116 protein-coding genes and 1 pseudogene (2 of these 117 running past the window's edge) are annotated in these 113471 nt (G+C 62.4%); 67 read left to right on the top strand and 50 right to left on the bottom strand.

Features of this window, described 5'->3' with window-relative positions:
* Both CUJ86_RS03330 and CUJ86_RS03325 read right to left on the bottom strand, forming a co-directional pair.
* Positions 1-722 carry the 5' portion of a DUF58 domain-containing protein gene (locus CUJ86_RS03330; protein WP_235855561.1) on the bottom strand. It extends 166 nt beyond the left edge of the window, so only the first 722 of its 888 coding nucleotides appear in the window; its start codon is at positions 720-722; the stop codon falls past the left edge of the window.
* Between the two features lie 14 nt (positions 723-736).
* Positions 737-1723 carry an AAA family ATPase gene (locus CUJ86_RS03325; protein ID WP_130646121.1) on the bottom strand — a complete coding sequence of 329 codons (987 nt, stop codon included), beginning with the start codon at positions 1721-1723 and terminating at the stop codon, positions 737-739.
* 138 nt (positions 1724-1861) lie between these two features.
* Between CUJ86_RS03325 and CUJ86_RS03320 the strand changes: the two genes are divergently transcribed.
* The 4 genes from CUJ86_RS03320 to CUJ86_RS03305 all read left to right on the top strand — a co-directional run bounded on the left by CUJ86_RS03320 (position 1862) and on the right by CUJ86_RS03305 (position 5014).
* Positions 1862-2695 (top strand): class I SAM-dependent methyltransferase, encoded by an 834-nt coding sequence (locus CUJ86_RS03320; RefSeq protein WP_130646120.1) that lies wholly within the window; start codon positions 1862-1864, stop codon positions 2693-2695.
* Positions 2696-2794: 99 nt separating this feature from the next.
* On the top strand, positions 2795-4021 hold the full coding sequence (locus CUJ86_RS03315) for a M20 metallopeptidase family protein (protein WP_165394753.1): 1227 nt from the start codon (positions 2795-2797) through the stop codon (positions 4019-4021).
* Between the two features lie 15 nt (positions 4022-4036).
* On the top strand, positions 4037-4615 hold the full coding sequence (locus CUJ86_RS03310; RefSeq protein ID WP_130646118.1) for a DUF2179 domain-containing protein: 579 nt from the start codon (positions 4037-4039) through the stop codon (positions 4613-4615).
* A gap of 39 nt (positions 4616-4654) precedes the next feature.
* Positions 4655-5014 carry a VOC family protein gene (locus CUJ86_RS03305; RefSeq protein WP_130646117.1) on the top strand — a complete coding sequence of 120 codons (360 nt, stop codon included), beginning with the start codon at positions 4655-4657 and terminating at the stop codon, positions 5012-5014.
* On the opposite strand, the gene CUJ86_RS03300 is transcribed toward CUJ86_RS03305, so the two are convergent.
* Positions 5003-5914 carry a prenyltransferase gene (locus tag CUJ86_RS03300; RefSeq protein WP_207231376.1) on the bottom strand — a complete coding sequence of 304 codons (912 nt, stop codon included), beginning with the start codon at positions 5912-5914 and terminating at the stop codon, positions 5003-5005. The two genes, CUJ86_RS03305 and CUJ86_RS03300, sit on opposite strands and share 12 nt — an antisense overlap.
* 94 nt (positions 5915-6008) lie before the next feature.
* Here CUJ86_RS03300 and CUJ86_RS03295 point away from each other — a divergent pair, with 94 nt between their 5' ends.
* Together CUJ86_RS03295 and CUJ86_RS03290 are read left to right on the top strand one after the other, a co-directional pair.
* The gene (locus tag CUJ86_RS03295) at positions 6009-7007 is read left to right on the top strand and encodes a YbgA family protein (RefSeq protein ID WP_235855560.1); all 999 of its coding nucleotides are present in this window, start codon (positions 6009-6011) and stop codon (positions 7005-7007) included.
* 7 nt (positions 7008-7014) lie between these two features.
* Positions 7015-7461, top strand: a complete 447-nt coding sequence (locus CUJ86_RS03290; protein ID WP_130646115.1) for a hypothetical protein — start codon at positions 7015-7017, stop codon at positions 7459-7461.
* 3 nt (positions 7462-7464) lie between these two features.
* Here CUJ86_RS03290 and CUJ86_RS03285 read toward each other — a convergent pair whose 3' ends face one another.
* Positions 7465-7875: a rhodanese-like domain-containing protein gene (locus tag CUJ86_RS03285; RefSeq protein WP_165394751.1), complete on the bottom strand. Its 411-nt coding sequence runs from the start codon at positions 7873-7875 to the stop codon at positions 7465-7467.
* Between the two features lie 145 nt (positions 7876-8020).
* Between CUJ86_RS03285 and CUJ86_RS03280 the strand changes: the two genes are divergently transcribed.
* Both CUJ86_RS03280 and CUJ86_RS03275 read left to right on the top strand, forming a co-directional pair.
* A complete protein-coding gene (locus CUJ86_RS03280; protein WP_235855559.1) occupies positions 8021-8731 on the top strand; it encodes a DUF1614 domain-containing protein in 711 nt (236 codons plus the stop codon).
* A 73-nt stretch (positions 8732-8804) separates the two neighbouring features.
* Complete coding sequence (locus CUJ86_RS03275; protein WP_130646112.1) at positions 8805-9368, top strand: HdeD family acid-resistance protein; 564 nt, start codon at positions 8805-8807, stop codon at positions 9366-9368.
* Positions 9369-9413: 45 nt separating this feature from the next.
* On the opposite strand, the gene CUJ86_RS03270 is transcribed toward CUJ86_RS03275, so the two are convergent.
* The 17 genes from CUJ86_RS03270 to CUJ86_RS03195 all read right to left on the bottom strand — a co-directional run bounded on the left by CUJ86_RS03270 (position 9414) and on the right by CUJ86_RS03195 (position 25394).
* On the bottom strand, positions 9414-10109 hold the full coding sequence (locus CUJ86_RS03270) for an HAD family hydrolase (protein WP_235855558.1): 696 nt from the start codon (positions 10107-10109) through the stop codon (positions 9414-9416).
* Complete coding sequence (locus tag CUJ86_RS03265; protein ID WP_130646111.1) at positions 10067-11014, bottom strand: phosphotransferase family protein; 948 nt, start codon at positions 11012-11014, stop codon at positions 10067-10069. Before CUJ86_RS03265 ends, CUJ86_RS03270 begins: the two co-directional genes overlap by 43 nt.
* Entirely contained in the window at positions 10998-12713 is a 1716-nt protein-coding gene (locus CUJ86_RS03260) for an amylo-alpha-1,6-glucosidase (protein ID WP_235855557.1), read from the bottom strand. The genes CUJ86_RS03265 and CUJ86_RS03260 overlap by 17 nt, the downstream gene beginning before the upstream one ends.
* On the bottom strand, positions 12692-13924 hold the full coding sequence (locus CUJ86_RS03255; protein WP_130646110.1) for a glycosyltransferase family 4 protein: 1233 nt from the start codon (positions 13922-13924) through the stop codon (positions 12692-12694). The genes CUJ86_RS03260 and CUJ86_RS03255 overlap by 22 nt, the downstream gene beginning before the upstream one ends.
* On the bottom strand, positions 13924-15054 hold the full coding sequence (locus CUJ86_RS03250; RefSeq protein WP_130646109.1) for a glycosyltransferase family 4 protein: 1131 nt from the start codon (positions 15052-15054) through the stop codon (positions 13924-13926). The genes CUJ86_RS03255 and CUJ86_RS03250 overlap by 1 nt, the downstream gene beginning before the upstream one ends.
* Positions 15042-16475: a glycoside hydrolase family 57 protein gene (locus CUJ86_RS03245; protein ID WP_130646108.1), complete on the bottom strand. Its 1434-nt coding sequence runs from the start codon at positions 16473-16475 to the stop codon at positions 15042-15044. Before CUJ86_RS03245 ends, CUJ86_RS03250 begins: the two co-directional genes overlap by 13 nt.
* Positions 16476-16560: 85 nt before the next feature.
* Positions 16561-16800 (bottom strand): HAD family hydrolase, encoded by a 240-nt coding sequence (locus CUJ86_RS12125; RefSeq protein WP_235855572.1) that lies wholly within the window; start codon positions 16798-16800, stop codon positions 16561-16563.
* Positions 16766-17134 carry an HAD family hydrolase gene (locus tag CUJ86_RS03240; RefSeq protein ID WP_235855556.1) on the bottom strand — a complete coding sequence of 123 codons (369 nt, stop codon included), beginning with the start codon at positions 17132-17134 and terminating at the stop codon, positions 16766-16768. Before CUJ86_RS03240 ends, CUJ86_RS12125 begins: the two co-directional genes overlap by 35 nt.
* Positions 17135-17212: 78 nt before the next feature.
* Positions 17213-17683 carry a carboxymuconolactone decarboxylase family protein gene (locus CUJ86_RS03235; protein ID WP_130646107.1) on the bottom strand — a complete coding sequence of 157 codons (471 nt, stop codon included), beginning with the start codon at positions 17681-17683 and terminating at the stop codon, positions 17213-17215.
* A gap of 3 nt (positions 17684-17686) precedes the next feature.
* Positions 17687-18625, bottom strand: coding sequence for a methanogenesis marker 7 protein (locus CUJ86_RS03230; RefSeq protein WP_130646106.1), 939 nt, complete (start codon positions 18623-18625; stop codon positions 17687-17689).
* Entirely contained in the window at positions 18622-19212 is a 591-nt protein-coding gene (locus CUJ86_RS03225) for a methanogenesis marker 17 protein (RefSeq protein WP_130646105.1), read from the bottom strand. The genes CUJ86_RS03230 and CUJ86_RS03225 overlap by 4 nt, the downstream gene beginning before the upstream one ends.
* Positions 19213-20451, bottom strand: coding sequence for a methanogenesis marker 15 protein (locus CUJ86_RS03220; RefSeq protein ID WP_130646104.1), 1239 nt, complete (start codon positions 20449-20451; stop codon positions 19213-19215).
* On the bottom strand, positions 20448-20903 hold the full coding sequence (locus CUJ86_RS03215) for a methanogenesis marker 5 protein (RefSeq protein ID WP_130646103.1): 456 nt from the start codon (positions 20901-20903) through the stop codon (positions 20448-20450). Before CUJ86_RS03215 ends, CUJ86_RS03220 begins: the two co-directional genes overlap by 4 nt.
* A gap of 2 nt (positions 20904-20905) precedes the next feature.
* Positions 20906-21352: a methanogenesis marker 6 protein gene (locus tag CUJ86_RS03210; RefSeq protein WP_130646102.1), complete on the bottom strand. Its 447-nt coding sequence runs from the start codon at positions 21350-21352 to the stop codon at positions 20906-20908.
* Positions 21345-22883, bottom strand: a complete 1539-nt coding sequence (gene mmp3 / locus CUJ86_RS03205) for a methyl-coenzyme M reductase-associated protein Mmp3 (protein ID WP_130646225.1) — start codon at positions 22881-22883, stop codon at positions 21345-21347. Before mmp3 ends, CUJ86_RS03210 begins: the two co-directional genes overlap by 8 nt.
* A gap of 18 nt (positions 22884-22901) precedes the next feature.
* A complete protein-coding gene (atwA, locus tag CUJ86_RS03200) occupies positions 22902-24512 on the bottom strand; it encodes a methyl coenzyme M reductase system, component A2 (RefSeq protein WP_130646101.1) in 1611 nt (536 codons plus the stop codon).
* Between the two features lie 54 nt (positions 24513-24566).
* Entirely contained in the window at positions 24567-25394 is an 828-nt protein-coding gene (locus CUJ86_RS03195; protein ID WP_130646100.1) for an HAD family hydrolase, read from the bottom strand.
* A 54-nt stretch (positions 25395-25448) separates the two neighbouring features.
* Here CUJ86_RS03195 and CUJ86_RS03190 point away from each other — a divergent pair, with 54 nt between their 5' ends.
* From CUJ86_RS03190 to CUJ86_RS03180, 3 genes are all read left to right on the top strand, one after another.
* Positions 25449-26411, top strand: a complete 963-nt coding sequence (locus CUJ86_RS03190; RefSeq protein ID WP_130646099.1) for a ribose 1,5-bisphosphate isomerase — start codon at positions 25449-25451, stop codon at positions 26409-26411.
* Between the two features lie 5 nt (positions 26412-26416).
* The gene (locus CUJ86_RS03185) at positions 26417-27616 is read left to right on the top strand and encodes a RuBisCO large subunit C-terminal-like domain-containing protein (RefSeq protein ID WP_130646098.1); all 1200 of its coding nucleotides are present in this window, start codon (positions 26417-26419) and stop codon (positions 27614-27616) included.
* Positions 27617-27695: 79 nt separating this feature from the next.
* A complete protein-coding gene (locus tag CUJ86_RS03180; RefSeq protein ID WP_130646097.1) occupies positions 27696-28967 on the top strand; it encodes a condensation protein in 1272 nt (423 codons plus the stop codon).
* 331 nt (positions 28968-29298) lie between these two features.
* Here CUJ86_RS03180 and CUJ86_RS03175 read toward each other — a convergent pair whose 3' ends face one another.
* A complete protein-coding gene (locus tag CUJ86_RS03175) occupies positions 29299-30075 on the bottom strand; it encodes a hypothetical protein (protein ID WP_130646096.1) in 777 nt (258 codons plus the stop codon).
* Positions 30076-30175: 100 nt separating this feature from the next.
* Between CUJ86_RS03175 and dapF the strand changes: the two genes are divergently transcribed.
* The 4 genes from dapF (at position 30176) to CUJ86_RS03155 (ending at position 35250) form a co-directional block, all read left to right on the top strand.
* Positions 30176-30997 carry a diaminopimelate epimerase gene (gene dapF, locus CUJ86_RS03170; RefSeq protein ID WP_130646095.1) on the top strand — a complete coding sequence of 274 codons (822 nt, stop codon included), beginning with the start codon at positions 30176-30178 and terminating at the stop codon, positions 30995-30997.
* A 251-nt stretch (positions 30998-31248) separates the two neighbouring features.
* Entirely contained in the window at positions 31249-32280 is a 1032-nt protein-coding gene (locus tag CUJ86_RS03165; RefSeq protein WP_130646094.1) for an ATP-binding cassette domain-containing protein, read from the top strand.
* Positions 32277-33362 carry an ABC transporter permease gene (locus CUJ86_RS03160; RefSeq protein ID WP_130646093.1) on the top strand — a complete coding sequence of 362 codons (1086 nt, stop codon included), beginning with the start codon at positions 32277-32279 and terminating at the stop codon, positions 33360-33362. The genes CUJ86_RS03165 and CUJ86_RS03160 overlap by 4 nt, the downstream gene beginning before the upstream one ends.
* A gap of 1090 nt (positions 33363-34452) precedes the next feature.
* Positions 34453-35250, top strand: a complete 798-nt coding sequence (locus CUJ86_RS03155) for a helix-turn-helix transcriptional regulator (protein ID WP_130646092.1) — start codon at positions 34453-34455, stop codon at positions 35248-35250.
* A 403-nt stretch (positions 35251-35653) separates the two neighbouring features.
* Here CUJ86_RS03155 and CUJ86_RS11775 read toward each other — a convergent pair whose 3' ends face one another.
* Entirely contained in the window at positions 35654-36160 is a 507-nt protein-coding gene (locus CUJ86_RS11775) for a hypothetical protein (protein ID WP_449405504.1), read from the bottom strand.
* 136 nt (positions 36161-36296) lie between these two features.
* A pseudogene (locus CUJ86_RS12355) lies at positions 36297-36751 on the bottom strand (IS1634 family transposase).
* Positions 36752-37013: 262 nt separating this feature from the next.
* Here CUJ86_RS12355 and CUJ86_RS03145 point away from each other — a divergent pair.
* A complete protein-coding gene (locus CUJ86_RS03145; protein ID WP_130646090.1) occupies positions 37014-39119 on the top strand; it encodes a hypothetical protein in 2106 nt (701 codons plus the stop codon).
* Positions 39120-39143: 24 nt separating this feature from the next.
* Here the strand turns inward: CUJ86_RS03145 and radB are convergent, their stop codons facing one another.
* Positions 39144-39812 carry a DNA repair and recombination protein RadB gene (gene radB / locus CUJ86_RS03140; protein ID WP_130646089.1) on the bottom strand — a complete coding sequence of 223 codons (669 nt, stop codon included), beginning with the start codon at positions 39810-39812 and terminating at the stop codon, positions 39144-39146.
* Positions 39809-40993: a nickel pincer cofactor biosynthesis protein LarC gene (gene larC, locus CUJ86_RS03135; RefSeq protein ID WP_130646088.1), complete on the bottom strand. Its 1185-nt coding sequence runs from the start codon at positions 40991-40993 to the stop codon at positions 39809-39811. Before larC ends, radB begins: the two co-directional genes overlap by 4 nt.
* 45 nt (positions 40994-41038) lie before the next feature.
* On the opposite strand from larC, the gene CUJ86_RS03130 reads away from it, so the two are divergent.
* From CUJ86_RS03130 to CUJ86_RS03120, 3 genes are all read left to right on the top strand, one after another.
* Positions 41039-43456: a CDC48 family AAA ATPase gene (locus CUJ86_RS03130; RefSeq protein WP_130646087.1), complete on the top strand. Its 2418-nt coding sequence runs from the start codon at positions 41039-41041 to the stop codon at positions 43454-43456.
* Positions 43457-43542: 86 nt separating this feature from the next.
* On the top strand, positions 43543-45087 hold the full coding sequence (locus CUJ86_RS03125; protein ID WP_130646086.1) for a class I adenylate-forming enzyme family protein: 1545 nt from the start codon (positions 43543-43545) through the stop codon (positions 45085-45087).
* Between the two features lie 127 nt (positions 45088-45214).
* Positions 45215-45808 (top strand): RAD55 family ATPase, encoded by a 594-nt coding sequence (locus CUJ86_RS03120; protein ID WP_130646085.1) that lies wholly within the window; start codon positions 45215-45217, stop codon positions 45806-45808.
* 68 nt (positions 45809-45876) lie between these two features.
* Here the strand turns inward: CUJ86_RS03120 and CUJ86_RS03115 are convergent, their stop codons facing one another.
* From CUJ86_RS03115 to CUJ86_RS03095, 5 genes are all read right to left on the bottom strand, one after another.
* Entirely contained in the window at positions 45877-46773 is an 897-nt protein-coding gene (locus CUJ86_RS03115) for a methionine synthase (RefSeq protein ID WP_130646084.1), read from the bottom strand.
* Positions 46770-48059 (bottom strand): aspartate--tRNA(Asn) ligase, encoded by a 1290-nt coding sequence (aspS, locus tag CUJ86_RS03110; protein ID WP_130646083.1) that lies wholly within the window; start codon positions 48057-48059, stop codon positions 46770-46772. The genes CUJ86_RS03115 and aspS overlap by 4 nt, the downstream gene beginning before the upstream one ends.
* 55 nt (positions 48060-48114) lie before the next feature.
* Complete coding sequence (locus CUJ86_RS03105) at positions 48115-49200, bottom strand: PAS domain-containing protein (protein ID WP_130646082.1); 1086 nt, start codon at positions 49198-49200, stop codon at positions 48115-48117.
* Positions 49184-50356 (bottom strand): alcohol dehydrogenase-like regulatory protein ErcA, encoded by a 1173-nt coding sequence (gene ercA / locus CUJ86_RS03100; RefSeq protein WP_130646081.1) that lies wholly within the window; start codon positions 50354-50356, stop codon positions 49184-49186. Before ercA ends, CUJ86_RS03105 begins: the two co-directional genes overlap by 17 nt.
* A 130-nt stretch (positions 50357-50486) precedes the next feature.
* On the bottom strand, positions 50487-52232 hold the full coding sequence (locus CUJ86_RS03095; RefSeq protein ID WP_130646080.1) for a DUF2070 family protein: 1746 nt from the start codon (positions 52230-52232) through the stop codon (positions 50487-50489).
* Positions 52233-52374: 142 nt separating this feature from the next.
* Here CUJ86_RS03095 and CUJ86_RS03090 point away from each other — a divergent pair, with 142 nt between their 5' ends.
* Positions 52375-53061: a hypothetical protein gene (locus CUJ86_RS03090; protein ID WP_130646079.1), complete on the top strand. Its 687-nt coding sequence runs from the start codon at positions 52375-52377 to the stop codon at positions 53059-53061.
* Between the two features lie 706 nt (positions 53062-53767).
* On the opposite strand, the gene CUJ86_RS03085 is transcribed toward CUJ86_RS03090, so the two are convergent.
* The 3 genes from CUJ86_RS03085 to CUJ86_RS03075 all read right to left on the bottom strand — a co-directional run bounded on the left by CUJ86_RS03085 (position 53768) and on the right by CUJ86_RS03075 (position 56278).
* A complete protein-coding gene (locus CUJ86_RS03085; protein ID WP_130646078.1) occupies positions 53768-54304 on the bottom strand; it encodes a hypothetical protein in 537 nt (178 codons plus the stop codon).
* A gap of 2 nt (positions 54305-54306) precedes the next feature.
* Positions 54307-55302: a hypothetical protein gene (locus CUJ86_RS03080; RefSeq protein WP_207231375.1), complete on the bottom strand. Its 996-nt coding sequence runs from the start codon at positions 55300-55302 to the stop codon at positions 54307-54309.
* Positions 55303-55390: 88 nt separating this feature from the next.
* Positions 55391-56278, bottom strand: a complete 888-nt coding sequence (locus tag CUJ86_RS03075) for a cation diffusion facilitator family transporter (RefSeq protein WP_130646077.1) — start codon at positions 56276-56278, stop codon at positions 55391-55393.
* An 81-nt stretch (positions 56279-56359) separates the two neighbouring features.
* Between CUJ86_RS03075 and CUJ86_RS03070 the strand changes: the two genes are divergently transcribed.
* On the top strand, positions 56360-57196 hold the full coding sequence (locus CUJ86_RS03070) for an MBL fold metallo-hydrolase (RefSeq protein ID WP_130646076.1): 837 nt from the start codon (positions 56360-56362) through the stop codon (positions 57194-57196).
* Here CUJ86_RS03070 and cofD read toward each other — a convergent pair.
* Positions 57168-58085, bottom strand: a complete 918-nt coding sequence (gene cofD, locus CUJ86_RS03065; protein WP_130646075.1) for a 2-phospho-L-lactate transferase — start codon at positions 58083-58085, stop codon at positions 57168-57170. The genes CUJ86_RS03070 and cofD overlap by 29 nt on opposite strands.
* A 50-nt stretch (positions 58086-58135) precedes the next feature.
* On the opposite strand from cofD, the gene CUJ86_RS03060 reads away from it, so the two are divergent.
* The 7 genes from CUJ86_RS03060 (at position 58136) to CUJ86_RS03030 (ending at position 65538) form a co-directional block, all read left to right on the top strand.
* Positions 58136-59338, top strand: coding sequence for an HD domain-containing protein (locus CUJ86_RS03060; RefSeq protein ID WP_130646074.1), 1203 nt, complete (start codon positions 58136-58138; stop codon positions 59336-59338).
* 8 nt (positions 59339-59346) lie between these two features.
* Positions 59347-59907 carry a UbiX family flavin prenyltransferase gene (locus CUJ86_RS03055; protein WP_130646073.1) on the top strand — a complete coding sequence of 187 codons (561 nt, stop codon included), beginning with the start codon at positions 59347-59349 and terminating at the stop codon, positions 59905-59907.
* On the top strand, positions 59900-61141 hold the full coding sequence (locus CUJ86_RS03050) for a UbiD family decarboxylase (RefSeq protein WP_130646224.1): 1242 nt from the start codon (positions 59900-59902) through the stop codon (positions 61139-61141). Before CUJ86_RS03055 ends, CUJ86_RS03050 begins: the two co-directional genes overlap by 8 nt.
* Positions 61141-62304 carry an aconitase X gene (locus CUJ86_RS03045; RefSeq protein ID WP_130646072.1) on the top strand — a complete coding sequence of 388 codons (1164 nt, stop codon included), beginning with the start codon at positions 61141-61143 and terminating at the stop codon, positions 62302-62304. Before CUJ86_RS03050 ends, CUJ86_RS03045 begins: the two co-directional genes overlap by 1 nt.
* Before the next feature lie 8 nt (positions 62305-62312).
* Entirely contained in the window at positions 62313-62705 is a 393-nt protein-coding gene (locus CUJ86_RS03040) for a hypothetical protein (RefSeq protein ID WP_130646071.1), read from the top strand.
* Between the two features lie 196 nt (positions 62706-62901).
* Entirely contained in the window at positions 62902-63924 is a 1023-nt protein-coding gene (locus CUJ86_RS03035; RefSeq protein WP_130646070.1) for a helix-turn-helix transcriptional regulator, read from the top strand.
* A 720-nt stretch (positions 63925-64644) separates the two neighbouring features.
* The gene (locus CUJ86_RS03030; RefSeq protein ID WP_130646069.1) at positions 64645-65538 is read left to right on the top strand and encodes a proline iminopeptidase-family hydrolase; all 894 of its coding nucleotides are present in this window, start codon (positions 64645-64647) and stop codon (positions 65536-65538) included.
* Here CUJ86_RS03030 and CUJ86_RS03025 read toward each other — a convergent pair.
* Positions 65528-65878: a hypothetical protein gene (locus tag CUJ86_RS03025; RefSeq protein ID WP_235855555.1), complete on the bottom strand. Its 351-nt coding sequence runs from the start codon at positions 65876-65878 to the stop codon at positions 65528-65530. The genes CUJ86_RS03030 and CUJ86_RS03025 overlap by 11 nt on opposite strands.
* 79 nt (positions 65879-65957) lie before the next feature.
* On the opposite strand from CUJ86_RS03025, the gene CUJ86_RS03020 reads away from it, so the two are divergent.
* Together CUJ86_RS03020 and CUJ86_RS03015 are read left to right on the top strand one after the other, a co-directional pair.
* Positions 65958-66935 (top strand): hypothetical protein, encoded by a 978-nt coding sequence (locus CUJ86_RS03020; protein WP_130646068.1) that lies wholly within the window; start codon positions 65958-65960, stop codon positions 66933-66935.
* Between the two features lie 30 nt (positions 66936-66965).
* A complete protein-coding gene (locus tag CUJ86_RS03015; protein WP_130646067.1) occupies positions 66966-67628 on the top strand; it encodes a DUF2202 domain-containing protein in 663 nt (220 codons plus the stop codon).
* A 54-nt stretch (positions 67629-67682) separates the two neighbouring features.
* On the opposite strand, the gene CUJ86_RS03010 is transcribed toward CUJ86_RS03015, so the two are convergent.
* From CUJ86_RS03010 to CUJ86_RS03000, 3 genes are read right to left on the bottom strand one after another with little or no spacing between them, the layout of a single operon-like run.
* Positions 67683-69875 carry an elongation factor EF-2 gene (locus CUJ86_RS03010; protein WP_130646066.1) on the bottom strand — a complete coding sequence of 731 codons (2193 nt, stop codon included), beginning with the start codon at positions 69873-69875 and terminating at the stop codon, positions 67683-67685.
* Between the two features lie 30 nt (positions 69876-69905).
* Entirely contained in the window at positions 69906-70520 is a 615-nt protein-coding gene (locus CUJ86_RS03005; protein WP_130646222.1) for a 30S ribosomal protein S7, read from the bottom strand.
* A gap of 5 nt (positions 70521-70525) precedes the next feature.
* Positions 70526-70954 (bottom strand): 30S ribosomal protein S12, encoded by a 429-nt coding sequence (locus tag CUJ86_RS03000; protein ID WP_130646065.1) that lies wholly within the window; start codon positions 70952-70954, stop codon positions 70526-70528.
* A gap of 166 nt (positions 70955-71120) precedes the next feature.
* Between CUJ86_RS03000 and CUJ86_RS02995 the strand changes: the two genes are divergently transcribed.
* From CUJ86_RS02995 to CUJ86_RS02945, 11 genes are all read left to right on the top strand, one after another.
* The gene (locus CUJ86_RS02995) at positions 71121-71534 is read left to right on the top strand and encodes a 6-carboxytetrahydropterin synthase (protein WP_130646064.1); all 414 of its coding nucleotides are present in this window, start codon (positions 71121-71123) and stop codon (positions 71532-71534) included.
* The gene (locus CUJ86_RS02990; RefSeq protein ID WP_130646063.1) at positions 71521-72135 is read left to right on the top strand and encodes a 7-carboxy-7-deazaguanine synthase QueE; all 615 of its coding nucleotides are present in this window, start codon (positions 71521-71523) and stop codon (positions 72133-72135) included. The genes CUJ86_RS02995 and CUJ86_RS02990 overlap by 14 nt, the downstream gene beginning before the upstream one ends.
* A gap of 2 nt (positions 72136-72137) precedes the next feature.
* Positions 72138-72809: a 7-cyano-7-deazaguanine synthase QueC gene (gene queC / locus CUJ86_RS02985; RefSeq protein WP_130646221.1), complete on the top strand. Its 672-nt coding sequence runs from the start codon at positions 72138-72140 to the stop codon at positions 72807-72809.
* Entirely contained in the window at positions 72806-73303 is a 498-nt protein-coding gene (locus CUJ86_RS02980) for an NUDIX hydrolase (RefSeq protein WP_130646062.1), read from the top strand. Before queC ends, CUJ86_RS02980 begins: the two co-directional genes overlap by 4 nt.
* A 4-nt stretch (positions 73304-73307) precedes the next feature.
* A complete protein-coding gene (locus tag CUJ86_RS02975; RefSeq protein ID WP_130646061.1) occupies positions 73308-74150 on the top strand; it encodes an alpha/beta hydrolase in 843 nt (280 codons plus the stop codon).
* Positions 74151-74204: 54 nt separating this feature from the next.
* A complete protein-coding gene (gene prf1 / locus CUJ86_RS02970; protein WP_130646060.1) occupies positions 74205-75476 on the top strand; it encodes a peptide chain release factor aRF-1 in 1272 nt (423 codons plus the stop codon).
* 1 nt (position 75477) lies between these two features.
* A complete protein-coding gene (gene argS, locus CUJ86_RS02965; RefSeq protein WP_130646059.1) occupies positions 75478-77142 on the top strand; it encodes an arginine--tRNA ligase in 1665 nt (554 codons plus the stop codon).
* On the top strand, positions 77123-78034 hold the full coding sequence (gene twy1 / locus CUJ86_RS02960) for a 4-demethylwyosine synthase TYW1 (RefSeq protein WP_130646058.1): 912 nt from the start codon (positions 77123-77125) through the stop codon (positions 78032-78034). Before argS ends, twy1 begins: the two co-directional genes overlap by 20 nt.
* Positions 78035-78037: 3 nt before the next feature.
* A complete protein-coding gene (sepS, locus tag CUJ86_RS02955) occupies positions 78038-79639 on the top strand; it encodes an O-phosphoserine--tRNA ligase (protein WP_130646057.1) in 1602 nt (533 codons plus the stop codon).
* A 698-nt stretch (positions 79640-80337) separates the two neighbouring features.
* Complete coding sequence (locus tag CUJ86_RS02950) at positions 80338-80571, top strand: type II toxin-antitoxin system HicB family antitoxin (RefSeq protein ID WP_130646056.1); 234 nt, start codon at positions 80338-80340, stop codon at positions 80569-80571.
* On the top strand, positions 80564-80788 hold the full coding sequence (locus CUJ86_RS02945; RefSeq protein WP_130646055.1) for a type II toxin-antitoxin system HicA family toxin: 225 nt from the start codon (positions 80564-80566) through the stop codon (positions 80786-80788). Before CUJ86_RS02950 ends, CUJ86_RS02945 begins: the two co-directional genes overlap by 8 nt.
* On the opposite strand, the gene CUJ86_RS02940 is transcribed toward CUJ86_RS02945, so the two are convergent.
* Together CUJ86_RS02940 and CUJ86_RS11765 are read right to left on the bottom strand one after the other, a co-directional pair.
* Entirely contained in the window at positions 80772-81074 is a 303-nt protein-coding gene (locus CUJ86_RS02940) for a hypothetical protein (RefSeq protein ID WP_130646054.1), read from the bottom strand. The two genes, CUJ86_RS02945 and CUJ86_RS02940, sit on opposite strands and share 17 nt — an antisense overlap.
* Positions 81075-81088: 14 nt before the next feature.
* Positions 81089-81235, bottom strand: a complete 147-nt coding sequence (locus CUJ86_RS11765) for a hypothetical protein (protein WP_165394747.1) — start codon at positions 81233-81235, stop codon at positions 81089-81091.
* 194 nt (positions 81236-81429) lie between these two features.
* On the opposite strand from CUJ86_RS11765, the gene CUJ86_RS02935 reads away from it, so the two are divergent.
* Positions 81430-82188, top strand: a complete 759-nt coding sequence (locus CUJ86_RS02935; RefSeq protein ID WP_130646053.1) for a hypothetical protein — start codon at positions 81430-81432, stop codon at positions 82186-82188.
* A gap of 36 nt (positions 82189-82224) precedes the next feature.
* Here CUJ86_RS02935 and CUJ86_RS02930 read toward each other — a convergent pair whose 3' ends face one another.
* A complete protein-coding gene (locus CUJ86_RS02930) occupies positions 82225-82908 on the bottom strand; it encodes a hypothetical protein (protein WP_130646052.1) in 684 nt (227 codons plus the stop codon).
* A 53-nt stretch (positions 82909-82961) separates the two neighbouring features.
* Between CUJ86_RS02930 and CUJ86_RS02925 the strand changes: the two genes are divergently transcribed.
* From CUJ86_RS02925 to CUJ86_RS02915, 3 genes are all read left to right on the top strand, one after another.
* Positions 82962-84287 (top strand): cation diffusion facilitator family transporter, encoded by a 1326-nt coding sequence (locus tag CUJ86_RS02925; RefSeq protein ID WP_235855554.1) that lies wholly within the window; start codon positions 82962-82964, stop codon positions 84285-84287.
* A gap of 76 nt (positions 84288-84363) precedes the next feature.
* Positions 84364-85824 carry an RNB domain-containing ribonuclease gene (locus tag CUJ86_RS02920; RefSeq protein ID WP_130646051.1) on the top strand — a complete coding sequence of 487 codons (1461 nt, stop codon included), beginning with the start codon at positions 84364-84366 and terminating at the stop codon, positions 85822-85824.
* A 31-nt stretch (positions 85825-85855) separates the two neighbouring features.
* The gene (locus CUJ86_RS02915) at positions 85856-87049 is read left to right on the top strand and encodes a deoxyguanosinetriphosphate triphosphohydrolase family protein (protein ID WP_130646050.1); all 1194 of its coding nucleotides are present in this window, start codon (positions 85856-85858) and stop codon (positions 87047-87049) included.
* A 28-nt stretch (positions 87050-87077) separates the two neighbouring features.
* Here CUJ86_RS02915 and CUJ86_RS02910 read toward each other — a convergent pair whose 3' ends face one another.
* The gene (locus CUJ86_RS02910; RefSeq protein ID WP_130646049.1) at positions 87078-87344 is read right to left on the bottom strand and encodes a hypothetical protein; all 267 of its coding nucleotides are present in this window, start codon (positions 87342-87344) and stop codon (positions 87078-87080) included.
* A gap of 49 nt (positions 87345-87393) precedes the next feature.
* A complete protein-coding gene (locus CUJ86_RS02905; RefSeq protein WP_130646048.1) occupies positions 87394-87921 on the bottom strand; it encodes a cache domain-containing protein in 528 nt (175 codons plus the stop codon).
* Between the two features lie 119 nt (positions 87922-88040).
* On the opposite strand from CUJ86_RS02905, the gene CUJ86_RS02900 reads away from it, so the two are divergent.
* The 4 genes from CUJ86_RS02900 (at position 88041) to CUJ86_RS02885 (ending at position 95458) form a co-directional block, all read left to right on the top strand.
* On the top strand, positions 88041-88310 hold the full coding sequence (locus CUJ86_RS02900) for a hypothetical protein (RefSeq protein ID WP_130646047.1): 270 nt from the start codon (positions 88041-88043) through the stop codon (positions 88308-88310).
* A gap of 47 nt (positions 88311-88357) precedes the next feature.
* Complete coding sequence (locus tag CUJ86_RS02895) at positions 88358-88945, top strand: DUF2115 domain-containing protein (protein ID WP_130646046.1); 588 nt, start codon at positions 88358-88360, stop codon at positions 88943-88945.
* Between the two features lie 157 nt (positions 88946-89102).
* Positions 89103-92432: a PAS domain S-box protein gene (locus CUJ86_RS02890; protein WP_130646045.1), complete on the top strand. Its 3330-nt coding sequence runs from the start codon at positions 89103-89105 to the stop codon at positions 92430-92432.
* A 188-nt stretch (positions 92433-92620) separates the two neighbouring features.
* Positions 92621-95458, top strand: a complete 2838-nt coding sequence (locus CUJ86_RS02885; RefSeq protein ID WP_130646044.1) for a PAS domain S-box protein — start codon at positions 92621-92623, stop codon at positions 95456-95458.
* An 11-nt stretch (positions 95459-95469) separates the two neighbouring features.
* Here the strand turns inward: CUJ86_RS02885 and CUJ86_RS02880 are convergent, their stop codons facing one another.
* A complete protein-coding gene (locus CUJ86_RS02880; protein ID WP_130646043.1) occupies positions 95470-95775 on the bottom strand; it encodes a hypothetical protein in 306 nt (101 codons plus the stop codon).
* Positions 95776-95978: 203 nt separating this feature from the next.
* Here CUJ86_RS02880 and CUJ86_RS02875 point away from each other — a divergent pair, with 203 nt between their 5' ends.
* Genes CUJ86_RS02875 through CUJ86_RS02850 form a run of 6 tightly spaced genes read left to right on the top strand, consistent with a single transcriptional unit; the run spans position 95979 to position 98977 of the window.
* Positions 95979-96365 carry a hypothetical protein gene (locus CUJ86_RS02875; protein ID WP_130646042.1) on the top strand — a complete coding sequence of 129 codons (387 nt, stop codon included), beginning with the start codon at positions 95979-95981 and terminating at the stop codon, positions 96363-96365.
* Positions 96362-96748, top strand: a complete 387-nt coding sequence (locus CUJ86_RS02870) for a hypothetical protein (protein ID WP_130646041.1) — start codon at positions 96362-96364, stop codon at positions 96746-96748. Before CUJ86_RS02875 ends, CUJ86_RS02870 begins: the two co-directional genes overlap by 4 nt.
* Positions 96745-97143, top strand: coding sequence for a hypothetical protein (locus tag CUJ86_RS02865; protein WP_130646040.1), 399 nt, complete (start codon positions 96745-96747; stop codon positions 97141-97143). The genes CUJ86_RS02870 and CUJ86_RS02865 overlap by 4 nt, the downstream gene beginning before the upstream one ends.
* 5 nt (positions 97144-97148) lie before the next feature.
* The gene (locus CUJ86_RS02860; RefSeq protein ID WP_207231373.1) at positions 97149-98075 is read left to right on the top strand and encodes an ABC transporter ATP-binding protein; all 927 of its coding nucleotides are present in this window, start codon (positions 97149-97151) and stop codon (positions 98073-98075) included.
* The gene (locus CUJ86_RS02855; protein ID WP_130646039.1) at positions 98072-98764 is read left to right on the top strand and encodes an ABC transporter permease subunit; all 693 of its coding nucleotides are present in this window, start codon (positions 98072-98074) and stop codon (positions 98762-98764) included. The genes CUJ86_RS02860 and CUJ86_RS02855 overlap by 4 nt, the downstream gene beginning before the upstream one ends.
* A 6-nt stretch (positions 98765-98770) precedes the next feature.
* Entirely contained in the window at positions 98771-98977 is a 207-nt protein-coding gene (locus tag CUJ86_RS02850) for a helix-turn-helix transcriptional regulator (RefSeq protein ID WP_130646038.1), read from the top strand.
* Positions 98978-98995: 18 nt separating this feature from the next.
* Here CUJ86_RS02850 and CUJ86_RS02845 read toward each other — a convergent pair whose 3' ends face one another.
* The 4 genes from CUJ86_RS02845 to CUJ86_RS02830 are packed head-to-tail and all read right to left on the bottom strand — an operon-like array spanning position 98996 to position 101587.
* On the bottom strand, positions 98996-99940 hold the full coding sequence (locus CUJ86_RS02845; RefSeq protein WP_130646037.1) for an ROK family protein: 945 nt from the start codon (positions 99938-99940) through the stop codon (positions 98996-98998).
* 7 nt (positions 99941-99947) lie between these two features.
* Entirely contained in the window at positions 99948-100499 is a 552-nt protein-coding gene (locus tag CUJ86_RS02840; protein ID WP_130646036.1) for a nucleoside-triphosphatase, read from the bottom strand.
* Between the two features lie 30 nt (positions 100500-100529).
* Entirely contained in the window at positions 100530-101039 is a 510-nt protein-coding gene (locus CUJ86_RS02835) for a hypothetical protein (RefSeq protein WP_130646035.1), read from the bottom strand.
* A gap of 50 nt (positions 101040-101089) precedes the next feature.
* Entirely contained in the window at positions 101090-101587 is a 498-nt protein-coding gene (locus tag CUJ86_RS02830) for a hypothetical protein (RefSeq protein WP_130646034.1), read from the bottom strand.
* Between the two features lie 119 nt (positions 101588-101706).
* Between CUJ86_RS02830 and CUJ86_RS02825 the strand changes: the two genes are divergently transcribed.
* On the top strand, positions 101707-102489 hold the full coding sequence (locus CUJ86_RS02825; RefSeq protein ID WP_130646033.1) for a TIGR01458 family HAD-type hydrolase: 783 nt from the start codon (positions 101707-101709) through the stop codon (positions 102487-102489).
* A 62-nt stretch (positions 102490-102551) separates the two neighbouring features.
* Positions 102552-103712, top strand: a complete 1161-nt coding sequence (locus CUJ86_RS02820) for a hypothetical protein (protein WP_130646032.1) — start codon at positions 102552-102554, stop codon at positions 103710-103712.
* Here the strand turns inward: CUJ86_RS02820 and CUJ86_RS11760 are convergent, their stop codons facing one another.
* Positions 103713-103871, bottom strand: coding sequence for a hypothetical protein (locus CUJ86_RS11760; protein WP_165394746.1), 159 nt, complete (start codon positions 103869-103871; stop codon positions 103713-103715). It lies immediately after the preceding gene.
* Positions 103872-104215: 344 nt separating this feature from the next.
* Between CUJ86_RS11760 and CUJ86_RS02815 the strand changes: the two genes are divergently transcribed.
* The 10 genes in view from CUJ86_RS02815 to CUJ86_RS02770 are tightly spaced (at most 55 nt apart) and all read left to right on the top strand, a layout consistent with a single transcriptional unit that may run on beyond the window.
* On the top strand, positions 104216-104947 hold the full coding sequence (locus tag CUJ86_RS02815; protein ID WP_130646031.1) for an ABC transporter ATP-binding protein: 732 nt from the start codon (positions 104216-104218) through the stop codon (positions 104945-104947).
* A complete protein-coding gene (locus CUJ86_RS02810; protein WP_130646030.1) occupies positions 104932-106041 on the top strand; it encodes a SufB/SufD family protein in 1110 nt (369 codons plus the stop codon). Before CUJ86_RS02815 ends, CUJ86_RS02810 begins: the two co-directional genes overlap by 16 nt.
* A 4-nt stretch (positions 106042-106045) precedes the next feature.
* Complete coding sequence (locus CUJ86_RS02805; RefSeq protein ID WP_130646029.1) at positions 106046-106693, top strand: protein-L-isoaspartate(D-aspartate) O-methyltransferase; 648 nt, start codon at positions 106046-106048, stop codon at positions 106691-106693.
* Between the two features lie 3 nt (positions 106694-106696).
* Positions 106697-107311, top strand: coding sequence for a cyclase family protein (locus CUJ86_RS02800; RefSeq protein ID WP_130646028.1), 615 nt, complete (start codon positions 106697-106699; stop codon positions 107309-107311).
* A gap of 4 nt (positions 107312-107315) precedes the next feature.
* Positions 107316-107921, top strand: a complete 606-nt coding sequence (locus CUJ86_RS02795; RefSeq protein ID WP_130646027.1) for a hypothetical protein — start codon at positions 107316-107318, stop codon at positions 107919-107921.
* 55 nt (positions 107922-107976) lie between these two features.
* On the top strand, positions 107977-109233 hold the full coding sequence (locus CUJ86_RS02790) for a phosphopentomutase/phosphoglucosamine mutase (protein WP_130646026.1): 1257 nt from the start codon (positions 107977-107979) through the stop codon (positions 109231-109233).
* The gene (glmU, locus tag CUJ86_RS02785) at positions 109233-110432 is read left to right on the top strand and encodes a bifunctional sugar-1-phosphate nucleotidylyltransferase/acetyltransferase (RefSeq protein WP_165394764.1); all 1200 of its coding nucleotides are present in this window, start codon (positions 109233-109235) and stop codon (positions 110430-110432) included. Before CUJ86_RS02790 ends, glmU (CUJ86_RS02785) begins: the two co-directional genes overlap by 1 nt.
* A gap of 13 nt (positions 110433-110445) precedes the next feature.
* A complete protein-coding gene (glmU, locus tag CUJ86_RS02780; RefSeq protein WP_165394745.1) occupies positions 110446-111597 on the top strand; it encodes a bifunctional sugar-1-phosphate nucleotidylyltransferase/acetyltransferase in 1152 nt (383 codons plus the stop codon).
* Positions 111598-111642: 45 nt separating this feature from the next.
* Complete coding sequence (gene glmS / locus CUJ86_RS02775; RefSeq protein ID WP_130646023.1) at positions 111643-113382, top strand: glutamine--fructose-6-phosphate transaminase (isomerizing); 1740 nt, start codon at positions 111643-111645, stop codon at positions 113380-113382.
* Positions 113379-113471 carry the 5' portion of an N-acetyltransferase gene (locus tag CUJ86_RS02770; RefSeq protein ID WP_130646022.1) on the top strand. Its footprint extends 501 nt past the window's final position, so 93 of the gene's 594 nt are visible here — the first part of the coding sequence; it begins with the start codon at positions 113379-113381; the stop codon falls past the right edge of the window. The genes glmS and CUJ86_RS02770 overlap by 4 nt, the downstream gene beginning before the upstream one ends.

Here is a 113471-nt window from a genome sequence, read left to right as displayed (position 1 = left end):
TCCGATGTATCGACGAGCACCTGCTCGCCGCTCTCCGGGTCCTCGAGTTCGATCAGGCCCACATCAGGAAGGTGCCGCTCACGCGGGTCGATCACCCTGATGGCGGTGACCTCATGGCGCCCGCAGAGGAGACGGAGGGTGTCCGAGAAAGAGGGAGTGGCAAAGTCAGAGACCACAAACACCGAGGCGCGGCGCCGCACCCGTCTGGCCAGAAACCGGAGGGGCACGTTCAGGTCAGTCCCGCGCCCACGGGAATCGTTTCTGATCAGGGTGTCGATCAGGGCCACGGCATGGCCCCGCCCCTTTCGTGCCGGGATAAAACCCTCCACCCGGTCGGTGAAGGTGAGAAGACCGGCGGAGTCACCGGCGTTCCGGGCGGCAAAGATCAGGGCGGCCGCAACCTCCAGGATCCGGCGGTGTTTGCTCGTCGCCGAACCGAAGGTGTTCGAGGCCGAGAGGTCCGCCAGGATATAGAAGGTGGCGTCCCGGTCCTCCGAGAACTCCTTGATATAGGGTCTTCCGAATCGGGCGGTCACCTTCCAGTCGATCGCACGCACATCGTCCCCGGGCACATACTCCCGGATCTCCGAGAACTCAATCCCCCGCCCCCTGAACACCGATCCATGCGCACCTGCATAGAGGCCGGAGACCAGGAGACGGGTGGCGACATCGATCCGTGCGACCTGCCGGATCAGGTCCAATCGTTCGGTTGTTGCGTCCAATTGCCTCGCCACCCTCATGGGACCGGCACGTTCTGGAGGATGCGGTCGATGATCCGGTCGGTGCTGACCCCCTCCGCCTCCGCCTCATAGGTGCGGATGATCCGGTGGCGGAGGGAGGGATGGGCGACCTCCTTGACATCGTGCGGGACGATGTAGGTGCGGCCCTGCATCACGGCGCGCCCCTTGGCGCCCAGGATCAGGGAGAGGGAGGCGCGGGGCGAGGCCCCGAAGGCGATGTATCCCTCCATATCAGGGATGAGGGCGGCGGGGTGCCGGGTGGCGTCGACGATCGAGGCCGCATACTCTTTCACGCTCCTATCGGCCCTGATAGAGCGGACATGGGATCGGATCGCCAGCAGAGTGGCGATATCGGTGACGGCACGGGGTTCAGGTCCGGATTCTCCGGTGAACCGGTCCAGGATCGTCACCTCCTCCTCCAGCGAGGGGTATCCCATCAGCACCTTGAACATGAACCGGTCGGTCTGGGCCTCGGGAAGGGGGTAGGTGCCCTCCGACTCGATCGGGTTCTGGGTGGCGAGCACAAAGAAGGGGTCCTCCAGCGGGAAGGTGTCACCCTGGATGGTCACCTGCCGCTCCTGCATCGCCTCGAGCAGGGCGGACTGCACCTTCGGCGGCGCCCGGTTGATCTCGTCGGCCAGGACAAAATGATGGAAAATCGGCCCCCTGACCGTGGTAAAACAACCGTCTGTCTGCCTGAAGATGCGGGTGCCGGTGATGTCCGCAGGGAGGAGGTCGGGGGTGAACTGGATCCGCGCAAACGACCCCTCGATGCAGCGGGCAAGGGTCTGGATGAGGAGGGTCTTTGCGATCCCCGGCACCCCTTCCAGGAGCACGTGCCCTCCGGCGGAGAGCGCCGTGATCATCTGACCGATCACCTCGTCCTGACCGACGATGACCGATTTCAACTCGTGTGTGAGGGCGTCGAGGTGGTCAGCATACTCCTCCGCCCGTACATGTCCCTCTTCCTTCCCTGCTCTCATCTGATCCCTCATGCCGCAACAGGTCCGCACCGGCGGCCCTCTCTGGAAAAGAGATATCATGAACATCCTATAAAAGATTAAACCCTTTTCAACCGCATTTCGAACCACTTATCCCCTTGGCGGCACCACACAACGCTCATGCACCGGATCATCGACTGGGAGGAACTCTGGAAGGCGATATATGCGGGTGGATCCGGCCGTCGGAAAAAGGACCGCGATCCCGGGGCTGCCTGGGACGCAAAGGCGGCGGCCTACGAGTGCGCCGTCCGCGGCGAGGCGGATACGACGGCGCGGGAGATGGAGATGATGGGGCTCCTCCCCTCCGACACCGTCCTTGACATGGGCGCCGGCACCGGTCGCCTCGCCGTCCCGATGGCCCGTCGGGTCGCCCACGTCACCGCACTCGACCCCTCGGAGGGGATGCTCGGGCGGCTTTCGGCGCACATGCAGGAGGCAGGGCTGGACAACTACACCCTGCTCCGGATGCGCTGGGAGGATGCGATCATCGGGGAGAACGTCCCTGTCCATGACACAGTTGTCGCCGCTTATTCCCTGGGTTTTTATGATATCGGGACAGCGCTGAAAAAGATCGACGCCGCCGCACGCCGGTGCGTCTGCCTCTTCTGGCATGCAGGCGAGTGGCGGAGCGGGGATGAAACGGCACTCAGAGAGGCGGCATTCGGAACCGAAGAGCGGCATGCCGGCTATCCGGACCATCTCTTCCTGATCAACATCCTGCACGATATGGAGATCTATGCCGATGTCACGGTCTACGAGACCACGGTGGAGAGCAGGTATCCCTCGGTGGAGGTGGCGGCAGAGCAGTGGTCCACCCTGCATGAAACCCCTCCGGAGACCCTCGATCTGGTCACCGACCATTTCACAAGGATGCTCCACCCGGACGGAGAGGGCGGGTATATCCACCGGAAACAGCGGCGCCAGGCGATGATTCACTGGGAAAAAGAGGCGTGAATCACCGCCTTCGCACCCATCACACCGGCAACGGCGCTCTCCTTCCGGCATGTGCATCCACAGATATATCTAAACCCGCTTCGCGCCCACCTCCTGATCGTGCAAACACCCATCCGGCCCCCTTCTGCAGAGCGGCTTATCGAGACTATCCGTGAAGAGCTGCCCTCCCTTGTCAGTCTGTACCGGGATCTTCATGCCCGCCCCGAACTCTCCGGCGAAGAGGAGGAGACCGCCGACCGACTGGCGCAGGAACTCCGTGAGGCCGGGTGTACGGTGACAACCGGTATCGGGGGTCATGGTGTGGTCGGGGTTCTCCTGAACGGCCCCGGCCCGGTGATGATGATCCGGGCGGACATGGACGCCCTGCCGCTGAACGAGGAGACCGGGCTTGCCTATGCAAGCCGCCACCCCGGCGTGATGCACGCCTGCGGCCACGACATCAATATGGCGGCCCTCGTCGGCGCCGTCCGGGCCCTCGCCACACTCAGGGAGAGCTGGTCGGGCACGCTCCTCTGTGTGGGCCAGCCCGCAGAGGAGACCGGGTCCGGCGCACGGGAAATGATCCAGGACGGCCTGTTCACCAGATTTCCGCGCCCCGACGGCGCGGTGGCCGTGCATGTCGGCCCCGACATCCCGGACGGCATGGTCGCAAGCCGGAGCGGCATCCTCTCCGCCGGCAGCGAGACGATCGACCTGACCGTCCGCGGTGTCGGCGGTCATGCCGCACACCCGGACCAGACCCGCGACCCGATTGTGCTGGCCGCCGGGATCATCATGGCCATCCAGACGATCCGGAGCCGCGAGATCGATCCGAACGCCTTCTTCATCCTCTCCGCCGGTCAGATCCATGGGGGACGGAAACACAACGCCATCCCGGACGAGGTGACGCTCGGGATGAGTCTGCGCTACCACAAAGCGGCAGTCCGGGATCAGGGTCTGGCGGCGCTCAGGCGGATCGCCGAGGGGACGGCCATCGCCGCGGGGGTGCCCGCCGACCGCCTCCCCCTGGTCCGGGTGCTCGACCAGTCGGTCCCCCCCCTGATCACCGACCCCGACCTGACCGCCCGCTGTTCGGATGCGGCGGCCAGATACCTGGGCCCGGAACAGGTCGCCACCATCCCGGTGATCTCGGGGAGTGAGGACTTCTCCGTCTTTGCAGAGGAGGGAATACCCCTCGCCTATTTCCGTATCGGGACGGCCCCGGCGGATGGCAGCGGAGAGTTCCTTCACTCTCCCCGTTTCGCACCCCCGGCAGAATCCGCCATACTCACGGGCGCCATCGTACTGGCGGCGGCCGTGATCGCAGGGGACGTCGAGCAGGGGTAGAAGGAGGGGACAGGGATGGAACCATGGGTGTTTTCAGGCATTCTGCTCCCGGTTCTGATATTTCTCTCCAGGATCGCCGATGTGACCCTCGGCACGATGCGGATCATCGTGGTCAACCGGGGCATGAAGATCGCCGCCCCCATTCTCGGGTTCTTCGAGATCCTGATCTGGCTGATTGCTATCGGGCAGATCTTCTCAAATCTCACGAATTATGTGAATTATATCGCCTATGCAGGCGGATTTGCGGCGGGCAACTACATCGGCATCATGGTCGAGGAGAAGATCGCCATGGGGCATGCAGTGGTCAGGATCATCGTACAACAGGATGCGAACACCCTGATCGGCACCCTGCGTGGGGCGGGCTACGGCGTGACAGTGATGGACGGGCAGGGGATGGTGGCCCCGAGCAAGGTGCTCTTCACCGTCGTGCGGCGGCGGAATGTCCCGGACGTGATCCGGAAGGTCAGGGAGATCTCGCCAAAGGCCTTCTACTCAGTGGAGGATATCAGGCAATCGGCCGAAGGCACCTTCCCGAAGGGGCGAACCATGCCCGGCGACATCCGCCTCTTCCAGTATTTCAGGAAGGGGAAATGAGGGAAAACCCCTTTATCGGGTAACGGGTTACACCGCACCATGCCCCATGTGACATGGTTCGAGGTGCCCGCCGACGATACCGGGAGGGCAGGCAATTTTTACCGTGAACTCTTCGGCTGGAAGATCGAGCCCTTTCCGGTGCCATTCAAGAAGGATTTCTGGGCGATTTCTGCCGGCGGCGGCATCGGCGGCGACCTCTTCAGGCGGGAGGAGGCGGGTCAGTGCATGATGCTCTATATCGACGTGCTGTCGATCGATGACTATCTGGAGCGGATCAGGGATCTCGGCGGGAGGGTGCTGACCGGAAGGACTGCCGTGCCGGGCATGGGCTGGCTGGCAGTCTGTGAGGATACGGAGGGCAACCGGTTCGGGCTCTGGCAGGGGGAGTCAGAGGAGTGAGACGGCGAGGGCGATACAGGAGAGAAGCAGAAACGCCTTGAGAGCGGCCATATTCAGTTTGGCGGCGGCGATCGCATTCCCCCGGTGGTCAGGGGAACGGAGACCGGCGATGCCCACCGCAAGCGGCAGGAGGGATGCCGCCGCAATGGCCGGATAGATGAGGGATACCGCCGCCCCTGCCAGAAACAGCCCGGATCCTGCGGCTGCAGTGGATGCGATCAGTCGATACGCATTTTTTCTGCCGTTCCGTGCAACATATGTCCATTTTTCGACGGCGCGATCGCATTCCAGGTCCGGGAGTTCCACCGTCAGGATAAAAAATAGACCCAGACAGAGGAGTGGCAGCATTATCACGGCAAAACCGGCGTTCAACTCCCCGGCAGCGGCGATGTATCCGGCACCGGGCATGAACAGTCCGAAGGCCGTCATCGTCGCCGCCTCGCCCATACCCCGGTAGGCGAGGGAGAGGGGCGGGGCCGTGTAATACCATCCGGTAAGGGCACCGGCAACCGCAAACGGGAAGAATACCGGCGGGATGGCGGTGAACACCACGCACACAGCGGCCGAGAGAACCGAGACGGCGATGAGGAGCAGGGCGATCCGGCGGGCCGCTCCGGCAAGGTCGGGGCGCACGAGCAGCACCCCGCTCCCGCCTGAGAGGGGGGTCTGCATCCCCTTCCTATCGCTCTGCCGGTCGAAATAATCGTTGGAGAAGGAGACCGATGCCTGACCGGTAAGCAGGACGAGAAGGGGAAGGAGAAGGAGATCGATCTGGACTGCCGCCCCGTTCCAGGCCGCACACAGCACCCCGAAGAAAAACAGGAGTATACCGCCAGGGAGAAACGGAAGCCTGGCCATCCTGATAAGGGCCGGGATGGACGGGGCGTCGGGCGGCACCATGAGCACAGGAGAGGATCTCACAGAGATAAGCCTGACGGTGCGCGGAGGGGGTGATGGAAAATCTATAATATGGGGGGGCGCCAGTGCGCCGTATATGATCCGGATCTTCCAGCGCCCCAGGATTGTAGCGAGCAGGTGCGTCGAGTTCGACCACTGCCGCTGGAACGGCGACATGATCGGCAGCAATGTGGTCCGGGCGCTCAAGGGGTATGCCGAATTCGTCCCCGTCTGCCCGGAGGTGGAGATCGGGCTGGGCGTTCCGAGGAAACCGGTGAGACTCGTCGCATCCGGCGAGGGGGTGCGTCTTGTCCAGCCTGAGAGCGGGATGGATGTCACGGAGAGGATGAGGGCGTTCTCAGACAGATACCTCGACGCCATCGGTGATATCGACGGCTTTATCCTGAAGTCCCGCTCCCCCTCCTGCGGGACCAAGGACGTGCGGATATACCGCTCACCAGAAACTGCACAGGTGGCGGAAAAAGGCAGAGGACTCTTTGCAGAGGCAGTATTCTCCAGATTTCCCGACATGCCGATCGAAGACGAGGGGAGACTGCGGAACCGGCAGATCCGGGAATATTTCCTCACCCGCCTCTTCACTCTGGCGGAGTTCAGGCAGGTGCAAACGTCGGAGCGGATCCGCGACCTCCAGGCATTCCACGCCCGCAACAAGTTCCTGCTCATGGCATACAACCAGGGTGAACTGGAGCACCTCGGCCGGATTGTCGCAAACCCGGACAGAAAGGCGTTTGCAGAGGTGGTGCAGGACTACAGGGCCCATCTGATCGCCGCCCTCCACCACCCCCCCCGCTACACCGCGACCATCAATGCGCTCATGCACGCCTTCGGGCACTTCAGCGATGAACTCACCCCTGATGAAAAAACCCTCTTCCTTGACACACTCGAACGCTACCGGCAGGACAGGGTGACGATCTGCCCGAACCTCACCATCCTGCGGTCCTGGATCGCACGCTTCGGGGACGAATATCTGGGAGAGCAGACATTTTTCACGCCGTTCCCCCCGGACCTGGTCGAGGTGGCCCCTGATCTCTCCCATGAGGGGCGGGAATACCGGGAAGTGGCACCGGAAGGGTGATGGATCCATGCCCTCAACACCTGTACCAATGACGATCTGGCAGTGCATGCTCCTGCTCCTGCTGAGCATGGCGGTGACGGCGGGGTGCATCGGGGCACCGGACGGCACCCTCCCTCCCCCGGTCAGGTTCACGATGGAGGCGGTCCACACCGGCGGCACCCCGGACGAGATCCTGGTCCGCGTCGTCCCGGAGAGTGCCGAACCGGCCGAATACTCGGTGACCTATACGATGACCCTCGGTTCGACCACTCTCGATGCGGTCGCCGGGCGGACCTATACAGACATCTCCGCCACACACCCCATCGAACTCCCGCCGGCGCCGGCACAACCGGGCGTCCCCCTCACCGTCGAGGTGATGGTGCTGGACCGGTGGGGGCGCACCGTCCATGATGCCACCGCCACCTATACACCGGGCACAGGTGGAGGGGAGCGGGAGATCACCCCCTCCCCCTGATCCTCAGGTGGTCGGATAGCCCGAGGCCCTCCACTGCACAATCCCGCCCTGCATATCATAGAGATCATCAAACCCCATCTCCGCCATGATTGCGGTGGCGGCGGCACTCCGCACCGCCGTCCGGCAGTAGACGAGATAGGTCGCCGAGCGATCGAGACGGTCGATCCCGTCCCTGAATGCCGGATCATAATAATCAATATTGATCGCACCTTCGATGTGCCCGGAGAGATATTCTTCAGGCGTCCTGACATCCAGAATCACAAAGGAGGGGTCGCCCTGCCGTTCCTCGATCAATGAACGCGCCCCTGACACATCGATCTCCCGCACACCCCCGTCCTCCCCGCCGGTGCACCCAGGGGCAGCGAGCACCAGCACCGCCATCAGGAGCAGCGCCGCCCCGCCCCATCGAACCATGGTGGGGGTGATCACCAGGGATGGGAAATACCTTTCCACACCCGGAGTCCCTCGACGGAGACACGGCATCGGCTGGAGGTATGCGGCGTCATCCCGCAGGGATGGGTTTATATCGGGGACTACCATAACTGGCGTGATGGTCCAGATGGGATTTCCCGCAATCGCCTTTATACCGCTCTTCTCATCCGAGGTGATCCTGGTCCTCGGTCTGCTGATGATTCCGGTGCTCCTCCTCTATCTCTATATCATCATCAGCGAGGAGGCATTCGAACTAGCAGGGATGCCGGCACTGAGTGCGATACTGATGACCATCGGGGCACTGATCGGCAGTTTCATCGACATCCCATTTTATGCCATCGAGAACGTGACGCTGGCCGTGAACGCCGGCGGTTGTCTCATCCCCCTGATCATCTCGGTCGAACTCATCGCACGGCGGCGGGTGCGACCCGGACCCATGATCCTCGCCGTCCTCTTCGTTGCGGCGGTCTCCTACTACTTTTCGACACCGACACCGGGTCAGGGCATCCTGATGCCCTTCTATATCGCACCGCTAGCCGGGGCGTTTGCCGGCATCCTGATGACCGGGGCCGACATCACGGCGCCGGGCACCGCCTATGCCGCCGGGGCGATGGGCACCCTGCTCGGCGCCGACATCTTCCACCTGGTCACGCCGGGGACCATCGGTCATATCGCCGCCGGATCGGCATCTGTCCTCTCCATCGGGGGAGCGGGCGTCTTCGACGGCATCTTCCTCACCGGAATCTTCGCGGTCTTTCTGGCCGCCCTGATCGCACGGCGGATCCGGGGGGAGGGGAAGGGGGCAGAACCAGGCCGCCAGCCTGATGCATCTCAATGACGGATCTCCCCACCAGGGGCGCTTCCAGGACGATTTCGACAGGGATAAATAATTCTCTGCCGCTTTTTGAAGCATGGAAGAGACAGAAGTTATGATCATCGAGAGGGAGCCTGCAGAGTGGGGCTCCTTCATCGTCAGGGGGATATTCGCCCTCATCATCGGCATCGCCGTTCTCCTCTGGACCGGGATCACCCTCGAGATCCTGATGATCCTCTTCGGCGCCCTTGCAATCGTCTACGGCATCATGACCATCATCTTTGCGCTGAAGCAGCGGGTCGGTGAGACCGGCACGACCGTGGCACTGCTCTTCGGCATCCTCACACTCATCCTGGGCATCGCCGCCATCGCCTGGCCCTGGGTGATGGCCGCAGCCCTGGTCACCCTGATCGCCGCCATGATGATCGTCGTCGGCTTCTCGGATATCGCCCTCGCCATCTTCACCGTCGAGGGGACGGCAAACCGTCTGCTCCTCGGCCTCTCCGGCGCCCTCTCGGTCATCGTCGGCGGTGTCTTCATATTCTTCCCGGTGTTCGGCGGGATCGTCCTGGTCGCCCTCTACCTCGGCGTGCTCATGATCGCCTTCGGCATCATCTCCATCGCCGCCGGCATCGCCATGCGCGGTGCACAGTCCGCCTGAAGGGATATTTCAGGCACACACACTTTTTTTATTTCTGAAGGCTCTTCAGACCGAGAAGAGCGACCACGCCTCGTTGATGTGGAGGGCCTGCAGACCGAGGCGGCGTGAGGGCAGCACGTCGTTCTTCTGCGAGTCCCCGATAAAGAGGCCCTCATGGGGTTCGATATGGAGTCTCTGCAGGGCGGTGCGGAAGATCCGCTCATCGGGTTTTTTGTATCCCACGTCAGATGAGAAGACCACGGTCTGGAAAAACGGGAAGAGCCCGAACATCCGCAGTTCGATCTCAGAGAAGACACGCTGGCCATTGGAGACGATGCCGAGCGGATAGGCGTTGAGTGCGGAGAGGAGGTGACGACTGCGGGGGAAGGCGCAGATCTTGCGGACGGTTGCCGCCCTGAAGGAGCGGGCGAGCAGTATCCCGGTCATCGCCGTGTCGATCGGCCAGACGGCGTAGTCCCGGCAGATCCCGGCGAAGATATCCTCCACCCGGATCTCCGGGTAGTCCTCTTCGGTCCCCTCCATCGCCTCCCCGATCCGGCGCCTGTACTCCTCACGCAGTTCGTCCGGGCAGATCCTGACCCCCTGATAGGACACCCAGGAACTGAGCGCTTCATAGGGGCGGATGCTCCGTTCGTCGGTGCTGATATCGATCAGGGTGTCGTAGCAGTCGAACAGAACGCCCCTCACCCGCGAAAAGTCTACCGGCGCACCAGACATCGCATTGCCTCCTGTATCAGCCATTCTCGTTCCTCCCCCCCGAGACCGAGTCGTGCCATCCTCAGATACCCGAGCCCCATATAAAAAGGCACGCATCCGGTGACCGAAGAAAATCTTCTGGAGGAACGGGCATACTGCCGGAGAAATTGCCCGATATACGGCTCTGCAGCCTCCGGATTGTCATACCGCCGTTTGAAGGCATACTTGATCTCGGCACAGAACACACCAACATCATGGACCGGATGCCCCCCCGTCCAGGCGCTCTCGAAGTCGATCGCCGCAACACCCGCCGGACCGAAGATATAATTCGCCGGCGTGGCGTCCCGGTGGATCATGCACCCGCCTTTCCGCTCGAGATCCCCGGAATGCCACCATTCCCCGAGGAGACGGTTGAACCGATCCCGCACCCCGGCAGAAAGACGGTTCTGGTCGAGCACATCGTGCACGTTCGAGAACTCACGCTCCATCGAGTAGCGGGACGATCTGATGGAATGGAGGTGGCGCAGGAGATCGGCAACGGCAGCGAGGCGATCATGCAGACCGGGATCATCCCTGAGGGACCGGGAAAGCGGTTTTCCCGGCAGATAGGAGGTGACGAGCACACAATTGTAGTCCTTTCGGATGCCAAGCGGTTCAGAGACAGGGATCACATGCATCGCCCGTTTCAGGAGACGATACTCCCGGTTCATCCCTTTCTCAGGGTTATAACAGTGGTTTGCCCCGGTGGGTTCGGCGAAGAACTTGGCGACCACCGAGGGCCCGTTCTGGAACGTATAGCGGCAGACAGTATGGGACGACGGGCGGATCAGGGACACCCGGGCCGGAGCGTCCTGCCGCCGCAGACGGTGCCCGAGCAGTTCTGCAATCCAGTCCCTGAAGGGATCGCCCGGGTAGAGCGTGGCGACGTGCTGTTCATGCCCCGTCCCCATCACCCCCGGAGGGTGTGCAGAGCACCGCCCTGAGCACCTCGGCCACGCTCCATGCCTGCGATATGGCGCCAGCTGGGCGGTGGGGCGGGTCGCCGTCGAAACACTCGGAGATGGTGCCGAGACCGGCATCGGCCAGATGGCAGAGGAGGGGGCCGAGGAGGACATCGGTCCGCGGACTGAGGCCGTACTGCCTGAGGGCGTCGATATAGGGGCCGATAAGCCACGGCCATACCGTGCCGTTGTGATAGGTGCGGTCGCCGGCAAACCGGCCCGCATACCCCTCTTCGCGCGGGGAGAGGGTCCGCAGCCCGAAGGGCGTGAGCAACTCCCTCCCGACGGTCTCGAGGGCTCTGCGGGCGCGGGAGGGGTCCGGGATCCCCAGGGCGAGGGCGATCACCTGGTTCGGCCTGACGGCGGGGTCGTCAGGATCGAGGAGGTCATAGAAACACACGGCATCGTCGTTCCAGAATGATGAAAAGGCGGATTGCGCCTCGTCCGCCGAAACCGGCGTATCGATCCCGAGGCTCTCGGCACACCGGAGGGCGGCGATCCAGAGGGCGTTCACCTCCACCGGTTTTCCGGCCCTCGGGGTGTGGGGCGTGTCCATCCAGGTGCTCCGTGGCGCAACCGTCACCAGCGCACCATCCAGGTGTGCCACGGCACTCCCCGGATAGCCGCCGACGATCTCCTCGACGGCGCCCCGCATCTCACGGAAAAAAGCATCGTCACCGCTGAGTTCAACATAGCGCTCCAGTGCATGGACAAACCAGAGGGGTGCGTCGCTGGAAGTGTATCCGCCGGGGACGCGGTTCGGGATCAGCCCTCCCCGGATCTGCCGGGAGAACCACCTGAACACCGCGCGCGCCTCCTCAAACCGCCCCCGGCAGAGCAGCAGCCCCGGAAGGGCGACAAAGGTGTCCCTGCCCCAGGGTTCGGGAAACCAGTGGTATCCGGCCAGGATCGTGTCGCCGACCAGGAACGAGTCGGCGGCCCGGTCCAGCCAGGATACGGGCTTCGTATCCGGGAGGGGGGAGGGGGTCGGTCCAACGCCGTCCGCCGTCACTTCAAGCCGGAACGCCCTCCCCCGCCCGGAAAAATACCCGGGACAGTAGAGGTGTTCCTGGAAGGCATAGCCCCGTTCCCGGTCTTCCGGATATATCACATCGCGGTAGAGGCAGGGGGCGGGGGTGAAGGGCATATCAGAGCGGAGCGTGAGCGGACCGGCGCGGACACCTCCCGGCAGGGGTTCGGGGCGGATCGCATACTCCGTCCTGACCTCATGGATGCCGCGATCGGCGATCAGGGGGGCCACCCGCAGGCCCCCCTCACCCTCAATCTCATAGCGCACTCTGAGGATGCCGTCAAACCGGATGCTCTTTTTCATCGCCGCCCCGGCCGCCCGGTACCAGAAGACGGGATCAGGGTCCAGGGAGACACCATGGAGATGGGAAAGGCCGCGGTCGTCGTCTCCGCCCGCATATGCCGCCGGCGTCAGTGCCTTTCCGTCGAGATATTCGTCGAGCCCGGAGAGGAGAAGGCGCCCGCCTGCGACCAGGAGACCATGATACTTCCGCGTGTTCCCGGCAAGCGACGAAGAGGCCCAGTTCCCACCGGAGACCAGCAGAAACTCCTTTCTGGAGGCGACCCGCCGATCCCGCAGGTCGGCGCCGGCGACGATCACCGCTCGCACCGCCTGCATGCCTCCCGGTAGGCGGCGAGCGTCGCCTGGACGCTGTGGTCCCAGGTGAAATAGGAGATCACACGGTTCCGCCCGTTCCTGCCCATCGTCCGTTTGAGCGCCCCGTCAATCAGGATCAGGGAGGTGTAGATGGCGATGTCGTGCGGATCAAAGGGATTGATATGGAAACCGCATATCGCCGGCCCCTCGGGCACCACCTGCTCCCGCATCCCGGACGTCCCCTGCGCCCCAACCACCACCGGACACCCCATCGCCATCGCCTCGGTGGCAACGATGCCGAATGGCTCGTAGGTCGAGGGGAAGACACAGACATCGGCCGCCGCATAGTGGAGAATGCGCTCCTCCTCAGAGATGATCGACGGCGTCAGCACCACCCGCCCGTCGCCCTTCATCTGCGCAAGGTGCCTCACCTCCCCCTCCATCTCGCCGGCGCCCACGATCACCAGGCGGGCGTCGGGCACCTCCTGGAGGATATACGGGAAGGCCCGCAGGAGGGTGTCGACCCCCTTCACCCGTGTGAGACGCCCGATAAACAGGATCATCGGATCATCCCCGATGCCCAGGCGCCGGCGGAGGTCCCGCACCCTCTCCTCAGGGATCCGCTCCCGCGAGTAGCGCTCCGCATCCACCCCATTGTAGACGACCCGGATCTTCTCCGCCTGAACACCGAGGGTGATGAGTTCGTCCCGCATGGCGCGGCTGACCGTGACGACGACGGCGGCCTGCACGGCGGCACGGTTCTCGAGGGTCCTGATGATCGGCGAGGGATGTGGACTCCTTCCGGCCTCGGTGGAATGGAAGTGCATCACAAAGGGGATGCGGAGGCTTGCCGAGACGAGCATACCGGCCGGTGCGGACAACCAGTCATGGGAGACCGAGAGATCGGCGCCCTCCCCTCTCGTGAGCAGGTCGCCGGCGGCAACGATGTTGCGGAGATAATTGGAGGCAAAATAGTGCTGCGAGTCTGCTGGCCAGGCAGTGACCTCAACAGGGAGCATGAGGGGCAGGAGGGGGGAGGGATCGGGCACCGCAGGGCGGCACACGACAATGCCGTCCTCTGCCTCCTCGGTCTCCCCGCCCCCCTCACGGGAGGCATAGATGCTCAGGGCATGCCCCGCGGCAGCCAGTCGGGGGGTGATCTCCGCAGCATAGGTGCCGAGCCCACCGCGGAAAAAAGGCGGATATTCGTCAAGAAAACAGGCAATCCGCATCAGAGCACCTGATTATAGGCCCTCTCCATCCGATGGGCGATCTGCTCCCAGCGGAACTCCCGCTCCACCTTCTCCTGCCCCTTCTGGCCGAGGGAGCAGCAGAGACCCCGGTCGTCGATGACGGCATTGATCCCGCCGGCAACCCCCCGCGAGGAGACCGGAACCTTCACGCCGTTCACAAAATGGTCGATATTCTCCGATAGTCCCCCCACATCAGAGGCGACCACACAACGCCCGGCACTCCACGCCTCGGTCAGGATCAGGCCGAAGGGTTCGTTTCTGCTCGGTATCGCCACGATATCCGCCGCATTCAACAGACGGATGAACTCGGGCTCCTCGACATACCCGAGCAGACGGGCGGGAGTGCCCCGGGTCTTCCGGGAGAGGTAGTCCTGCATATCCCCGCACCCGGCAAACAGGAAACGGGCATCCCAGCGGTTCTTCAGCACCTCGGGCATCGCCTTGACCAGGATATCAGGGCCCTTCTGATAGACCAGTCGCCCACCAAAAAAGACCAGGGGGGCATAGGGGTGGACACCATAGCGGCGTTTCACCTCCCCCTGGTCCACCGGCAGGCGGTAATAGTCCGGATCGATGCCATTCTGGACGACGTCCACCTTCCAGTCCGGCACATTGTAGAGCGCCTTCACCTCGTCCCTCAGGGTGCGGGAGACCGCCACCACCCGCCGGGCGATATAGGCGCCGTACCATTCCTTCCCGGAGATTTCGCCATACTCCCACCACCCACCGGTTTTGTTGCCGTTTCTGCCGTACTCCGTCGAATGAAAGGACATTACCGTATTCCGCTCACGCAGACGGTGCATTGCCTCCACAAAGTGCCAGTCATGGAAGTGGAGGACGTCGAAGGCAGGGGCGTCCTGCTCTCTGAAGAGGTCGAGGGCACCATGTGAGAGGTCGTTGCAGAAATCGACGATATTCTTTCCCTTCGGGTAGCAGTAGTGATAGATGACGCCGTTTTTTTCGTCGGGGCCGGGGCCGCGGGTGAAATAGTGGACCTCGTGCTTCCGGGCGAGCGACTCGGCAAGGCAGGTGGCGGCCGGGGCGAGTCCGCCCACCCGCACCGCATGGAGGGACTCCCAGCAGAAAAAGGCGATCTTCAGAGGGTGCACAGGGAACACCTCCGTTCGTGGACCGCCCGTTCCAGATCGGCAGGACTCGCGGCGGTCTCCACCTCGGCCGCCAGTTTGCGGTCGCCGATCGCATCCCTGATCCAGGGTGCATAGTCGCCGCGCTCCAGGTGCCAGAGGACCGATTCCCCGGGCACGGAGAGGAGCGCCTCCTCAAACTCCCTGAGACCGTGCGCCGACACCCCGGCATATCTCCCATCCGGCATGCGGAAATGGAAGGCCTCGGGGTTCGGGACGGAGGCGAGCGGGCGCTTCCCCTTCCCCAGGCAGCGGCGTTCCAGGTGGGAGAGGATCGCCATGAAGGTGTCGTAGGCCTCCTCGATGCCGGCCGGACAGAAATAGCGGTGGACATCGCCGCAGGACCCGCCCTTCTGTGCGAGATAATAGAAGTGGTCGCTCGTACCGAGATAACGCCAGAGTTCGGGGCGCATCTGGCGGGCCGGCGAGTGCTCCAGGGCGGAAAAGGCGTATCTCTGAAGACGGTTCCCGAGCCACGCCGACTCGTCCTTTTCCAGGTCAGCCCACGAGACCGGGCGCCGGAGCGTGATCTCAGCTGCAGGCGGAAGTGCCGCTGCCTCCGAGGGCGTGAAGAGCGCCACCCCCTCATCAGCCAGGGCGGCCGGGAGATAGGCGAGAAACTCAAATATCCCACTCTCACGGGGCTGATGCTCGCCGAAGGTCTCGAAGTCGATGAACACATGGGCGCATCGCCCAGGGGACATGGCAATCCAGCTCGCATAGGTGTCCGCCATCAGGGGGCGCTTGTCCCAGCCCGGCCATGAGAAGCGGAAGGCGATATCGTCGGAGAGGGGGCAGTTTCTCAGGAGCAGGGGGATACCGCAGCAGGTGCAGGTCTCGTTCAGGGCATTTACCGGGACGATGCGGTCCGCACCCTCGGTATAGACCGCCTGAAAACCGAGGTCACGGAGGTCGGCGGCGATCCCGTCGTCAAGAGAGAACTCGGTATTCTCCGCCACCCGCGGCCGCACACCGAAGAGGTCGTGCATCAGATCGGTGTGCATCCGCACCTCCTCCACAAACTCATCCCGGTCGGCAAAAAAGCCGGCAAGGCTGTGGTAATAGGTCTGGGCAAGGAGTTCGGTGTTGGGGTGAACGGCGATATCGGTAAAGAGGGAGAGCGCTTCCGGGCACCACTCCTCCATCTGCTCGATAAGGGTGCCTGAAAAGGAGAAGGCATACCGCATCCCGCCGTCCAGTGCGTCAAGAACAATCTCTGCGGCCGGGATATAGCAGTTCCGCGCCACCTTGCGCAGAATATCCCGGTTTCGCCGATCAAAATAAAACGACTTCAGGTCCCGCCTGCCCTTCGCCTCCTCCGGTGAGAACACCGGATTGAGCCGGAAGGGCTGGTGGACCTCAAATCCCATGCAGATTCCCGCCATATTCTCCCCCGTCCTGTGTGCTGCACCACCTCCTATTCCGTGTAAAAATAAAGTATTTTCTATAATATGGGAGGATATTCCGGATCTATTTCTGTCGGTTCCCGGACCCCAGGCACCTCAGGGCAGGCGCCATGCATCCCTGAGATGCATGGACCGCATGCCGATAGAGCGCGGGCCCCCCGATATCGTTCCTGTAGGAGTCCCCGATGAACAGGGCAGACCCGGGATAGACCGAAAGGCGCGAGAGGGCATGCCTGAAGATCCGGGGTTCGGGTTTTTTGTAACCGAGATCAGAGGAGAAGACGACGACGACGTAGTCCCTGATGCCCAGGTGGCGGAGTTCGTGCTCGGAGAAGACCCGCTTGTCCGTTGGAGACGATCCCGGGGGGGAGGTGGGGGAGGTGATCGAGGAGGCGCCGACTCTCCGGAAACACCCGTTCGTGCCGGATCGAGGCAGCACGGAAGGTCAGGGCCGCCCGTTTTCTCACGCGCCGCACATCGATCTCCCGGAGTTTGTGGCGCCGGCAGATCTCGATCCCCTGGTAGGCGAGCCATACACTGAGCGTGCGGCAGGTCTCCGCACTCTCATCGTCGGTCCTGATATCGATCAGCGTATTGTCGCAGTCAAACAGAACGGCCTGAACACCGGTGAGAACCATGCGACCCCAAGTGAGGGATCTCGGCGGGAAAAAGAATAGAGTTTTTCGAATACTATATTGGCAGCCAATACACCATTGTCACTCCCCGTCCGCGGGCGGAGGGGCATGACCGTTGCGTCCGTTCGTCACACTGACACCGCAGGAGATGCAGGGTTCATCCCCCTTCTCCTCGCCCATCACGCGGTAGGCATCGGCGAGCACCGAGGCATTGGAGGCGAGTCCGGCGATCAGGATCACCTCAAGGATCTCGTCCCGCGTCGCCCCCTTCGCCATCGCCGCCTGCATGTGATATTCAACACAATGGCGGCATTTCAGGGCGGCACCGACCGCAAGGCTGATCAGCTCAATGTACTTCGGATCCAGGTGACTCGTCTCAAAGACCGAGCTCTTATAGAGGAGGTGGGAGAGGAGCACCGGCGGCCGTTCGCCCATCCGTTTCAGGATCAGGGGGGCCAGCCCGAACTCCTCCTCGATCTCGCGAAGCCAGTCGGCGGAGACCGGCCCGGCGCCCCCCTCGAGAATGGCGGCAAGTTTCTCTTCAAAGTTCATCAGTTACACCATGATGTTCGTGTCAGAGAAGGGTTTAATCCGGATCCATATGTAATTGCGCATTTTTGACGGAAGGACCTCGGCAACGTCGCCGATTGTGACGCCCCCCTCGATCTCGAGCCCGCGGATCTCGGTTTCGTAACCCTCATAGGGCAGTTTCACCCTCAGACCGGCGATCTGGACGGTGATCGGCGTCGGATGGTTCACCCCGTAGATCGCCGGCACGCCCTCACCGATCACGTCCATCAACCGCGCCGGAGAGACGGAAAGGGGGTCTTTGGCGATCTCCGCCCTTCGATTGTCGAGGACGCGTGCGACCTCATCGACCATCGCATCGAGGGTGGCGAGTTCCTCGGGTTTCTTGGTGCGGTGCATGCACCGCCCCATATTCCCGACATACCCCTCCACCGGCGGATCGATGACCCGCTCCAATGCCTCGGACGACGGTGCACCGGTGACCACGATAGGGACGGTGATCCCGCGCCTGATGGAGGGGAACTTCTCCTCGATGCAGGTCTCGAAGTTGCCGAGCACATAGAGGGCGACATCGTGCTCGTTGATGATGTCGCGCTCCTCGACATTGAGGTTGGCGATGCGTTTCCCGAACCCCCGCGCAAGACCGACCATATTCGTCTTCGCCCCGGCACGCCGGAGATATTCGGCCACATCGCAGGAGGAGTGGGGGAGGTGGTGGATCTCAAGACTCGGCGAGATGACGGCAATCTCGGTGCCGACAAGGGGGGAGACGATCACCTCCCCGCCGAGCGGGCGCCCGATGCTGCTGATCAGGTCGACATCCTCCTTCGGCACCAGGCACTGGAGGATGACGTCCTGCGCAATCATGTGCTTCTGCACGATATACCCGCCGAGGTCCTCGATGAGGTCGATGATCTCGTCGTGCCGGTAGACCCCGCCCTTGTAGGTGATCGGGACAAAAATCACAGCGTCACCCCCACCTTTTTCAGCTCCCCTGCCACCATCGCCTCGACCACATCCTCGGGCAGGGTGTTCTCGCTTGCCACATAGTAAAACACCCCGCCCTTCTGGTATTCACGGCGGACCTTGAAACCCTCGGGGGCGATGATCTGCAGGGCATAGATCAGGTCGCGGTACAGGCCCTCGCCGGGATCGGCAACCGGGATCTCTTCGATCGCACGGGGGTCATCCCCGGCGGCCAGATGAACGACCACCGAGAAACGGTCGGGCTGATCGACATTCTCCTTGCCGTAACGCTCCCAGAGGGCAGAGAGCATCGGGGCAAGATAGGTCTCGTCCCCGATCGAGAGCACCGCACGCCCCTCCTCGTCGGCGTTCACCTCGGCGAAGTCGCTTACCCTGACCGGCCCGCCGCTCTGCCGCATCGTCCCGGCGGCGATGAAGATCGGGACCTTCGGGTCGATGAAGATCTGCAGGCGCTCGACGACCCGGACCAGGTCAAAGTCCAGGAGGACATCGTTTGCGATCTGCTCATAGACATCCCGCCCCTTCTCCTCGGCACACTCCACCCGGAAATACTCCAGCGCGGCCATCTACTTCTCCCTGATGTAGCCGGATGCCAGAAGGGCGCTCCCGACCGCCCCGATGAACTGCGAGTGGTGCGGGACCACGATCTCGGTCTGGAGGAGCTGCCCCATGGCATGCACCAGTCCCTGGATGAGGGAGGTGCCGCCGACCATGATCACGGGCTCCTTGATGTCCACCTCCTGGAGCTGCTGTTCAAACACCTGTTCGGCGACCGAATGGCAGGCGGCGGCGGCGACGTCCTCGCGGGCGCTTCCCTCGGCAAGGGCGTTCACCAGGCTCTGGGTGCCGAAGACGATGCAGTAGGAGTTCATCGGCACCCGGTCGCCCATCCCCTTCATCGCCAGCGGACCGAGTTCGGTAATGTCGATCCCCAGGCGTTTTGCCGTCATCTCCAGGAACCGCCCGGACGCCCCCGCACAGATGCCGCCCATCGTGAAGGTGCCGGGAATACCGTCCTGCACCGAGATCGCCTTGTTGTCCATCCCACCGATATCGATGACCGTGGCCGGACCGTGCTGGCTGTCGGCAAGATAGACGGCACCCTTGGAGTTGACGGTCAGCTCTTCCTGCACGAGTTGGGCGTCGAACTGCTTCCCGATGAGATAGCGGCCATATCCGGTGGTGCCGATCGCCTGGATATCAGTCATCCGCAACCCCGCCTCCTCCAGGGCGAGGTCGACGACGCCAGCAGCGCTCTTCAGCACCTCGGTCGTCGGGAGCCAACCGGTGCCGACGATCTCGTTGTCCTTCATCACCACCGCCTTTGTGGTGGACGACCCCGAGTCGATGCCCAGGGTGATCCCCTCCTGCTCCTCCCTGGCAAGGAGGGCGCGGCGGCGGGCGATGGTGGTCAACGCCTCCATCCGCGTGAGCAGGGTGCCGGCGGTCGTCCGTTCGGTGAAGGAATAGGAGACGACCGGCAGGTCGGAGTTCTCGTGGATGTAGCGGCGGAGCTCGTTCCTGACGATCGCCGCCTCGGCACAGCGGAAGCAGGTGGCGATGAAGACGGCGTCCGCATCGATCCGACCCTCGACGAGCGCCTTTGCCCTGGCGATCGCCAGCTTGAGGTCAGGGCTGCGCACATCGAGCCCGAACTCCTCAAAGCCCCGCCTGACGTCGTCGAGCATGATGTCCGGGAAGAAGACCTCGGCGTCCACCATACCGGCGGCCTCGGCGATCTCCTTCTGCACGCCCGAATACTCGGGCCCACAGGAGAGCTGGGCGATCCTGACCCGTTCGGTCATGCGGCCCCCTCCTCACCGCCGAGACCCGCAAGAAACTCGCGGATCGCGGCCACAAAGGCGACACCGTCCTCGTCTGACGACGGGTACTCGAGGTCCAGGAGCGGGATCCCGCTCTGGCGGAGCTGGAACTGGATCAGCTCGTTGGTGCGGGCGCAGCCCATGCACCCGAAGGCATAGTCCGCCTCGCGAATGATGATCGCCGCCTCCGCCTCTTCGATGAGCGGACCATAGATCGCCATCCGTCCGCGCACGCCGGAGGGGACCTCGACCGCCGCCCATTTCAGCCCTTTCTTCGGCTCTTCGGGGGTGATCTGGAGGGGGGGACTCTCGAATCCAGGCGTCTGAATGCGTTCCCTGATGCCCAGGGCCGATCCGATGGGCTCATGCCCGAACCGGGCCACCATATCGGAGAGGATGAGGCTTGTCGCCGGATAGATAAACACTTTCACCATATTTACGGCTCCTCTGCTTCCATCATTTCTTTGAGTTTTCGGGCGTCCAGAGGTGTACGCTTTGCCGTACCGGCGGGCACGACCGCGCCGCCGGCTGCCGCCTCAAGCCCCTTTGTGATATACCTGACCCGCCGCATCTCGAACTCATGACCGAGATAACCGGGACGGGCGCCGCCCAGGTTGGCGCGGCACCGCCGCTCGTCACCGGGGGGGAACCCCCGGTCCTTGACGAAGATATGGGTGGGGTCGAGGGCCCGGACCTCCGCGATCAGGCGCTCCACCTCATCGGGCGTGCCGGTCACCTGGAGGCCAAAGCAGGTCTCCTTGATCATCACGCCCTCAGAGACCTCATAGGCGTGGATCGCCAGGTCTTTGGGCGTCATCAGCGGCGAATCGATGAAGACGTATTTTGTTACCGTCCCGACATACTGCGGTTCGTACTCAGCCATTGAAGGGCACCTCCCGCACAAACACGGTGGCCCCTTCCTCAAGATCCCGGAGCTTCTCCATATCCAGCACCCTCCCGATGATGTTCGTGCCCTCAAATGGTTCGGACGTCGGCCCGAACTCGGAATTGTCGGTTGTCCGTGTGCCGACCATACCAGCGCCGCGCCGGCTTTCATTGGTCATCGCCAGCGAACCCGCAGGCACAAGGTCTTTCGGGGCATTTTCCGGCAAAATATTGACCTTTTTCTTTATTGAAGGCTGGAAAAGAGCAACATCCTCAAAGGTGAAGAGCACCGGCATCGAACCGACCGAATGAGTCTTCAGCCCGGTCGCTCTGCGGAAGATGTCGCAGGTGACCGGTGCATGCTCGTCGTCCAGACTGATCGAAACGACCGCTGCGGCTGGCAGCACCGCGAGTGTGACCGTACCGGCGGCGAGGGCCTCGAGCGTCGTCCCCGGCGTCTGACCGACGACGATCAGGTCCTCTCCCGCACCATCGAGCTCGATCCCGATCCCCCGCTCCTCCGCCACCCTCCGGGCCTCCTCCAGGGGGAGCCCGACGAGATCGAAGCGGGGCGGGGTGACCGATACCGAAAAACGCTCCCCGCTCGAGGCAAGACGGGCAATCTCGATCCCGTGGACGATCTGCCCGACGAGCGAATGCCCCGGATGGCTCGGGATATCATCGCGATAGATGTAGATCGCACCGCGTGAACCTCCGAACGTCCTGACGGTGACCGAACCCTCCCGTCGGGGGCGTCTGCGTTCGGCGGGCACCTCCATCGGCACCATCGACTCGTCCCTCACAAAGGTGCTCCCGGACCTGCCGACAGCGAATCTGCCCCTTTCAAGGGCCAGGAGGAGATGTTCGACGCTTCGGGAGGTGGCGGTGTCCACTCCAGCGTCCGCATAGCCCTCGGCCCGGATCTCCACGCGGCTCACGACCTCGGTGCCCTCCTCAAGGGGGGTCGCCGGATCGGCGGTGGTGAACGAGGTGGAGCGGTCGGCCCAGGAGAGCACCCGTTCAGCCCCGGAAAGGTGATCTCCGGCGGAAAAACGGTCGATCACACCTCTGCCAGAGACCAGGCGCCCGATCACGCCGCCGTCCGCACCGGCGCCGAAGTCTGCCCGGTGATCGCTGCGCACAAAGATCAGAACGGACCGCGAGGGGTCATAACCAGCGCACCCGACGACCACATCGCCCCGTGCATAGCGATGCGGTTGCCGGTCGGGCCGGACCGCCGACGGGAATGGGCCGAAGGCGGCGGCATACCGATCGCTCCACCGGAGAGAGAGCGCCCCATCCCGGAGGGAGGGGATCTCCTCCCCGCAGTAGTCTGAAAAAAGAGGAGTGGTCTCGATCACCACCTCACCGGTCGTCGTGACCAGGCGGAGGTGACCGGTACGCGCCGCCTCCCGGGTGGCTGGCCTGATCACCGCCACCACGGCGGTTCTGTCCATATCGGGAAGGATATCACCGAGTGTCGCCCCTGCGGCGACCTCCACCGGCCTGCCGTCAAGGAGGACACGCATCTTCACATCCTCCGAGCCTTATGCACCGGGTTTTCCCATAATTTCCCGCTCTTCCTCGGTGAGCCGCGCAAGCACCTCTTCCGGCTCGCCGAGAGCAATGATTTTTCCGCCCCGCATCAGGGCAATCCGGTCGCATATGTCCCTCACAAATTCCATATCGTGCGAAACGACAATAAAGCTCTCGTCCATCTGCTCCCGGGCATGCATGATCGAGTGCTTGACATCGATCTTGGTGATCGGGTCCATCGTGCCGGTCGGTTCGTCCAGAATGACGATACGGGGCTCCCGGATCAGCACCTGTGCAAGCGCCACGCGGTGACGCTCGCCCTCGGATAGCTCGCCGGGTTTGCGGTCCAGGATCTCGCGGCTCTTCTCATCGGTGAAGCCCGCCATCTTCAGGGTGATCACCGCCTTCCGGATCGCCAGTTCCTTCGGGAACTCGAGTCCGATGGCGTCGGTGAGGTTGTCGAGCACCGTGCGGTGCGGGAAGAGGTCGTACTCCTGGTGCAGCAGCCCGATATAGCCCTTGGCCCGCCCCCTGAACTCAATGCCGGGCTTGGTCATATCCACCCACTCCTCACCGATGCGGACATTCATCTCGCCGGACGTCGGTTCGATGATCCCGGAGATCATCCGGGAGAGGGTGGTCTTGCCGGCTCCGCTCTTCCCGATGATCCCGAAGATCTCCTTCTCGGAGACCTCGAATGAGACGCCGTTCACTGCCTTGACCATGCCCCGGTCCACTGAGAGGTAGCGCTTGATCACGTCACGGGCGATAAGGATGTTAGCGCCGAGTTCGGCCCGGCAGTAGGTCTCCTGGTCGCTGTAGCCCTCCATGAAGCGGTCGATCACCTCGTCCGGTGACCCGATCACCTCGATCTCACCCTCCTTCAGCATGATCGCACGGTCGGCGACGTCCCGGATCACCTGCGAGAAGTGCGAGGTGACCATCATGCCCATGTCGTTCTTCTTCGCCGCTTCATTGAGCATGCCGTGGACGAGGTTCGCCGTGCCGGGATCGAGGGTGCCGGTGGGTTCATCGGCAAAGAGCAGAAAAGGCTCCTTTGCCAGCTGCCGGGCCAGGACGACGCGCTGCTTCTCGCCACCGGAGAGGTCGCGGGCGATATGCATCATCCGGTGTGAGAGCCTCACCTCATCGAGCAGGTCGGCGGCGCGGGTGACGGCCTTCGACGAGGGATAGTTGATGTCCTCGAGCGCATGCATGACGTTCTCGATGACGCGGTCGTTGCCATAGAGGGCAAAGGTCCGCTGGAACATGATGGCGGATCGCGTCATGATTCGCCGTTTCAACGATTCGTTTGCCGGATCCCAGAAATCGACATCGATCGGGCTCAGAGAATGGCCGCATTTCGGGCACGCCTTCCCTGCTGCACTCGGGACATCCATCCAGCCGCACCCATCGCAGGCCGCCACATGATAGATGACTCTTCCGGATGTCGGGGGCTGATCGACGCCACGGATCAGGTGAAGGAGAACCGTCTTCCCTGATCCGCTGCGGCCGATCACACCGACTATCTCGCCCTCTGCAACTTCAAAACTGATATTGTTGAGTGCCCGTTTCTCACCAAAATCCATGCAAAGGTTCTCAACTGTGATTAACGCGGTCATAATTCACTCCTTTGAATCCCTAACGGTAGTGTAGAAGTCAGATCATATTAACCCTTATATTGAGACAACTTCACGCCCGGAAATATCCCGGACAATCGGTACGACCTCACTGACATTCCCGACGATATAATCTGCCGCAGAACAGAGTTCCTGCGGCTTTTCATTCGATTGCTGCTCGGATAGAATGGATATGTCAGCTTTTCTGAATGCCTGAAGGTCATTGATGCCGTCGCCGACCATCACCACCGTGCCGTAGCAGCGTTTCAGGTCCTCCACGATCTGGGCCTTGATCGAGGGCGTTGCAATCCCGTGCACCTGATCGCGGGGAATACCGAGGTGATCGGCGATCCGCTCCAGCTTCGCCGCCCGGTCGCCCGATGCGATGAAGGTGGCCACCCCCATCGAATGGAGATCGGCGATCGCCTCCTTCGCCCCCTCAAACGGACGACCGCCGGCGGTGACGGTGAACTCGATCCCGCCGAGCGAGAGGTTGAGGATGGCGCCGGAGTCCATCACCACCAGCGACTCCTCCCGCAGCGTCCCCCAGACATCCCTGATGCAGACCTGCAGGTCCCCCACCAGGGCCCTCCGGTCAGAATACAGGATCTCTGCCAGTCGTTCATGCGGGATCACCTGTCTGAGGCAGGAGATCCCGAACCCCACCGATCGGTCGCAGAGATACGTCGAGAGGTATTCGTCCGGCGGGGCGGCGATCACGTCCCGTGATGAGGCATGCAGGGCGATGAGAACGCGTGAGCGGTCCATACAGGTGAGAAGCGTTGTCTCGACGCCCGACAGGGTCTTTCCGGCGACGACGTCGCGAGCGGTCCGGTAACTCTTCAGGAGTGTTCCCGCACTGTCAAATACCACGGCTACGGTCATGAATACACACAGGCAACGCTTATGTAATCGGATATTCTTCTACTGCATTAAAGTATGTTGCTGAATGACACTGCAGACCAGATCCGCTCGATGGAGATCCGGGGCGCCGGACGGATCGCCCGGGCAGCGGCCGGAGCACTGAGGGATTATGCGGCAGGACGTGAAGATCAGGAGATGTCTGCGTTCCGGCGCGCCATGCGCGAGGCAGCCGCCGTCCTCCTCGAGACCCGCCCGACGGCGGTTTCCCTGCCCAATGCCGTGCAGTATGTGATGCGCTCGTTTGCCGAAGCATCGACACCCGAGGAGGCGAAGGCGGCGATCCGATCCGCCGCAGACTCCTTTATCCTCTCGTCCCACCATGCGGTGGAGTGGATCGGCGAGATCGGCGCCCGCCACATCTCGGACGGCGACCGCATCCTCACCCACTGCAACTCCGAGGCGGCCCTCGCCTGCATCCTGACCGCCCACCGGCAGGGGAAGGAGATCGAGGTCGTTGCCACCGAGGTGAGGCCGAGAAACCAGGGGCTCCTGACGATCCGGACGCTGAACGATGCCGGAATCAGGACGGAGTATATTGTCGATTCGGCGGTGCGGACCTTTATCAACGATGCGGACCTGGTGATCACGGGCTCAGACGCCATCACCGTCAACGGGGCCGTGGTGAACAAGATCGGCACGTCGCAGATCGCCCTGGCCGCCCATGAGGCGCGGACGAACATGATTGTGGCCGCCGAGACCTACAAGTTCGCCCCCAGGACGATCCTGGGGGAGCGGATCGCCATCGAGGAGCGCGGGGCGGAGGAGGTGCTCGATCCGGCGATCGCCGCCGGACTGCCGAACGTGACAGTCAGGAACCCCGCCTTCGACGTCACACCGGCGTCGTATGTGGACCTGATCGTGACCGAAATGGGAGCGATTCCGCCGGTGATGGCCTGTATCATCATCAGGGATCACCTGGGATGGGGAATAGAGGAGTTTCACAAGGCATTTGAGATAGACAGCTCAACACAGGAGTGAGAAGAATGGAAGACGTCACTGCAACCTATTATTTCCGCCCGAGGGCCGATACAACACCCGAAGCGGCGGCACAGGCAATCGTCGAGGAGGAGACGACCGGCACCTGGACCGACATCACCACCACGACGGAGTATGTCCGCCGCCTGGACGGCGAGGTGCTCTCCCTGGAGGCCTCGGGGAAGGGTTTCGTCACGCGGGTGCGCTACCCGGCCGAGATCTTCGAGGCCGGGAACATCCCGCAGTACCTCTCGGTGGTGGCGGGCAACCTCTTCGGGCTCGCCCGCCTGGAGGCGGTTCGCCTGATCGACGTCGATTTCCCGGAGAGTCTGGTGCCGTTCAGGGGACCAAAGTTCGGGATGGAGGGCGTGCGAAGGCTGATCGGAACGACGGAGCGCCCGCATGTGGGCACGATCATAAAGCCGAAGGTGGGGCTGAACCCGAAGGATACCGCCGGGGTGGCCTATCACGCCGCCGTCGGCGGTGTCGACCTGATCAAGGACGACGAGACCCTGACCGACCAGACCTTCTGCCGGCTTGACGAGCGCCTTTCGGCGGTGATGGAGCGCCTCGATGAGGCGAAGGAGCAGACCGGGCGGCAGGTGCTGTATGCGGTGAACATCTCGGCGCGGGCCGACGAGATCGTGGAGCGGGCCGAGCACGCCATCGATCTTGGCGCCAATATGGTGATGATCGACGTGATCACCTGCGGTTTCACCGCCCTGCAGGCGCTGGCCGAGGCCCAGTCGGTGCGGGTGCCCATCCATGTCCACCGCACCATGCATGCCGCCATCACCCGGAACCCGGAGCACGGGATTGCAATGCGCCCGATCGCACGCATCGTCCGGATGCTCGGCGGCGACCAGCTCCACACCGGCACGGTCTCCGGGAAGATGAGCCACGACGTCGACGAACTCCGCGGCGACAACGCCGCCCTCACCGAACCGTATTTCGGGCTGAAACCGACCTTCCCGGTGGCGAGTGGCGGGCTGCACCCCGGCAAGGTGGCGGCCGAACTGACGAACCTGGGCACGAACATCGTTCTGCAGGCCGGCGGCGGGATCCACGGTCACCCGGACGGCACCGAGGCCGGCGCCCGGGCGATGCGGCAGGCGGTGGACGCCTTCATGGAGGGTGTCTCGGCCGACGAGTATGCAAAGGACCATTATGAGCTGAAGCGGGCCCTTGAGCGGTGGGGGAACCGCTGAAGCCCCGAACCCTTTTTGACCGCTCACACCCGGGGATCGCAAAAGAACCATATGCCGGGGGGAGAGAGTATCAGTGCGCATGAACCGCTATCCCGCCCCCCCTTTCGACCTCTTCAACGTGTATTTTGAGCGGATCTACGATCCGACGATGCACCTCCTCCTCGCCTTCGACGGCCAGATCGATGAGGAGGTGCTGCGGACGGCGACGCTCCGCGTGATCGCTGCAAACCCCTATCTCGGCTGCCGTTTCGCCGAAGGGGAGGGGATGCCAGTCTGGGAGGAGATCGCAGAGGAGGAGCGGGGACGGGGCTTTGTGGTCCTCCCTCCCGGCGCCGTCATGCCGCCGCCCCCCCTTGACGTCAGGAAGGGGCCGCAGGTGCGTATCGGGCTCTGCCGGGAGGAGGAGGGCGATCTGGTGGTCGTCACCTGCCACCACGGTTTCTGCGATGCCCGAGGGCTGATGGACCTGGCGCGGGAGATATTCGCCGCCTACCGCGAGATCGGGAATGATCCGGATTTCCAGCCCCGAACGACCGGCCTCTACGATCGGAGCACCGATCCGGTCCGGAGCAGGTTCTCGGAGGAGGAGTGCAGACGGGCCATAGAGGAGGAGGAGCCCTTCGTCGACCGCTGGCGTTTCCCGGTCGAGCGGACCGGACGGGGGACGCCCCGCATCGCCAGCCTGACCCTCCCTCCCGAACGGCTGGGGCGGACGCGGGCGTTCGGCAAAAGATACGGGGCCACCGTGAACGATGTCATGATCGCCGCCTTTTTCCTGGCCTTCCTGCGGATCAGGGACGATCCCACCGACCTGAATGCACCCCGCTCGGTGCTCACCGCCGCCGACCTCCGCCGTCACCTCGACGGCCCGGTCCCGCCCGCCAACCTCTCGGCCGCCTATGAGGTGACCCTGACGGCGGGCGCGGGTGCACGCCTCGAGGATGTGATCGAACAGGTGGCGGCGGCGACCCGGCACCGGAAGGCCGGTGCCCTCGGCCTGGGCTGCATCCTCTTCTACGAAGAGATCTATGGGGGCGGGATGGAGCGGGTGGAGGCGTTCTTCGAGGGGATGATGAGGGGCTATCTGGCGACAGGGCTGAAAAACCCGGTCTTTTCAAACCTCGGGATCATCGATGAGACAGAGATCCTCCCGTTGAAGGGGAAGGACGGGAAGATGCTCGACCTCTCCGATGCACGCTGCCTGCCCTGCATCTGCTGGCCCTACGGTTTCCTGATGACCCTCTCCACCTTCAGGGAGGCGATGACGCTCGTGATCGGCTACGAGGAGGGGCCGTACTCGACGGATACCGTGGAGCGTTTTCTGGAATATGTCGACGAATATCTCCCCTGAAGGGGCGGTGCATGGGCCCGGAGACACACACATACGGGATGGACCCACACGGTTTTGCCGCCGGTGACGGGGTTTTTCACCCCCCGCTCCCCCCAACAACGATAGAGGCGGGGATGATTAATTCGGGCGTCCATGGATGAAGGGGCCGTCCCGTGTAAAGCTCCCCGGAGTAGACAGGAGGATTTTCAGCATAAAACGCCCTCATCACCTCCACTTCATCACGATTATCATCAATCCCCTCCCTATCGCATTGACAGGGGTGGGTCCGGGAGGGGTCTCCCCTCCCGGTCTCGGGGGGAGAGATATCCCGGATCAGCGGTGACCGGGCCCATCACCCCTGACCATGATAGCATTTCGTGCCGTTTCCGAACCGGATCACCAGGGGTTCGGTGTCCAGGAGATCACCGTTTGCCAGCTCCACCGCTTTTTCGCCGACCGGCATGACGGCGGTGGTCTCGATACAGGCATACCCCCCGTACTCACCGACGCCTGACCCGTCCCTGACGCCGACGGCGGTATGGGACCGCTCCTCAAAGACCAGGAGGGCGGCATCGTAGCCCTCTCGGGCCATGAGGCCGATGAGCAGGACCGAGCGGTCGTCGCAGTCTCCCCCCTCGACGACGGTCTCCACCGGGAATTTCACGCCCGTCTCGTTGAAATCCCCTTCGAAGGGGAGGGACTGTACGAAGACGGCGAGAAGTTCGAGATATCCGTCGTCGTCCAGACCGGACGCATCGCGGATCGAGCGCAGGTCGGCGAGGATCTCGGCGTAGAGGCCCTCCTGGCATTCGTCAAAGATGAAGGCGGAATAATATTCCTGCATCATCTCCTCAGGCGGCATCTTCGAGTAGATCCGCGCCTCTTTCGGGGAGCGTTTCGCCCCCAGGTACACCGCCATCTCCACGGGCACCATGACGGAGTGATCCTCTGAATGGCAGGAAAACTGATGGGTGACTGCCCTGACACCGCTTTCACCGCAGACGACGATGCCGGGGTAGACGTTCTCCCTCACCGGCACCAGTCCGGAAATGGAGAGCAGCACCGTCCCGATGACTGCCAGTGAAAAGAGCAGGAGGATCCAGAGGAGAGGACGGACCGTTGCAGACACATCAAGGTGATGATTCTTCTCTGACCTAACCTTTTCGGCGGGTGCCCACTGCCTCCCCCGGACAGGTAGAGAGAAATGGTCCTACTGCACATTACAGTTCATGCAAATTCCGTTCACCAAACTCCACGGCAACGGCAACGACTTCATACTGATCGACGAAACAGCTGGTCCGGTCATCCCTGACGAGATGAAGGCGGATTTCGCCGCCGTCTACTGCGACCGGCGGTTCGGCATCGGCGGCGACGGCGTGCTCTTCCTCCTCCCCTCTGAGAGCGCCGATGTGCGGATGCGCCTCTTCCAGCCCGACCGGAGCGAGGCGGAGATGTGCGGAAACGGCATCCGCTGCCTTGCAAAATTTGCCTTCGAGGCCGGATACATGGGCGAGAAGGCCACGGTCGAGACGATGGCCGGCATCATGGCAGTGGAAATGGGATACAACGGCGATGGGTATTTCTGGGCGACGATCGAGATGCCTGCACCGGCGTTCACACGCTCCACCATTCCCGCCACCGGGGAGGGAGATTACAAGGAGGAGATCGGCCCCTTCACCGTCCATGCAACGAATACCGGCGTGCCGCATGCCGTGATCTTCGTCGACGACGTGGAGGCCGTCGATGTGGCGGTGGCCGCACCGCCAATCCGCCGCCACCCGACCTTCCCGAACGGCGCCAACGTGAACTTCGTGCAGGTCACCGGCGAGGCCTCGATCCGGATCCGCACCTTTGAGCGGGGCATCGAGGGCGAGACCGAGTCCTGCGGCACCGGGGCCACAGCCTCGGCGGCGGTCGCCCACCACCTCGGTCTCGTCGGCGACGAGGTGGAGGTCGAGACAAACGGCGGACCGCTCGTGATATCCCTGGGGGAGCGGACCCTGATGCGGGGTCCGGCGGAGACGGTGTATTACGGCGTCATCGAGGCGTGAGAGAATACCAGCACTATTTTTTTAGGCAGAGAGGAGCGGGGGATCCTGCCTCGGTCATCCGATGGCCGTTTTGCAGGCGAGAAAAACCCTGGAATTGACGCGACTCATCTTCACTGAGTGGGAAGCGTCCCCCGGATCCCTCCGGTACCGCCTGTAAGGACGGAACAGGCGGCATCCCACCATATCGTTTATCATGTGACTCACGAGATACGGACCATCTGTCGGTAGACAGGGGGGACGGTGATCATCACATGGCCGGGACACACGGCGACCGCACAGCCGAGCCTGAGAGTATCATCAGGATAGAGCACCTCTCCAAGGTCTTCAGGGACGGGCGGCGCCAGGTGAAGGCGGTGGACGACGTCTCCTTTGAGGTGCAAAAAGGAGAGATCTTCGGCCTGCTGGGTCCGAACGGTGCCGGGAAAAGCACGATCATCCGCATCCTCACCACCCTGCTGCGGCCCACGTCGGGAAAGGCATTCGTCGGCCCCTACGACGTCGTACGCCATCCCGAGGAGATCCGTCGGGTGATCGGGGTCTGCCCCCAGACCAGCACGCTCGACCTCGAACTCACCGCCTACGACAACCTGGACTTCTACGGCAACCTGCTGGACATCGATCCCCGACACCTCGACGCCAGGATCCGGGAACTCCTCGATATGGCCGACCTCACCGACCGCGCCCATGCCCCGGTGCAGACGCTCTCGGGCGGGATGAGGAGGAAACTCGAGATCGTGCGGGCCTTCATCCACCGGCCCCTCATTCTCTTTCTGGACGAACCGACGATCGGCCTGGACCCGGAGTCCAGGCGGGAGGTCTGGCAGCAGGTGACCGCCCTGAACCAGGAGGAGACGACGATCATCCTGACCACCCACTATATGGACGAGGCGGAGAAGTTCTGCGACCGCATCGCCTTCGTGGATCGGGGGCGCCTTCTCCGCCTCGACACCACCGAGAACCTCAAGCACTCCCTCCCTGCAGGGGACGTCATCGAGATCGGGATTGAGGCGGTGGATGAGGAGGCCCTGAGAGACCTCCGGGCGGACCGCCGCCTCACCTCCGTGGAGGTGCGGGAGCACAAACTCATCATATCAGCCGAGAACGGGAGCCGTCTGCTTCCCTCGATCGTCGAGACCTTCGAGCGGCACGCCATCCCCATGACCTCGATCGCCATCCGCTCCCCCTCGATCGAGGACGTCTTCATCTATCTCACCGGCAGGCGGCTGGACGGCGGGAGGGGAGAGCCCGCCGGGCCCCCCCGGAAGAGGGGGGACCGTCCATGATGCGGGGGGCCATCGCCATCTTCAGGCGGGACTTCAAGAAGTTCATGGGCAACCCGGTGATCATCGTGATGACCCTGTTCATGCCCATTATCTACCTCATCGTCTTCGGGAACGCCATGGGCGGGACGATCACCCATATCCCCATCGGGGTGGCGCAGGAGGAAGCGTTCGGGGACGAGACGCCCCTTTTCCTTGCGGCCGTCGACGGTCTCCGCCACTATCACATGGACGACAACCCGCAGATTTTCGACGTCACGGTCTTCTCCGGGGAAGTGACCGCAAAGAAGGCATTTGCCGACGGGAGGGTGATGGCCATTGCAATCTTCCCCATGGAGGTCTCAGACGATCGCCCGGTCCGCCTCTACCTGGACAGTTCGGAGTACATGATCCCGGACCTGATCCAGTCGGGGGTGAGCAGCGTGATGGCGCAGTCGGGGGCAAAGAACCCGTTGCAGGTCTCGAAGGTCTACGGCGACATCGACTACATCCAGTTCTTCGGGGTCGGGGTCATCGTGATGGCGATCTTCATGACCACGATGATGGGCGGCGGGATTGGCCTGATCCGCGATAGGGAGAACGGGATCATCGAGGGCTACCTGGTCACGCCGGTGAAGCGGTCGAGCATCATCCTCGGGATCATCGCCAGCGGCACGGTCAAGGCATTCATGGCCGGGTTCATCATTTTTCTGGTCGATATCTTCGTGGCGGGCGTGACGGTCCACAGCATGGAGACCTTCCTGATGGTGCTCGCCGTCCTCTTCGTCATCAGCATCGGGATCACGAGTCTGGTGGTCTCGTTTAGCTCGCGGTTCTCCGCCCAGCAGGAGTACGCCTCGGTGGTGGCGTTCCTGAACCTCATCCTGTTCATGACCAGCGGGGCGTTCTACCCGGTGCTCGGCATGCCGGACTGGCTCCGCTGGATCGCCACAATCAACCCGGAGTACTATGCGATCCATGCCCTGCGGAGCCTGATCCTCCGGGGGCAGGCGGCCCTCATCGGCATGGACCTGCTGGCGATCTTCATCTTCTCCGGCATCGCCATCGCCCTCGGGATCACGACCTATCGGCGGACGCTGGAGTGAGGGGGGGGATCTGCCGCGGGGTTTCGCGAGGTTATAACCCGGCATAAATGGGGGGTTTTGAGGGGTTATAACCGGGCAATATTCAGGATGATCGCAGGCTCATGGCGGTGCGGCCATCGGCAACCCGGTCATCGTGACCGGATACCAGTAGTTTATTAAAAATTTGATCTGAATCCTATCGAATTGAATGCGATCGCCCAAGGAAAGATCAAAATAGTCTGCTGACGCCACAATATAGCCAAATACCCCCAGACAAGGGGACAGGCCCTCCGAGCACAAGAACGTTCTTATTGTGCGGTCGCCGCTCTAGACGATCATCTTGATATCCTAATCAACGGGCAAATCACCCAGAGGATCCGGATTCAAGAACTGATCGGGATGGACGTGAACCGGTTCTCCATCCACCCTCTCCGCAGGGTTGCATCAAATGCCCCCTGTGAGACCTTGTTCCGACATCATCTCTCGAAAGTCGGTCTCACCACACTGGAGAGTGTCAATTCTCAGATCTTCCAATCTTCGCAGTTCAACTCCTGAAGAAGGGTAAAAAATATCGGTTTACTATCGATCTGACAAGCGATCCGTATTACGGTGACATTGACAAAACCAATGAGGAGCATATCATCTGGGGAAAGCAGAAAAAGTCAACCACCCGATTCTATTCGTATCTTTCCCTGTATATCATTCATAAAGGGGAACGGGAGACTGTTGCGCTTTTCCCGACATAGAAGGGCGTTCCAACCTGACTTCCCGAAAATTAAGTACATGATCTAATTTTACTCGTTGTTATTATCTTTAATTTGGTTGAATTTGTTAAAAATATCGGCAATATGATAAATTTAATAATCCGAATGGATTGGTCCGCCCGTCTACCAATTAAGCGCATAGGTTGACCCGAATCTTGCTGAATATCAGGATAAATGAAAAATGAGAAGTGTTCCTGATAGTCCTTTGCTTATTAGGTGGGAACCCAAGTTCTGAATCTACAAAGTGACGGTGTTTCCATCAGATTCAACTTTGTGGGCAGTGATACCCTTATTCAACACAGCCTTTGCCCAAAAAGTACATATACTGTACCAATATTGTGTAAAATATGGGGGATCTTACCGGCACTCTCTTCCTCTCTAATAAGCGGAAAAAGCTCCTACTCTTCCTTAAAAATGGGGTTCGGACTTGGGATGAAATTAAAACAAATCTTAATGTTACTGCAAGTGGTATGCTGCCACAGATACATGTCCTCGAAAATGAAGGATTAATTATTCGTTCAGGTAAAAAGTATCGATTAAGTGATCAAGGAATGCTCATCGTACATTTCATGGAACCACTGGTTTCCACCATTGAGTCCCTTGAGAACAACAAAAATTTCTGGAAAGAGCATAATATCAGCGCCATTCCATTGAAGATGCTTCAACGTTTGTCAGAGTTAAAAAACACCAGCGTCACGGAATGTAGCATAGAGGAGAGTTTCGAGCCTCACACCCACCTCCTCGACAATATTGAAAAATCATTCAGTCTGAAGGGAATTTCGCCAATCGTGAATCCGATGTATCCCCATTTTTTTTTGAATGGGGCAAAACAGGGTAAAAATGTCTCACTGATACTCACAAGGAATGCTTTCGAGAAAATCGGGAAAGATTATTCACCCTATCTTGAAGAAGGATTGCAATATGGAAATGCGGCCCTGTATGTCTATCACGGCAACATTCGTTTCGCCTCTTTCGTAACCGAAGTCTACTTCTCTCTATCCCTGTTTTATCATAACGAAGCGTTTGACTCGATAAGAGATCTGGTTAGCACCGATCCCTCAGCAATCGCATGGGGAAACGATCTCTTTTCCCATTACTTGGCTCTATCAGAAAGGATTACACAGTACCAGCTTACGAATGAATAATGCCATGGCCGATTCCTCTCAGCGAGGAGAATAAAGAAGAAGTTACGTATGCCGCTCGCAAATAAATTAGAGCGCATATCCGGACATTCCGTAGGTTCTCCTTCAGGAGTAGTATTTTTCGGACTCTGCCCCAAGCAACCTCAGTATCGTCCTCAACTCCTCATTCAGGTTCGTCAGCCGTTTCACCCTCCTCCCATCCTCGACCACCACAAACTCCGAAACAGGAAGAACCTGACTTCCCGAAAATTAAGCACATGATCTAATTTTACTCGTTGGTATTACCATTAATTTGGTTGAATTTGTTAAAAATATCGGCAATGTGCTATAAATTTTAATAATCAGAAGTGAGTGGCCCGCCCGCCCACTAATTAAGCGCATAAGTTGACCTAAATCCAGCTGAATATCAGGATAAATGAAAATTGAGAAGTGTTCCTGATAGTCCTGTGCTTATTAGGTGGGAAGCCAGGGTGATATCGAGGGAGCTGAACCAGTAGCTAGGGTGATCATCCAGCCACTTTTCGGCTGCGATCCGTGCATCCGGTTCACAGACGAACTCGCGTGTACCGAGTTTTCGGAGAGAGGTCTTCGCCTTCGCCAGATTCTTCTCAAAGGTCTTTCCTGCCGCGTATGCATCTCTGCGGAGTGGTAGAGGATCCCATTTCTGCCGGATCCCGGCGTATTCGCTGAAATGCTCGGAGTATCCGTATCGTTCATCGGCGCAAGGAGAGAACGAACACTCAGAACGGATCAGGGTTCGTGTTTCAGTGATCGTGGCCGGCACCCGGCTGATCCAGAACAGACGTTGCCCCATACTCTGCAGGTTTTTTGCCGCGTTAAACGCAGAATCGGCCACAAGATAGACCTTTTCATCGGATCTCAGATTGTCTTTGAGATTCTCGATGATTGTCATGATCGTTTCTTTGTCTGATTCGTTCCCGGAGAAGGTCTGGAGAAAGAGAGGTACGCCGTAATGGTTCGAGCCATGCCGAGGACGAACCGCTTGAGATCCCCCGCCCATCCTTCGGATGGCCGTAGGTGATCTCGATCTATCCGACATTGAAATCGGGCTCGTACTCGCCGGTGATACTGAATTTGGTGGTATCGATATGGATGCAATGTGAGCCGAATTCGGTTGGAAGGAGGCACTGTGCGACGATCTCGTTGAAGAGTTTGGTGGGACCATAGGCGGCGATCGCATCGAGGGTTCGGCCAAGGTCATCGTCGTTGAGGTGCTCGCGAGTGATGCCTTCACCGAGGAGACGTTCAACGGCGATATCGTCGAAAAATTCAGGAAAAAGATAGAGGCGGCGTTCGATGAACCCGAGACCGTTGAGCGCCATTTCTTTGACGACATCTCCGTGAGGAGATGATGTGGCCGTGTTTTGGGGATTGCACGGTCGATTACCGGGGCGATCTGGAGGGAGTCGTAGGCCCCGGCGACGATCCCGAGATGATCGATCGAGACGTTGGAGCCTTCAATGAAATCAGCAGAGGACGGCACATGTGGGGCTTGTAGCCCAAAGTACAAGGATCCTGCGGTCGGATTAATTCGGATGGGCCATCATACTCGTGCAGATGGTGGGTTGAAGATTATTTTAACAATATTCAAAAAAATCAACCACCCACATTTTTTGTAAACATTATATTTTAACACACGATTTGATATATACCATATTATAAATATCATATTTTTTGACATTCTGGGTTAACTCAGCCCAATTAATGAGGTCAATAATATCAGATCGAGCAATAGGAGGAAAATCATGTCATGGGAGCGTGTTTGGGGTTCAACGGAGTTTGTCGTGGTGGATGGTGAAACAGGCACCGTATACGCGAAACCTAACGCATCAACCGGGCTCACTGGTGGGATCTATCAATGGGATGGAACACCTTTCGGCTGGAAGGCACTCGGAGGCAAGATGGCCACCTGTGTGACGGCTGGCTGGGCACCAAAGAGCTATCTTTACGGCATTGATGATCTGGGAGAAGTACATCGCTATGACCGAGGTGCAGGATCCTGGATATCTATAGGAGGCCCCTCGAATGGAAAGGCGAAAGTGATCTTTGGAGGACCAGATCAGTTGATAGCAGTCGCAGCGCAAGGTTCGTCGGACATATTCCAATGGGAAGAGTCAGCAAGTGCTTGGAGACGGATCGGGGGACCAGCCAAAAAAATCGTGATTGGCAAGAGTGGTGACATCGAGTTTAAGTTTCAGGTCTATGGTCAGTCACCAGACGACGCCCCCACCTCAAAGAAAGGCATTTACCAGTGGCAAGGCAGCTGGCACAAGCAAGGCGGACCAGCGACCGATATATTCGTGAGTCGGTCACAGATCTTCGCCACTAACCCGACATCTGGGGATATCCTCATGAAAAGCCCTACCGGCTGGAAACGCATTGGGGGCCCTGGCCAGCAGTTCGCCACCGATCACAATGGTCATGTTTATGGCATCTCACCAGGAGGCGGAGCTGTCTTCCGCTGGACTGGCACACCAAACAACTGGGAGAAGATAGGTGGCGCTGCATCGGCGATCTTCGCCGGATGGGATGGCCAGTTGTTCGCGACCAGCCCGACAACATCAGAGTTGTGGCACTATCGGCCCACATGTCAAGATGTAGGAACAATGCCGGCTTTTCATGGAGTAATCCACACAGAGAAGATGAAAAACATCTTGGGCCCCCGTAAGATAATGATCATCCTATGGGATCCCCACCGGCCGAGTCACCCCCGCCCGGCCCGAGAGCAAGTCGAGTCCACAATCTTCGGCCCCAAACCAAGCCTCCAAAACTGGATACAGGAGAATTCAGGCGGAAGGGCGACGCTCGTGAACGCAGGCGTCTTCGGCTGGTATGACGCACCAGCCTCCAAACAAGGTGATCACTATTGGGACAACCCTGATCCAAACTCTGAAGATCCAGCCAAGCGCAGCCCAACATACCATGCGGATAAGTACCACGACGGTTGGCTCAGCGGACATGTTGAGAAGTGGGCGGACGCTATCCGCCGCGCTGCCAGTGATACGAATTTTGCATCGCACGATGTGAGCGGCAATGGCAAGCTGACATCGAATGAACTCGGCATCTTCCTCTGCTACCCGCAGAATAAATCCCTCGGATACGGCCGACCTACTGCAGGTAAGCAGCATCCTACGGCGGAACCTCTGGTTGTCGATGGTGTTGAGATCCCATGGATCGTGGAATGGTACCTCGGTTCGCCACCTAACTTCGGCGTTGGAGCGCACGAACTCGGCCACCTTATGCTCAACACACCAGACCTGTACTTCATGGGCCACTGGCCGTTTGCTGCCGCCGCGTACTCAGTGTCGGATCAGGCTCTAGGTCAACACCTGTCGGCGCCCGAGAAACTCAAGCTCGGTTGGCTCGACTACACCGTCGTCACCCATGACGGCAACTACACCCTTACCGATGTCGAAACCACCAGCAAGGCACTGATCGTGATGAACCCTAAGAGGGGTGGTGACGAATACTTCCTCCTTGAGAATCGGTGGCGCGGCACATCTTACGACGCTGGCGGCTTCGGCATTGGCCCCGGCATTCCCGCCGATGGTCTGGCCATCTGGCATGTCATCGAAGACCCTGCCTTATTTAACACGGTGACGCCATGGCCACCGACCGGCGTACAGAACGAATGGGGAAGGCTAGGTATCCGAATGATCCGTGCGAACGGAGGTGCCCCAGTCGATGATAAAAAAGCCCTATTTTCGATTGCCGATACCGTCATATCCGACTTCACTCACCCTGCGAACCTTCGATGGCTGCATGACAAACCAAGTGGGATTCGTATCAAGATGCTCAATGACGCCTCTCCTACGATTCATCTTGAGATCGGTGTTAGTTGTCCAGGATAATATCACAAAACACAGAATACCCCCTCACACCCCCCGGATCCCCTCCTCCACGATCACATAATCGAACGAGGTATCCGCCGGTCTCGACCGGTGCTTCTCCAGCACGATCCTCCGCGTACCGCCCCGCCGCTCGATCCGCAGGATCGCCTTCGAAATATGCCCGAGGGAGGTGCCGCCCAGCCCGAAGAAGACGTCGGTGTCCACGTCCATATACACCTGGTTGGTGATCAGCACCGGGATCTCGTACTTCTTCGCATACCCTAAAAGCAGCACCATATGGCGGGAGAGGGTGCGGAGGGCGTCCTTCATCGTCCCGAGTTCTGAGCGGTAGAGGGCCGTGGCCGAGTCCATGACGATCAGCCCGACATTCTTCGCCCGCAGCAGCGCCTCGGCCTCGCCGATCATCGCCCCCTCCTGGACGAAATCCGATGGTTCGAAGAGGTAGAGGCGTTCGGCCAGGGCCTCGGCCTCCTCACCTGCGATCTGCTCGAAGCGGTCGGCCGAGAAGCCCTCGGTATCGATGAACACCACCGACTCGCCCCCCCGCAGGCAGGAGACCGCCGCCATGATCGCAAGGGTGCTCTTCCCGCTGCCGGGTTCGCCATAGACCTGCGTGATCGTCCGCCGCTCCAGACCGCCGCCCAGGAGGTCATCGAGGGGGGCGGAACCCGTGGAAAGGCGCGAGAGCCTCATCGCCCCTCCCCCTCCAGGTCATGCCATGCCGCCTCCTCGACGATCCGGGCCAGGTGCCGCACCGGCACGCCCAGGTCCTCGGCCCACGCCCGCACCTCATCGGACTCGGCCTTCACCGAATACACCGAACCCTCCAGGGAGGCGACCTTCACCGCGATCTCCCGGCGCTCGCCGGCATACTCGGTTGTCACCAGTACCATCCGGCGTTCTGCGGTGAGGCGGTGGACCGAGGAGATGCAACGCACCCCCAGGGTGCCGAGTTCTGTGGCCATCATCGTCGAGAGGCGGGCGGAATCGGCCGGCCGACAGACCACCCGCACCAGGTGGCCCGCCCGCCCCTTCTTCATCGTCGCCGGTATCACCGATACATCCCTGGCCCCGGCCGCAAACAGGCACTCCATCGCATGGGCAAGCACCTCCCCGGTGACATCATCCACATTCGTCTCCAGCAGGTCCACCGTGTCGCCGCCCGAACCCTCTTCGGATTCCATCACGACCGCCCTGAGCACATTGGGCACCCCCTCGGGGTCGCGGCTGCCGGCGCCGTATCCGCTGGCGATCACCCTCGCCGCACCGATCCGGTCCGCCCGGACGGTCGAGAACTCGGCAAGCAGGGCGGCGCCCGTCGGGGTGCAGAGCTCCCCCTCCCCGCCGCCGACGACGGTTTCAAGGTCCGACTCCCGCAACACCGCCAGCGTCGCCGGCGCCGGGACCGGGATGACGCCATGGGCCGAGCGGACCGTCCCCCTCCCCAGGGCCACCGGCATCACCGCCACGGCGTCCACGTGCAGGCTTTCGAGCGCCGTGCACGCCCCGATCACGTCGGCAATCGCATCGTCCGCCCCCACCTCGTGGAAGTGCGGGGCATGACCGTGGACGCTCTCCTCTGCCCGGGCGATCCGCCCATAGACCCGGCGTGCACGTGCAATCGCCGCCGCCGGGGCGTCCGCACCCTCCACGATGGCAAGCACCTCGTCGAGGCTGCGGTGGGCGTGCCCGGCCCGCGTCTCCACGCGGACCGCCCCGATCCCGCAGCGTTCGGTCCGGGAGAAGACGGGGTCCGCCACCACCGAGGCCATCGCCGCACGGACCTGCGCCTCGTCCGCACCGGCATCGAGGAGGGCCCCGATCGCCATATCACCCGCCGCACCGTGGAATGGATCAAGAAGGAGAAGCCGCATAACTGTGGCAGTACTTATAAATCCGGGCGTATATGATTGTAACGAATGCCGGAAATCTACCTTAAGGTCGACAGAGCATATCCGGAGGACCAGGGCGGGGGGAAGGCGCGCCTGGATCCCGACACCATGCTCCAGCTCCGTCTTTCGCCCGGTGATCTCGTTGAGATCACCGGGAAACACCGGACCGTTGCCAAGGTCTGGCGGGCGATGGTCTCGGACTGGCAGCAGGGAAAGATACGCATCGATAAATTCACCCGTGAAAACGCCGGGGTGGCCGTGGGGGACCGCATCCTTGTCAGAAAGGCGGAAAACGAGGTCGAGGCCCAGCACGTCGTGCTCGCCCCGCCCGAGGACATGCCCAGGCAGATCCCGATCAATTTCCAGAGCGTCGTCAACCACCTCATCGACTTCCCGATCATCAAGAACGACACCGTCCCGATACAGGCCGGACTCCCGTTCATGCAGCCGCAGATCGTGGCCTTCAAGGCCGTCGTCGTGGAGCCCGAGGACGCCATCATCATCACCAAGAATACGAAGGTCGAGTTCTCAGAAAAACCGGTGGCCGGGTTCGACGGAGCCAGAAAGATCTCCTACGAGGACATCGGCGGGCTCAAGGACGAACTCCAGCGGGTGCGGGAGACGATCGAACTCCCGATGCGCCACCCCGAACTCTTCAGGAAGCTCGGGATCGACCCGCCCAAGGGGGTGCTCCTCTACGGACCGCCCGGCACCGGCAAGACCCTGATTGCAAAGGCCGTCGCCTCGGAGTCGGGGGCGCACTTCATCTCCATCGCCGGGCCCGAGGTGATCTCGAAGTACTACGGCGAGTCGGAGCAGCGCCTGCGGGAGGTCTTCGAAGACGCCCGCCAGAACGCACCCTCGATCATCTTCATCGACGAACTGGACTCGATCGCACCCAAGCGCGAGGACGTCACCGGCGAGGTGGAGCGGCGGGTGGTTGCCCAGCTCCTGACGATGATGGACGGCCTCGAGGAGCGCGGGCAGGTCGTGGTGATCGGGGCGACCAACCGCCTGGACGCCATCGACCCCGCACTCCGGCGCCCTGGACGCTTCGACCGGGAGATCGATATCGGTGTACCGAACGAACGCGACCGGACCGAGATCTTCAGGATCCACACGCGGGGGATGCCATTGGCTGATGACGTGGACCTCGGCGACCTCGCCCGGCAGACCCACGGCTTTGTCGGCGCCGACCTGGCGGCGCTGGCGCGGGAAGGGGCGATCCGGGCGCTGCGGCGCTACCTGCCGGATATCGATCTCGAGGCGGACGAAATCCCGCCCGATGTGCTGGAGCGGATGGAAGTGCAGGCCGGGGACTTCAGGGAGTCCCAGCGCGACGTCTCGCCGAGCGCCATGCGCGAGGTGCTCCTGGAGGTCTCGCATGTGAGCTGGGAGGACGTCGGCGGGCTCGAGTCCGAGAAGGAAGAGGTGCGTGAGGCCGTGGAGTACCCGCTCACCAGCAGGGAGCGGTTTGAGGACCTCGGCATCCACCCGCCCCGCGGCGTGCTCCTCTACGGACCGCCCGGCACCGGCAAGACCCTGATCGCAAAGGCCGTGGCCTCAGAATCCGGAGCAAACTTCATCCCGGTGCGGGGCCCGCAGCTCCTCTCGAAGTGGGTCGGCGAGTCCGAACGGGCGGTGCGGGAGATCTTCAAGAAGGCCCGGCAGGTGGCGCCGTCGATCATCTTCTTCGACGAACTCGACGCCCTGGCCCCGGCACGGGGCGGCGGCACCGAATCGCACGTGATAGAGAGCGTCTTAAACCAGATCCTCACCGAGATGGACGGCCTCACCGAACGCGGCGACGTGGTGGTGATGGGGGCGACCAACCGCCCGGACATCGTCGATCCCGCCCTGCTGCGTCCGGGCCGGTTCGACCGATTGGTGTATATCGGCGCCCCGGACCGGAAGGGACGGGAGACGATCCTGAACATCCACACCCGCTATATGCCGATCGAGGGATCGGTCATGAACGAGGCCGTCAGCGTCACCGACGGGCTGGACATCTCTGCCCTCGAGGACATCGCCGCCTCATTGCCCGGGGACGCACCCCTGGAGATCGAGACCTTCAGAACAGCGTCGCAGGGAGTCTCAAAGGGGCATGGCGAACCCCTCGCTCCCGGGGCCAGGCGGCGACTGATCGCCGACCTCCTCCATGCCCGACGGCTCCGTCTCGTCGACCCCGGCAGGAAGGCGGTTCTCCAGGGTATCGCCACCATGACCGAGGGCTATGTGGGGTCAGACCTGGAGGCGCTCTGCCGGGAGGCGGGGATGTTTGCCATGCGGGAAGAGACCGGAGTCGTCCTGAAAAAGCACCTCGAAGAGGCGGCCGGAAAGGTGCACCCCACGATGAACGAGCGGTTGTCCGATTACTACAACCGTGTCCGCGGCCATTTCAAGGGAGGGCTCCCCGAACAGGTCCAGCCCCCCGAATACCAGTAACCTTTTTTCCGGGCGGGGCCCCACATATATAGTACACTGTACACACTCATACATTAAGGCCGATTGTTGCCGAACAGGAGTTCAGGATGCCGAATATCACCACATTTCTCGATGTCAATGCCCGTTATCTGAACGGTCCCGCATTTGTCTTCGGAAGGGACGGCCGGAGCCTCACCTTCCCGGAACTGCGGGACACCGCCTGCCGCCTGGCCGGAGGGCTCGAGGCCCTCGGCGTGATGAAGGGCGAGCGGGTCTGCATCTATCTCGATACCTCCCCTGAATATCTCCTCTCCTACTTCGCGATCTGGCGAATCGGGGCTATCGCCGTCCCCACCAGCACCGTCTGGCACGAGGACGAACTGCGCTACGCCATCCAGGATTCCGGTGCGGTCGCCGTCATCACCGATGGGCGGGGCACGGAGACCGTGCGGCGGATCCAGGGAGAGTGCCCGGCCCTGGCCCACATCTGCGTGACGGATGGGGCACAAGAGGGCGAGGTCCCATGGGAGGACCTCTATGCCGCCGAACCGCTGGAAGGCGCCGTCAACTGCGCCTTCGACGACCTCTGCCAGCTCCAGTACACCTCAGGAACGACCGGGAGGCCGAAGGGGGCGATGCTCTCCCACGGCAACTGGATGAACGCCCTGGCCACCGAACGCGAGGTGCTCGATCTGAGGGAGGGCGACGTCTATCTCGGCATCTACCCGATGGGGCATGTGGGCCTCTCCTGGGGGCTTGCCGTGCTCAAGGCGGGAGGCACCTTCATCTGCATGGACCGCTTCGACCCCGGGGAATACCTCCGACTGATCGAGGAGCACCGGGTCACCGTGCTGGCGGCGATGCCGCCGGTGATCCACACCCTGATCCGCTCGAAACCCGGCACCGAAGAGCGGCTGAAGAGTGTCAGGTGCGTCATCAGCGGCGGCGGCCCCCTGCTTCCGGTCATCTGGGAGGAGTTCGACCGGCGGTTTTCGATCCCGATCGTGAACGCCTACGGACTCTCCGAGACGATCGTCGTCGGATCGGCGACCACCGTCGTCCCCTCCCACTATGACCTCCACCGCGGCCACCTCTCCGTCGGGGCGCCGGTCGGGTATGCCGAGGTGCGGGTGGTGGCCGAAGAGGATCCTGACCGCGAACTCGACGCCGGCGAGATCGGGGAGATCGCCCTCCGCGGCCCCTCGGTGGCACAGGGCTACTGGGGGATGCCGGAGGCCACCGAACGGGTCTTCCTCCCGGAAGGCTGGTTCCTGACCGGCGACCTCGGGTATCTGGACAGAGACGGCGTGCTCTTCATCACCGACCGGAAAAAGGACATGATCATCATGTCGGGGTGGAAGATCTACCCCACCGAGGTGGAGAACGTGATCATCGAACACCCCGGCATCGCCGATGTGGCCATCTTCGCCCGCCCGGATGAGCGACGCGGCGAGGTGCCGGTGGCGGCCGTCGTGCTGAACCCCGGTCACCAGATCACCCAGGCGGACCTGGAGGCCTACTGCAGGGAGCGGCTTGCCAGTTACAAGGTGCCGCGAGAGATGGTGATCGTCGACGACCTGCCGCGCGTCGGCGGCTGGAAACTGCTCAGGCGAACCCTCAGAGAGCACTACCCGGAGCCCACCACAGACTAATCTTTTTTTACTGCGAAAAAGCCCAGGCCCGCGTATGGAGAAGCGAAGCATTCATATACAGGAATCGCCAGTAACTGATAGAGATCATCTGGACCGGGCCGGCGGCCCGGAGGGGTGCAATACAGGAATGGAACGTGAAGACCGACGATCAACAGGGCTTGTGGGGCTCGATCTTGCCCTTGAAGGAGGGATACCAAAGGGTGCGGTGATCCTTGTGGTGGGTAACCCGCTCAATGGTCTCGACCTCTTTGCCCGGCAGTTCTGGCAGATCGAGGAGGAGAAAAGCGATGGCGGCACCTATCTGATACTCGACGGCGACCCACTCGAGGGCATGATCGATGTCAGGGAGAAAAAACTCGGACAGTTCGGCGACCTGATGCAGGGAGAGAGGGTCGTCGTGGACTCACTCTCGACGCTCATCCTGGACCACGGGCTTGATGCCGCCCTCGACCTTATCAGGCAGGCGCAGGACTACGCCCGCAGGGAAGGGGCAAATGTGCTCTGCACCCTCTACGAAGGTCTGCACTCACCTATCGAGGAGATCAGACTCTTCCGCGCCGCTGACGGCTACTTTGAACTCAGGCAGCAGATCGACGGGTCGGAGGTCCAGCGCAAGATGGGCATATTCAAGATGAAGGGGCTTGACCTCCCGAACCAGCTGGTGCCCTACAATATCACCGCCGAGGGGCTCGAACTCTCGACCACCAAACGGGTGGTGTGAGCAGACCGATTCCAGGGACCGGAGCATCCACGATCCCCACTCCTCTCAAAAAAAGAAATTTTTTTGCATCAGAGTTCGGCCCTGACCGCCGCGGCGGCCCGGACCATATTCGAGAGCTTCTCAAAGGCGACGTCGCGCTGGAGCATCCGCAGCCCGCAGTCCGGGTCCAGGATCATCTGATCCGGGCCGAAGACCTCAACACCCTTCTCGATCCGCTTCTGGATCGTCTCCACGCTCTCCACACCGGGATCGGCCGAGGCAACACAGCCAAAGCCCACGCTCCGCCCCTTCAGGTCCCGCCTGGAGAGCACCTCCAGGTTTTCGGCACTTTCTGAGAACTCAAAGTCCAGCACCGAGACCTGCACCCGCAGGACATCATCGATCACCCCTCCGATCTCACCGCAGACGTGCATGCACGATGGGACGCGGAGCACCGAGGCGATCATATCCACCGCCTGCCGCCCGACGACGAGATCGGCGGCGCCGGTGGAGAAGATCGGTTCGTCGATCTGGATCATCGTCGCACCCGCCGCCTCCAGGGCCCGCGCCTCGGCGGAGAGCGCCTGCGCCAGGTCCAGGATCAGTTCGGCCCGGCCCCGGTAGGTGGGGGTGTCGATCCGCAGGCCATGCGCAAGCGTCGAGGGGCCCGTGATGATCCCCTTCACCTTCGGGTGCCGGGAGAGGGCGTATCTGGTGTCGGCGACGGTGAGGGGGGTCGGCGGGGCCTCCACCCGCCCGATCACCCGCTGCGCCCGGATCCCGGGCAGGCGGGAGACGAAGGCGGTGATCATGTCGCCCCGCACCTGCCCGTCAGATATGATATCGATCCCGGCGCGGATCTGGTCGGCAACCGCCGTCTCGACCGCACCCCTGAAGGGATCCAGGATGCCGCGCAGACCGCCGGCCTTCACCACCGGATAACTCCCGACAACCGTCGTGGGGAGGGGGTGCGACGAGAGGTTCATGGCACAACTCTGTGGCGGTCACGCGGGAAGAGCACCGCCTCCCTGATGTTCTGGAGACCGAGCATCGTCATGATCAGCCGCTCCATCCCCATACCCCATCCGGCGTGCGGGGGCATGCCGTACCGGAAGGGCTTCAGATAGAACTCAAAACCGTCCGGATTGAGGCCCTTCGCCGCGATCTGCTCCACAAGCAGGTCGTGCTGGTGAACGCGCTGCGCACCCGATGAGAGCTCCATGCGCGGGTGCATCATATCGAAGGCCTTGCAGATGGCGGGATCGTCCTCATAGGGCATTGCATAATAGGGCTTGATCTCGGTCGGCCAGTCGGTGATGAAATAGTGCTCCCCCATCTCCTCCCCGATCGCCTTCTCTGACACCGTACCCAGGTCGTCGCCGTAGGCGATCGGTTCGTCGATGCGTGCGGCGGCGATCTCGATCGCCTCGGCATAGGGCAGGCGCGGGAAGGGCGTCTTTGGCACCTCGAACTCCACACCGAGGTCGGCGATGGCGTCGGAGCAGCGCTCGTCCACGGCCGCATACAGGTGCCGGACCAGGTCCTCAAGCAGCACCATGACGTCGTTGTGGTCGGCAAACGAGACCTCCACATCGATCGAGGTGGCCTCGTTCAGGTGACGGACGGTGTTGTGCTCTTCAGCACGGAATATCGGCCCGACCTCGAAGACCTTCTCGAACCCGGCGGCCATCATCATCTGCTTGTAGAGCTGTGGACTCTGGTTCAGGAAGGCCTCCTTCTCAAAGTAGGCGATCGGGAAGAGTTCGGTACCGCCCTCGGTGGCCGCAGCAACGACTTTGGGAGTGGCGATATTGAAAAATCCGCGCTGCGAGAGGAAATCATAGGTGGCGGAGGTGACGGTGCTCCTCACCTTGAAGACCGCCGCCACCCGGGGTTTTCTCACGTCAAGGAAGCGTGCGTCGAGTCTGGTGTCCAGATCGGCCGGCACCTTCTCGACCACGTCGAGGGGGAGGGGGCTTTCGGCAACAGAGACGATCGCAAAGGTCTCGGGATTGAGTTCGCGGCCGCCAGGAGCCTTGTCGATCGCCTTCACAGTGCCGGCGACCCGGACGACCGATTCACGTGAAACGGCTTTTACGGCTTCGAGCACCTCTGCAGGCGCTTTTTTCTTGACAATGGTGACCTGGATGATACCGGTGCGGTCGCGGATGAGGAGGAAGGTTAGACCGCCGAGGTCCCTGACCTCATGGACCCATCCGGCAATCTCGGCACGCCCGCACTCGGGTGTTACGTCGCTGATCGGAATGCGCATGTACAATCCTGTAGGTATAGGGGAGGGAGGGATATGGGTTTTATGTATGGGGCCGCTAGAGGTCGATCTGTTCGCGGCGCCGGAGGTACTGGCGGACGTTCTCAGACTCCACCCAGCCGCAATCGAGCTTCTTGATGATCTCGTCGATCTGGTAGGAGTGGCGCAGGATCTCCTCTGCCATCGGATGCTCGATCATGCTGGCGATCCCGACGATCACCTGCAGGGGATTTCTGATATGGTCGCCCAGCACTGCGAATTGCTCGATATTCCGTTCGAGTTGTTCATAGGCCCGGCTCTTCATCTCCTCGACCGCCTTCCTCTCGGTGATGTCCCGGCAGATCATCATCGAACAGAAGGGGCGCCCCTGTTCGTCCCGCACAAACGAACCAGATACGGCAATGTCGAAGACACTGCCGTCTTGCCTCCGCCCGGCAAAATCGCCCTCGATCGAGGACTCACGGGAGAGACCTTCCCGGATCTGGAGGGCATCCCCACCATTCACAAAAAATTTCCCGAAATCCACACCTCTGAGGGATTCCCTGGCACCGGCCCCGAACATCCGCAGACAGGCGCGGTTCGCATAGATGATCCCCCCGTCCAGATCGGTGATCAGGATGCCGTCGGTCGATGACTCGATCGCCCCCTCCTTGATCCTGAGCTCACGCTCTGCCTCCAGACGGTCGCTGATGTCGCGGGCGACGGCGACAAGATAGAGGCAGTCGCCGAACCGGACATACCTGAGGCTGATCTCAACCGGAATCCGCCCCCCGTCCACCCGCTGGAGGGCGGCGACGAGCGGCGCCGGGGCCTCGCCATCCCGGTGCCGCCCTGAAAACAGGGCACCGATCCGGCCCCTTCCGTTCGGCGGTATCAGGTAGGGGAAATACGCCCCGATAACCGCATGCCTGAGGTACCCGGTCATCTCCCATGCCGAACGGTTGGCGTCCGCAACCACGCCGGTGGCGGCATCGACCAGGTAAAATGCGTCCCCGCTCTGATCGAGGAGGGCCCTGAAGCGTTCAAGATCCGCCATCCGCTTCTGCAGCTCGGGATAATAGCTCTTGTGAATCGAGCGTTCACCGAGACCGATAATCCGGTCCCTTAAATCATCCCGATCAGCAGGGTCAGAGTGCCGCTTCATAGATACCTTCAAGATCCTCGATGGTGGCGGTGCGCGGATTGGTCGCCAGGCAGGGATCAGCGGCCGCCCGAACCGCCAGCGCCTGAATATCCGACCTTCCAACCCCGATATCATGGATGGTGCCGCCGATACCGACCGAGTGCCTGAACTCCCGGATGAGGGATGCGAGTTCGTCCGCCCCGCCCTGACCGGTACCGCCCATAATCCGTGCGATATCCGTATATCGCTCACGTGCAGCGGGATAATTATAGGCGACCACATGCTCGAGGAGGAGGGCGTTGGCGCACCCGTGCGCAATATCCAGGTAACCGCCTAGGGCATGCGCCATGGCATGAACGGCCCCGAGGCTTGCATTGGAGAAGGCGAGACCCGCATGGAGAGAGGCCATCATCGTGCGGTAGCGGCATTCGGGATCGTACAGGTCTTCCATGACAGAGGGGAGGGAGGTGATCACCAGTTCGATCGCCCGCCGTGCATGGAGATCGGTCACCGGCGAACCGGCGTTGGAGACATAGGCCTCGACGGCGTGGACCAGGGCGTCGACACCGGTGAATGCGGTGATATCCGGGGGAAGCGTCAGCAGCGGTCCCGGATCGGCGAGCGATATGTCAGGGACAAGAGTCTTGCTGATGATGGCCACCTTCCGCCGCCCCACCTCGTCGCTGATGATGGCAAACTGCGAGACGTCCGCCGAACTGCCGGCAGTCGTCGGAACGCAGATCAGCGGCGGCCCAGGCAGCCTGACCTCGTCGACGCCCTCGAAGGCCAGAATATGCTCCCGGTTGGAGGAGACCACACCGATACCCTTGGCGCAGTCCATCGGGGATCCACCGCCGACAGCTACGATGCCGGTGCACTCCTCCGCCATGAAGACCTCCGCCCCCCGCATCACCTCGCCGGACTTCGGGTTTTCTGAAAGACCGGTAAAAAGTGTCCAGACAACGCCGGCATCGTCAAGGCTCCTGCAGATATCAACAAACCACTCCTGCGATGCCACATTCCTGTCGCTGACGAGGAGAACTTTCCTGATACCGAAATTCCTGGCATACCGCCCGGCAAGGCCGGATGCACCCGGGCCAAAGATGAACTCAGGGGCAACAAACTTCCGGAGGGCAGGGCCGGATTCCTGGATATTCAGATCACCGCCGGCGCACATTCAGTACAGGTGTATCCTCCTCCGAAGAAATACCTCACGATCTATTCCCACCTGAGGGAACACCCTCTGCCTGCCCTCATCCCAGGAAGCGGCCAGAATGAATAAAAAAAAGGAGAATGCAGCATCATATTCAGGCAAGCACTACATATGCCATCAATGCAGAAAGAAACGCCAGAACGAGCACGAGCACTGCCACCGGGACGACCAGCCCGGCGGTGGCCCCGACCGAACTCCCGAGGCGCGCGATGAGCTGCGACCCGAAGACGACGATCCCGTCGCACCAGAGGCTTGATCCGGCGCTTTCTGCCGGGGCAAGATCGGCAACGGCCTGCAGCACGGTTTTTTCCACTTCAGGCAGGAATTGCTCGACCGGCACCTTCATCCCGATGGGGTTCCTCCCGCTGACCGTATTCACCACATGGGTGTCAGTGGTCAGCACCTCGCACTCGTCCACATGGGAGGCGAGGTGTGCCCGGATCTCTTCACGAACGCCGTGAAGAACATTGTTGCCGTCGAAGAGCACATATGCGGTCGTCTGCCCGGCGGCCTCCACGACCAGCACCTGAACGCCGAGATCCCCGAAGCCCTCCTCCCTCGAATAGGGCAGGCGGCAGGCGGCGACCCCGATCCTGAACGCCCCCTGCGGTTCTGCGGCCAGCGCCGCTGCCGCCGCCGTCGAGCCGCGGATATACTCGTAGGCCTCACGGGAACCGGGCATCACCGGGGGCGGCACCTCGTACATGCAGTTGTGGGCGTCGGCAAAGGCCACATGATCGAAATATTTCCGGCACTCGCCGGCAATCGCAAGCCCGATCGAGGCGTCGATGTCGTCGGTCCGCTCCGGGGAGCGGGTGGAGGCGATGAGCACGGCGTCCCCGAAGCCCTGAGCGAGCAGGTGCACGCTGCCGCACCGGAAACGAAGCGCCGGAGTGGCGGTGTCCTGGTAGGAGAGGCCCTGTTTCGATGCCCGCACCGCCTCAATCACGCCGTCCATCTCCGAGGCCGACACCGGGTTGAAGTCATGGGTCGAACACCCGTGGAGCACGAAGGTGTCCCTGCCGAGGGCGTCGTGGAGGATCTTCGGGAGGTTGCTCCCACCGATCTCGCCGAGGGGGCCGGGGTGGAGACCCGGGATGGTGACCGCCGCCTCATCCCTCCCGGCACGCCGGAAGAATATGGTGGTGTGGGGGACATAGACCGACTGCCCGATGCTCCGGAAGTAGTCCTCAAGGGCCCTTGAGCCCTCGTCCATATAGGCCATGAAGGCGTTTGCGAAGGACAGCGGGCTGATCCCGAAGAGGTGCTTCAGCGGTCGTTCGATGATGGTGATGAGCAGCAGCGTGGCGCCGCCGAGGGCGATCTGGAAGAGGGCGCTGTAGAGGGGGAAGGTGCCGCCGAAGTGCACCATACCGGAGATCCATGCCGGCACGCTCTGGAGGAGGGCGGGGAGAAGGGCATGGAGCAGCCGCGCTTCGGCGACGGCGGCCAGAAACACGATCCTGATCGAGAGCACGATGCCGAGAGAGAGGGCGAAGAAATGCGGGAAGAGCGACTTGGAAAAGAAGAGATAGGGGGAGAGGCTGATCAGCACGGAGGCGACCATGCAGGTGGAGGCGAGGGTGCCAGACCAGTCCCAGGAGAGGCGCCGGGACCTCAGCAGCAGGGGAGAGAGGAGAAAGGCGATCAACGCCGGGACAAGATACCCGAACGTCCCGAGGAGGGGGAATGGCTCTCCGTCGTCGAGGTGGCCAATCCAGCTTGCCCCGTCGATGACCAGACCCAGGACGACGATCAGGGAGAGCGAACTCTTCCAGGACCTGGCCTGGACGATCAGGTTCGAGAGGGATTCAAGACGCGCTTCATCGGTTCCGGGCATGAGAGACCTCCGGGCAAGCGTATGCCCGCACTAGATCTCGCGGTGCCGGCATGATAAACATGGTGTTATGCCCCCGCACTCCGGCGATCTGCGGTGAGCGGCACCACACACACTCTTATGCCGGCAGGATCCACCAGATGGTATGCAGGGGAAGATCACCCTCCTCTTCCTCCTCCTGATCGGGGCGGTGCTGGCAGGCGGATGCACCGGCGGCGATCAGGACGGAACTACCCCGGAACCCACGTCCGTTCCCGAAACAACAGCCGAACCCTCCCCCACCGTCGGTGCGATCGAGCAGCCCGTGCCGACACCACCGGGCGACTGGGGCGGGGACAGCCCCTATGAAGTCGGTTTCGTCGATCCCTCCACCTACCATATCCCGACGCCGACACCGACCGTCGGCATGACGCGGCCCCCGGACGACCTCTACCTGGTGGACTCCTCGGGCGGGTGGGGCAGCGACACCGATCCCTCCCGGATGCGGCCCTACATGAACATCTCGGCGGCGAATGCCAGCGGCGTCATGACCTCCGATATCTTCTACATCCCCTTCCTGTACTGGAGGATCAACGCCACCGTCCTGGCGCACAACGCCGAGTATTCCACATTTAAGATGGAGATCATGGACGCCAACGACCCGAGCCGCGAGGTCGGCGAGATACAGATGTGGGCGTCGGACTTTGCCGGCAACGGCACAGAGCAGACCTATACCCACTCTGAGGACCTGCTCTTCAGGGAGGGGTATAAGGAGTATTACCTGGTCATCAGGCCCTCCTCTATCCGCTCGTTTGATATCAGGATCGAGGGGCCGGCAAAATATATGATCTAATTTTTTTCCCCGGATTGCACAGGACGGGGGGTTCCACCCCCCGATACCCCCCGGTCAATGCGATAAGGGGCAGGGACTGTTATTCGAGCATCCCATGATGAAAGGGCAGATCAAAAGATCAGGGAGAAAAACATCCACAGCCCCGCCCCTATCATAATGACGGGGGGCGGGTCCGGGAGGGGGTCGCCCCCCGATCAGGGGCGGACCGCCCTTCCCAAACAGCACGGGACGGGGGGTTCCACCCCCCGATACCCCCGGTCAATGCGATAGGGACGGTGACTGGTTCCAGGGGATATTCGGGGATGAAGAGAGTGGTTTTGTGCATCCATCCGGGAGGATGCAAACCGTTTGCCAGAAACATCTGCATCAACCCCACCTCCACGGTTCCATCGATCCTGCCCCTATCCCATCGACGGGGGTGGGTCCGGGAGGGGTCTCCCCTCCCGGTCAGAGGCGGTACACCAAACTCGCAAAGCATGGGTCGGGGGGTTCCACCCCCCGATACCCTCCGGTCGATGCGATAGGAGCGGGACGTTTCTCTGCAAAATCTCCGGATGCGAGAGCGTCCCGGATACAATTCTGGAGTGAAGACACACCCGAAGAAAAATCACATGGAACTCCCCCAAATGCATGATTCCATCAACCCCGCCCCTATCCCATTGACGGGGCGGTCATGGGAGGGGGTCCCCTCGTGACCGCTACAAAATCAGGTATACTGCCGGTATTGGCCGATCGATTCCAGATATGCCTGCCAGTTCAGGTCGGCATCGGCGATGGCGGAACGCGCCCCGTCGTAGTCGTACCGGAAATAGGCATCTGAGGCCGCCGCCCATCCGGTGAAGGCGTCATGGAGGTGGGTGAGGGCGTCGAGATAGGCGCCTTGCGCCCCGGCACTGGATATGGGGGCATCGATCGAGGCCACATTCGCCCGGTGCACCGCCGTCAGGATCGCCCCCTGATCGGCGAGCGCCCTGAGCCTGAGCATATAGGCATCGCACTCCGCCGTCGAGGGGCGGTCCCCAATGGAGGAGAGGAGATCGGAGACCTCGCCGTTCAGGGGGAGGATCGCACCCTGAGAGGCGCCGATCGCATCATTCAACGCCGTCGTGCGGGTGGACCGGTCCATCTCCTTGTAGAGGTTCCACCCGACATACATCAGACCGACGACCAGCAGGGCGATCACACACCAGATGATCACCTCCTTTGGAATCCTGATCTTTTTCGGCAGGGAGATCTTCACCATGCTCACACCTCCGGCGGGGCCACCGGCACCGCTCCGACCGGGTAGACGGTGTGGTAGATGGGGCGGACCACAAAGCGGAGCGGTATGATCTCCGGGGTCTCGGTGCGCACGCTCTGGAGCGGGACGCCCTGCGCATCACCGATCGACCACGGTCGCCCCCAGCGTTCGTCGATGGTCGTGCCGTTTGAGGCGGTGCCGTTCTCCTCCAGACCGGCGATCCGGACGCACTCGATATAGTTCGTGGTCTCGACGTAATAGTAGCGTTTCCCCTCGTAATCAAAATATTTCGGAGGATAAGCCGAATAAAACGGCTTGAAATCACTCATCTCGATCCCCAGGGCCATATGATCCGAATAGCCCAGGAGGACGACGTCATAGCCCATCATATCCAGGATGGATGCGGCAAGAATAGCGGTGTCCTCGCAGTCCCCCCGCCCGTCGACCAGGGTCTCGAGGGGGTGTTTTGGATATTCGATCCCGGTGGGTGTCGGGAGTGCAGTGGACGGGACGGCGTCCCCGTAATAACTCTCCGGACTGCCGTCGCTCTCGTACGGGATCTGCTGGACGAAGAAAATCACGTCCATGACCATATAATAGGCATCGTCCGGGGTGTTGAAGTGGTCCTCGGCGATGGTGGCGACCAGGTCGGAGAGGTAGGGCACCGCCTCCTCGGAGAGGGCGTATCGACCCCATGCCGGGGTATGGGGGATCCGCGGCAGACTGCGGAGATATTCAAAGAGTTCCTCCGGCACCTCGCACGACCAGGTGCGGATACCGCCGTCGATCGCCGTCCAGCGGTAGTCCGCCTCGATCGTCGGGGCACCCGCATCGATCTCCGGGGGGGCGGGGGTCGAGCGCGGCTGCCAGGGAGAGACCGGGGCGGGACCGGGCGGGGGCTCCTTCCACCACTCCCCGGTCAGCATGGGCTTGACGACCAGGGCAAGGATCAGTACGATCGCCACCGCCGCTACAATCGTGAGGAGATCCTGTCGTTCCATGCCGTCTGCCCGCCTGATCAATACTGCACGCGATCCGCAGATAATCATACCGAAAGGGCGGCAGATGGGATCCGGTATGCGGCACCACCTAATCTGCCGGGATGGTGCAGACGACCGAACAGGACGGGCAGGGCTCCCGTTCAAACTCCAGGGTGCTGTAGTTCACCTCGAAACTCGACAGACGGCATTTGATCTCCCGTTTGATCTCCTCGACGGCGGCGAAATCGTCGGTATCGACGACAACATGGGCGTCCAGGATATTGATATGCGAGCAAAGGCTCCAGAGGTGGACGTTATGCACGCCGCTGACGCCCTCGACCGACTCGATCGCCACGACCACCTCGTCCAGGTCCACGCCCGGGGGTGCGTACTGGAGGAGGATGCCGCCCGACTCCCTGAGGATGGCGGAGGAAGAGATGAGAATGAAGGCGGCGATGCCGATTGAGAGCAGGGGGTCGACGATGCTCTGCCCGGTGAGGGCGATCCAGGCGGCGGCAACGACCACCGCCGCCGACGAAAGGGTGTCGCTGACGACATGGAAAAATGCGGCGCGGACGTTCAGGTCCTCACGCCCGTGAAGCATCCAGGCGACGACCAGGTTGGCGCCAAGGCCGATCAGCCCAACCACCCCCATCAGGGCACCGCCGACCGGGGGCGGCGAGAACAACCGATCCACCGCCTCCATAATTATGACGGCGGCGATCAGCACGAGCAGCAGACCGTTGATGAAGGCGGCCAGCACCTCCAGGCGGTGGTAGCCGAAGGTCCGCCCCTTAGTGGGCAGGCGGTCGGCGATGATCACCGCCCCCAGGGAGAGGGTCAGGGCCAGGGAGTCAGTGAGCATATGGGCGGCGTCCGAGATGAGGGAGAGCGATCCGGAGAGCACGCTGCCCGCCACCTCGACGAGCATGAATCCTGCCGTGATCGCCAGCGCCGCCGCAAGGGCGGACCGGTCCCCGACATCCCCCCGGCCCATGGCGGATGAGTGCGCCTGCGGGGTGATGAACCTGATCCTCCGGCAGGGTTAAGGGAGGCCCCCTCCCACCGATCGCCATACATGGACCTCACCCTGCTCTGCGACAACACCACCATCACCGACCGCTATTTCCTGGGTGAACCCGGGATCTCCTTTTTGATCCGGGACGGACCGACCGGCGTGCTCTTCGACCTCGGGTACTCCGATATTTTCCTGAGAAATGCCATGGCCATGGGCGAGACGCTCCTTGAAATCGAGCGCGTGGTGTTCTCCCACGCCCACCTCGACCACACCTGGGGGCTCCTTCCCCTGCTCAGGCACCTGAACGGGGCGGTGATCGAGGGAAGACCCCATACCCGTCCCGGATACCTCGCCCACCCGGCGATCTTCCGGCATATCAGCGCCGCCGGTCTCCCGGAGATCGGGATGCCGATGGGAGAGGACGACCTCCGCCGCCAGGGCGAGGTGCACCTCTCCCGCGAGCCAGTGGCGATCACCGATGACCTCCATTTCCTGGGCGAGATCCCGCGGCGCTTCTCCTTCGAGGAGGGGCACACCGTCGGGGAGTGCGACGGACGGCCCGATACGGTCCCGGACGACACCGCCCTCGCCTACGCTTCAGAGGACGGCGTGGTCGTGATCACCGGGTGCGCCCATGCCGGCATCTGCTCGACTGTGGAGTATGCACGGGAGGTCTGCGGGGAGGAGCGGGTTGCGGCCGTCATCGGCGGGTTCCACCTCCTCGATGCGAGCGAGGAGCGGATCAACGAAACCTACCGCTACTTCAGGAACCTCTCGCCCGGGCGCATCTACCCCTGCCACTGCACCGGCCTCCCCGCCATCATCGCCCTTGCGGGGTCGTGCAGGGTCGGGGAGGCGGGCGTCGGGCTCAGCCTCTCCTTCGCTCCACGGCCCTGACGATCGCCATCATCTCCCAGGCCAGGGCCTCAGCCCGGCGTTCGTCCGACATCATGGTGTCCAGGCGGAGACTGCCCGGCACATCACAGGAGTCGCGGATGTCCTGCACGAACACATCGCAGAAATCGCGGTAGAGGGTATAGGTCCCGGCCGAAGAGGCTTCCATCCCCCATGCCTCCATCAGGGCGGCGGCGGGCCCGGAGACCGGCCTGTCCCCGATGAAGGGAGAGACGGCGATGACGAACTGCTCTTCAAGCGCCTCCCTGATGCCGCCGCACTCCAGGATCGGCGAGATGCTCGTCACCGGGTTGGACGGCCCGAGGATCACTGCCTCGGCATCCCGGATTGCGGCGATCGCCGCCTCGCTCGCCGCCGGTTCGCGCTCGCCCATCCGCACCACACCGTCGATCGCCACCTCGCCCCGGTGACGCACCCAGTATTCCTGGAAATGCATCGGACCCCCCGCCGTCTCCACATAGGTCGTCACCTCGGCATCGGTCATCGGAAGCACCCGCGCCTGCACGCCCAGGGCATCGGCAATCCGTTCTGTTGCCGCCGTCAGGCTGAGACCGTCCCAGAGCATCCTGGCGCGGGCGATATGGACGGCACGGTCGCGGTCCCCGATGGCGATGAACTCACCGTCATCGATGCGTTCGAGGAACTTGTGGGTGGCAAAGGTGTCGCCCCTGATCCCCCACCAGGTATCGGTGTTCAGCAGACCCGCATACAGGTAGAGGACGGTGTCGATATCAGGCGACATGTGGTTGCCGGAGAGCCACATATCCTCGGCCGTGTTGACGACGACGGCGATCTGATCGTCGGCGACGAGGTTGCGCATCCCCCGCAGGAGTTTCGGCGTCCCGGTGCCGCCGGAGAGAAACGTAATCATAAGACAATAGTTTAAGTGTGCATACATGAAGATTTTTAACGGAACGGCCGATGAAAATCATCAAGGACCCGGTGCACGGCGACATTGAGGTGGGGAAGGCAGCGCTCACCCTCCTCGACTCTCCGGCCCTCCAGCGCCTCCGCCATATCAGGCAGCTGGGGTTTGCCCATCTCGTCTATCCGGGCGCAAACCATACCCGCTTCGAGCACTGCCTCGGCACCATGCACCTGGCATCGGTGCTCTCGCGCCACCTCGGCCTCAACAACGGGGAGCGGGACCTGGTCACCGTCTCGGCGCTCCTCCACGATATCGGCCACGGCCCCTTCTCCCATGTCTCCGAGGCCTTCATGCTGGAACGGACCGGCAGGGGTCACCAGAACGTCGCCGCCCTGCTCGAGGAGGGGCGGACCGCCGCCCTGCTGGCGGAGTGCGGCCTCGACCCCGGAGAGGTGGCCTCCGTGATCAATGGGTCGCACCGCTATGCCGGGATCATCCACGGCGACCTGGACGTGGACCGCATGGACTATCTCCTCAGGGACGCACACTACACCGGCGTGCCCTACGGGATCGTGGACGCCGCACGACTCGTCCGCTCCACGGTCGGGACGGAGACCGGGATCGCCCTCGACCAGGGCGGGATCAATGCCGCCGAGTCCCTGCTCATCGCCAGAACCCTGATGCGCCCGGTGGTCTATTACCACCATGTCTCGCGGATCGCCACCTCGATGTTCCACCTCGCCCTCATCGCCCACGCGGCGGAGAGCGGCGAGGAGGCCCCCGACCTGATGCGCCTGGACGACGCCGCTCTCTTCACCCGCCTCCTCTCGTCGCCGGACGACACCGCACAGATGCTGGCGAAGCGCCTCTATCGCCGCCACCTCTACAAGCGGGCGGTGTATGTGGGGCGGGGACAGGTGAACGCCCCCGCCGTCCAGCGGGGCGCCGGTCTGGAGGAAAGCCGGCGTATCGCCGCCGCCATCGCCGCCGAGGCGGGCGTCGGCGAGGAATATGTGCTCGTCGACATCCCGCCCTTCCCCGCCGAGATGTCGATGGAGGTGCGGGTGCGCGACAGGAACGCCCTGGTCGGTCTGGAACAGGTCTCCCCGCTCCTCTCAACCCTGAACGAGACGCGGCGGGAGCAGTGGCGTCTCGGCGTCTACACCACCCCCGACCGGCGGGAGGCGGTGGAGCGAGCGGCATACGAGGTGCTCCACATCAAAAAACCAACGCAGCAGAACAGGCTGCCCATATGAGGAAGAGCATGCAGAAGGAATATGTTGTCGGCGTGACCGGGGCGAGCGGGATCATCTATGCCCGCCGCCTGCTGGAGGTTCTGAGCGGACAGGCCCGCGTCCACCTGGTGGTCTCGGACGTGGCCAGGGAGATCGCCGCCTTCGAGGGGGTGGACCTCACGGGTTTTCCGGTGATCGAAGAGGATAACAGCAACCTGGCCGCCGAGATTGCCAGCGGTTCGTTCAGGTACGACGGGATGGCGATCGTCCCCTGCTCGATGAAGAGCCTGGCCTCGATCGCCCACGGTTTCTCGGACACCCTCATCGCCAGGACGGCCGATGTCTGCCTCAAGGAGCGGCGGCGGTGCCTGCTCGTGCTGCGGGAGATGCCGCTCTCGCGGGTGCATCTCACCAACATGCTCGCCGCCGACGATGCGGGGGCGACGGTGATGGTGGCGAGTCCGCCCTTCTACGGGCGGCCCGAGACGATCGACGACCTGGTCGATATGGTGGTGGCCCGTATCCTCGACCACCTGGGGGTCGAACACACAATAGGAAAACGATGGAACGGCTATGACGACGATGCGTGACTTTATCCAGCAGATGCAGGAGGCGGGACTGGCCGACGAGATCGACCGGCCGGTGGACCTCCGTTTTGAAGCGGCGAAAATGGCAGCCGGGACCGACCGGATACTCCTGATGAAGGACCCCGACGGCCGAAAGTCAGTGATGAACCTCACCGCCTCGCGCCCCGCTCTGGCGGCGGCACTCGGGTCGGACGAGAAGGGACTTGTAAAGCGGCTTGCAGGCGCCGCCTACAACGGGCGGCTGAAGATGATGGGACACCTCCCGATGCGGGAGGTCGACCTCGCCGAACTCCCGATCATGACCTTCTTCCCGCGGGACGGCGGCCCCTATATCACGGCCGGGATCGTCTTCTCCCGCTCAGGCGACGTCGAGAACGCCTCCATCCACCGGATGATGGTGACCGGGGCGGACCGCGTCGCCGCCCGCCTGGTCGAGGGGAGGCACACCGACGTGATGCACCGCGAGGCGCTGGCGCGGGGCGAACGCCTGCCGGTGGCCGTGGTCATCGGCGCACACCCGGCGGTCACCTTCGCCTCCTGCACCCGCGTGCCGGAGGGCAAGGAACTCGCCTTTGCAGCCGAACTGATGGGCGGGGAACTGCCGGTCCATGAGTGCGGCAACGGCGTGCTCGTGCCAGAGGCGGAGATCGTGCTCGAGGGCTATATCGGCGCCGAACGGACCGAGGAGGGGCCATTTGTGGACATCACCGGCACCTACGACTTCCAGCGGATCCAGCCGGTGATCGAGTTCACCGGGATGTGGACGGCGGACGACCCCATCTACCACTCCATCCTGCCCGGCGGCAACGAACACCGCCTGCTGATGGGCGTGCCCTATGAACCCAGGATCTATGCGGCCGTGGCCGGCGTGACCAGTGTGCGCAACGTGGTGCTGACCACCGGCGGCTGCGGATACCTGCATGCCGTCGTCCAGATCCGCAAGAACACGCAGGGCGATGGGAAGAACGCCATCATGGCGGCGTTTGCCGCCCATACCTCCCTCAAGCACGTCGTCGTCGTCGACGAGGACATCGACCCCTTCTCCATAGAGGACGTGGAGTATGCGATCGCCACCCGCGTGCGGGGTGACCGCGACCTGATGGTGATCACCGGGGTGCGGGGGTCGTCCCTGGACCCCTGTCGGGAGGGCGACGGCACGAACGTGAAGATCGGGGTCGACGCCACGATGGTGATGGGAGAGGAGGAGAAGTTCGTGCGTGCAGGGTGGGATGCCTGATGGACCTCGACAGAGAGGAGCAGGCGATCCTGGACGGCGAATTCGGCGAGACCCGCCGGAAGATGATGGAGCTCCTCGTCGGGCTGGGCACGGTCTTCGGTGCGGAGCGGCTGGTGCCGATCACGAGCGCACAGGTCTCCGGCGCCTCCTACAAGACGATCGGACGCTGGGGACTGGAATGGCTGGAGGGGCTGGACGCCCGCGCCGTCGTCCCCACCGTGCTGAACCCGATCGGCATGGACCGCCACCGCTGGCGGGAGATGGGTATCCCCGAGGAGTTCGCCGGGAAGCAGGAGGAGGTGGTCGCCGCCTATGAGCGCCTCGGGATCCGGCTCGAATGCACCTGCACCCCCTATTACCTTACCAACACCTCCTTCGGCGAACACCTGGCCTGGGCAGAGTCCTCGGCAGTCAGTTATGCAAACTCCGTCATCGGGGCGCGGACCAACCGCGAGGGCGGACCAGGCGCCCTTGCGGCGGCGATCATCGGAAAGACTCCCTATTACGGGCTGCACATCTTCAAGAACCGCCAGCCGCAGATCGGCTTTTCTCTGGACGAGCCGACAGCCCTGCAGGGCGCCGCAGACTACGGGGCGCTCGGGCACCTGACGGGCGGGATGGCCGGCAACCGCATCCCGATCTTCTTCGGGATCCGCCCGAACCGTGACCACCTCAAGGCGCTCGGGGCGGCGATGGCGGCCACCGGCGCCGTCGCCCTCTACCATGTGGACGGGATCACGCCCGAGGCGCGCCTGCCGACCCTGCGGCGGGAGGTGGACGAGACGATCGAGATCCGGATCGCCGAGGTGAGGGAGGTGTTCTCCGCAGTGGAGGTCGACGCCATCGCCGTCGGCTGCCCGCACCTCTCCCCGGCCGAACTCGAGCACCTGGCAGGGCTGCTCGGCGGGAAGAGCGTGAAGAAACCTTTCTTCGTCTTTGCCGCCGCCGGGGTGATCGCGGAGAACCGGGCCGCCGTGAACCGGATCGAGGCGAGCGGGGCGCGGGTCTATGCCGACACCTGCGTCGTGGTCTCGCCGGCCCTCGACCGCTTCGACGCCATCATGGTGAACTCGGGCAAGGCGCTCGCCTATGTGCCGACGATGTGCGGGGCCGTGGCCCGGATCGGGAGCCTTGAGGAGTGCGTGGCCGTGGCCACGGCATGAGGAGTGGCATGACGGCCTTTGAGCATCTCCCGGGCGCCGACACGGCGGAACGTTTCGCCGGCCTCGGCATCAGGGCAGGGGAGGGCGTCTCCCTCCTCAGCCTGCGGGGCATCGCCGACGACCACGGTGTCGAGGTCTGGATCTACTTCGACCCCGCAATCGCCCGCACCTCCAGCATCGAGGCGGACCTCGTCGACTTCGAGTTCGTCCCTGAACCAGACCGCCCCTTCATGGAACTCCGCCGGTTTCTCCTCTTCATGGAGAGCATCGAACCCGGCTTCGACGCAACCCTCGGCGAGCACCGGGCCGAGATCATTGCCGTCGGGAACCGGGAGGCCTACTGCGGCTGCGTGCTCTCGCCCCGGCCCTATGTGAAGGTGCTCCTCAGGGACGAACGGTGACATTTCCTGCTGGATAAAGGCATATCTCCCCTATTTTTTCCAGATTATCCAGACATCCAGGCACCAGGCAAGACAAAAAACGGAAACCTGATCAGAGCAGAATACTTGTGGAGGGTGATGCCCAACGACATTACAGAATTCGCCCCCCAATGGGGCCTCTGCGGCGGACCTGATCCGGTCCTACTGCCACCCCGACATGATCACGGTGCTCTCGGTGATCGGTGCGGAGGGGGTCGGTGCAGATGACATCACCAGAAAGACGGGATTTGAACAGGAACGGGTGGCCGAGATCCTCGGCGGCCTCAGGTACCGCTGGCTTATCACCGGAACGGGGGATCTCTACACCCTGACGACCGGCGGAACGCTTCTGGCCACGCGGACCCACGACCTGGCAGTCGAGTTCTACCGGGCGATCTCAAGGGACAGAACCAGAAAGATCCCCCATTTCTTCCGGGTGATCGGTCAGGTGCGCAACGAACTGATCCGGATGGGGGAGGATGGATACCTCGAAGGGCTGGACGATCCGGTATCGGCCGAGCCCTCAATCGCAGAATGGCTCCTCGGAATGGGGCTTCTGGAGGTCGGGGACGGAGGGCGCCAGCGCACACCTGCAGGGGAGGAGGTGCTGCGCGGCCTGGAGCGGTGCATCAGGATCGCGGGCGTCATCGAGGAGTTCAATGCCTTCTTTGAGTTCCACTCCCTCGAAGGCGTGCCCGAATTCGCCCTTGAAAGCATCGAAGATCTGATCAACGCCGAACTCATCTGCGACGTTCCGGTGAACTTCGAGCAGAGGCTGGAATTTTACCTGGATATCATCAGGGAGGCCGAGTGGCTCCACGGGGTATCGACATGGTCCAAACCCGCCGTGGCCGCAACGCTCTGGGATCTGGTGATAGCGGGGAAGGAGGTCGAACTCGTGATCACCCCGGAACTGGCCGCGGCACTCTGGCAGGAGGAGGTGGTGAAGAAGGGGCGCGACCCCTCGCTCTTCCCGAACCTCCGGTTCTTCGTTTCGACCATTCCAATCTCTGTCGGACTCACCGTCACCGATACGGCCCTCTCCTTCGGTCTGTTCCTCAGGGACAACCAGACCTACGACTCGATCCACGACCTGGTCTGCCGCACGCCGGAGGCGGTGCACTGGGGCGAACGGCTGTATCAGCATTACCGGGCGCACTCCGTCCCGATCATGGAGTTCTTTCAGGGCGGGTGTGGATGAATACTCATACAATCTGGCTCTCTTGAATCGCTCACGATCCAGAACCGGATCCGCACATCAGGATAGCAACGAACAGGGGGTTTCTCCCCCCGCTCCCCCGGATTGCCATGATAGGGACCGGGCCAATTTTCGGGGGCGCTCTCAGGGGGGGGGACCGTCCCGTGTTGCAATCATGGAGTGAAGAAGGGAACTTTCAGCGATGTAGAAATCATCATTTTTCCGGATGCGAGCGTGATTCATTCTCTTTCCCCCCGCGCGGGATGATTGCTCCTGACATGCGGGGAAGGGCCATGTGGAGCATCCACCGATGAAAAATTATGGATGGGCGTGCCGGCGTGTTCTACCGTTCCTGCCCCTATCGTATTTGCGGGGGGACCGGGGGGCAGCAGGCCCCCCGGCAGGGGCACACAGACCCACGCTCCCGGAAACTGCCGGACGAATGGCTCTGTCCAGACCCTCCCGGAGCCCGGTTCCACGATAGAAGATCTATCATACCCTCACCAGAGCACCTTCAAGCGATCTCGATCGTTGTTGTAGTGGAGCTTTTCAACAGAGCCGAATTTTCAGCAAATAATTCCACATCACCACACCTCCGCAATTCTCTCAATACCGGCCCAATCTCATTGACGGGGGAGGATCAGGGAGGAGCCCTCCCGACCTCAGGCGCCGTCGTCCGGCACGGGCAATGCTTTCATGGGATCACGGGGAATACCATCATCGATGGCTCTGGAGAACTGCGGATATGTCCCGGTGCCCGGCGGGCGGGTCCGCTATACGGTGTTCGGGAGCGGCGCCAAGGCTACGCCCCTGTTGGTGATCCACGGCGGACCAGGGGGATCATGGGACTACCTCGAACCGCTGGCGGCGCTCGCCGATGAACGCCCGGTGATCTTCTACGATCAGCTCGGCTGCGGCGGGTCGGACCGCCCTGACGATCCCTCGCTCTGGACGCTGGAACGCTCGGTCCGGGAACTTGCCGCCGTGCGGGAGGGGCTCGGGCTCTCCCGCCTGCATATTCTCGGTCAGTCATGGGGGACAATGCTTGCCGTCGAATACCTGCTGAGATGCCGACCCGCCGGCGTGACCGGGCTGGTGCTCTCCGGTCCCTGCCTCTCCGCCTCCAGGTGGGCGGCGGACGGAAGGCGGTACTTGAAGGGGCTTTCAGAGGATGAACAGGCAGCGATCCGGAGGTGCGAGGCCGACGGCACCTTCGACGATCCCGCATACAGCGAGGCGATGATGGCATACTACCGCCGCCACCTCTGCCGCCTCGATCCCTGGCCTGAATGCCTGATGCGGACGTTCGAGCAGATGAACACCGAAATCTACCTGCAGATGTGGGGACCGAGCGAGTTCACCGTTACCGGCAGCCTCGCCGGATTCGAACGGGCAGAACGGCTGCACGAGATCGGTATTCCAGCCCTCTTCACCTGCGGGGAGTTCGACGAGGCCTCGCCCGCCACCACCGCCCACTATCACCGTATGATGCCGGGTTCAGAGATCGCCGTCTTTTCCGGGGGATCGCACGAGCACCACCTGGAGGACACCGCCCACTACCTCAGTCTCGTCAGGGGGTACCTGGAGGAGAGGAAGCGGACGGTCATCAGCAGGTGACATGGATGATGGCCACAAACCTCCTCTTTTCGGCCTCTGCCAGGGGCACAATCTCAGGGGTGGGGGCGACCACCGCAGAATAGGCGTCGAGCATCTCCCGGGCATCAGGGGTGATCGGCAGTGCGCCCTCATAGCCGGTGCCGACATAGACCACCTCCGGGCTCTCCGTGATGAGCAGATCGAGCTCCCCCCTGCTGAGCGGAGTGTGCCCGTATTCACCCTTCAGATGCTTCGAACGCTTTTTTTTACGCTTTGTGACCGTGCCATCGGTATGAACCACCACATCGTAGTCGTAGACCTCACCGTGCAGATCGACCGTGCCCCATCGCATCCCGACCATACCGGTGCTCTGTCGCCATCACCATGAAGGTAGTGGCCAGGGGGATGAATCTATATAGGGGCCAGGACACAGGGGCGGCATGCATAGATATACCGTTATTTTCCTGCTCGTCCTGCTCATCGTCCCGCAGTCGTCGGCCATCATCTTCCTCTCCGGTTCGGAGGTCGCCATCACCGAACCCACCGACGACGACGTCATCGCCTCCGGGGGCCGCCTGGTGGTTGACGCACCGATCGAAAGCCTGATCGCCGCCGGCGGGGAGATCCTGATCCGCGCACCCGTCCGGGGGGACGTCATACTGGCCGGCGGCAGCGTCGAGATCGACGCCGCGGTGGGAGGGAAGGTGGTCGCCGCCGCCGGCACGATCGGCATCGACGCTCCCATCGGGAGAAACCTCCTCTGCACCGGCGATGCGGTCACGATCGGTGCGAATTCCTCGATCGACAGGGACGCCCACATCGCGGCACGCACCGTCTCGAACGCCGGAACGATCGGCGGCGTCCTGAGCGTGGCCGGGGAGAGTTTCACAAACACCGGCACTGCCGGAACGGTCGATTTCCAGCAGAAACAGCGGGAGAAAGGCCTGCTGCCCGGCGTTGCGGCAGTCCTGATCACCATCGGTTTCCTGCTCCTCGGTCTGGCCCTGATCCGGTTCCTGCCGCTCCCGTTTGAACAGGTGGTCGGCACCCTGGCAGAATCGCCCCTTTTGAACACCCTGATCGGTCTTGTGGTCATCATCGGCGGGGCGGTCATCCTCCTCATTCTGGCGATCACCATCATCGGCATCCCGTTCGCCGCCGTCGCCGGCATCCTCCTGCTCCTCTCGGCGCTGCTCGCCGGACTCTTCGTCTCGGCCTGGATCGGCGACCTGATCGCCGGGCGGGTCTCACCCACAATGGGGCCCTACGGGCGGTTTTTCATCGGCTTTGTGATCCTCGCCCTGCTCATGTTCGTCCCTGTCCTCGGTTTCCTGGTCCGGGCCGTCTCCGTCTGCCTCGGAACGGGCGCGATCGTCAGGACCGCCGGGTCTGCACTGGAAGGGCAGATGGAGGGATAGCACTATGAGATCCCGCCGCCATCCCGTGCCATGGACAGACGGATCCTGATCACGGCGGCCCTCATCATCCTCGCCCTCCTCTCCGCGGGATGCAGTGGAGGGGAGGGGGGCGGAGGGCCGCACGGGCAGCAGGGGGGCGGGGGCGGAGGGAACAATGTCGCCGTCACTCCCGGCAGCCTGAACGCCACCGAAACCGCCGACATCCTCTACCTCAGGGAGGAGGAAAAACTGGCCAGGGACGCCTACACCCATTTCTCCGATCTCTACGGGACACAGGTGTTCTCGAATATCGCAGCCTCCGAACAGACGCACATGGACGCCCTCGGCACCCTGATCGACCGCTACGCCCTGGACGACCCTGTCCGCCCGGCGACGGGCGAATTCACCAACGCCACCCTCCAGCAGACCTACGACCGCCTGACGGCAGAGGGATCGGCGTCTGAGATCGAGGCCCTGAAGGTCGCCGCACGCATCGAAGAGACCGATATCGTCGACCTGGCGGCGGCATCGGCCCGCACCGACAACACCGACGTCCGGCAGGTGTATGCATCCCTGATGATGGGTTCGGAGAACCATCTCCGCTCGTTCGTCCGAAACCTCGGGCAATCGGGCGTCGAATACCGGCCTGCGGTGCTCTCCGACGATGACTATGATGAGATCATCGGCGGCGGGACTCTCGTCCCATCATACTGAGGCTAAAAAAGATCGGGAGGGTATTCCCGACAACGCACCGTTGGTGCGCGGATCTCACGCCAGATAGTCGTCAGGCCGCGGGACCTGCTCTTTGAGGCCCTTGCGCTGCCTGATGCTCTTCACGATCTCGGGGAGGATGCCGCCCGGCACGACCTCGAAGCCCGCGAACTCGGTGGACCACATCGCACGACCCTCGGTCGCCGAGCGGAGGTCGCCAGCGAAGCCGAAGAGTTCTGCCACCGGCGCCTTGCCGACGACCGTGATCGTGTCGCCCATGCTCTGCATGTCAAAGACCTGGCCACGCCTGCCCTGGATCTGACCGGTGGCATTGCCCATCTGCTCCATGGGAACCGTGATCTGGATCTTCTGCATCGGCTCGAGGAGGGAGTCGCCTGCAAAGAGCAGCCCGGCCTTGACCGCACTGCGCACGGCCGGAATGACCTGCGCCGGACCGCGGTGGATGGCGTCCTCGTGGAGCTTCACGTCAATGAGCCTGATCTTCAGGTTCTGGACCTGCTCATCGGCCAGGGGTCCGGCCGCAAGGGCCTCGCGCCAGCCCTCGAGGACCAGTTCCATCGTCTCGTTGAGGTACTGGATACCCTTGGTCATGTCGAAGAAGAGGTTCGTACCCTCGATGGCCTTGAGGTTCTTCGCCTCGTCCTTGTCCAGGCCCACCTTCATCAGCACCTCACGCCGCTCCAGTTCGGGCATGTTCATCGAGATCTCGCCGTCCTTGATCAACTTCACGAGGTCCTCGCTCATCGGTTCGAGCTCGATGTAGAAGCGGTTGTGCCTGTTCGGGGACTTGCCCTCCACCGGACCCGCGTTCTTGGTCGGGGTCTCGCGGTAGACGACGATCGGCGGCGAGGTGACGATCTCGACACCCTTGTCACGCTTGATACGCCCGGTGATGATCTCCAGGTGGAGTTCGCCCATGCCGGAGATCAGGTGCTCGCCGGTTTCCTCGTTGATCGTCACCTTGACGGTGGGGTCCTCCTTGGCGACCTGCCGGAGCACGGTGACGAGCTTCGGGAGGTCCTTCATGTTCTTCGCCTCGACAGCGACGGTCATGACGGGCTCGGAGTAGTGCTTGAGCGACTCGAACGGGGTCATCTCCATCTGCGAGGAGACGGTGGACCCGACGATGGCGTCCTTCAGGCCGGTGACCGCTGCGATGTTACCGGCGCAGAGGTTCTCGACCTCGATCCGCTCCGGCCCCATGAAGATGCCGACCTGCTGGAGACGATTGGACTTGCCTGCGGTGCCCATCACATAGACCTCGTCACCGCGGTGGAGCGTCCCGGAGAAGAGACGGCCGGTGGCGACCTCGCCTGCATGGGGGTCGAAGGAGATGTCGGTGACCATCAGGGCGATCGGGCCCTTCGGGTCGCAGTCCACCATCGCCTTGCCGACGCCGGACTCGTAGTCGCCGTGCCAGATGATGTGCACACGGCGGTCCTGCGCATCGATCGGGTCGGGCAGGTGGCGGACGACCATGTCGAGGAGCACCTGGGCGAGCGGGCTCTTCTTTGCCAGGGTCTTCATGTCCTCTTCGCGGCAGCGGTCGTAGACCTCCTGGAAGTTCACGCCGCTCTTCTGCATGAAGGGCACGGAGACGGCCCAGTTGTAGAGTGCCGAGCCGAAGGCAACGGTCCCTGCCGCCGCATCGAGCTTCCAGCCGTTGTTGTAGGCCTTCTCATTCATGCCCTTGATCAGCTTGTTCACCTTGTCGATGACGCGGCCGAGACGGATCTGCATCTCGGTGGAATCGACCTTGAGCTCGTTGATCAGGCGGTCCACCTTGTTGATGAACAGCACGGGCTTGACGCCCTCCTTCAGGGCCTGCCTGAGCACCGTCTCGGTCTGGGGCATCGTGCCCTCGACGGCGTCCACGACGACGACCGCACCGTCCACCGCACGCATCGCACGGGTGACGTCACCGCCGAAGTCGACGTGGCCGGGGGTGTCGATCATGTTGATGAGGAACTCCTTGTCGCCGTAGGTGTGGACCATCGAGACGTTTGACGAGTCGATGGTGATACCGCGGGCCTGTTCCTCCTCGTCGGAGTCCATGAAGAGCTGGCGGCCGGCAAGCTCCTCGGAGATCATCCCCGCACCTGCAAGCAGGTTGTCGGAGAGGGTGGTCTTGCCGTGGTCGATATGTGCAACGATACCAATGTTGCGGATCCGGTCGGGCTTGTCCATCAGGCCGGTGACCCGCTCTACCATCTTTTTCCTTCGTGTCATGGAAATGCCTCAAAAACAAAAAAGGGTATATTACCGTGCAGCCTTTGCAACGCGCTCACGTTCTTCCTTCTTGGAGACCGAGAAGCACTTTGCGTCACCCTTCGCTGCGGCGATGATCTCGTCGGCGAGGACGTCGGAGGCGGAACGCTTGCTCTTGTGGGAACCGTTGTATGCAGCCGTTGCGATGAAGCCGATGGCGGCATCGACACGGCGCTGCGGAGCGGTATCGACCGACTTGGGGACGTTGATGCCACCGTACTTCAGGCGGACCGTCTCCTCGCGGGGCCCTGCATTGGAGATCGCGTCCACGAGCACCTGCACCGGGTTCTTCTTGGTCTTTTTGTTGATCTTGTCGAAGGCCTCCTCGACAATCCGGATCGCAAGCTGCTTCTTGCCGGTGTTGTGCTCGGTCTGCATGATCTTGTTGATCAGACGCTCGACGATGAGCATCTCACTCTTCGCAAACTGCTGCTGGGAGAGTTTCCCGCAGGAGTGCGGCACGATCATGGAGGTGAGGTTCACATACCTGACAAGCCCGGGGTCGTTGATCTGGACCTCGGAGATATCCCACTTGTTGAAGAGGAGCTGCTGAACGCCGCTTTCTTCCTGCTCTTCTGCCTGGACGGGCACGTCTGCTTCTGTCATCATGATCACCTGCGCGGCTTCTCCTTCCTCCCGAGAACCATTTCCTGGAGGGAGACATCGTTCACCTTGGTCACACAGAAGCGCACCCCAGGGATATCTCCCTTGGAACGGCCGAGACGGCCGCCGATGCCCTCAATGGTGACCTCGTCGTGCTCATCGATGAAGTTGATCGCACCGTCGCCGACGGCGAAGGCGGTGACCTGGCGGCCGTTCTTGATCAGCTGCACGCGCACGCACTTGCGGATGGCCGAGTTCGGCTGTTTTGCCTCGACACCGATCTTCTCGAGCACGATGCCGCGGGCCTGCGGGGCGCCCTCAAGGGGGTCGGATTTTACATCGAGCATCAATTCACGGCGCGCGTAGGTCGTATCGCTCCAACGCGTCTTGTTAGCGTCACGCTTCATCTTTCTGGCTGCAAATTTTCCCATTCCCATTGAATACCCTCTTTGTGTCGGATTTCTAGATTTGGATACCCTTCACTGTGGTATAGTACCAAAGCGCGGAACGAATATATGTATTGTCCATCGCACCGAAATCTGGTAGTATTCATGGAACGTCCTGTATAATAATCTTATATGCCCGCCGGGCGAATGATCAGTGATGGTCACCGTCATCTATAAGGAAACCTACTTCGATGCAAGCCACCGCCTCCTCCATTATGTGGGGAAGTGCCACCGCCTCCACGGTCACCGCTGGCGGGTGGAGGCCTGGATCAGCGGGACGCCGGACCCGAAGACCGGCATTCTCATCGATTTCAACTGTATCAGGGCGGTCACCGACCGGTTCGATCACCAGGTGATCCTCAACGAGGAGGACCCGATGGTCCCCTGCATCCGCCAGTTCCATGACGTGGTGACCACCGCCGGGGATCCGACGAGCGAGGCGCTCGCCGAGATCATCACCGACCTCATCAACGAGGCCTGTATCGAGGGGGGGTCAGATGCGCGGGTGGTGCGGGTCCGGGTCTGGGAGGCGGCGACCTGTTATGCGGAGATCGAGTATGCGGATAGCTGAGATCTTCTGCTCCCTGCAGGGCGAGGGGAGAAACCAGGGGCGCCCGACCGTGTTCATCCGTCTGGCCGGCTGCAACCTGCGGTGCGCATGGTGCGACAGCCCAGCGGCGCGGGACGGGGATAGGGGGGTGGAGATGGGTGTCGACGCCGTCCTGGACCGCATCTGGCGGATGAAGGTCCGTCACATCTGCATCACCGGCGGCGAACCCCTCCTCCAGATCGACGAGGTCGCCGAGGCCTGCCGCCGCCTCCAGCGCATGGGGTATTCGGTGGAGATCGAGACGAACGGCACCGTGGACTTCAGACCGGTGCAGCCGTTCGCGTCGGTCTGCATGGACGTCAAGTGCCCCTCGTCCAGCCAGAGGAGCGACATCTCGCTCCTCCAGCATATCGGCGAGAGGGACAGCGTCAAATTCGTCGTTGCCGACGAGGAGGATCTCGAATTTGCAGAACGAGTCATCACCCACTGCCCGATCCGGGGCGAGACCTTCATATCCCCGGTGTATGGAGCGGACGAGCAGGGCATCGCCAGGTGGGTGCTGGCGGCAAACCTGCCGGCGCGTTTCCAGATCCAGCTCCACAAGTACCTGGAGATGAGATGACGATGAAGGCGGTATGTCTTCTTTCCGGCGGGATGGACTCGACCACCCTCGCCTACCTGGCAAAAGAGATGGGCTATGAGGTCCTGGCCCTTCACCTCACCTACGGGCAGAGGACCGCCGAGAAGGAGCGGGCGTGCGCACGGACGATTGCCGGGCTCCTGGAGGCGGAGGAGTTCCTGGAGATCGACGTCGGCTATTTCTCAAAGTTCGGCAAGAGCGCCCTCACCGATCCGGCGATCGCGGTGGAGGACTACAGCGAAGGAGAAGAGGGGATCCCGCAGACCTATGTGCCGTTCAGGAACGCCAACCTGCTCTCGATGGCGGTCAGTTTCGCCGAGTCCCGCGACGCCGAAGCGGTGTTCATCGGGGTGCAGTCCTCCGACTATTCTGGCTATCCCGACTGCCGGGAAGAGTTCATCCAGGCCTTCCAGCGGGCGGTGGACCTCGGCACTGCTGCCGGCGGGCGGATCCGACTGTTGACGCCCTTCGTGCACATGAACAAGACAGAGATCGTGCAGAAGGGGCTGGACCTCGGGGTGCCGTACGAGCACACCTGGTCCTGCTACACCCAGAACGAGGTCGCCTGCGGGGTCTGCGATTCCTGCCATTTCAGGCTCGAGGCCTTCCGCGCCCTGGGCATCGAGGACCCGATCCCCTACCGGGTGAGGCCGTGACCGAGATCTACCGCGGGCGGCGCCTCTCGGTAAACCTGGAGCGGATCACCCTCCCTGACGGTTCGGAGCGGGAGCGGGTCGTGGTCCGACCCGGCAACGCCGCCGTGATGCTCCCGCTGGAGGGGGAGCACTGCTACCTCATCCGCCAGTACCGTTTCGCCATCGACGGGTGGATCTACGAGGCGCCGGCCGGAACCCTGGAGGAGGGGGAGGACCCGGTCGAGACGGCCAGGCGCGAACTCGTCGAGGAGTGCGGACTGGCGGCAGAGGAGATGATCCCGCACGGCTTCATCTATACCACACCGGGGTTTTCGGACGAGCGGATCTATCTGTATGAGGCCCGCGGCCTCTCCCCCTCAAGCGAATTCACCCCTGACGACGACGAGCAGATCGAGGTCGTCCGCCTGCCGGTCGCCGACCTCATGGCGATGTGCCGGGACGGGCGGATCACGGACGCCAAGACGATCGCCATCGCATACCGCTGCTGCCGGTGATCCGATGCGCCGCCTCGCCCCCCTCCTTCTGCTCCTCCTGGTCGCCGCCGGGTGCACAGGTGCGCTGGAGACGGCGACCTCTGCCGTGGACGACGACGGCACGCTCTCCCTCGTCGTGCCGGTGCCGGCGTTCTCTGAGCAGGTGCTGAACGAGAGCGGGGGCGTCACGGTGTCGGAGATCGTGCTCCACCGCGATATCGACATCCCCTGCCTGCTGGCCGCACCGGAAACGCCGGAGGCGGCGATCGTGTATGCACCGGGGGCCGGCGTGCTCCCCGCGGCGCATCTGGAGCGGGCGATCCGGTATGCGGAGGCGGGGATCGCCTTCTGTGTCGTGGACATCAGGGGGAACGGCGGCGGGGCGGCGGGGCACCCCTTCGACCTGAACTCCGAGTTCGCCGCCTTTGCCGGCGGGAACCAGCCCCAGACCCACCGGATCGCCGCCGACCTGATCGCCTGCCGGGAGGTGCTCGCGGAGCGCTATCCCGTCCCGGTATGGGCGATGGGGTCCTCGAACGGCGGGCGGTATGCCGAACTGGCGGCCGCCGCCGATACCGATTTTGCCGGGTATATCGGGGTTTCGACATCAGGATTCGGGCGGGCGGGCGACGACTACGGCGGGGACGCACGGCGGTTCCTGCTCTCGATCGATCCCTCCGTCTCGATCGCCTCCATATCCCCGCGGCCGGTGCTCCTTTTCCATGCCACCGAGGATCCGGTGATCCCCTATGCCGACGGGCAGGCCCTGTTTGAGGCGGCCGCAGAGCCGCGGGAATTCGTCCCCTTCAACGGCACACACGGCGTCAATGCCGAGGTCGATGCCGGCGTGATGGCCGTATGCGTGTGATTTATACGAATCTGGAGAGAACATATACTAGCTCTGTAGACTGGTGAACGTGAGATGACCAATATTGAGGAGATGGAACCGGCGCGGCTGCGATATGAGTTCAAAAAGATGCTCGAGCGGCTGGAGGCAAAGCAGGGAAGCGGGACCGAGCTGATCTCGCTCTACATCCCGCCTGACAAACAGATTTTCGACGTCACGGCCCAATTGCGGGACGAGTTCGGGCAGTGCTCGAACATCAAGAGCAAACAGACGAGAACCAACGTCCAGAGCGCCATCTCCTCCATCCTTTCACGCCTGAAATACTTCAAGAAGCCGCCCGAGAACGGCATGGCCGTCTTCTGCGGGACGGTGAACACCATCGGCGACCGCACCGACCTCCAGTGCGAGATCGTCTATCCGCCCGAGCCCCTCGGCATGTATATGTACCGCTGCTCCTCGAACTTCGAGCTCGAACCCCTGAAGGCGATGCTCGAGGAGAAATATGTCTACGGTCTCCTGGTCATCGACCGGCGGGAGGCATACTGGGGCTTCCTGCGGGGTAACCGGATCGAGCCCATCAGCGGGAGCACCTCGACCGTGCCGGGCAAACAGCGTAAAGGCGGACAGTCATCGGTCCGTTTCGAACGTCTCCGTCTCATCGCCATCAACGAGTTCTACAAGAAGGTCGGGGACCACGCAAGCGACGTCTTCCTGGCCGAGAAGGACTTCTTCGAGCGTTTCAAGGGGCTGCTCATCGGCGGACCCTCACCGACCAAGGAGGAGTTCTATGAGGGCAACTACCTCCACCACGAGGTGCAGAAACGGGTGCTCGGCCTCTTCGACGTCGCCTATACAAACGAGAGCGGGCTGGGTGAACTGGTGGACGCCGCACAGGACGCCCTGAAGGGGATCGAGGTCGTCAAGGAGAAGGAACTGATGACCCGGTTCCTCCGGGAACTGGTCAAGGACGACAGCGTCGCCGCATACGGTGAGGAGAGCGTGAGGCGGAACCTGGAGATGGGGGCTGTGGATATCCTGCTCCTCTCCGACCGCCTGCGGGAGTCACGCCTGCGGATCAAATGCGGCTCCTGCGGTTATACCGAGGAGCGGACCATCAGGGTCGAGCCCGGCAAGACGACCAAGGATTTCGAGACCGGGTCCTGCCCGCAATGCAGCGCACCCCTGCAGATCGAGGAGGAGGTGGACATCATCGACGAACTCACCGCCCTGGCCGATCAGAGCGGGACGAAGGTGGAGATCATATCGGACGAATTTGAGGAGGGTTCGGTGCTCTACTCGGCCTTCGGCGGGATAGCGGCGATCCTCAGATACAGGACGGGATACTAGAATGTTTCTTGAGACCTACCGGATACTGGAGGCGGCACTGCGGGATGCCACCGGCGCCGAATCGGCGGACCTGGTCGATGGCGGCGAGCATGCGGACTTCGCCACCACCATCGCCTTTTCCCTGGCAAAGAAAGAACGCAAAGCACCGATGGCGATCGCCGCCGATCTGGCGGAACGCCTCGCCCCTGCCCTCGATCCGCACGGCATCAGGGTCGATACGAAGGGGCCGTACATCAACTTCCATGTCAGCGACGCCTATGTCCGCGAGACGGTGAAGGCGGCCCTCGAACCCGGATTCGGGCGCCTCCCCGAACAGGGCGGGCGGGTGAACCTGGAGCACACCAGCGCCAACCCCAACGGCCCCCTGCATGTGGGGCACATCAGGAACTCGATCATCGGCGACACCCTGGCCCGCGCCTTCCGGAAGGCCGGATACACCCTGGAGGTCCACTACTATGTGAACGACATGGGCCGCCAGATCGCCATCGTCTCCTGGGGCTTTGACCATATCGAATTGGCCGCAGAAGAGGGGGAGAAGGGAGACCACCACATCGCGCGCGTCTATGTGGCGGCAAACCGGCGGATCGAGGCGGACGAGTCGATCGTCGCCGATATCGACCGCCTGATGCAGCAGATCGAGGCCGGCGACCCCGAGACCGCACGGAAGTTCAGGGCGGTCGTCTCCCGCTGCCTCGACGGCTTCAAGGTCACGATGAAGAACCTGAACGTCGTCCACGACCGCTTTGTCTGGGAATCGGACTTCGTGCGCAACGGCGATATGAGGCGGATCATCGAGAAACTCGACCGCATGCCGGAGGCGATACACGAAGGCACCCTGGCCATCGACCTCTCGGCGTTCGGGTTCGAGAAGGAGTATGTGGTGCGGCGCTCGGACGGCACCTCGGTCTACGCGGCGCGGGACCTGGCCTATCACACCTGGAAGGGCCGCAACTTCGAGCGTGTGATCGACGTGCTCGGCGCCGACCACAAGCTGATCGGCTCGCAGCTCCAGTGCACCCTGCAGCTCATGGGCGAACGACCCCCAGAGATCGTGATCTTCGAGTTCGTCTCCCTGCCCGAGGGCTCGATGTCCACGCGGGCCGGGAAGTTCATCTCGGCAGACGAACTGATCGCCGAGGTGACGAACAAGGCCTATGATGAGGTCTCAGATCGCCGCCCCGAACTCCCCGAGGAGGAGCGGGAGGGGATCGCCCGGGCCGTGGCGCTGGCCGCCATCCGCTACGATATCGTCAAGGTCTCGCCAGAGAAGTCGACGGTCTTCAACTGGGAGGAGGCGCTGGACTTCGAACGGCAGAGCGGCCCCTACGTCCAGTACTCCCATGCCCGGGCCTGCTCGATCCTGGAGAAGGCAGGGGCGTTCGAGTATGCCTACGAGTTCACCGATCCACACGAGATCGCCCTTGCAAAGCAGATCGCCCGCTTCCCGGCGGTGATCGACCAGGTGGTCCGGGACCTCCGGCCCCACCTGCTGGCGATCTATGCCCGCGACCTGGCCGATCTCTTCAACTCCTTCTACCGCTATGTGCCGGTGCTGCGGTCCGAGGGGGTGACGCTGCAGAGCAGGCTGACCCTGGTGCGGGCGGCGCAGAACACCCTGAAGGAAGCGCTGGAGACGCTTGGTATCGATGCGATCTCAACGATGTGAGGGCGCCCGCGGCGCCCTGAAGAAACAGGGCTACCAATTTTTTTCGCCTGAATCGACGGCGGCGGTGAAGCCGTGCATGTGGAACAAGCGCTCCCTGAAGGGGGGCGAGATGTGTTACAAGAACCGCTTTTACGGGATCACAAGCCACCGCTGCGTGCAGATGACCCCGACGCTGCGCTGCAACCAGCGCTGCCGTTTCTGCTGGCGATCCTTTGAGCACGAGGTCGAGGAGGTTGAGGAGTGTCCGCCTGAGGTGATCCTGGAGAATGTCCGCCGCCTCCAGAAACGCGCCCTCTCCGGCTACAAGGTCTCGCGCTATGTCTCAAAGGAGCGGTTTGCCGAGGCGCTGGACCCCGATATGGTGGCGGTCTCCCTCTCCGGCGAACCGACGCTCTACTCCCGCCTCGCGGAACTGATCGACGGCTTCAATGCCGAGGGTTTCACCACCTTCCTGGTCACGAACGGCACCCGTCCGGAGATGCTGGCTCGCTGCCGCCCCTTCCAGACCTATGTCTCGGTGGACGCACCCGACCGCGGCACCTACCTGGACCTCTGCAACCCGGACGAGGACTACTGGGACCGGATCATGGAGAGCCTGGACCTCCTCTCCTCACGGCGGTCGGCGATCAGGACGACGGTCGTGAAGGGCCTGAACGATATCGACGCCGCGGGGTATGCGGCGATCTACGAGCGGTCGAGGCCCACCTATATCGAGGTAAAGGGATACATGTATCTCGGATACAGTCGAAAACGGCTTGAAAGGGAGAACATGCCCGATCATGCCGAGGTGAGGGCGTTTGCCGAGGAGATCGCTGCACACTGCTCTTACGAGATCACCGACGAGAGCCCGATCTCGCGGGTGGTGCTGATGGAACGACGAGGGGATGAGTGAGATATGAGATTTGATCCTGAATTCTGGAAGGAACTGTCAAGAACCGATTTCGAGGGCGCCTGGCACCGGGGGCCGGAGGTGCTCTCCCGCCCGTCGCTGGCCGCAACCTATCCGAGGAAGGGCTTCCGGCGGGCGGCGCCGCACCCGATCGCCGAGACGATCCAGCGCCTCCGCGAGGTCTACCTCTCGATGGGCTTCGACGAGGCCCGCGTGCCGCTGATGATCGAGGAGGCGGACGTCTATCGCCAGTTCGGCCCGGAGGCGAGCGCCGTGCTGGACCGCGTCTTCTATCTCGGCGGTCTGCCGCGGCCGAACGTGGGGATCTCGGACCGTCAGGCCGAGGAGATCATGGGGATCATCAGGGCCGAGAACGACTCCTACGCCGTTCCCCCCGAGGAGGTGAAGGAGAAACTCCAGCAGACCTTCCACGCCTATAAGAAGGCGACGATCGACGGCGACGAACTGAGCCATGAGATCGCCGCCGACCTCGGCATCGACGATGCCCTGGTGGTGCATATCCTGGATTCGATCTTCCCGGAGTTCCGGGACCTCGCCCCGGAGTCGTCCAGGACGACGCTGCGCTCCCATATGACGAGCGGCTGGTTCCTCTCCCTGGGGGCGATGTGGGAGCATTACCCCCGCCCGATCTGTCTCTTCTCGATCGACCGCTGTTTCCGCCGTGAGCAGGAGGAGGGGCCGACCCGCCTGATGACCTACCACTCGGCCTCCTGCGTGCTGGCCGGTGAGGAGATCACGATCGAGGACGGCAAGGCGGTTTCCGAGGCCCTGCTCTCGGCCTTCGGTTTTGAGGACTTCGAGTTCCGCCCTGACGAGAAGCGCTCCAAATACTATATCCCGGACACCCAGACCGAGGTCTACGCCCGCCACCCGGAGATCGGATGGGTGGAGGTGGCCACCTTCGGCATGTACTCCCCCTCGGCCCTCGGGGAGTACGGCATCGGGGTGCCGGTGATGAACCTGGGCCTCGGCGTGGAGCGGCTGGCGATGATCCTCTACCAGGCCGACGACGTCAGAAAACTCACCCATCCCCAGTTCTTCCCCCGCACCCTCACCGACCGGGAGATCGCCGCGGCGATCACCCTCAGGGAGGAGGCGCAGAGCCCGGAGGGGCGGGCCCTGGTGGAGGCGATCATGGCGACGGCGACGGCGAACGCCGCAGCCGAAGGGCCCTGCTCATTCCTGGCCTTCGAGGGCGAGGTCGGCGGGCGGCGCCTCCGTGTGTTTGTGGAGGAGCCCGAGGAGAACTCGCGGCTCTGCGGGCCGGCCACCTTCAACGAGGTCTTTGTGCAGGACGGCCGCGTGCTCGGCGTCCCGGACACCGAGAAGTTCGCCGACGTCCGGGCGAACGGCGCACCCACCGGCATCTCCTACCTGATGGCGGCAGCGAACCTGGCGGCGGCCCGCATCGAGGAGGCGGCCCGCTGCGGGGAGGCGGCGAGCGTGCAGGTGAAGATGGCGAAGACGCCGTCGGATGTGAACCTGCGGATCCCGGACTGGACGATGCGGTATATTACCGATAATAAGAGGAAGGTGGATGTGCGGGGCCCGGTGTTTCTGACGGTGCGAGGGGAGATCGGGGAGTAATGAGAGAATAACAGTTTCAAAAAACCTGCACCACGATCCCCCCCAGGAACCCTTACAGCACAGACCCACCATTTTTGCCCTTTTTCAGCACCTTTCAGCAGGCACCACCACCATAAAAACGCCACAAATCACCCTGATTCAAATTACAGCCCCCGCACACCCAGATCACCGGATCGTCTACAACATTCCGGAGGTCGCACACACACCCGCACCCACCCACTCCTGCACAGACACCTGAGGCTGTGCGTGTGATCTGCTGAAATATAGTACAGATAGAGAGACGCGTCTCTCTATCTGTACCGTACTGTCGGTACAGGGGCCATTCCTCGCCCGTTCATCTTCGCGGCAGACGCTGAAATTTTGCCGAAAACCTGCTGAAAACAGTGTAAACGCCGGAGGGGCCGGGAGTCAGCCCACACCCTGCCATAACCACCCCCGCAGGCGGCACCGACATCCCGGCTCGAGTGCTCCCGCCCGGTCGGCACATTTCGCCTTCGCGGAAGCGGGAAGACCACCCCCCCCAAACGACCCGACGTCCCCCGACGCCGTCAGACCAGCGATGCGGGAGAGGATCGCAGGCGAGAGGGCCGATGTCTGAGCCCGACCCGGTCCTCTATTGCAACGATATCCATCCACCACAAAACCTATTTCACCCATAAAACCCCCACAAAAGATCGAACCAAAAGGAGAAAAGGGACATGCACCGCATCACCTATCGCATTCTTCTGCGAAAAGAGCCGGAGGGAGGCTACACCGTCACGGTACCGACGCTTCCCGGCTGCGTCACCTTCGGCGGCACGATCGAGGAGGCGATCGCAATGGCGAAGGAGGCGATCGAGGTGTACCTGGAAGACCTGACCGAAAGAGGCGAGGAGATCCCGACCGAGGAGGACACCCTCGAATATACCCTGACGGTCGAAGCATATGCCTAAAATTCCCGTCCTCTCCCCGCAAAAAGTCATCAAAATTCTTGAAACAAAAGGATTCGTCCTGGTACGGACACGGGGCAGCCACCACCTCTACCGTCACCCGGAAACAGGGAGGCGCGTGACCGTCCCGGTTCATGCAAAGGATCTGCCCACAGGCACTCTTCTTGAAATCCTCCGACAGGCAGGGATAGAACGAGAGGAACTCAAAGAACGGAAATAGTCCGTTCTCCGCTCCGCCGCAACATCCTCAGCGGAGGAGCCCCTCGATCGCATCCAGGAATGCCCCAGCACGAGAAACGGCGTTTCTCGCCTCCCCCTCCATAGACCGCCCCCACCATATCGTAGACCGTGATATGCTGATTCGTCCCCGCCGGGCGGTATCCCTTCGAGAACATCAGCGCCCGCCCGGCCTGGAGCATGGCATTGTAGGCGATGGTATACGCCCAGTCGCTGTTGCCCGCAAGGACGCTCCCGGCAACCGTCACGTCCCGCCGGGCAAGGTTCATGGCGTTCCAGGTCCTCAATCCCGGCCAATCAACACCACCTTCGGTCCTGCAAGCACATTCAAGACAAACGGATCGCCAGCCGCGATCCGCCGCTCCATCTCGTCCTTCGTGAAGAGGACATAGTTGATCTCCCTCCCGAGCACCCCCCCATCAGGAGGCATGCCGCCTCAGGGATGCGGGACAGACTCATCTACCATTATTCCGGCGTCGGCATGAGGATCATCCGGGGGACGGCCCGGATCGGTCCCCCTCCCGATCAGCGCATTTCAGATCCCCACCCTGAGGCGAGACCGATAGGACGATCCGGGAAAAAAAACAGAAACGTATATCCACTGAAAACACGAGAAAAAACCCCATGAAACGGATACTCCTTATCGCACTCCTCCTTGCGGCCGTGATGCTCGTCTGCGGCTGTACGCAACAGAGTGCCGTTCCCGAAACAACGCTCGCCACCCCAACCCCCGCACCCGCGGGTTCGCTCCCGGCGGAACTCTCCGCCTCCAGCCCCAACGCCACGCTCTCCCTGGACACCGGCGTCATCCTCCTCTCGTTCCACGCCGAAGGGAAGCAGACGATGACGGTCAACTTCGCGAGCGCATCGAACGAATACGCTGCGAGCAACGAGATCCCCATCACCGGCCCGTATGACGGAACGCTCGTCTTCGAGGTCCCGCAGAAGGACGAATACCTGCTGAACATCACCGGCACCGGCGCATGGACCGCAACAGCCTCGAAATACGTGCCCGGCGAAGGCCAGAAGGCGCCACTGAACCTCACCGGCAACGGCACCGAGGTGGCGCCGCCGCTGTACCTTGAGAAGGGGCAGTACATCTTCGAACGGCAGCAGACCGGCATTTCCTCCCCCATGTACTTCCTGAGCTATGCGAACGCAAGCCCGCTCATGGACGCAAACAACACCTATGTCCAGCCCGGCTTCGGCGAAATCTCCACAGAGACCTTCAGGATCGTCACCGTCCCCGAGTCAGACACCTACATCCTGAGCGTCATCGCCAGGGAGAGCCCGACCGCCTGGGCGGCGTCCATCCTCCCCGTCCCCACCCCCGAACTCGGGCCGGGCCCGGAGATCCCGGCGAACGAGACCCCTTCGGCCTGATCGGGACATCCAGGGGGATCGAACGTCCCCCGCCCCTCATTTTCTGGTGAGCGAATACCCGCTCCCTTCCCAGGCCTCACGCATCACCGGGTTCTTCTCCAGGTAGGCATCGACAGTCTGTTTATCCACCGTGTTCAGCGGGCAGGAGAAGTTTATGCACCTGCTGCAGTAGTAGATCTTCATGATCCAGAGGAAGGTCGATGACGCCGCAAGGGTGAGCAGGACCACACCGATCGTGGCGAGCAGAGCCACCGTCCCCTCACCCCCCGCATACACAAGCCAGATGGCAGAGAGCCCGGCGACCAGGGGGATGACCACATACAGCGACCACACCAGGAGGAGCATCAGGGAGCGTTCGGTGCCGTTCATGGGGGCGGGGTTATACCTCCAGATCTTCGGTGCACCGTTGTTCGCCAGGCACCTGAGCACCCGCCCCTCGCCGGCATAATAGGGGCAGTGGCTGCAGAGGAACCTGAACTCGAAGAGAAAGATCCCGACGACATAGAGCGTGTAGGCGGCGATCGGCCACCACCATCCCGTGAGCAGAAACACGATCCCCAGCAACACCAGCGTGCCGGGGTATGTGGCCCAGCACACGGCGATAAAACCGTTGAGGACGCACCGGTCCCACCGACAATTGATCCTCTCGTTCAATGTGCAGGCGTCGCAGTGTGCACCGTCCTGCACACTGCATGGGGGCGTGTCCGGGGTGTCAGGCATCAGCCGATCATTGACGGGTGCGGTATAAAGCCCTGGCCATATGGATCAGGGGAATGAAGGACGAACAGACCCCTCCCCTCACCCTGCCCCCTCCGCAAGCGTTATCATCGCTGATCGGCCACCACACACCAATGGACGATCCGGCGGTGCAGGAAGGAGCGGGCGACGACCGGCAGGAGGCCGAGCGGGTCGTCAGAAAGGTCGCCTTCTACTCCCTGATCGTCAATACCGCCCTGGTGCTCGTAAAACTCTATCTCGCCGGGATCGCGGGGAGTTTGGCCCTCGGCGCCGATGCTGTCCACTCCTCCCTGGACGTGCTCGCATCCCTCGCCCTCCTCGCCGGCATCTATCTCTCCTCCAGAAAGAGCCGGGAGTTCCCGTACGGCCTCTACAAGGTGGAGAACATCGTCGCCGTGATCATCGCCCTGCTGGTCTTCTTCACGGCATGGGAGATCGCCGCGGAGGCGCTCACCGGCGAGGGCACGGCCACCCCCTTCAGTGGATGGGTGCTCATCGCCGTCGCCGCCCTGGTCACCGTCCCCTACCTGCTCGGCACCTATGAGGTGCGGATGGGAAGAGACTACCATTCCCCCAGCCTGATCGCCGACGGGCGACAGCACCGGGTGGACGTGCTCTCCACCTCGGTCGTCTTCTTCGCCCTCCTCGCCCGGTATTTCGGGCTCCCTATCGATCACGCAGCCGCCGTCGTCATCGCCGGATTCATCGCCTATTCGGGATGGGACATCCTGAAGGACAGCATGCGCACCCTCCTCGACGCCTCCATCGACCACGCCACCCGCGACGCCATCAGGTCCGCCGTCCTCGCCGACCCGATGGTGATCGGCATCAGGAACCTGACCGCCCGGAACTCGGGACGCTACATCTTTGTCGAGGCAGTGGTGGCGATGAAACCGACCGATCTCGCCGGGGCGGACCTGGCGAGCGGACGCATCCAGGACCGAATCCGCCGCCTGGTCCCCAACGTGGAGCGGGTCGTCATCCACCCCGAACCGGCGGAGCGCTCGCACATTCGCTATGCCGTCCCGCTCATCGACCTCGACGGCACGATCAGCCCCCACTTCGGCGAGGCCCCCTATTTCGCCCTCCTCGACATCGGGGTGAAGGAGGGGAGACTGGAGCGCAAGGAGATCCTCCCGAACCCGGCCCGCGACCTGGAGCGGCAGAAGGGGATCCGGGCGGCGGAGATGCTGCTGGAGCAGAAGCCCGACATCGTCTACTCACAGCAGCCCCTCGCCGGAAAATCGGCCGAATATGTGTTTGAATCGGCACAGGTGAGGACAAAGATCACCGATGCGACCACCCTGGCAGACCTGATCGCCGGGATCGAGGAGGAGGTGCGGGCCGATCAGAGGGAATAAACGGCATCACCCTGTCCTGCCGGTCGCATTCCAGAAGATAATTATCCCCCGCACGAAAAAACCTCCCCTGAGCAGCATGAACACCCGCACCCCCGACCTGAGGGCCATCGCATGGGACGCCATGCGGCGCTACGGCTTCGAGCCCGATTTTCCCGCGACCATCGAGAGCGAAACCGCCGGGGCACCCCCGATCCCGGACAGACTCCCCGACCTCCGCCACCTCCCCTGGTCGTCCATCGACAACCACGACTCCAGGGACCTGGACCAGATCGAATACTGCGAGGAAGGCCCGGAAGGAGCGATCCGGGTGGCGGTGGCGATCGCCGACGTCGACCTCCGTGTGCGACCGGGCTCCGCGGCCGACCGTCATGCCGCCCATAACGGCACCTCGGTGTACACCGGCGTCGAGACCTTCCCCATGCTGCCCCCCCGGCTTTCGGAGGGGATCACCTCCCTCCTGCCGGATCAGGACCGCGTGGCCCTGGTCATCAGATACACCGTCCAGAACGACGGCAGTATCCGCCCCGACGGCATCGAGCGCGCCCTCGTCCGCAATCGGGCGCACCTGGTCTATGAGGAGGTCGGCGAGTGGCTGGAGGGGACCGGACCCCTCCCGGAGAACATCGATGCGATCCCCGGCCTCAGGGAGCAGGTCCTCCTCCAGAACGAGGCCGCACAACGGATGAGACGCCGCCGCTTCGAGGGGGGAGCGCTCGACCTGGAGACCATCGAGGCGGGTGCGGTCATGGAGGGGGCGATGGTGAGGGACCTCATCGTCAGGAGACAGAACGCCGCACACTGCCTGATCGAGGAGTTCATGATCGGCGCCAACACCACGATCGTCGGCACCCTCGCCGCCGCCGGCATGCCCATGATCCAGCGTGTCGTCCGCGAACCCAGAGACTGGAAGGGTATCCAGCGGACGGCGGCAGAACACGGCGAATACCTCCCCCCGGAACCCGACCCGGTGGCCCTCTCCCGCTTCCTCACCGGGCAGCGGACCGCCGACCCCGAAGGCTTCCCCGACCTCTCCCTCACCATCGTAAAACTGATCGGGCCGGGAATCTACCTGCCCCTCCAGCCCGGTGAGGCTTCAATCGGCCACTTCGGGCTTGCGATCTCCAACTACACCCACGGCACCGCCCCGAACAGGCGCTATGTCGACATCATCATTCAAAGGCTGCTCAAGGCCGCCCTCCGCGGCGAAGGCTCCCCCTACACCTCAGAAGACCTCGCAGACCTTGCCGAATGGCTCACCGGCAGGGAAAAGGCCTCCCAGAAGGTCGAACGCTTCATGCGGAAGGCGGCGGGGGCCGTATTGCTCGGGGAACGGATCGGCGAATCCTTCGACGCCATCGTCACCGGCGCCTCGGAACGGGGAACCTATGTCAGGCTCATCGCACCCCCGGTCGAAGGGAGGGTCATGGAGGGTGAATACGGCCTGTATGTCGGGCAGAGGGTCAGGGTCCGCCTGATCCTCACCGATCCCTACAACGGCTACATCGATTTCGTCTGCACCGGCAGATCCGAACCTTGATATGACCGGTATCCGAGATCCTGCTATCCAGATGGAGATCACACCCGAGATCTGCGCCCGCATCGCCGCACGGCAGACCGCCATCGAGGAGACCTATTCCCCCCTCGCCACCCGCAACGCCGACGCCCGGCGCCGGCGACCCGATCCCCGACGGCCAGAGGACCCCCTCATCCGCCCCCCCTTCTACCGGGACGCCGACCGCATACTCCACTCGAAGGGCTTCACCCGCTATATCGACAAGACGCAGGTCTTCTTCCTGATCGACAACGAGCACATCACCCACCGCGTCATCCACGTCCAGCTCGTCTCCAAGATCGGGCGGACCATCGGGCGGGCGCTCGGACTCAACGAAGACCTGATCGAGGCGATCGCCCTGGGCCACGATATCGGGCACGTCCCCTTCGGGCACAGGGGGGAGGAGTGCCTGGACGGCCTCTGCAATCGCCATACAATCGGCCGCTTCTTCCACAACGTCCAGAGCGTCAGGTTCCTGGACGTGATCGAGGACTGCAACCTCACCCTCCAGGTGCTCGACGGCATCCTCTGCCACAACGGCGAGGTCCACCACCGCTCTCTTGCACCCGCGGGCGAGGTGACCCCGGAGGGCTTCGAGGAAAAATTCCGCCGCCTCTCTTCAGGCGAGGCGGAGGAGATACCGTCCTCCACGATGGAGGGGTGCGTCGTCAGGTTCGCCGACACCATCGCCTACCTTGGGCGCGACCTGGAGGACGCCATCGAGGTGGGGCTGATCGACGGCGACGGCGACGACCTGATGGCAATCTGCCGGGAGAGTTTCGGGATCGAACACCCCGATGAGATCAACCGCACCGTCGTCGATACCGCCATCAGGGACATCATCAACGAGAGCATGGGAGTGGAACGGATATCCTTCTCAGGGGAGGTCTCGGACGGCATCCGGCAATTGCGGGAGTTCAGCAGGACGCACATCTACGAGAGCCCGGTGCTGACCTCGCAGATGGGAAAGATCCAGACGATGTTCGCCACCCTCTTCGAACACTTCCTCACGGACCTGGAGAGGGAGAACACCGCCTCGCCGATCTTCCGGGACTTCATCGAGGCGCCCTGGATCTCCCCGGACTACCTGCAGAAGGAAGGGGAGGCAGGGAAGGTGCGGGACTTCGTCGCCGGCATGACGGATCGCTACTTCGAGGACGCCTTCCGGGAGATTACCATCCCGAAACGGGTGAAAAACGCCTATCGATAAGAAAAAGCAGAGAGCGGGAGGTCCGGGATCACCCGATCACGCACAGGGCGCAGATGGCGATCTCCAGGACTGCAAAACCTCCAATCTCCAGCCAGACGACACCGTCCGGCAGACCGCCCAGCCTGAGCCAGATCAGGATGATACCGGCGGTCATCAGGAACACCAGGATGTTCATCACCGCCAGCACCGGGGCGGCGGCGGTGAAGAGGAGGCTGCCGGTTGCCGCCGACCCGAGCAGTAGGCTGGTGGAGAGGCCGAGGAAGGCAAGCCCTTTTTTGAGGGGGTTGTCATGCATGAATGAACCTACCCATGCGCTGAGAGGGGATTAGATTTCCGGAATCAGATCAGGACGCCGCTTCAGGAGCGGTCACCCCGTAGATCCCCGAACCAAGCCACCAGGTCTCGTCCACCCGCTCCACGTAGCCGAGTTTCGGCTGCACCGTGTTCTCCGCCATCGGGTCGACATAATAGAAATATACAAACCCGCTGCCGTTTCTGGCGACATCACGCAGTTCCCGGATGTAGAAGTTCCCCTTCACATCGGTCTCGTCCAGCCTGTTCACCCCGATCTTCTCCGGATTGACCGGATGGGCAAGTGTGGTGCCGTTGAAGTCGTAGGCATAGATGTAGAGGCCGTCACGGAAGAACGAGCCATTGCGATCCGAAAAGACCGCAAGAGCCCTGTCTTTACCATTTTCCTGCGCATATGCGACGGCTTCATGCACAAACGCAACCATCTCCTCCTCGGTGTGGGCCGGTGTCACCGTGGGCGCCGGTGCCGGTGAGGGGGATTCCTGCGTGGTGCATCCCGCGATGAGGAGCATACCGGCGATCAGGATTGAAACCGCACATACAGTCCATATCTGCTTCATATTCCACAATGCAACCAGGGAGGTAAAAAGAATTTATATTTGGCCCCCATATGCCGCGGCACATCAGGGAGGGAGGGGTTAATTACTCCCCACGCTATACCGGAAGCCGGGGGATGTGAATGACCGACCAGAAATACCAGAGCGGCATGATGAAGACGGTGGAGGCGATCCTTGACGACGCACGCAACCGTTCGATGGAAAACCTTGAACGGGACCTGACCGGCCTCGGATTTGTGCAGATCGGTGCCGATCCCGCCGCCGTGGCGATGGAGCACCGGGGCGAGGAGCTCTACCTGGAGATGGAACTGGACGATGCCGGCGTGGTCCACAGCTATATCCTGATCCCGTTTGAGGAGAAAAAACAGAAACAGGAACGCTTCAGGTGGTGAAGGGGTTCCCATAGCCTGATGGGGTGGCAGAACCATACTCTCAAGAGATGTCAGAGAGAGGGGTGGAGCGGATCCGACGCACCGCCCGACGGATCGGCGCCTGCACCACCAGGGGAGAACTCGGCAGCGTGCTCGGGGAGGAGGCGGGACGCTACACCCTGCACGACCTCCAGCGGATCGGGGGGGGGATCAAGAGGGAGGTGGACCCCCTCCCTGAACCCTACCGGAGTCAGGTCAGACCCTACTTCGAGGCCCAGATCTTCGGCGCCTATCACCGTCTGATGCACGCCCACCGCTCGGGGTCCTTCCGGAGCATGGACGACCCGATCGCCGATCCCGACCGCTTCAAGGAGTTCGCCGCCCTGATCGAGGAGGGATGCCTGAGAGAAAGCGGGAAGAGCGGCACCGACTTCGGCTTTTCCGATCCCCTGCACTCCCTCTTCTATTACCTCGTCACCGGCTACCTGATGTTCGTCGAGAACGGCCCCGGTCACCCGGTCGGAACCCCATTTCCCGGAGGATTTGTCGTTGAACAGAGAGGAGACGAATATTTTTGCCCGATCAGGGACAAAGAGCAGGACGTGCCCTTCTCCATCTGCAATGTCTGCCCGGCACACCAGATGGAGGGGGTGTGAGGCGGACCCCGGCGGGAAAAATCACACCCGCATACCCATTTACCATTAAAAAGCACATTAAACGCTCAAATACACCATTCTGAATGAATAGACGGAAAAATAAAACATATCTCTTTTTATCTACAACAGTCCGTACTTAGTACACCGAGGACCAACCATGATCTCAGTTCTGCTCATCGACGACGACCCCATGATCCTTGATGTCACCAGCCTCTATCTCAGGAAAGGGCACGAGTTTGCGGTCACAACATGCCTGAGTGCACACGAGGCCCTCGACGTCCTCTCCGGGCAGTCATTCGATGCGATCATCTCCGATTACGAGATGCCAGAGATGGACGGGATCGAGTTTCTCAAGGTGATCAGGGCAGGCGGGAACAACGCACCCTTCATCATCTTCACCGGGCGGGGTCGGGAGGACGTCGTCATCGAGGCCCTCAACAACGGAGCGAACTTCTACCTCCAGAAAGGCGGGGACCCGAAGAGTCAGTTCGCAGAACTGAAGAACATGATCAGGCAGGCGGTCCAGAACACCCGCGCCGAGGCGGCGCTGAAGATCAGCGAGGCGCGCTATCGCGCCGTCGTCGAGAGTCAGACCGAACTGATCAGCCGTTTTCTCCCGGATGGCACACAGGTCTTCGCCAATGAGGCCTTCTGCAGATATTACCGGAAAGATCCCGATGAGATCGTCGGCAAATACTTTTTCCCTGACGTGCCTCAGGACGAGAAGGCACGAATCAGGGCCCATTTCGACAGTCTCACCCCGGAGAACCCGGTCGGCACCATCGAGCACCGGGTGGTGCTCGACGATGGGGTGATGCGCTGGCAGCAGTGGGTGGACCGGGCGATCTTTGACGGGAACAGCACCCTGATCGAGTACCAGTCGGTCGGACGTGACACCACCGACAGGAAATTGGCCGAAGAGGCGCTGCGAGATTCCGAGAACAAGTTCAAGGTGCTCTCTGAGCAGTCCCCGGTCGGAATTTACATCCTCAGGAGCGGGCGACTCACCTATGTGAACCCCCGGTTTGCAGAGATGTTCGGCTATACCGCCGAGGAGATGTCAGACAACATGCCCCTGCTCCATATCGTCCACCCCGTGGACCGCCCCTTCGTGGCGGAAAAGATGAGGGAGCGGAGCGAGGGGAGCGGAGACACCTACGAGTTCAGAGGGGTCAGGAGCGACGGCAACATGATCACCGCCGAGGTCCATGGTTCGGTGACCACCATCGAGGGCGAGAAGGTGATCATCGGCACCATCCTGGACATCACCGAGCGCAAGACAATGGAGATCGACCTCAAGGAGAAGGTCAACTATGTCCAGGCACTGATGGACGCCATACCGGCGCCCGTCTTCTACCGCGATACCCATGGCATCTACCATGACTGCAACCGCGCCTTCGAGGAACTCGTCGGTCTTGCCAAGAACGAGATCATCGGCAAGGAGATCCACGACTTCTTCCCGCGGGAGTACGCCGACATCTACAAGGAAAAGGACGGGTTGATCATCGAGCGTCCCCATGTCCAGCGCTATGAGTTCGCCATTACCGACCGTGACGGACAGAAGATCGACGTCCTCTTCTCAAAGACCGCCCTCATGACCGCAGACGGATCGGTGGCAGGCATCGTCGGGGTGATCATGGACATCAGCGAGCGCAAAAAGATGGAGATCGACCTCAAGGAGAAGGTCAACTATGTCCAGGCACTGATGGACGCCATACCGGCACCCGTCTTCTACCGCGACACCCATGGCATCTACCATGACTGCAACCGCGCCTTCGAGGAACTCGTCGGACTCTCCAGGGAGGAGATCACCGGCAAGGTGATCCACGACTTCTTCCCGCGGGAGTACGCCGACATCTACAAGGAAAAGGACGGGTTGATCATCGATCACCCCCATGTCCAGCGCTATGAGTTCGCCATTACCGACCGTGACGGACAGAAGATCGACGTCCTCTTCTCAAAGACCGCCCTGTTGCGTGCAGACGGATCGGTGGCAGGCATCGTCGGGGTGATCGTCGACATCAGCGAGCGCAAAAAGATGGAGATCGACCTCAAGGAGAAGGTCAACTATGTCCATGCACTGATGGACGCCATACCGGCGCCCGTCTTCTACCGCGACACCAATGGCGTCTATCACGACTGCAACCGCGCCTTCGAGGAACTCGTCGGACTTTCAAAGAACAAAATCGTCGGCAAAACGATCCATGACTTCTTCCCGCGGGAGTACGCCGAGTTCTACAAGAAGAAGGACCACCTGATCATCGCTCGCCCTCATGTCCAGCGCTACGAATATGCGATCACCGACCGGAACAGGAAACGCCTCGACGTCCTCTTCTCAAAGACCGCCCTCATGACCGCAGATGGAACGGTTGCCGGCATTCTTGGAGTGATCTCGGACATCAGCGAGAGAAAACGGATGGAACAGGCCCTCCGGGAAAACGAGGTGAAATACCGTACCCTTGCAGACTTCACCTACGACTGGGAGGCATGGTTCAAGCCCGACGGCAAGTACTTCTATGTCTCGCCGTCCTGCGAACGGATCACCGGGTTTGCTGCGGCGGAGTTCATGGAGGACCCGATGCTGATGATCCGCATCGTCCACCCGGAGGACCGCGACCTGGTGGAGACCCACTACCATGGTGGCATCCACGAGCAGGAAGGGGTCTGCCATATCGATTACCGGATCATCACCAAAACCGGCGACATCAAGTGGATCAGCCACTATTGTCAGCCTGTTTTCGGACCTGACGGCAAATATCTGGGCCGCAGGGAGAACAAACGCGACATCACCGACAGAAAACGCGTGGAGGAGGCGCTGAAACGGGCAAACGAGAAACTCAACCTCCTCTCGAGCATCACACGCCATGACGTGCTCAACCGCCTCACCAGCCTCCTTGGCTACCTGGAGTTTGTCAGGGACTTCGGGCTCGACTCCGAGGTGATCACCCTCATCGAGAAGGCAGAGGAGTCCGCCAACGTGATCAGGCACCAGATCTCCTTTACCAAGGACTATCAGGATATCGGCGTCCACACGCCGGCATGGCAGAATGCCCGACACCTCGTCGCCAATGCGGCGAGGATGTTCCCCAGAAACGAGGCGGTGATCGAGAACGACCTCAACGGCATGGAAATCTATGCCGATCCCCTCCTCGAAAAGGTGTTCATCAACCTGATCGACAACGCCATCCGCCACGGCGACGGGGTGAGCAGGATCCGCTTCTCGCCGAGGCTGGAGGGTGACCACCTGGTGATCCTCTGCGAGGATGACGGTCACGGGATCGAGGAGAGGGACAAGGGCAAGATCTTCTACCGCGGCGTCGGGAAGAACACCGGCTACGGCCTCTTCCTCGCCCGCGAGATCCTCTCGATCACCGGCCTCACCATACGTGAGGTGGGGATCCAGGGGAAGGGCGCCTGTTTCGAGATCACCGTGCCCTTCGGGGCCTACCGTACCGATCAGGATGACACGGGCGTGACCATGCGATGAGCCCGCCGATGCCGGCAATACTCCCCAAACAGACAAAAAGGCCATAAAATCTCAAAAATCAACTAGATTTAACAGAATAATCAAAAATTAATAAATTTGGAAATTTTTTCTCTGGGCAGCCATTATATATCAGAATGTGCGACTATTGAATCGAGTGCCTTCGATCCGAGGGATGCACTGGAGCAGAGATGAGACCGGAAGAACAGAACCCGGAAAGCGAGATGCCGGCATGGGACACCGATCAGAGTGACATCGGTGGACCGGAGGGGCGGATCATCAGACCGCTCCTCTCCGCTATATCTCTCCCTGCTGCAATTGCAGATCAGAACGGGACGATCCTGCTGGCAAATCACGGAATGGCGGAGATCACCGGCATCATCGTGACGGAGCTGGTCGGGCATTCGATCGAGGGGATTTTTCACCTTGAAACCCGATCGGACTGCTCCTTTTCAGCTCTGGTCCATGACATGGAATCACTGAATGCGGGAACCGGGGAGATCTCATGCACCCTGAGGGGCATCGGGGGATCGTTGATCGGATACGACGTTTCGCTGGCCCCGCTCTCTCCCCCCGGGGGAGACCTTTACCTCTTCACCCTCAGGGAGCGTATCCCGGACGACGACGAGATCCTCACGGACGCATTGACACGGCGCCGCCTGGAAGTGCTCAACCGGATCATCACGGTTGCGGGAAGGGCAGACGGGCTGCAGACCCTCCTCCAGGGCGTGCTTGAAGAAACACTGCACCTGCTCTCCTTCGACGCCGGAGGGATCTATCTTCTGGGAGAGGCCGGCAGGGCGGAGGTGGTCTGCGAGTCCGGGGTGCCGCTGGCGTTTCTGTCCGAAGTCAGGGAGGTGGACGTGAACTCGCCCCCCTATGACCGCATATTCGGCGAGGGTCAGGCGATCTATACCGAGAACTATCCGGCGATCTCGCCCGAACGGGCAGCACAGTTCGGGTTCGCCTCGCTCGCCAGCGTTCCGATCTTCGAGCATGACCAGATCTTCGGTGCCATCAATGTGATCAACAGGCGGCGCCACCTCTTCCGTGCCGATGAGCGGCGCACACTCGAGAGCATCGGACGGGAGATCGGCGGGGCGATCCGGCGGATGAAGATCGAAGAGGAACTGAAAAAACAACAGCAGAACCTGCAGACCCTTTTTGACGGCATGGTCGATCTCATCTTCGTGATCAGCCGTGACGGCCATGTGCTGGCGACGAACCGTTCGGTCCAGGCAACCCTCGGCTACACCGCCGAAGAACTCAAGGGAATGCCGCTCCTCAACCTCCATGTGCCCGAACGCCGTGCTGAGGCGGAGCAGAACTTCGGCGAAATGCTTGCCGGGACAAAGACCATCTGCGCCGTCCCGATCATCGCAAGGGACGGGCGCGTCATCGAGGTGGAAAGCCGGGTTTCTGTTGGGATGTGGGAGGGCGAAGAGGCCTTTTTCGGTCTGACCCGCGACGTATCGGCGGCAGAAGAGGCGAAACATGCACTGAAACGCCGGGATCGCATCCTTGAAGCGGTCAACTTCGCCGCCGGGCAGCTCCTCGGCTCCTCCTCCTGGAAGGAGGAAATCGGTTTGGTGCTCAGCGATCTCGGCGAGGCGGCGGAGGCGAGCAGGACCTACATCTTCGAGAACAGCACCGACCCCCGGACCGGCGAGATCCTGATGAGTCAGCGCTGGGAATGGACAGAGGATGGTGTTTCGGAGGAGATCGACAATCCCGATCTCCAGAACCTTCCCTACGACCCGACCGCCACGCGCTGGGCAGAAGCGCTCTCGAAGGGAGGGATGATCTCAGGGGCCGTCCGCACATTCCCTGCCCTGGAACGCGCATATCTCGAGCCGCAGGGGATACAGGCACTCGTGGTCGCCCCGATCCATGTGGGACGGAGATGGTTCGGCTTCATCGGCTTCGATGACTGCCATGACGAGCGGCACTGGTCAAACGCCGAGATCGAGGCCCTGCAGGCGGCAGGACGGATCATCGGCCTCGCCATCCAGCGTGAGATGGATGAGGAGATGTATCACAACCCGGTCGAACACTCCCTCATCGGAGTCTACGTTGTCCAGAACGGGAGGATCGGCTACGCCAACCCGGCCCTGGCGCATATCCTGGGGTATGAGCACGAAGACAAACTCCTGGACCTCTCCATAGCAGAACTCATCGATCCCGCCGACCGGGAACGCTGGGAGGAGTTCGTCGCCACCCCCGACCGACCCTTCCAGACCGGGATCCGCTGCAGGAAACCGGACGGCGAAGTGCGCTTTCTGGAGGCGATCGGGTCTCCGATCACCTTCAGGGGGGCCCCCGCGTGTGTCGGGACGCTGATGGACGTTACCGAGGAGAAGAGGGCCAGGGAGGCCCTGATCGAGAGCGAGGAGAAGTTCAGGGCGATCTTCAACAACGCCACCGACGGCATTTCCCTGAACGTGGTCGAGGAGGGGTTGAGACCGGGAGAGTTCACCGAGGTGAACGAGAGTCTCTGCACAATGCTCGGCTACACCAGGGCAGAACTCCTCTCATCCTTCCTCTATGATATCGTCGACAGCGAGCGGACCGACATTGCGGCCATCATGGAGAGACTCGCCGCCTGCGGGCGGTGCCAGTTCGAGGCGGTGCTCCGCACCAGTGGGGGGGAGAGGGTGCCGGTGGATGTCAGGGCCCACATGTTCAGCCTCAATAACAGACAGGTGATCCTCTCGATCATGCGGGACATCAGGGAACGCATCCAGATGGAAGAGAGGGCGGTTGAGGCGTTCAGGAGGATTGAAAGGAATATGGAGCAGTTTGCAGTCCTCAACGACCAGATCCGAAACCCCCTCCAGGGCATCATCGGGCTTGCCGCTCTCGAGGATAGCCCCAACATGGAGCAGATCATCTCACTCGCCCGGGAGATCGACCGCATCGTCACCCTCCTGGATCAGGGCTGGGTGGAGTCTGACAAGGTCAGGGAAGTGCTCAAACGCCACTATGGCCTTTACAAAGAGCAAAATAACACAGAATTCGATAAAAATTAATTGAAAAGGTTTCAATCGGCGAGGTCCATCTCGATCCCGCCGAACCATCCGGCAGCCACATTGTAGAGCAGTGCCACAAGGGCGCCGGCGATGAAGCCGACGACCGCATAGACGATGGTGACAAAAATGATCACCACGAGGCCGCCTGCCCCGTGCATCGCCGCACTGCCGATGGCGCCACCGTCAATCCCCCGGGCGACACCGGTGACGCCGGTGAAGAGGATCCAGAGCACGCTCAGGACGAGTCCAATCACGAGGCTGATCGCCGCATTGATCCGGGCGACCGACACAATTCCAAAGCGCTGTATCACTGCCACATTTTTACATTTCGACGCCGTTGAGAATGAACCTGCCGATTCCCGGCACCAGAGCGTGTAGATCCATCACAACCCACAAATACCAGATGTTAGATATCCATAACAAAATGTGATCTATTTCACACATGAGGCGATATGAAGACACGTTACATCCTCTTCATGGGGATCACCGGAGCGGCGTTTGCACACTGCACGGAGGGGGCATGAACCGACGCTACCACCTGTGGATCGCCTTCGGCCTCCTTTTCATCACCATAGGGGTGATCCAGCACCTCAGCGGCACGGGCTCTGATGCCACCACCGGCATGTTCGTCACCACTGGCGCGGTGGTGCTCGTCTTCGCGGGCACGCGGGCGATGCGGAAGGACGAAGGTCCGGAACAGGACGAGCGGACCCGGCGGATCGGCGCCTACGGGATCACATACTCCTGGTTTGTGACGCTCCTCTATCTCTTCGTCCTCTTCTGGGTCCAGAACCTCGGCGTCATCGCCCTCTCCTCATCCGACGTCATCCTATCTTCGATCCTGTTGATGGCGATCTCGGCGCGGCTGTTTCAGTGGTGGTTCTTCAGGCGGGGAGATGTGGAATGAGAAGGCCCGACCTCCTCATCCTCGCCGGGGCGCTGATCCTGGCGAGCGGGCTCTTGATTCTCGTGTCCTGGCCGATTTCAGAGAAGTCATGGCCCTCGATGCTGATGATCACCGGCACGGGCATCGGGTTCCTGGTCGGAGGGTTCCTCTGGAGACACCGCTCCGGCGACGGACCTGAACAGGACGAGCGCACCGATGGGATCACGAGCGCAGGGTTCAGGTACTCCTGGTATGTCACGTTTGCGGGCATGCTCCTCCTCGCCTCGATCGGCCCCTTCATCCCGCTCGATGCACCACTCAACCTCTATATCGCCATCGTCCTGATGGTGGCAAGCGCCATCGCATTTCAGGGATATCTCTCCCTGCGGGGGGACGAGTGGTGATCTCCACCAGAACAGGCATCGCCGTCAGCACCGCCGGTCTCCTCCTCGCCCTGACCGGACTCACCCTGGCATGGTCGGGGGCGGTCGGGGAGACGGATCCGGCATCCCTGGTGCCGGTGCTCGCCGGGGGCGTGCTGATCCTCCTCCCGGCAGTCCTCAGGACATGGTCAGAAGACCAGAACCGCCTGCCGAAGCGGTCAACCCGCATCATATGGTGCGCCGCCGTCATCGCCGGAACCCTCGTGGGAGGAGGCATCCTCTCCCTCTGGCTGACGACGGCCGGGGACCCGAAACTCCATAACCTCGCCTCACCGGTGCTTGCGGCATGTGCAGGCGTATTCATCATGGTAATTCTGGAAAAAACAGCGATACGAATACTCGAACACAGGACATGACCATCATGGACATAATCAGCATCGAACACCTGCAGAAGGGGTTCAAAGGGAGAGAGGTGCTCAGGGCGGTCACCTTCTCGGTCAAAAAGGGCGAGGTCTTCGGCTTCCTCGGCCCGAACGGCGCCGGCAAGACGACGACAATGCGCTGCCTGCTCGGCCTCCTCCGCCCGGACGGGGGTACGGCCACCGTCTTCGGCGAAGACCTGGCCCGGTCGGACGGACTGCGCCGGAAGGTGGGGGTGCTCCTGGAGAACGACGGGCTCTCCGACCGCCTCACGGCCCGGGACAACCTGGACTACCACGCCCGCCTCTACGGCGTCCAGGAACGAGAGAGGCGTATCGAGGAGATCCTGGAGTTCATCGGACTCTCTGATCGCCAGAACAGTCTGGTGGGAACCTACTCCACCGGCATGCGCCGGAAACTCGGGATCGGCCGCTCGATCCTCCACACCCCGGAGGTGCTCTTCCTGGACGAACCCACCTCCGGCCTCGACCCCGAGGCGCAACGGATGGTCAGGGACCTGATCCTGGAACTCTCGCGGGAGGAGGAGATGACCGTCTTCATCAACTCTCACAACCTCGACGAGGTGCAACGGGTCTGCTCCAGCGTGGGCATCCTCCACGACGGGAGGCTGCGGGCCTTCGACCGGATCGAACGCCTCAGGGAGGACGGCGGCGGCAGGGTCAGGATCGTGCTCACCGACCCCCCCTCCGCAGAGGAGGCGCTGCGGACGCTCACCGCCATGCCGGGCATCGGTCCCGCCGACCGGGACGGCGAGGAGGTCACGGTCCATCTCGAGGGCACCGGTGTCCCGGCCATTGTGCGGACACTCGTCGAAAAGGGATGCGCCATTGAGGAGGTCGTCCAGGAACGCCGCTCCCTTGAGGAGATCTATCTCTCGGTGGTGCGGCAGGCGGAGGGGTCCGCATGAAGAACGTCCTCACCGTCATGCAGAAAGAGGCGGCGCTGGTCCTCCATTCCCGCCAGCTGATCCTCTCGGCCGTAATGATCACCATCGTCTTCTCGGCCACGGCGGCCCCGGCCGTCCTCGAAACAGGGGACAGTCGCTTCGAGGCCATGATGATCATGATCCTCACCGTCATCGGTGTTTTCATGGGCTACATCTTCTCCGCAGAGGTGTTCCTGCGGGAAAAGAAGGAGGGGACGATCGAGACCCTGCTCTGCACACCCCTCTCGCTCAGGGAGATCTGGGCCGGGAAGGTCGCCGGCATCGCCCTGCCGGCATGGCTGTTCACTCTCGCCGCTGCGGGAATCATGAGCGGCGGGGCCTCGGCACTCGCCGGCGCCCCCGTGCTCCCCTCCGGGCCGGTCGTCCTCCACGCCCTGGTCGCCGTGCCCGCCCTGACGGCGGTCGCCGTGGGGCTGCTGGGGTTCGTGCAGCTCCTGCTCGGCATGAGGGAGAACCAGATCATCAACATGGCGGTGATCTTCTGCGTGATCTTCTCCTTCTCGCTCATCGCCGGCCTCACGGAGAGCGGTCTGGCGGTGACCTGGGAGACCGAGGGAGTGGTCATTGCCGCTTCCGCCCTGCTCCTCCTCCTGGTCGGATGGGCGACGCGTTACCTGGACCGCGAGCGGATCGTCACCACCATCCCCTAGATTGGCATGAAAACAAGAATCCGGGAGTATCGGGCATTGCAGGGACTCACGCAGGGGGAACTCGCCATAGCAGTGGGCGTCCGCCGCGAGACGATCGTGTTTCTCGAGAAGGGGAAGTACAACCCCTCGCTGAAACTTGCCTGGCGGGTTTCAAGGGCCCTCGGCGCCGGGATCGAGGACCTCTTCATCTTCGAGGAGGAGGATGCCGGATGACGAGCGCCGACCACCCCCTCAGGGGGCTGGAGAAGAGGCGCTGAAGACCGACCATGCCGCCCCGAGAAGGGGCGCCCGACCCCCGAGGGTGCTGACCCGGATCTCCGGGAGCGGGAGATAGCGGTCGATATGCGGGAGCATATGCCCGATGAGCAGGCGTCCGTGGGCCTGCGCCAGCGGACCGTCCAGGACGATCACCTCCGGCGCATAGGCGACGATCAGGTCGGAGATCCCCCGGGCATTCACCTCCCCCAGGGCCTCCATGAACAGAGCGGCAACAGGGTCGCCCGCCTCCGCCGCCTCCAGGATGCCGCGGCTCGACGAGGCATCAAACGCCGGTATGACGCCCTTTCGTTCACACCAGGCTGTACAAAACCGCGGCATGCCGCTCCCTGAGGCATACCCCTCCCAGTGGCCCCGGTGCCCGCAGCCGCAGGGGAGGGCGAGGTCGCCCTCCACAAACAGGTGCCCGATCTCCCCGGCATTCCCATCCCTGCCGCTCAGGAGGCAACCGTTCACGATCGCACCCCCGCCGATCCCGGTGGAGAGGGTGACATACACCAGATCCCCGATCCCCTGCCCGGCACCCTGCCAGTGCTCCCCCAGGACGCCGGCCCGGCAGTCGTTCAGGAGCGTGACCGGGAGGCCGAAACGCTCCCGCAGGGGTCCGGTGAGGCAGACCTCGTCAAACGCCATATTCGGCGACCCCACGATCGCACCTCTCCCCGGATCGAGCGGACCGGCGGCGGCGATACCGATCCCCTGCACGCCACCACCGTCCAAAAGGGCGGCGATCATCCCGAACACCGCATCGGTGACAGCATCGCCGGACGGACCGCTCCGGGGTGTCGTTCTGACCAGGTGCCGGCGGACAGTGCCGTCCCGTTCCACCACCGCCGCCCTGATATGCGTGGCGCCGACGTCCGCCGCCACCACCGCATCCCCTGACAGACCCGCATCCATGCCGCTATTATGGGTACGGCGGCTCTTCAGGCTTCCGCTCCCCGAGCAGGACGGCGATCTCGGCCCGCACCTCATTGAGCAGGTCGTCCCGGTTCTCCCGCGTCACTACAAACACCGACAGATCCGGGCGCGCCTTGATCCCCTCGATGAACTCGTCGCCGTGAAGCGCCGCCGTCGCCACCACCGGCACCGGTCCGTCGAGGAGTTCGAGCACCAGACGGCGAAAATCGGCCGAAAGGCACTCCATTCGCCCTATCTCATCGATGACGACCAGGCGGGCCTCCGGGGAATCAAATGGTGTCGCCGCAAGGAAACCCTCAAACACCGGGATGTTGACACCATAGGACCCGACCCTGCCATGCCCCCGTATTCCCCGGTGGGCAAAGAGCGCCCGGCGCCCGTCAAGGCCGGCGATCTGAAAACCCATTCGTTCTCCCCCCTCTCTCATCTCCTCAGTGAAAAAACCGACAGCCCCGGGAAAACTCTTCACCGCCCGGCGGAGAAGCGTCGTCTTCCCGCTCGCCGGCGCCCCGGTGATCAACAGATTCTTCTTCATCATATCCTCACCCCCCTTCCGGAGACGGGAAACCTATGTCCCGCCCCCGTCCTCTCTTCTCTGGACCGTCATCTCGCACTGCCCGTCCCCCATACAGCGCGACCTGACGAACCGCAGGGTAAACTCGCTGTTCAACGCCTCTACCGCCGATAGGGCATAGGGGAGACACCATGAGAAGCCGACGGCCTCGTCTCCCCCGCTCCCCCGGATCATCCCGCAGAACGGGCAGCCCTTCATGACGATCGTGGCCGAGTCTTCAGAGGCGGAAAGGACCGTGATCCTGAAATCCGGCCCGAACAGGACGAGTGTGCACGCCCTGAACGTTTCGCAGACCTCCTCCGCATCGCCCACAGGCAGACCGAAGGTGCGCGCGATATCCCCCACCTCCTTGCCGAAGGCATACCAGACCATCTGCTCGCGTTCCTCGAGCGGTCCCTCCTCTCGGAGGGCGCGGGAGTAGAGGGAAGGCAGCAGGGCGGCGGCACGGGCGGCAGAGCGCCACCGCGCCATCAACGGGATATCCTCGATCAGATCATGCGCCATGCATAGACCTCATATCCGGGAAAAGAAAATGGATGCGGTGATTGAACCGGTTACTGTCCCGGTTCTATCCGGATCTCGCACCTCTCATCCCCGACACACATCCCGCTCCGATGCGAGACGGCATACGCCGGGTTCAGGGCCCCGACCGCACCCGCCGCATATGCCCTGCAGGGGCCGCAATTGGAACGGGGGTCCACACCCATCTCCTGCGCCCGCGTGCACATGGGGCACGAGGTCACGGCGATCTCGGCGCAGTCGCGATTCCGTGCAACCCTCACCTCTCCCTGCAGTTCAGGGCCGAGAAGAAGCGTCGAGATCGTGCTGTAGGCATTCGCTACATCCGCCGCATTTTTCAGGGGCATATTGAACCCCTTTGCAAGTCCGATCTGCTTTTTTCCAGCCTCAAGCCAGATATCAGCAACCATCCCCCCAAAGTCCTCGCCGATGCGCTCCCGCATCGCCTTATCGAAGGCGAAGGGCATCGCCGTTGCCAGCCGCGTCGCCAGCGTCCAGCGCAGTTCGGCGGGGATCTCCTCGATACCGACCATCTCTCTCACCTCCAGAGCGCCGCACCGCAGATGGCGGCGCCGGATTATTATACAGATCCAATATATATAATGTGACCCGGACCCACAACACCCATTACCTCCCGGACAGAATCACTGCCATGGATGAGGGCCAGATCAGGGGTGTTCTCCTGGACATCGACGGGGTGCTCTATGTAGGAGACAGGGCGGTTGAGGGCGGAACAGAGACGATTGCATGGCTCCGGGACGAGGGGATCCCGTTCAGGTGCGTCTCCAACACCACACGCCGCTCCCGGCGCTCCATCGCCGCACGCCTGGGGGACCTCGGCTACGACATCACGGAATCGGAGATCTTCAACCCCCCCATCGGCGCCATCCGGCATCTCCAGGGCAGGACCGCATTTCTGCTCACCACCGGCGACGTCGCCGACGACTTCCTCTCCGGAGGGATCACGCTCGTCAGGAACGAGGCGGAGGCCGTCGTGATCGGCGACGCCGGGGACAACTTCACCTACGAACACCTGAACGCCGCCTTCCGGATGATCCTCGACGGCGCCGCCATCATCGCCCTCGAGAGAGACCGCTACTGGATGGGGGGCGACGGACTGATGCTCTCTGCGGGTCCATTCGTGGCGGCGCTCGAGTACGCCACCGGTCGGCAGGCTACCGTCGTCGGCAAACCGGCCCCTGAGTTTTTCCTGGGCGCCCTCCAGGAGATCGGCGTCGATCCGGCCGGGGCGCTGATGGTCGGGGACGACATCAGGACCGATATCGACGGTGCACGGGCCGTGGATATGAATACGGCACTGGTGCAGACCGGAAAGTTCAGGCAGGAGGTCTATGAGGCATCAGGCACCCGTCCGGACCACCTGATCCCATCGATCGCCGCTCTTCCCGACCTCGTCAGGCGAACCTATATATAAGGGGATCAGAATATCGCCACATCGAGAGCGGGGGGATCAGGATCAGGGAGCAGAGGGACCGGATGTCCGAACCGGACATCCCCAAAGGAAACAAGCATTTTTTTGCAAACAGGCATGTAATCGCCACCGTCATCGTGATCACCCTCCTCTTCACCGGGGTTCTTGTAGCATCCGGGATCGTTTCCTTCATCAGGCCGATGGCGATCTACCCGTCCATCACGCCGATCGCCACGGACGGCGGGACCGAGGAATCAGAGTTTATCTTCCCCTTCGAGGAGATCCGCTACCGCCTCCGCATGCCGGTGGACGTCACCGTCTACAGCGGGGCGCGGACCGGTTCAAAGAGCGCCATCCTCTATGGGGATATCCCGGACGAAGAATGGATGCCAGGGTATTACCGTGCGTTCATCGACGATCCACACCAGGAGAGCCTCTACAGCGGATTGCTCTCCGCCTTCTCAGGGATCAGAGATGAACAGGCCCTCGATTCCGACCGCTACCTGGAGATGATCACCGCATTCGTCCAGTCCATCCCCTATGAGACCCATCCCGAGGGTGCACCCCCGAAGTTCCCGGTGGAGACGATCACCGAACGGACCGGCGACTGCGACGACAAGAGCCTCCTGCTGGCCGCCCTGCTCACACGGGCCGGCTACGACGTCGCCCTGCTGGACTTTCTTGCCGATGCCCACATGGCCGTCGGCGTCAGGAGCAAGGAGAACAGTTACGGATCGACCGGCTACGCCTATATCGAGACGACCGCATTCAATTTTGTCGGGGACGTCCCGGAAAACCTGGCAGACGGGGTTCACCTGACCGGCGAACCCCTGGTGATCCGGATCGGCGAGGGCAACACCACCTATGGTGCCGGATCGCAGACGGCATCTATCATCGAGCGAGAGATGGAGGCGCGGGCGGTGATCGAGGAGGTCGGCCCGGGCGTGGCCGAACACTCGGCGAGACTGCAGGCGGCCGAAGAGCGCCTCAGGAAGGAACGCGAGGAGATCGAATCTCTGCTCTCATCAGGACAGACCGTTCGCTACAACACCCTTGTTCCAGGATACAACAGTCAGGTTGCGGCATATAACCAGGACCTCGGCACATACGGAACCGAGGCTGCATACTACGACCGGGCGGTGAGGATCTACAACTATATTGTAGGGCACCGCTATGACCGGCAGGGCACCTATGAGTGGCTCCGCTCCAACCCCCTCCAGCCCTGATCACACGCAGATCATGCAGGGGAGCGGCGCCGGGCACGACCGCCGCTCTGCATGGTGCGGCCTCGCCATATAGGTGACCTTCGACATCTGGCTTTTTCTGAGCACCACAGGATAGGTTCGGGCGCGTTCTGCAATGGCAGAGAAGGTTGTATCTTCCATGTTCAGAGAATGAACGCGGGGGTATATCTACCGGAGCCGGGGGCGGTGTGAAAGTGTTCCGGCACCTGCCGTCGGGTGGCCGTTCCCACACGCTCCAGACAAAGAATGCAATTTAAGGCCAGAATGGGAGAGATTTCTTCAGGAAAAAACCGGCACCCGGAGCCGCAGAATACCATTTCCGACAAGTGTTTAACACCACGCGTTCATATATAGCGGATACACCGAACCGTTCACATTGAAACGGTTTTCCCGCACCGTCCTCAACGCCGATTGCGCTCACCACCAGACCGGGCAGGCGCCATCAGGGGGGCAATGGGCGGGCCATATCATCCTGGAGGATATCAATGCTTACAATCGAGAAACTGAGGGTCAGGGTCGGCGGCCGCGAGGTGCTCCACGACATCGATCTGCGGATCAATGACGGCGAGACGCATGTGCTTATGGGCCCCAACGGATCGGGCAAGAGCACCCTGCTGATGACCATCATGGGGTTTGGCAACTACGAGGTCACCGGCGGCCGGATCACCTTCAAAGGAGAGGACATCACGCACCTGCCCATCCATGAACGGGCTGAGCTGGGCATCGGCATGCTCTTCCAGCGCCCGCCGACGATCGCGGGGCTCAAACTCGGCAAGCTCCTCACGGCCGTCGCCGGCGGAAAGACCGGGGACATCCCGGCGCATGCCCGCCTGGTGAACATGGAGGGCTTTTTAGAGCGCGACATCAACCAGGGCTTCTCCGGCGGCGAGATCAAACGCAGCGAGGTGCTGCAATTGATGGTCCAGCGCCCCGACTTCGTCATGCTCGACGAACCGGAAAGCGGCGTGGACCTCGAGAACATCTCGCTGATGGGCGAATCCATCGCGAAACTCCTCCAGAAAGACCAGCACATCGTCAACCGGCAGAAGAGCGGGCTGATCATCACCCATACCGGCTATATCCTCAACTATCTGGAGGCCGACTTCGGGCATGTGATGATCGACGGCACCATCCGCTGCCACGGCAACCCCCGCGAAATTCTGAGCGTGATCAAGGAGAAGGGATACAGGGAGTGTCTTGCATGCCAGCAGATATGAACGAGTTTTACGAACTGCCCGAAGAGGAGCAGGAACGCCTCACCCAGACCGGGCTTGAAGTCGGGCTGGAGAACCGCTGCGGTAGTTTCTTCCAGATGGACCAGGAGATCCTCCAGACCACCTGCTCGGCCGAGGGCGTGGAGGTGCTCGCCATCGAAGACGCCCTGAAACGCTACGACTGGCTGGAAGAGCGCTACTGGAATGCGGTGCCAAAGGACAAGGACAAATATACCGAGTTCGTTGCCGGACAGGAGCACCCGAAGGGCGTCGTCGTCATCGCCCATGAGGGCACCCGCACCGTCTATCCGGTGCAGGCCTGCCTGTATATGGCCGGCGAACCGGTCCAGACCGTTCACAACATCATGATCGCCGAGGAGGGCGCCGAACTCCATGTGATCTCCGGGTGCGCCAGTGCCGGCGGAGCGAAGAGCGGATCGCATCTCGGCGTCACCGAGATCTACGTCGGCAAGGACGCCCGGATCACCTCGACGATGATCCACAACTGGAACCCCAACGTCTCGGTCTTCCCCAGGACGGCGACCGTCGTCGAGGAGAACGGCGTCTTCATATCCAATTACGTCTGCATGCAGCCCGTCTCGCGGATCCAGATGTACCCGCAGGTGACGCTGAAGGAGAACGCTGTCGGGCGATTTTCCTCGATCGTGGTGGCAAAACCGGGATCGCACTTCGACCTGGGCTCACGCGCCATCCTGCACGGCAGGGGGAGCAGCGCCGAACTGATCACCCGCGCCATCACCAGCGGCGGGACGGTCATCTCCCGCGGCCATGTGCTCGGTGAGACGGCCGAGACGAAGGGGCACATCGAGTGCAAGGGGCTGATCCTGAAGGACGGCATCATCCACGCCATCCCGGAGATCGAGGGCCGGGTCACCGGCACCGACCTCTCGCACGAGGCGGCGGTCGGCAAGATCGCCCGCGACGAGATCGAGTACCTGATGGCCCGCGGGCTGGACGAGGAGGAGGCGACGGCCACAATCATCCGGGGCTTCCTGGACGTGCGGATCGAGGGACTGCCAGCGGTCCTCCAGAAGCAGATCGACGCGGCGATCGACGCCGCCGAGTCAGGGTTCTGAACCGATGAAACGGGACGAGAGGATTGAACGGCACCGCATGGTGGAGCACCAGATCCGGGACCGCGGCGTCTCGGACGAGAGGGTGCTCACCGCCATGGAGGCGGTGCCCCGCCACCTCTTCGTCCCGCCCGACCTGCAAAACGTCGCCTACGGCGACCATCCCCTCCCGATCGGGGAGGGGCAGACGATCTCGCAGCCTTATATCGTGGCGGTGATGACCGAACTCCTCGCCATCGGCCCCGGCGACCGGGTGCTGGAGATCGGGACCGGGAGCGGCTATGGGGCGGCAGTCCTCGCCCGTCTTGCCGATGAGGTCTGGAGCATCGAGCGCATCCCGGCGGTGGCGGCGCAGGCCAGAGAAAACCTCCGGGCCGCCGGCGTGGAGAACGTCCATGTGGTCGTCGCCAACGGCACCCTTGGCCTCCCCGACCGGGCGCCCTTCGACGGCATCATCGTCACCGCCGCCACCCCGTCCGTCCCCGACCCCCTCTTCGAGCAGCTCGCCGACGGCGGGCGCCTCGTGGCGCCGGTGGGGGGGCGTGACCTCCAGTACCTGATGCGCTACACCCGGCACGGAACCGATATCAAACAGGAATCCTGGGGGGGCGTGGTCTTCGTCCCCCTCATCGGCGAATACGGCTGGGAGGATTGAACCATGTATTTTGACGTTACCAGAGAACTCTCCGAGAATATCCTGATCTTTCCGGGCGGCGATCCCCCCCCGGCATTCACGACCGAGGACCATGGCGCCTACCTGCTCACCCTCCTCTCCCTCTCGACCCATACCGGCACCCATATCGACGCCCCGTCCCACTATCTCAAGGACGAGCGCACGGTGGACCGGATCGATCCTGACCGCCTCATCGGCCCCTGCCGGGTCGTGGACCTCGGCACCGTCAGATCGATCGATGTAGCAGACCTCCGCGGCCGGGTGGAGGGGGCAAGCCGCATCCTCCTGAAGACCCGTTTCTCCGGGGAAAAGACGTTCAGCCCCGACTTCCCCCACCTCACCCCCGCAGCGGCGGCCTTCCTGGTCGAGGCGGGGATCGTCTGCGTCGGCATCGATTCACCCTCGATCGAGGGTTTTGAGGGCGACGGCAGCGTGCACCGTAGCCTGCTGGACGAGGATATCGCCATCATCGAACTCCTCGACCTCTCGGCCGTCCCGGAGGGAGAGTATATGATGACCGCACTCCCACTCCGTCTGAAAGGGCTGGACGGTTCTCCGGCCAGGGTGATCCTCACCGACCGGGGACCGCACGTGAGGTGACCCCATGAACCTGATCGCAACAGCAGTTAAAAAACTCGAAGAGACGGTGGAGCATTCCGGGTGCGAGGAGGGGGCGGTTTCGCTCTCGCGCTCCACCACCATCCCGCTCTGCCAGTACCCCCGCGGGGTCTGCATCGAGGCGCGGTTCGGCGACCGGCGCGCCCATGTGGTGACGCCTGAACCAATTCAGGCGTGCACGAAGGTTTCGTTTATGTTCGGGGCACCACTCGAACGTCCAATAGAGCGGAGCGCCGCCTGCGCCATCATAAACGCCGTCAGCGGCTTTTTTTGTATCAACAGACGGCTGAACGCCTGCACCGAGACCGATCACACCCGATGCAAACAGGCCCTTGCAGCAGAACTCCGGGGGAAGACGGCGTTCGTGGCCGGGTCCAGCCGCACCCTCCCCGAGGATGCGGGGATCGCCTACACCGACGACCCGGCCGCGGCCGATGTGGTGCTCGTCACCGGTCCCGGCCTGATCGAGGCCGACGCCCTTGCCGCCGTCGAGGGCGCCCTCCAGGACCGACGGGTAATCTTCCTGGGCCCATCGACGGCCGGCGTCGCAGCCCTGCTCAAACACGAGCACTGGTGCCCGTACGGCCACTGAAACGGGGCTGCCCAAATCCCCAAACCTCATATTCTGTGAGGGTGCAGTACCACCCATGCTTTTCGGCTCTTCAGGGATCAGGAGAGAGTATACGGGATCGTTTGCCGATCTCGCCGTGCGGGTCGGTGCTGCCGCCGCTGCCGGCGCGGGATCGGCGGTGGTCGGTATGGACGCCCGCACCACCGGCCCGCTTCTTGCCGATGCGGTGGCGGCCGGCATCCTCTCAGCAGGCGCAGATGTCTACCGCTGCGGGATTGCACCCACACCGACCGTTGCCTGCGCCGCCCGGGAGCACGGCTTCGGGGCGATGATCACGGCCTCGCACAACCCCGAGGAGTACAATGGGATCAAACTCCTCAACCCGGATGGCTCCTCCTTCACCTCCGTCCAGCAGCGGGAGATGGAGGAGGCGATCGACGCCGACCACTGGCAGGGGTGGCGGGAGCAGGGCACCATTCGAGGGATCGACGCCATATCCCTCCACACCGCCGCAATTCTCCAGAGCGTCACGCCTCCTGAAGGGCTCGGTGTCGTCGTGGACTGCGGGAACGGCGCCGGCAGTGTGATCACCCCGTCCCTTCTCGCCGGTGCCGGGGTACCGGCCCTCTGCCTGAATGCACACACACAGGGGAAGTTCATCCGTCCCTCAGAGCCCCTCGAGGCGCACCTGCCCTACATGCCCGCAATGGTCAGGAAGCGGGGGGCGGCACTCGGCATCGTCCACGACGGCGATGCAGACCGGATGATGGCCTTCGACAACAGGGGGCGGTACATCGGTGGGGACCACCTGCTCATGCTCTTCGCCCGCTATCTCGGCGCCGACCGGGTGGTCACCACCGCCGATGCCTCGATGGCGATCGAGGAGGTGGCCGAGGTGCACCGCACACCGGTCGGCGACACCTATGTTTCCGAAGAACTCCTGAAATGGGGCGATTTCGGCGGCGAACCATCAGGAGCATGGATGTTCCCGAAACATTCCCTCTGCCCGGACGGCATCTACGCCGCAGCGCTTCTCACGGAGATCGCCGGCGAATGGGACATCGCCGCCGAGATCGACGGCATGCCCTCCTACCCGATCCTGAGGGAGTCGATCCGGATCCCGGATGCACGGGCGGCAGTCACGGCCCTCGGCGCCGATGTCCCGACCGACGGCGTCCGCATTCAGGAGGAGGACGGCTGGTGCCTGATACGGGCGAGTGGAACCGAACCCAAGGTGCGCTTCACCGCGGAGGGGCGCGACGCCGCCGCCGCACAGCGGATGATGGAAGAGGGGCGGGCCCTCCTGAGTCGTGCACGCCGGGAGGAGGCATGATGGAGGCCGTCATCCTGGCGGCAGGGGAGGGCACCCGGATGCGGCCCCTCACCGCAGCCCGCCCGAAGGTGATGCTCCCGCTCGCAAACAGCCCGATGCTCGAACACCTGATCTGTGCCGTCCGCGATGCCGGGATCACGTCCATCGTGCTGGTCGTCGGCTATGGCGAACGGGAGGTGCGCGAGTGGTTCGGCGACGGCGCCCGCCTGGGCGTTTCGATCCGCTATGTCGTCCAGCGCCGGCAGCTCGGCACCGCAGACGCCCTCAGGACCACAAAAGGTCTGGTCAGCGAACGCTTCCTGATGCTCAACGGCGACATGATCGTCGGAGCCGAGGACCTGCGGGCGCTCGCCGCCACTCCGGCGCCCTGCATGGGCGTCCACGAGTCCGACCACCCGCAGGACTTCGGGGTGGTGACGGTCGAAGGGGAGCGGATCACCGGCCTCGAGGAGAAATCGCCGCAGCCGAAGAGCAACCTGATAAACGCCGGCGTCTATCTCTTCGAGCCCGAGATCTACGAGCGGCTTGAACGGGTGCCCCTCTCCGGACGGGGCGAATACGAACTCACCGACGCCCTTGACGATTATATCGCCGAGGGGCGCCTCTCGGCATACACCCTCTCCCTCTGGATGGACGTCGGCGCCCCCTGGGACCTCCTGGACGCAAACGCCACCCTGATGGACGGTATGGAGCCGGAGATCCTGGGGACGGTCGAGGAGGGCGTCGTGGTCCATGGCAAACTCATCGTCGGAAAAGATTCGGTCGTGAAGGCCGGCACCTACATCGAGGGCGACTGCATCATCGGCGAGGGCGCCATGATCGGGCCGCACGCCTATATCAGGGGCTCAACGGCGATCGGGGACCGCTGCCATATCGGCCACTCGGTGGAGATCAAGAACTCCATCATCTTTCCGGAGACGAAGATCCCGCACTTCAACTATATCGGCGATTCGGTGATCGGGAGTTATTGCAACTTCGGGGCCGGCACCAAGGTCGCAAACCTCAGGCACGACCACGGCACCATCCGGATCAACGGCAAATCAACCGGGAGACGGAAGTTCGGGGCGATCATCGGCGACCACGTCCTCTTCGGGATCAACTGTTCGGTGAATGTCGGAAGCGTCATCGGGAGTTACTCGCTCATCGGCCCGCACTCCCTTGTCGAGGGGACACTGAAGGACCGGACGGTGATCCGGTAGGGAGATGGTACACATGCAGGCAGTCATTCTTGCAGCAGGGGAGGGGCGGCGCCTCCGCCCCCTCACCCATTCGATGCCCAAGGCGATGGTGCCGGTCGCAAACCGGCCGATCATTGAGTATATCATCAGGGCGCTTGAAAAGAACGGGATCCGGGAGATCATCGTCGTCGTCGGCTATAAAAAGGAGCAGGTGATCCGTCACTTAAACAGCCTGGATATCCCGGTGCGGGTGGTGGTGCAGGAGCGCCAGCTCGGAACGGCCCACGCCCTGAAGTGCGCCGCACCACTGATCACCGGCGACTTTCTGCTGCTCCCCGGCGACAACTACATCGACACGGCATCGATCGCACGGATCATGAAGGAGAAGAACGCCGTGCTGACATGGGACCACCCCCACCCCTCCAACTTCGGGGTGCTCACCATCAGGGACGGGTATGTCAGGGAAGTGATCGAAAAACCGGATGAGGCACCGGGTTTCACCGTCTCCACCGGTATCTTCTCCCTCACCCCATCCTTCCTCCCCTATCTCACCAAGAACGAGATCCCGGACGCCGTCAACGCCATGATCGCAGACGGAAAAAGCCTCAGGGCCGTTCCTGCCGAGGACTGGCAGGACGCCATCTACCCCTGGGACCTGCTCCGCCTCAACTCCGCCCTCCTCAGGGAGATCAGGCAGGAGCGGGCCGGACAGATCGGGTCCTCGGTGGTGATGCGGGGGGCGGTCTCGATCGGAAAGGGTACGACCATCGGCCCGAACACCACCATCCTGGGCCCGGTCGTCATCGGGGACGACTGCCGGATCGGCCCGAACTGCGTGATCATGCCTGAAACCAGCATCGGATCACGGGTGGAGGTCGAACCCTTCACGATGATCGCCCACTCCCTGGTCCTGGACGACGTGCGGATCAGGTCCCATGCGCGTCTATCTGATGCAGTCATCGGGATCGGGTCGGAGATCGGGGACCACTCCACAACCATTCCCTACCGGACCATCTTCTCGATCGAGGGAGAGATGATCAGGGCTGGTTTCGGGGCGATCCTGGGAGACAACGTCAGGACGGCTCCGTTCTGCATCCTGAAGAACTGCATCGTCGGGAACGAGGCCCGTATCGATGACGGAAAGACGGTCTATGGCGAGGTTCCCGATGGCGCAAGAATCTTATAAGAGTTGAGGTGAATACTGGATGTTGTTTTTCGTGAGGGGAGAGACGTGTGCGGGATAGTGGGGTATATCGGCTGGAGGGACGCCGCACCTCTGGTTGTCGAGGGCTTAAAACGCCTTGAATATCGCGGCTATGACTCGTTCGGAGTCGCAACCGAGAACGGCGAGATCCGCGTTGTAAAACGGAGTGGACGGATCTCAGAGAACGGCGCCGATATCACCGCTCTCGGTGGCACCATCGGGATCGGGCACACCCGCTGGGCGACCCACGGGGTGCCCAACGACACCAACGCCCACCCCCATACCGACTGTTCGGGCAGGATCGCCGTGGTGCATAACGGGATCATCGAGAACTATGCGGTGCTGAAACGTAAACTCATCGAAAACGGGCACCGTTTTGCGAGCGAGACCGACACCGAGGTGATCGCCCATCTGGTGGAGGAGCACCACCGCGGCGACCTGCTGGCGGCGGTCACGGAGGCGGTGCGCCACCTGGAGGGTTCATATGCCATCCTGGTCATCGCAAAGGACGACACCCGGATCATCGCCGCCCGCAAGAGCAGTCCCCTCGTGCTCGGGATCGGCGACGGCGAGACCCTCTGCGCATCAGATATCACCCCGCTGCTCGACCACACCGAGCGGGCGGTTTACCTGGAGGACGGGGATATCGCCGCCCTCACCCCGGCACGGATCGACGTCTACCATGACGGCGTGGCGGTCGAGCGGGCGGTCAACCATATCACCTGGAGTGTCGACGACGCCAAGAAGGGCGGTTTTGAGCACTATATGCTCAAGGAGATCTACGAACAGCCGCAGGTGTTCTACAACACCATCAAGGCGCTCGAGAAGGACTCCCGCCTCTCCATGCTCAGGATCCCCTCAGAGATCACCGTGGCCGCCTGCGGCACCTCCTACCATGCCTCCATGGCCTTCCGCTATCTCGTCCAGGAGTACACCACCAAACGCCTCTCGGTGGAACTGGCCTCCGAGTTCAAATACTACACCCCACCGGTCCGCGACATGGTGATCGGGGTGACCCAGTCCGGCGAGACCGCCGACACACTGGCGGCGATCGAGGCGGCGAAGGCGAGGAACTGCCCGACCCTGGCGGTCACGAACGTGCTCGGGAGCTCCATCACCCGCAGCGCCGACTGGACCGTTTTCATGTGTGCGGGCCCTGAGATCAGCGTCGCCGCCACAAAGTCGTTCACGGCGCAGCTCGCCGTGTTCATGGGCATGGTGAACGTGATGGCGGACGGGCGGTTCACCGAACCCCTCGCCCACGCCCACCGCTCCATCGAACGGGTGCTCTCGACCGACCTGGAGGCGGCGGTCGGGCTGCTCGGCAGCGCCACCGGCATGTTCTATGTGGGACGCGGGGTGTTCTACCCGGTGGCCCTGGAGGGCGCCCTGAAGATGAAGGAGATCTCCTACATCCATGCCGAGGGGTATGCAGCCGGCGAACTGAAGCATGGTCCGTTCGCCCTCCTCTCCACCGAGACCCCGGTCGTCGCCATCTGCATCCCGGGGCAGACCTACGGGGTGATGCTCTCCAACATCAAGGAGATGAAGGCGCGGGGCGCTCCGATCATCGGCATCGGGGTCGAGGGCGACACCGAGGTCGAGAGTGTCGTGGACGTCTTCGTCACGGTCCCCGAGGACCACCCGATGGTGCAGGCGGTCACGGTCTCGGTGGTCCTGCAGCTGCTGGCCTACCACACGGCGAACGCTTTATGCCGTGACATCGACAAACCAAGAAACCTGGCAAAGAGCGTGACCGTCGAATGACAGAATATGGCACAAACAGCGTGGGCGAGGGCGCACGCATCTTCGAACCGGTGACCCTCGGGTTTCCTTCCAGGGAACGGCTCGGACAG

Origin of the sequence: Methanofollis fontis (genome assembly GCF_004297185.1) — an archaeon.
GTDB classification, from domain to species: domain Archaea; phylum Halobacteriota; class Methanomicrobia; order Methanomicrobiales; family Methanofollaceae; genus Methanofollis; species Methanofollis fontis.
This window is presented reverse-complemented; position numbering and strand designations above follow the sequence as displayed.

Bases quoted from the DNA above. Each gene is read 5' to 3' on its own strand.
- CUJ86_RS03080 (WP_207231375.1), bottom strand. From the start codon at position 55,302: ATGGAACGACAGGATCTCCTCACGATTGTAGCGGCGGTGGCGATCGTA.
- CUJ86_RS02830 (WP_130646034.1), bottom strand. From the start codon at position 101,587: ATGGTCGGTATCGAGGAGATCCCCGCCGAACTGCGCTGGACGCTGGCG.
- CUJ86_RS03145 (WP_130646090.1), top strand. From the start codon at position 37,014: ATGTCATGGGAGCGTGTTTGGGGTTCAACGGAGTTTGTCGTGGTGGAT.
- CUJ86_RS03195 (WP_130646100.1), bottom strand. From the start codon at position 25,394: ATGACCGTAGCCGTGGTATTTGACAGTGCGGGAACACTCCTGAAGAGT.
- CUJ86_RS02920 (WP_130646051.1), top strand. From the start codon at position 84,364: ATGAACACCCGCACCCCCGACCTGAGGGCCATCGCATGGGACGCCATG.
- CUJ86_RS11765 (WP_165394747.1), bottom strand. From the start codon at position 81,235: ATGCCTCCTGATGGGGGGGTGCTCGGGAGGGAGATCAACTATGTCCTC.
- CUJ86_RS03020 (WP_130646068.1), top strand. From the start codon at position 65,958: ATGCATAGATATACCGTTATTTTCCTGCTCGTCCTGCTCATCGTCCCG.
- glmU (WP_165394764.1), top strand. From the start codon at position 109,233: ATGGAGGCCGTCATCCTGGCGGCAGGGGAGGGCACCCGGATGCGGCCC.
- CUJ86_RS03320 (WP_130646120.1), top strand. From the start codon at position 1,862: ATGCACCGGATCATCGACTGGGAGGAACTCTGGAAGGCGATATATGCG.
- CUJ86_RS02835 (WP_130646035.1), bottom strand. From the start codon at position 101,039: ATGGCGCATGATCTGATCGAGGATATCCCGTTGATGGCGCGGTGGCGC.
- CUJ86_RS02845 (WP_130646037.1), bottom strand. From the start codon at position 99,940: ATGGATGCGGGTCTGTCAGGGGATGCGGTGGTGGCGGCGGACGTCGGC.
- twy1 (WP_130646058.1), top strand. From the start codon at position 77,123: ATGCGATCTCAACGATGTGAGGGCGCCCGCGGCGCCCTGAAGAAACAG.
- CUJ86_RS03070 (WP_130646076.1), top strand. From the start codon at position 56,360: ATGGACCTCACCCTGCTCTGCGACAACACCACCATCACCGACCGCTAT.
- CUJ86_RS03015 (WP_130646067.1), top strand. From the start codon at position 66,966: ATGGACAGACGGATCCTGATCACGGCGGCCCTCATCATCCTCGCCCTC.
- CUJ86_RS03270 (WP_235855558.1), bottom strand. From the start codon at position 10,109: ATGGCTGATACAGGAGGCAATGCGATGTCTGGTGCGCCGGTAGACTTT.
- atwA (WP_130646101.1), bottom strand. From the start codon at position 24,512: ATGACCGCGTTAATCACAGTTGAGAACCTTTGCATGGATTTTGGTGAG.
- CUJ86_RS02800 (WP_130646028.1), top strand. From the start codon at position 106,697: ATGTATTTTGACGTTACCAGAGAACTCTCCGAGAATATCCTGATCTTT.
- CUJ86_RS02790 (WP_130646026.1), top strand. From the start codon at position 107,977: ATGCTTTTCGGCTCTTCAGGGATCAGGAGAGAGTATACGGGATCGTTT.
- CUJ86_RS03025 (WP_235855555.1), bottom strand. From the start codon at position 65,878: ATGGTCGGGATGCGATGGGGCACGGTCGATCTGCACGGTGAGGTCTAC.
- CUJ86_RS03310 (WP_130646118.1), top strand. From the start codon at position 4,037: ATGGAACCATGGGTGTTTTCAGGCATTCTGCTCCCGGTTCTGATATTT.
- CUJ86_RS02925 (WP_235855554.1), top strand. From the start codon at position 82,962: ATGAAGGACGAACAGACCCCTCCCCTCACCCTGCCCCCTCCGCAAGCG.
- CUJ86_RS03105 (WP_130646082.1), bottom strand. From the start codon at position 49,200: ATGAAGCGGCACTCTGACCCTGCTGATCGGGATGATTTAAGGGACCGG.
- CUJ86_RS03280 (WP_235855559.1), top strand. From the start codon at position 8,021: ATGGGATTTCCCGCAATCGCCTTTATACCGCTCTTCTCATCCGAGGTG.
- CUJ86_RS03325 (WP_130646121.1), bottom strand. From the start codon at position 1,723: ATGAGAGCAGGGAAGGAAGAGGGACATGTACGGGCGGAGGAGTATGCT.
- CUJ86_RS02915 (WP_130646050.1), top strand. From the start codon at position 85,856: ATGGAGATCACACCCGAGATCTGCGCCCGCATCGCCGCACGGCAGACC.
- CUJ86_RS02795 (WP_130646027.1), top strand. From the start codon at position 107,316: ATGAACCTGATCGCAACAGCAGTTAAAAAACTCGAAGAGACGGTGGAG.
- CUJ86_RS02945 (WP_130646055.1), top strand. From the start codon at position 80,564: ATGCCTAAAATTCCCGTCCTCTCCCCGCAAAAAGTCATCAAAATTCTT.
- CUJ86_RS03060 (WP_130646074.1), top strand. From the start codon at position 58,136: ATGAAAATCATCAAGGACCCGGTGCACGGCGACATTGAGGTGGGGAAG.
- CUJ86_RS03040 (WP_130646071.1), top strand. From the start codon at position 62,313: ATGACGGCCTTTGAGCATCTCCCGGGCGCCGACACGGCGGAACGTTTC.
- CUJ86_RS03075 (WP_130646077.1), bottom strand. From the start codon at position 56,278: ATGGGCCGGGGGGATGTCGGGGACCGGTCCGCCCTTGCGGCGGCGCTG.
- CUJ86_RS03045 (WP_130646072.1), top strand. From the start codon at position 61,141: ATGGACCTCGACAGAGAGGAGCAGGCGATCCTGGACGGCGAATTCGGC.
- CUJ86_RS03260 (WP_235855557.1), bottom strand. From the start codon at position 12,713: ATGCAGGCGGTGCGAGCGGTGATCGTCGCCGGCGCCGACCTGCGGGAT.
- aspS (WP_130646083.1), bottom strand. From the start codon at position 48,059: ATGCGCATTCCGATCAGCGACGTAACACCCGAGTGCGGGCGTGCCGAG.
- sepS (WP_130646057.1), top strand. From the start codon at position 78,038: ATGAGATTTGATCCTGAATTCTGGAAGGAACTGTCAAGAACCGATTTC.
- CUJ86_RS03240 (WP_235855556.1), bottom strand. From the start codon at position 17,134: ATGGTTCTCACCGGTGTTCAGGCCGTTCTGTTTGACTGCGACAATACG.
- CUJ86_RS03035 (WP_130646070.1), top strand. From the start codon at position 62,902: ATGATCACGGTGCTCTCGGTGATCGGTGCGGAGGGGGTCGGTGCAGAT.
- mmp3 (WP_130646225.1), bottom strand. From the start codon at position 22,883: ATGCGTGTCCTCCTTGACGGCAGGCCGGTGGAGGTCGCCGCAGGGGCG.
- CUJ86_RS03130 (WP_130646087.1), top strand. From the start codon at position 41,039: ATGCCGGAAATCTACCTTAAGGTCGACAGAGCATATCCGGAGGACCAG.
- CUJ86_RS03055 (WP_130646073.1), top strand. From the start codon at position 59,347: ATGCAGAAGGAATATGTTGTCGGCGTGACCGGGGCGAGCGGGATCATC.
- CUJ86_RS02940 (WP_130646054.1), bottom strand. From the start codon at position 81,074: ATGAACCTTGCCCGGCGGGACGTGACGGTTGCCGGGAGCGTCCTTGCG.
- queC (WP_130646221.1), top strand. From the start codon at position 72,138: ATGAAGGCGGTATGTCTTCTTTCCGGCGGGATGGACTCGACCACCCTC.
- CUJ86_RS03120 (WP_130646085.1), top strand. From the start codon at position 45,215: ATGGAACGTGAAGACCGACGATCAACAGGGCTTGTGGGGCTCGATCTT.
- CUJ86_RS03115 (WP_130646084.1), bottom strand. From the start codon at position 46,773: ATGAACCTCTCGTCGCACCCCCTCCCCACGACGGTTGTCGGGAGTTAT.
- CUJ86_RS02935 (WP_130646053.1), top strand. From the start codon at position 81,430: ATGAAACGGATACTCCTTATCGCACTCCTCCTTGCGGCCGTGATGCTC.
- CUJ86_RS02810 (WP_130646030.1), top strand. From the start codon at position 104,932: ATGCCAGCAGATATGAACGAGTTTTACGAACTGCCCGAAGAGGAGCAG.
- CUJ86_RS03290 (WP_130646115.1), top strand. From the start codon at position 7,015: ATGCCCTCAACACCTGTACCAATGACGATCTGGCAGTGCATGCTCCTG.
- CUJ86_RS02900 (WP_130646047.1), top strand. From the start codon at position 88,041: ATGACCGACCAGAAATACCAGAGCGGCATGATGAAGACGGTGGAGGCG.
- CUJ86_RS03010 (WP_130646066.1), bottom strand. From the start codon at position 69,875: ATGACACGAAGGAAAAAGATGGTAGAGCGGGTCACCGGCCTGATGGAC.
- CUJ86_RS02995 (WP_130646064.1), top strand. From the start codon at position 71,121: ATGGTCACCGTCATCTATAAGGAAACCTACTTCGATGCAAGCCACCGC.
- CUJ86_RS11760 (WP_165394746.1), bottom strand. From the start codon at position 103,871: ATGGAAGATACAACCTTCTCTGCCATTGCAGAACGCGCCCGAACCTAT.
- larC (WP_130646088.1), bottom strand. From the start codon at position 40,993: ATGCGGCTTCTCCTTCTTGATCCATTCCACGGTGCGGCGGGTGATATG.
- CUJ86_RS03185 (WP_130646098.1), top strand. From the start codon at position 26,417: ATGGAAGACGTCACTGCAACCTATTATTTCCGCCCGAGGGCCGATACA.
- CUJ86_RS02855 (WP_130646039.1), top strand. From the start codon at position 98,072: ATGAAGAACGTCCTCACCGTCATGCAGAAAGAGGCGGCGCTGGTCCTC.
- CUJ86_RS02875 (WP_130646042.1), top strand. From the start codon at position 95,979: ATGAACCGACGCTACCACCTGTGGATCGCCTTCGGCCTCCTTTTCATC.
- CUJ86_RS03160 (WP_130646093.1), top strand. From the start codon at position 32,277: ATGATGCGGGGGGCCATCGCCATCTTCAGGCGGGACTTCAAGAAGTTC.
- CUJ86_RS02990 (WP_130646063.1), top strand. From the start codon at position 71,521: ATGCGGATAGCTGAGATCTTCTGCTCCCTGCAGGGCGAGGGGAGAAAC.
- CUJ86_RS03085 (WP_130646078.1), bottom strand. From the start codon at position 54,304: ATGGTGAAGATCTCCCTGCCGAAAAAGATCAGGATTCCAAAGGAGGTG.
- ercA (WP_130646081.1), bottom strand. From the start codon at position 50,356: ATGTGCGCCGGCGGTGATCTGAATATCCAGGAATCCGGCCCTGCCCTC.
- CUJ86_RS03030 (WP_130646069.1), top strand. From the start codon at position 64,645: ATGGCTCTGGAGAACTGCGGATATGTCCCGGTGCCCGGCGGGCGGGTC.
- CUJ86_RS03155 (WP_130646092.1), top strand. From the start codon at position 34,453: ATGGGGGATCTTACCGGCACTCTCTTCCTCTCTAATAAGCGGAAAAAG.
- CUJ86_RS02820 (WP_130646032.1), top strand. From the start codon at position 102,552: ATGTCCGAACCGGACATCCCCAAAGGAAACAAGCATTTTTTTGCAAAC.
- CUJ86_RS02850 (WP_130646038.1), top strand. From the start codon at position 98,771: ATGAAAACAAGAATCCGGGAGTATCGGGCATTGCAGGGACTCACGCAG.
- CUJ86_RS02815 (WP_130646031.1), top strand. From the start codon at position 104,216: ATGCTTACAATCGAGAAACTGAGGGTCAGGGTCGGCGGCCGCGAGGTG.
- CUJ86_RS03285 (WP_165394751.1), bottom strand. From the start codon at position 7,875: ATGGTTCGATGGGGCGGGGCGGCGCTGCTCCTGATGGCGGTGCTGGTG.
- CUJ86_RS02860 (WP_207231373.1), top strand. From the start codon at position 97,149: ATGGACATAATCAGCATCGAACACCTGCAGAAGGGGTTCAAAGGGAGA.
- CUJ86_RS02975 (WP_130646061.1), top strand. From the start codon at position 73,308: ATGCGCCGCCTCGCCCCCCTCCTTCTGCTCCTCCTGGTCGCCGCCGGG.
- CUJ86_RS03000 (WP_130646065.1), bottom strand. From the start codon at position 70,954: ATGGGAATGGGAAAATTTGCAGCCAGAAAGATGAAGCGTGACGCTAAC.
- prf1 (WP_130646060.1), top strand. From the start codon at position 74,205: ATGACCAATATTGAGGAGATGGAACCGGCGCGGCTGCGATATGAGTTC.
- CUJ86_RS03050 (WP_130646224.1), top strand. From the start codon at position 59,900: ATGCGTGACTTTATCCAGCAGATGCAGGAGGCGGGACTGGCCGACGAG.
- radB (WP_130646089.1), bottom strand. From the start codon at position 39,812: ATGAGGCTCTCGCGCCTTTCCACGGGTTCCGCCCCCCTCGATGACCTC.
- CUJ86_RS03295 (WP_235855560.1), top strand. From the start codon at position 6,009: ATGATCCGGATCTTCCAGCGCCCCAGGATTGTAGCGAGCAGGTGCGTC.
- CUJ86_RS03095 (WP_130646080.1), bottom strand. From the start codon at position 52,232: ATGCCCGGAACCGATGAAGCGCGTCTTGAATCCCTCTCGAACCTGATC.
- CUJ86_RS03300 (WP_207231376.1), bottom strand. From the start codon at position 5,914: ATGGTGCCGCCCGACGCCCCGTCCATCCCGGCCCTTATCAGGATGGCC.
- cofD (WP_130646075.1), bottom strand. From the start codon at position 58,085: ATGATTACGTTTCTCTCCGGCGGCACCGGGACGCCGAAACTCCTGCGG.
- CUJ86_RS02825 (WP_130646033.1), top strand. From the start codon at position 101,707: ATGGATGAGGGCCAGATCAGGGGTGTTCTCCTGGACATCGACGGGGTG.
- CUJ86_RS02870 (WP_130646041.1), top strand. From the start codon at position 96,362: ATGAGAAGGCCCGACCTCCTCATCCTCGCCGGGGCGCTGATCCTGGCG.
- CUJ86_RS03275 (WP_130646112.1), top strand. From the start codon at position 8,805: ATGGAAGAGACAGAAGTTATGATCATCGAGAGGGAGCCTGCAGAGTGG.
- CUJ86_RS02895 (WP_130646046.1), top strand. From the start codon at position 88,358: ATGTCAGAGAGAGGGGTGGAGCGGATCCGACGCACCGCCCGACGGATC.
- argS (WP_130646059.1), top strand. From the start codon at position 75,478: ATGTTTCTTGAGACCTACCGGATACTGGAGGCGGCACTGCGGGATGCC.
- CUJ86_RS03090 (WP_130646079.1), top strand. From the start codon at position 52,375: ATGCAGGGGAAGATCACCCTCCTCTTCCTCCTCCTGATCGGGGCGGTG.
- CUJ86_RS02890 (WP_130646045.1), top strand. From the start codon at position 89,103: ATGATCTCAGTTCTGCTCATCGACGACGACCCCATGATCCTTGATGTC.
- CUJ86_RS02885 (WP_130646044.1), top strand. From the start codon at position 92,621: ATGAGACCGGAAGAACAGAACCCGGAAAGCGAGATGCCGGCATGGGAC.
- CUJ86_RS03215 (WP_130646103.1), bottom strand. From the start codon at position 20,903: ATGGTGAAAGTGTTTATCTATCCGGCGACAAGCCTCATCCTCTCCGAT.
- CUJ86_RS02910 (WP_130646049.1), bottom strand. From the start codon at position 87,344: ATGCATGACAACCCCCTCAAAAAAGGGCTTGCCTTCCTCGGCCTCTCC.
- CUJ86_RS02905 (WP_130646048.1), bottom strand. From the start codon at position 87,921: ATGAAGCAGATATGGACTGTATGTGCGGTTTCAATCCTGATCGCCGGT.
- CUJ86_RS03225 (WP_130646105.1), bottom strand. From the start codon at position 19,212: ATGGCCGCGCTGGAGTATTTCCGGGTGGAGTGTGCCGAGGAGAAGGGG.
- CUJ86_RS03190 (WP_130646099.1), top strand. From the start codon at position 25,449: ATGTTGCTGAATGACACTGCAGACCAGATCCGCTCGATGGAGATCCGG.
- CUJ86_RS03305 (WP_130646117.1), top strand. From the start codon at position 4,655: ATGCCCCATGTGACATGGTTCGAGGTGCCCGCCGACGATACCGGGAGG.
- CUJ86_RS03005 (WP_130646222.1), bottom strand. From the start codon at position 70,520: ATGACAGAAGCAGACGTGCCCGTCCAGGCAGAAGAGCAGGAAGAAAGC.
- CUJ86_RS03125 (WP_130646086.1), top strand. From the start codon at position 43,543: ATGCCGAATATCACCACATTTCTCGATGTCAATGCCCGTTATCTGAAC.
- CUJ86_RS03220 (WP_130646104.1), bottom strand. From the start codon at position 20,451: ATGACCGAACGGGTCAGGATCGCCCAGCTCTCCTGTGGGCCCGAGTAT.
- CUJ86_RS03235 (WP_130646107.1), bottom strand. From the start codon at position 17,683: ATGAACTTTGAAGAGAAACTTGCCGCCATTCTCGAGGGGGGCGCCGGG.
- CUJ86_RS03255 (WP_130646110.1), bottom strand. From the start codon at position 13,924: ATGCGGATTGCCTGTTTTCTTGACGAATATCCGCCTTTTTTCCGCGGT.
- glmU (WP_165394745.1), top strand. From the start codon at position 110,446: ATGCAGGCAGTCATTCTTGCAGCAGGGGAGGGGCGGCGCCTCCGCCCC.
- CUJ86_RS11775 (WP_449405504.1), bottom strand. From the start codon at position 36,160: ATGACAATCATCGAGAATCTCAAAGACAATCTGAGATCCGATGAAAAG.
- CUJ86_RS02805 (WP_130646029.1), top strand. From the start codon at position 106,046: ATGAAACGGGACGAGAGGATTGAACGGCACCGCATGGTGGAGCACCAG.
- CUJ86_RS03180 (WP_130646097.1), top strand. From the start codon at position 27,696: ATGAACCGCTATCCCGCCCCCCCTTTCGACCTCTTCAACGTGTATTTT.
- CUJ86_RS02930 (WP_130646052.1), bottom strand. From the start codon at position 82,908: ATGCCTGACACCCCGGACACGCCCCCATGCAGTGTGCAGGACGGTGCA.
- dapF (WP_130646095.1), top strand. From the start codon at position 30,176: ATGCAAATTCCGTTCACCAAACTCCACGGCAACGGCAACGACTTCATA.
- CUJ86_RS02950 (WP_130646056.1), top strand. From the start codon at position 80,338: ATGCACCGCATCACCTATCGCATTCTTCTGCGAAAAGAGCCGGAGGGA.
- CUJ86_RS03265 (WP_130646111.1), bottom strand. From the start codon at position 11,014: ATGGGGACGGGGCATGAACAGCACGTCGCCACGCTCTACCCGGGCGAT.
- CUJ86_RS02840 (WP_130646036.1), bottom strand. From the start codon at position 100,499: ATGATGAAGAAGAATCTGTTGATCACCGGGGCGCCGGCGAGCGGGAAG.
- CUJ86_RS03210 (WP_130646102.1), bottom strand. From the start codon at position 21,352: ATGGCTGAGTACGAACCGCAGTATGTCGGGACGGTAACAAAATACGTC.
- CUJ86_RS03165 (WP_130646094.1), top strand. From the start codon at position 31,249: ATGGCCGGGACACACGGCGACCGCACAGCCGAGCCTGAGAGTATCATC.
- CUJ86_RS03245 (WP_130646108.1), bottom strand. From the start codon at position 16,475: ATGGCGGGAATCTGCATGGGATTTGAGGTCCACCAGCCCTTCCGGCTC.